Here is a 113,293-nt window from a genome sequence, read left to right as displayed (position 1 = left end):
GTGTGCGGCGTCGGGTACGACAAGATCGATCCGGAGAATCCGGCCTTCCGGTTCCACCACCTGCATCGGGTCGTGAGCAATCTGGGCGTCTTCGATTTCGGCGGGCCCGGGCACACGCTGCGTGCGCTGTCGCTGCATCCCGGGGTGAGCGCGGACGAGGTCGCGGAGAACACCTCCTTCGAGGTGGCCGGGCTGGAGTCGGCGGAGGTCACGCGGTGGCCCACCGAGGAGGAGCTGCGGATCATCCGTACCGTCCTGGACCCCAAGGGCGTTCGCGACAAGGAAGTGCGATGAGCCGCCTGTCCACCCCGCTCACCGAGCTGGTCGGCATCGAGCATCCGGTCGTGCAGACCGGCATGGGGTGGGTCGCCGGGCCGCGCCTGGTCGCCGCCACCGCCAATGCCGGGGGGCTGGGCATTCTCGCCTCGGCGACGATGACGTTCGAGGAGCTCGAGGCGGCGGTCGCGAAGACCAAGGAGCACACCGGCAAACCGTTCGGCGTGAACATCCGGGCCGACGCGACCGATGCGCCGGAGCGGATCGAACTGCTGATCCGGGAGGGTGTGCGGGTCGCCTCGTTCGCGCTGGCGCCCAAGAAGGAACTCATCGCGCGGCTGAAAGATGCCGGGGTCGTGGTGATTCCGTCGATCGGCGCGGCCAAGCACGCGGTGAAGGTCGCCTCCTGGGGCGCCGACGCCGTGATCGTGCAGGGCGGCGAGGGCGGCGGGCACACCGGGCCGGTCGCGACCACGCTGCTGCTGCCGTCGGTGCTGGATGCCGTCGACATTCCCGTGGTGGCGGCGGGTGGTTTCTTCGACGGTCGCGGTCTGGCGGCGGCCCTGTCCTACGGTGCGGCGGGTGTCGCGATGGGCACCCGGTTCCTGCTCACTCGCGAGAGCACCGTGCCGGACGCGGTGAAGCAGGAGTACCTGAACCGCGGCCTGCAGGACACGGTGGTGTCGCTGCGGGTCGACGGTATGCCGCACCGGGTGCTTAACACGGATCTGGTTGAGCGGCTGGAACATTCGGGCCGGTGGCGTGGCCTGGCGGCGGCGGTCTCCAACGCGCTGAAGTTCAAGGGCATGACGGGCATGAAGTGGTCGACCATCGTGCGCGACGGGCTGGCCATGCGAAAGACCAAGGACCTCACCTGGTCTCAGGTCATCATGGCCGCCAACACCCCGATGCTGCTGAAGGCCGGACTGGTCGAGGGCAATACGCACGCGGGTGTGCTCGCGGCCGGGCAGGTCACCGGCATCATCGAGGATCTGCCCACGGTCGAGGAACTCATCGATCGCATCGTCGACGACGCGGTCGCACGCATCGACGCGATCTCCGCCCTGCGCCGGGGAGCGGACGCCACCCCCTGAGCGTGGCCACACCCTCTCGGCCACACCGGAGGCCGCCCGCACACACCCCTCTCGTGCGGGCGGCCTTCGCTTCTCACCACCTGAATGCCTCACACGGAGAGGCCCACAATTTCCGGACGGGTCAAATACCGCCACGCGGCATCGGCCCGAAAGGCGGGCACCATACGCCCGGGTCGGGACTCTGCGAACCTGTCAGAACACATTCCTGAAAAAGCTTGATTGTCGGCCCCAACGGATCGTCGTCCTGCCGGAAGTGGGGACGCGGAGCCCCCGGCTCACAGAAGCCGTTGTCATCGCAACCGGGATGGGGCCCAACCATATCCGGCCCCGCCCAAGCGGACGAAGCCCCCATAGCAACGCCAGCCACAATGCCGAAACCGATAACTCCCAGACGAACAACCCTGCGCATACATACCTTTCACGAAATTTCGAAATAGCGAGCCAACGATACGATATCCCCACCCATGATGACCCGCTCATTTATCAGGCCGCGGGACAATATCGCCGGTGCCGTAGCCGCGCTCTACCACAACCGTCCGCATGGGACAGCGCCCGTCGACTATCGCCCAGGTTCCGATCGCGGGCGCGGCATCGACTACCTGACCTTTCGCCGAGTAGCCGAACTGGCACAGGCAGTTGATTTCACGACTGGATCGGCATTGCGCGGCTTGCTCGCGCGCCATCGATCCGATCGCTACAAACCGCCGCTGTACCGAACCATCTAGACGGTCGTAATTTCCCGTCCTTGCCCATCACTCAGACCGAGTTCTTCGCTCGTGGTGATCAACCTCCTTCGGCACTGGACCCCTTCAAGAGCTTCATGAAACGTGAGGGGCTCGCCTTCCTGCCACCCTCCATCCAGTTGCGTAAGGATGACGCCGCCCTGGACGATCAACTCGATCAGCTATCGGACGAGAAGGCCGTTCGGCACGAGATCGCCCAGTTCAACGAACGGGTGCTGCACGCTCGCCACCAACTGCCCTCAGGGCCCCCGCTGATCACCATGCCCCGTGACATTGAAGCCACCGTGGCAGCGTGGGCCGACCGCAAAGCGGCGCGATCCGCGGACGCACGCACTCAGGCGCGTGAAGAAGCCACGTCGCAGAAGCGTTCTCGGCGAGGCGTCTTCCGCAAGCTGGGTCGTCGACGACCGCGTCACCGCACCGAAAGGTGATCTGCCCGCGAGCGCGGCTAGAGGATCGACACTTGGTCTTCCGACGCGGCGGCGCTGTCAGGGGGCGGGTTCGGCTGGGGCGGTGCACAGGGCTGCGGCGAGGGCGGTGCGCATGTCCTTGGATTGGGCATCGGGTCCGCCGGGGGCGAGGGTGGTCATTATCGTGGCGGTGTGGCCGGCTGGGGTGGTGCCGCTGACGGTCGAGAATCCGGGGATGTCTCCGTCGTGGCCCCAGTAAAGGCCGCCGCAGGGCAATGGGGTGCTTATCAGGCCTAGGCCGTAGGCGTTTCCGGAGGGGTCGCCGGTTGGGCGGGTTGTCGTCATTGCCTGTAGTTCGGTGGGGTGGAGGAGTCGTCCGTTGAGGAGGGCAGCGAGGAACTGGTTCATATCCGTTGCGCTGGAGATTATTTCACCGGAGGCGTACGCGATGGACGGGTTGAAGTCGGTGAGGTCGACCAGGGAGTCGTCCGGCTTGCTGTAGCCCTGAGGGTGGGGGCCGGGGATAGTGGTCCGGTCGCCTGGGACGGAGGTGTCGCGTAGATCTAGCGGTTGGATGACGCGGCGGGTGATCTCGTCGCCGAACGGGTGGCCGGTGACCTTCTCGATGAGCAGCCCGGCCAGCACGTAGTTGGTGTTGGAATAATTCCAGCCGGTTCCGGGCGGGTACAGCCGCGGGTGGGCGAGGGCGAGTTGTACGAGTTGTGTCGGATCGTAGTGTGTGAGAGGGGTTTTCAGTACCTGTCGGAGGTCGAGGGAATCCAGGTAGTCGGGCAGGCCGCTGGTCTGCTGGAGCAGCTGACGCACCGTGATGTCGTGCCCGTCGTTGCCGTTTCCCCTGATCAGGCCGGGCAGGTAGGTCTCGATCGGCGCATCGAGGACGATCTTGTCCTCACCCACGAGTTGCAACACCACGGTGGCGACGAACGTCTTGGTCATACTGCCGATGCGGAACCGGCTGTCACCCGCCATCGGCGCGCGCGTCCGGATATCCGCGACGCCGCTGGTCAGCACCGTGCGACCGCGCCTCCCGTCGATTCCGAGCAACGCTCCCGGCGCTCCGTCGGCGGTGGTCAGCCGCCGCAGGATGTCGCGCGCATCGCTGTAGCCGGGTGGTGCGGCGGTATCGACCCGGGTTTCTGTCGCACACGCGCTCAGCGTCACCGCCGCCGCGCACAGAGCACCGAAAAGGCGGGCATATCCAGGCATTTCGTCCTCCAACAGCTTGGCGGACCTCATGCTAGGCAGCCCCGGCCCCCGCACGCCTCACCCCGGAGAGCCAACCGGCCCACCCGCTTCCGATACCTGAGAGCCAGAGCCCGCGAGCGGCTCGGGTTCGGAAGGCAGTCGACCACCCACCCGAACCCGAGTGACCCCGGATAGTCAGCCGAGGGCGACGTCGAGATAGGACTCGGCGCCCGCGGGCGAGCTGATGGTGGTGGTACTGAGACTGTCGGTCTGGACGAACGAGTAGAGGGCGTCACGGCTGTTGACGACCAGCGCGAGCCGGTGCCCGTCCGAGACGTCATAGCACGCGGCCTGGAGTGCCCATTCGATGGTGCGATCCTCACCGGGGGCGAGATCGGCGATGGTGTACGGCTCGTGGGTGATGATGCGCGCGCCGTTGTCCGGTCCCACGTCGAACAGGTAGGCCACCAGGGTGACCTCGTTCACGGTGCTGCGCACGGTCAGTCGCAGCCTGGATACGCCGCGCAGCCCGCGACCGTCGGCGAGCGGTTCGGTCAGCCAGATCAGCAGGCGGTCCCGCTCGAACTCGTCGAGGTGGTAGGCCTTGGGGTTGCCGTACCACTCCTGTTGCCCGGTCGACAGGAGCACAGGGTCCGCGGCCGTGGCCGCGGTGAGGCCGCCGGCCAGGAAGTCGCGCGTCCACCCGGCGCTGTGTGTCGAGCCGAGTTCCCCGTCCCCCGTTCCGCCGCCGAGATATCGGCGTTCGGTTCTGAGGGTCACATCAGCCCAGGACTTGCGGGGCTCCCGGCGAGCCGGCACCGTGATCCGGTCCTTGTCACCGGAAACGGGTTGGGTCCGATAGGTGAACATGATCTGATTGCTCACCTCGTCCGGATAGGCCGCCTGCCCGCCCCGCAGGTGGACCTTCAACCAGTCCCGCGCCTCCCGCATCGGCGTCAGCAGGCCGGGGAAGGCTGTACCGGTCGGCACGCCGACGAGGCCGGCGCCCTCGGGAGCGCCGTGGTCGCCGATCCACATGTTCAGGCGTTTCGGCACCGTCAGCCGGTTGAACGTCTCGAGCACTTCGTTGACCGGGAACAGGGTTTCGTGCCAGGTGTTCGACATGAATGTCGGGATACCGCGCGCATTGGTGATGTCGACGTACGTCTCCGGGGAGCGTTTCGTACCCCAGGCGACGACGTCGTCCATATTCCTGTTCTGCTCGAAATCGTCGAGGATCCGGCGCGTTTCGGCGTCGAACTTCTCCTCCCGGGTACCGCCGGTGAAGCCGACGAGCCCCCGCATGGCGGCCAGATGCCGGGTGCCGTTGGCGTACAGGCTGGTGGCCAGGTTTCCCCAGGTGCTCAGCGCCACGACCGCGGCCACCCGGTCCGCCGGATCGTGCGCGGCGACCAGCTGACCGATCCCGGACCCGTAGGACTCTCCGAGCAGGCCGATCGCGCTGGGCCCGAACTCCTCCGCGTAGTCCAGCACGGTCGAACCGTCGGCCCAGTCGTCCGGGCCGCCGACATCGATGTAGCCTCCCGACGTGGACGGCAGATCGGGATCGCCGAGACCGCGCGGCGTGTAGGCCACGACGTGGTAGCCGTCCGCGGCCAAGGTGAGATAGGTCCAGAGGAACGGCAACCAGCCGTAGGGGCTCCACCCGGCGGGCATCACGACCAGCGGACTCGGGGTCGGCGTGTTCAGCTCGATGGTGAATCCGGACAGGCTTACCCCGTCGTGCGCGGTGAAGCGTGGGAAATCGATTGTGGCGGTGGCTTTTACGCCGCTCACCACCTGTTGCAGCTCCGCGGGCAGCACTCCGTCCGCGGCGCCCTGAAGCGTGGCCAGCAGCGCCCGCGACACGCTGAGCACGGCCGGGCTGAAGGTCAGCCCGCCTGCCCAGATGCCGTTGACCTCGATATCGTGAAGAGTCTCGTCGGTGACAGTGACGACAGGATCGGTCATTGTTCGCGCACCCCATTCCATTCATGTGATCATGAATCAAACTCCGCGAAAACCAGTGTCGGAGAACAGGTCCGACACATATCCAGGGTAGATCCCCCAGCGCCCGTCCCGGCTCGTTACCCCTATACCGAACCGCGGGCCTGACATTCCGGGGGGCTGCGTCGTCGGGAGGTTGTGACACTTTCAGCGAGGCAGGAGAGTCGGAAATGAACAGGATCGGCATCATTCTGGGGAGCACCCGGCCCAACCGGAACGGCGAGCAGGTCGCTCGGTGGGTTCTGGAGGCGGCGGCGCGGCGAGGGGACGCCGAGTTCGAGCTGATCGATCTGCGGGATCATCCGCTTCCGCATCTGGATGAGCCGGTGGCGCCCATGTTCGGGCCGTCGGTGCATGCGCATACCCGGGCCTGGGCGGAGCGGATCGCGCCGTTCGACGGGTTCGTGATGGTGACTCCCGAATACAACGGCGGCATGCCCGGGGTGTTGAAGAACGCCATCGACCATCTGTTCGCGGAGTGGACCGACAAGGCGGTCGGATTCGTTTCCTACGGTGCGGGCGGCGGCGCCCGCGCGGTGGTGCAGCTGCGGACGGTGTGCGGCTCGCTGGGCATGGCCGATGTCGGGTATCAGGTCGCGATCTCGCTGCTCACCGATTTCGAGAACCACACCACTTTCACCCCGCGCGACCACCACGTCGTCGCACTGCACAAGACGCTGGACCAGGTCCTCGCCTGGACCACGGCGCTCGCGGGCCAGCGAGCCGACGCCACTCTCGTCAGGAGCCGATCATGACCATTTCCAACGACTTTCAGTCCCGCGTCGAGGCGGACGACGCCGAGATCCGCCGGCAGATCGACAAGGTCGTCGACGGACTGCGCGCCAAGGATCTCGACGCCCTGAAGCAGGTGTACACCCCCGACGTCATATCCTTCGACGTCGAATCGCCCCTCCAGCACGTCGGGATAGCGGCGAAGCTCGAGAACTGGGCGAAAGTGTTCCTGTTCTTCGAGAATGTGACCTACGAGGTCCGCGACCTGACGTTCACCATCGGTGACGAGGTGGCGTTCGGGCACGCCTTCGCTCGTCTCAGCGGCACGCTGAAGAACGGATCCGCGACGAACGGGATGTGGGTCCGAGTCACCTACGGCATGCGAAAGATCAACGGCGCCTGGCTGATCGCGCACGATCAGGTATCGGTGCCGCTCGATATCGCGACGGGCCGAGGAGCGGTCGACCTCGAACCCTGACGGGTGATCCGGACCCGATTGTCGTGGAACACCGCGCCACCGCCGAAGTCGGAGTCGCGTTCCTCGACGGTGGCGTTGGGAGTGGGGCCGCCGGTCAGTTTGCGCCAGCGGCCCTTCGAGGTGGCGGCCACGCCGGGACGGACCCGGTCGGAGACCTCGGCGACGGCCTCGAACGAGCCACGGTCGTTCGAGACGAGTACCGGTGTGCCGTCGGCGATGTCGCGGGCCGCGGCGTCGTCGGGATGCAGGGTGACGCGGGGTTCGCCTGCGCGGCGGCGCAATTCGGGGTTGTTGGCGAAGGTGGTGTTGAGGAAGTAGTGGGAGGCGGCGGAGATGAGGACCAGCCCGTCGCCCTGGTCGGCCGGCGGGATGTAGGACGGGAGGGGGTCGTGGCCCGCCATTTCGGCGCGGGCGGAGACGAACTGGAGCTTGTCGGCCGGGACGGGGCCGGGCTCGACCTTCAGGAAGCCGTCGGAGCGCAGCCGCTCGACGTCGAAGCCCTTCAGCAGCTGCCGGGCCAGATCCTCGTCGGAGTCGTAGAGCGAGGATTCGGTCAGGTTCATGCGGCGGGCCAGACGCCGGAACGTCTCCGTGGTGGACAGGCATTCGCCGGGCGGATCGACCGCCGGCTCGTTCCACACCAGATACATGTTCCCGTAGGCGGCGAGCACGTCCAGGTGTTCGGGCTGCATGGTGGCGGGTAGCACGATATCGGCGTAGTCCACGGTGTCGGTCGGAAAGTGTTCCAGCACAACGGTGAACAGATCCTCGCGCGAGAGCCCCTCGATCACCCGGTTCTGGTCCGGGTTGGAGCCGACCGGGTTGGCGGCGATCACGAACAGCGCCTTGACCGGCGGATCGGCGGTCTCCAGGAGACCCTCGCCGATGCGCGTCTGCGACAGCGTGCGCACCGGATTCGGCAGCAGATCGAACCGCACCAGCTCCGGCACGTTCAGCTTGAAATGCCCGGTGGTCGAATAGTGTAGTCCCCCACCGGGAATCGCCCAGTCGCCGGTGACGCCCGGCAGGCAGGCCAGGGCCCGCAGCGCCATCCCGCCTCCGGCATGCCGCTGAATCCCCTGCGAGGCACGGATGGCGGTCGGCCGGGTGCGGGCGATCCGCTCGCCGAGTTCCACGATCCGCTCCTGCGGCAGCCCGGTGATCTCCGCGACCCGATCGGGCGTGAATTCCGCTATACGACTCCGGAATTCGTCCCATCCGACGGTGTGCTCGGCGAGGAACTCGGTGTCCTCGGCCCCCATCGAGACGATCACGTGCATGAGCCCGAACGCCAGCGCCGCATCGGTCCCGGGCAGCGGCGCGAGATGTTCGTCGCAGCGTTCGGCGGTGCGGCTGCGCACGGGATCGATCGCCACGGTGTGTGCGCCGCTGTCCTGGATGAACTTCCACACGTGATGCCCGGAGGTGAGCGGGTTGGTCCCCCACAGCAGGATCAGCTCTGACTTCGCGAAATCCTCCGGATCCATACCGCCCGACGTGCCGAGCGTGTACTTCATCCCCAGCGTCCCCGAGATGGAGCAGATCGTCGGATCGTGCAGTGACGACCCCAGCACATTGAAGAACCGCCGCCCCGAGAACCCTTCCAGCCCTTGGATGTAGCCGAGGCTGCCGGTGCCGTGGAACGGCCAGATCGCCTCGCCGCCGTACTCGTCGACGATCCCGGTCAGCCGCGCGGCGATCTCGTCCAGCGCCTCGTCCCAGCCGATCCGCTCGAACCGCCCCTCCCCTTTACGGCCGACCCGCCGCATCGGATACGTGATCCGATCCGGCGAGTGCACCTGCTCGAGGTACCGGTTCACCTTCACGCACAGCGCGCCCCGGGTGACCGGATGCTCCTTGTTGCCCCGCAACCCGACCGCGACGCCGTCCTCCACCGTCACCACCCAGGAGCACGCGTCCGGGCAGTCGAGCGGGCACGCACCCAGAACCTTCATGCTGCCGATGGTAGGTGGTGGCCGTCAGTGCCCCACCCATTCCGATCCGGCAGCGCCGAAGACTCAGCTCAGGCGTTCGATGATGGTGGCGTTGGCGGTGCCGCCACCCTCGCAGATGGTGAGCAGGCCGTAGCGCCCATTGACGCGCTCGAGTTCGTTGAGCAGCGTGGCGAACAGCTTGGCGCCGGTCGCGCCGAGCGGATGGCCGAGGGCGATCGCGCCGCCATTGACGTTGACCTTGTCCGGATCGGCGCCGGTCTCCTTCAGCCAGGCCAGGACCACCGAGGCGAACGCCTCGTTGATCTCGATGACGTCCATATCCTCGATGGTGAGGCCGGTCTTCTCCAGCGCCCACTTGGTCGCCGGGATCGGCGCGGTCAGCATGTAGATCGGATCCGCGCCGCGCGCGCTCACGTGGTGAATGCGCGCCCGGGGCTTCAGCCCGTACTCGGCGACCGCCCAGTCCGAGGCCAGCAGGGTCGCGCTCGCGCCGTCGGAGATCTGGCTGGCCACCGCGGCCGTCAGCGGGCTGCCCTCGCTGAGCGGCTTGAGGCCCGCCATCTTCTCGAGGCTGGTCTCGCGCGGACCCTCGTCGATCCAGAAGTCGCCGACCGGCACGATCTCGCGGTCGAACCGGCCCTCGGCGATGGCCTTGCGGGCGCGGTCGTGGCTGCGCAGCGCCCAGCGCTCCATATCCTCGCGGCTGATGCCCCACTTCTCGGCGATCAGCTGCGCGCCGTTGAACTGCGACACCTCGCCGGTGCCGTAGCGATGGTCCCAGCCCTGCGAGCCGACGAACGGCGATTCGAAGCCGTACTCCTTACCCGCCAGCATGGCCGCCGAGATCGGGATGGCGCTCATGTTCTGCACGCCGCCCGCGACGATCACCTCGGCCGTACCGCTCATGATGGCCTGCGCGCCGAAATTGATTGCCTGCTGGGAGGATCCGCACTGCCGGTCGACGGTCACGCCCGGCACCGACTCCGGGTAGCCCGCCGCCAGCCAGGCCGTGCGGGCGATATTGCCGGCCTGCGGGCCGATCGCGTCGACACAGCCGAAGATCACGTCGTCGACCTTGATCGGATCGAGCGTGGTGCGTCCGAGCAGGCCCTGCAGCGCGGCCGCGCCCAGGTCCGCCGGATGCGTGCCGGCGAGCGACCCGCCGCGCTTGCCGATGGGCGTGCGCACGGCATCGACGACGTACGCCTCCCGCAGGGGCGCGTACTGGCGGCGATCAGACGGTGCAGACATTCTGGAAACTCCTACTTCCGGTGCGCGTCGGGATTGATGAGCCCGTCCAGCACGATGGTGAGGTACTGCTTGGCGAGGCTGTCGACGGTGATCCGGCCGCCGGGCTGGTACCACCGCACCGCCACCCACACGGTGTCGCGCAGGAAGCGGAAGGCGAGTTCGATATCGAGTTCGGGACGGAAGCTCCCGTCGGCGACGCCGCGGGTGAGCACGTTGTGCCAGAGTTCGCGGAACTCCTGATTGTACTTCTCGATATACGCGAAACGTGGTGTGTCGCTCAGTCTTTTGGCCTCGGCCTGGTAGATGGCCACCGCGGCGTGATGGCGGTCGAACGATTCGTAGGAGGCGATGACCAACGCCTCCAACGTATCCCGCGCCGCCAGACCGGAGGCGACGATCTCGCGGTAGCGGCCGAACAGGTCGTCCAGGAAGCCGCGCAGGATCTCGTCCACCATCGATTCCTTCGAGTCGAAATGGTGGTAAAGGCTGCCGGATAGAATTCCGGCCGCGTCGGCGATGTCCCGGACCGTGGTCGCACGCAGCCCGCGCTCGGCGAACAGACCGGCCGCGAGTGCGAGCAGTTCGTTGCGACGTGCGGATTTGGAGGCATCGGGTGCGGTCACCCGCCCATAGTACAACCAAGCATTTGCTTGGGTCCATGCCCCGCGCTCAGCGGAACGAGTACCGCAGCGGTGAGGACACCGACAGGTCCGCCAGGAGGCGATCGCAGATCACGACGGGTGAGACGCCCGCCCGCGCCATCCGCGCGACCAGGGCCAACCGGCGTTCGCAGCTGTCCCACTCGACGGTCAGCGGGCCGCGGCCAGGTCCGGCGTCGACGGTCGCCATCACCCGGGGCAGGCCGCCGGGATTGGGCTCCTCGCTGAGTTTCAGCACCATGCCGCGCTGCCAGGCGCGATAGGTCTCCATATCGGCGCCGACCACCAATTTGTCGGTGGCGGCGCACAATCCCTCGGCGATGCCGTCGGCGAAGGCGACATTGTCGAAGGTGAACTTGCGGCAGCGCCGCACCACCTCGAGCAGATCGGCCCGCACCTCACGCAGCAGGGCGTTCTGTTTGCGGCGGCGGAGCGCCGATTCGGAGTCGCCGGGCTCGGGCACCAGGCCGATGCGTTCGGCACGGACGCGGTCGCGGGCCATATCGGAGCGCAGCGCGCCGCGCGGGTCGCGCGCGACATCGTCCTCGTCGACCGCGTGGGCCTCGAGGATCTCCGCGGCGCGCGTGGCGGTCGCGTATTCGGAGGTGTGGTTCAGCAGTTCGGCGCCGAAGGTGAGGGCGGCCATGACGGCGCTGTCCAGCCGCCGACGAGCCAGCACCACTTCACGCACCAGCTCGAGTTCCAGCTCTTCGTTGTCTTCCTGACGGCGGTCCAGTCCCATGGATGGTGGTCCCTTCGAAAAAGAGGAACCGGCCTCCATCAGGATTGCACAGTTGGGGGTGGTCGGCGCCACCCAATTTCCGTCGTCAGGGAGGTGGGTTTACGCGCGCTGGCTGCTCACCGATACCACCTCGCCCGTGAGGTAGGAGGTGTAGTCGCTGGCGAGCATGGCGATGGTGGCGGCGACCTCCCAGGGTTCGGCGGCGCGGCCGAAGGCCTCGCCCTCGGCCAGGCGGTCCAGGAGGTCGGACGAGGTGACCTTGTCGAGGAAGGGGTGGCGGGCGATGCTCGGCGCGACCGCGTTGATGCGCACGCCGAGTTCGGCGGCCTCGACGGCGCTGCAGCGGGTCAGGGCCATGACGCCGGCCTTGGCGGCGGCGTAGTGGGCCTGGCCGTGCTGGGCGCGCCAGCCGAGCACGCTGGCGTTGTTGACGATGACGCCGCCGTGCCCCGCGGCGCGGAAGTAGTTCAGCGCCGCCCGGGTGCAGCGGAAGGTGCCGTTGAGGGTGATGTCGAGGACCTTGTCCCACTGCTCGTCGGTCATGTCGACGACCGGCGTCTCCCCGCCCAGCCCGGCGTTGTTCACCAGAATGTCGATGCGGCCCAGGCGGTCCGCGGCCGCGGCGATCAGGCCGTCGACCTGTTCGGTGCTGGTCACGTCGCAGACCGCCGAGGCCACCCGGCGGTCCGGGTAGGCGGCGGCCAGCTCCTCCTCGGTCTGCTTCAGCCGGCGCTCGTGCCAATCGGAGACGACGACGTCGGCGCCCTCGTCGAGCAGGCGGCGCGCGGTCGCCGAGCCGATGCCGGTGCCGGCGGCGGCAGTGACCACCGCGGTGCGGCCGGCGAGCAGGCCGTGGCCGGAAACCGGCTGTGGCGCAACGGAAAGGTCTGTCACGGGATGTCCTTTCTAGCGGGCTTCACGCGGCAGGCCGAGCACGCGTTCGGAGATGATGTTGCGCTGCACCTCGTTCGAGCCGCCGTAGATGGTGTCGGCCCGGCTGAACAGGAACAGGCGCTGCCATTCGTCGAGATCGTCGGGGAGGGCTTTCAGACCCGGGGCGCCCAGCACGTCCATGGCGAGTTCGCCCAGACCACGATGCCAGTTGGCCCACAACAGCTTCGACACTGACGCCTGGCCCGCGGCGGTACGGGCATCGACGGCGCCGTGCCCGGATTCCAGGGTGCGCAAGGCGTGCGCGCGCAGCACCCGCAGGCTCACCCACGCCTGGTCGATGCGGGCGGCGATCACCGGATCATCCAGCGCGCCATTGTCTTTCGCGACCACTTCCAAATCGGCGAGTTCGCGCGCGAAGCGGATCTGCTGGCCGACGGTGGAGATGCCGCGCTCGAAGGTCAGCGTGCCCATCGCGACGCGCCAGCCGTCGCCCGGTTCGCCGACGACCAGATCGGCCTCGGTGCGGGCGTTGTCGAAGAACACCTCGTTGAATTCGGCGGTGCCGGTGAGCTGGATGATGGGCCGCACCTCGATACCGGGCTGCTTCATCGGGACCAGCAGATAGGACAGCCCGTGGTGACGGGACGAGCCGGGCTCGGTGCGGCAGATGGCGAAGCACCAGTCGGCCACGTGCGCCAGGGACGTCCAGATCTTCTGGCCGTTGATCGCCCACTCGTCGCCGTCGCGACGCGCCGAGGTGGTGACGGCCGCGAGATCCGAACCGGCGCCGGGCTCCGAATAGCCCTGGCACCACAGCTCGGTGACGGTCTTGATGCCGGGCAGGAACCGCCGCTTCTGCTCCTCGGTGCCGAAGGCCAGCAGAGTCGGGCCCAGCAGTTCCTCGCCGAGGTGGGAGACCCGGCTCGGCGCGTCGGCCTTGGCGTACTCCTCGTGGAAGATCACCTGCTGCCGCAGTGTCGCGTCGCGGCCGCCGTGCTCTTCGGGCCAGCCGAGGCAGGTCCACCCCGCCGCGGCGAGGTGGCGGTCCCATTCCAGCCGCTCGTCGAACGCCTCGTGCTCGCGTCCGGGACCGCCCAGGCCGCGCAGTTCACGGAACTGCCCGTTCAGGTTCTCGGCAAGCCATTCGCGCACGTCGGCACGGAATTCGGCATCCTGGGGAGATTCCGCCGCGGCATCCGAATCGTGGGTCTGGATCACACTCACTCCGGTAGAGTAACCTACCAAGCACTTGCTTTGTAGACCGATCGAGGACGACCGTGACAACCCCTGCGCAGACCACCCCTCTCGCCCTGCACGAAACGGCGCGCCGGTATGGCGACGCGACCGCCGTGAGCGACGGCGATGTGCGCCTGAGCTGGGCGCGCCTACTCGACGAGGTCCGGCGGACGGCCGGGGCGCTGATCGCCCGCGGCGTCGAACCCGGCGATCGGATCGCCATCTGGGCGCCCAACACCTTCCACTGGGTGGTCGCCGCACTGGCCACGCATTACGCCGGCGCGGCACTGGTACCGCTGAACACCCGGTACGTCGCGGACGAGGCGGCGGACGTGCTGGAGCGGGTGGACGCCAAGGCCCTGTTCGTGGCAAGTCCCTTCCTCGGTCGTGACCGGCTGGGCGAATTGCGTTCGACGGCTCCGGAGTTGGGCATCGAGACGGTCATCGTCATCCCCGGCGACGAAGACTCCCCCGACTCCCCCGTTTTTCCGGCACGCTTTTGGCCGGAATCCAGCGAGGGATCCCGGCCAAAAGCACGCCGGGAAAACGAGGAAGACGGACGCCGGGAAAACGAGGAAGACGGACGCTGGGAAGACGAGGAAGACGGACGCCCGGAAGACAAGGAAGACGGACGCCCGGAAGGCAAGGGGGCAGTTGTCGCGTGGGCGGATCTGGACGACCTCTCCGCGCAGATTCCCGCGGAGCAGGTGATCGCCCGTGGGGAATCCGTAGGCCCGGAAGACATTTCGGATATCTTGTTCACCTCCGGGACCACCGGTCGTAGCAAGGGCACGCTGGTCGCGCACCGGCAGGCTCTGGATGTGGTGCGGGCCTGGTGCGAATGCTCCACTCTGAACAGCGACGACCGGTATCTGGTGATCCCGCCGTTCTTCCACAACTTCGGTTACAAGGCGGCCATGCTCGCCTGCCTGGTCACCGGCGCCACCATCGTGCCGCAGGCGACGTTCGACGTGCCGGAGACGATGCGCCTGGTGCACGAGCAGCGCATCACGGTACTGACCGGCCCGCCGACGATCTACCAGACCATTCTCGACCACCCCGCCCGCGCCGACTCCGATCTGAGCAGCCTGCGTGTCGCGGTCACCGGCGCGGCCACCGTGCCGGTGGTCCTGGTCGAGAGAATGCGCACCGACCTGAAATTCGATGTGGTCGTGACCGCGTACGGGCTGTCGGAGTCGGCCGGATTCGGCACGATGTGCCTGCCCGACGACGACGCCGAAACCGTCGCCAACACCTCCGGCGGCCCGATCGCCGGATTCGAGGTGCGCATCGACGACAACGGCGAGGTGCTGCTGCGCGGCCCGAACGTGATGCTCGGCTACCTCGACGATCCGGTGAACACCGCCAAGACGATCGACGCCGACGGCTGGCTGCACACCGGCGACGTCGGCGTACTCGACGAGCGCGGCTATCTGAAGATCACCGACCGCCTCAAGGACATGTACATCGCCGGCGGATTCAACGTCTATCCGGCCGAGATCGAGCAGGCGCTGGCCCGACTCGACGGCGTCGCCGAATCCGCGGTGATCGGCGTGCCGGACGAGCGCATGGGCGAGGTCGGCAAGGCGTACATCGTGCGCCGGGCGGGCGCCGCGCTCACCGAGGACGACGTGATCGCCTTCGCGAAGAAGACGCTGGCGAACTTCAAGGTGCCGCGCTACGTCGAATTCCGCGACCAGCTGCCCTACAGCGCCGCCGGAAAGGTGCTCAAGCGGCAATTACGTGAGGAGATCTCGTGACAGACATTCCCGACGAGGGCGAGGTCGTCACCTACGAGCGCCGCGGACCCGTCGCGATCGTCACGATGAACCGGCCGCAGTACCGCAACGCGCAGAACTCGGTGATGACCTACGCGCTCGACGACGCGTTCACCCGCGCGGTCGAGGATGCCGAGGTCAAGGCGATCCTGCTGGCGGGCAACGGAGAACACTTCTCGGCCGGGCACGACATCGGCACGCCGGGGCGCGACCACCACGTGCACTACGACAACAAGGCCGTGCTGTGGTGGGACCACGTCGACCGACCGGGCGGCGAACAGCGGTTCGCCCGCGAATCCGAGGTCTACCTGGGCATGTGCCGCCGCTGGCGGGAGATCCCCAAGCCCACCGTCGCGGTGGTGCAGGGCGCGTGTATCGCCGGGGCGATGATGCTCGCGTGGTCGTGTGATCTGATCGTCGCCTCCGACGACGCGTTCTTCTCGGATCCGGTGGTGCGCATGGGCATTCCGGGTGTGGAGTACTTCGCCCACCCGTGGATGCTGGGCCCGCGCCGCGCGAAGGAGATCCTGTTCACCGGCGATCGCTTCACGGCCGCACAGGCTTACGAATGGGGCATGGTCAACCGGGTCGTGCCCCGCGACGAACTGGAGACCCACGCGCTGGCCCTGGCCGAAAAGATCTCGGCCATGCCGCAATTCGGGCTCGCGCTGGCCAAGAAGGCCGTCAACCAGTGCGAGGACCTCATGGGCATGCGCGCGGGCATGGACGCCGTCTTCGGTCTGCACCATTTCGCACACGCCCACAATGCCGAGGTCGGCGCCGACTCGCTGGGTGGCATGAACATCGAATCCATGAAGGCCGGCGCGGACAGGAACGGAACGAAATAGATGGATCTCGAATACGACACCGCCATCGAGGAATTCCGGCTCGAGGTCCGGGAGTTCCTGCGCGCCAACGTGCCCGCCACACCCCTGCCGTCGATGGATACCAAGGCCGGGTTCGAGGCGCACCGGGCGTGGGAGCACACGCTCGCCGACGCGCGGCTGTCGGTCGTGTCCTGGCCGCGGGACTGCGGTGGGCGCGACGCGTCGCTGCTGGAGTGGGTGCTGTTCGAAGAGGAGTACTACGCCGCGAGCGCGCCCGGCCGGGTCAGCCAGAACGGCATCTTCCTGCTGGCCCCGACGCTGTTCGAACACGGCTCGCCGGAGCAGCTGGAGCGCATCCTGCCGCGGATGGCGCGCGGCGACGACATCTGGGCGCAGGCGTGGTCGGAGCCGGAGGCGGGCAGCGATCTCGCAGGCATCCGGTCGACGGCGCGGCGTGCCAACGGCGGCTGGGTCCTCGACGGCCAGAAGACCTGGAGTTCGCGTGCCTCGTACGCGGATTGGGCCTTCGGGCTGTTCCGCAGCGATCCGGAGGCCGAGCGGCACCGGGGCCTCACCTATGTGATGTTTCCGCTGTCGGCCGACGGCGTCACCGTCCGGCCGATCCCGCAGCTCGACGGGGAACCCGGCTTCGCGGAGATCTTCCTGGACAACGTGTTCGTCCCGGATCGCGACGTGATCGGCACGCCGAACGAGGGCTGGCGGGTGGCGATGAGCACCTCCAGCAACGAGCGCGGCCTGTCGCTGCGCAGCCCCGGCCGGTTCAGCGCGACCGCGCGTCGGCTGATCGACCTGTGGCGCACCACCTCCGACCCGTCCGATACCGCGGCGCGCGACCGCGTGGTGGACGCCTGGGTCGGCGCCGAGGCGTACCGGCTGAACACCCTGGCCACGGTCACCCGGCTGTCCGAGGGCGGCAAGCTCGGCGCGGAATCGTCGGTCAACAAGGTGTTCTGGTCCGATCTCGACATCGCCATGCACGAGACCGCCCTGGACCTGCTCGGCCCCGCCGCCGAACAGAGCGGCGCCTGGACCGACGGCTACCTGTTCTCCCTGGCCGGCCCGATCTACGCCGGTACCAACGAGATTCAGCGCAACATCATCGCCGAGCGCCTGCTCGGCCTGCCGCGGTAACGACGGGAGAGACGTATGCGCACACCGGCTCACACCTCCATCTCCGATTGGACCGCTCGATGAAGTTTGCCCTGTCCTCCGAACAACGGGATTTCGCCGGCAGCCTCCGCAAGATGTGCGATGCGGCCGGTACGCCCGGCATCATTCGCGCCTGGGCCGGCGGCGACCACCGCAGCGGCCGCGGCCTGATCCGGCAGCTCGCGGGCGCGGGCGCGCTGGGCCTGGCCGTCGACGAGGAGTACGGCGGCATGGGCGCCGAGGCGATCGACCTGGTCGTGGCGCTGCGGGAGATCGGCCGCGCCGCCGTCCCCGGTCCGCTGGTGGAGACCGCGGCGGCGATTCCCGCTCTGCTGCAGGCACTTCCGGACAAGGCGGCCGCGCGGCGCTGGCTGGCGGCCCTCGCCGACGGCCACGCGCTGGGCACGCTCGCGCTGACCCCGGACGCGCCCGCCGTCGATGCCGACACCGCCGAGGTCGTCCTGGTCGCCGACGGGGACCGGGTGTCGATCGGTCACCGGACCGACCTGATCCGGTCGGTGGATTCGGCCCGGCGGCTGTTCACGGTGGTGGCGGACGACGTCGTGGCCGAGGGTGACGGGGTGCGCGCCGCGATCGACGCCGCCTTCGACGCCGGGGCCCTGGCCGCCGCCGCACAGGCGCTCGGCGCGGGTCGGGCGCTGCTCGAGACCAGCGTCGACTACGTGAAGCAGCGCCATCAGTTCGGCAAGCCGATCGGGCAGTATCAGGCGATCAAACATCACCTGTCGAATGCCATGATCGGCCTGGAGATGGCCGAGCCGCTGCTGTATCGCGCGGCGCTGAGCGCTGATTCGGCCGATCGCGCCCGGGACGTGTCGGCGGCCAAGCTCGCCTGTTCCGAGGCCGCCTACCGCACGGCGCGCACCGCGCTCCAGGTGCACGGCGCGATCGGTTACACCGCGGAGTACGACCTCTCGCTGTGGCTGACCAAGGTCACCGCGCTCCGGTCCGCCTGGGGCACAGCGGATTTCCACCGGGCACGTATCGGAGATGCGCTGCGCGCGGACACAGACAGGAAAGGCCGGGCATGAGCAGCACCGCGGAACTTCAGGAACTCGCCGCGACGGTGCGGGCCGTCCTGGCCAAGCACGGCGACCGGGACGCGCTGCGGCGGGCGATCGACGGCGACCTCGGCTACGACGAGCGGCTGTGGACGCTGCTGTGCGAGCAGGTCGGCGTCGCGGCGCTGGCGATTCCGGAGGAGTACGGCGGCGTCGGGGCCGGTCTCGCGGCCGCGCTGGTCGTCGTCGAGGAACTCGGCCGCACCCTGCACGCCCCGCCGATGCTCGGTTCGGCGGTGCTGGGCGTGCAGGCGGTCCTCCTGTCGGGCAACACCGAGGCCTGCGCGCGCCTGCTACCCGAGGTGGCCGAGGGCGGGCGCACGCTGGCCCTGTGCTGGGCGACCGAGCGCGGCTGGGACGGCTACGGCATCCAGGTCGAGAGCGGAAATCTCACCGGCACAGCGCATTACGTCCTCGACGGCGCGATCGCCGATACGCTGATCGTGCCGACGTCCGACGGTCTGTACGAAATCGACGCCGCCGCACCGGAAGTCGCGCGCACGGTCGCGCCGACCATGGACCCCACCCGCCGGCTGGCCGAGATCACCTTCACCGCCGCCCCGGCGCGCGCCCTCGGCGGCGAACCGGCGGCGGCCACCGCCCGGCTGCGCGAGATCGCCTGGGCCGCACTGGCCGCCGAGCAGGTCGGCGCCGCGGACCAATGCCTCCAGGAGACGGTCGAATACACCAAGTCCCGGGTCCAATTCGGCCGCGCGATCGGCAGCTTCCAGGCGCTCAAGCACCGTATGGCCGATATGTACGTGCTGGTGGAGTCGGCCCGCTCGGCCGCCTACGCCGCGATCGCCGACCTCTCCGAGACGACCTCGGCGGGCCGGACCTCGGGCGCCGTCGTGGCGCCCCTCCCGCGCCCCGATTCGGCGCTGGACCTCGCCGCCGCCCGCATCCACTGCTCCGACGCCTACAGCAAGGTCGTCGGCGAGATGGTCCAGATGCACGGCGGCATAGCCATCACCTGGGAACACGAGGCCCACCTCTACTTCAAACGGGCCCACGCCGACACCCAACTCTTCGGCGCCCCCACCCACCCCCTAGCCCGCCCCGCCTGAACCCGGGGGGCGTGGGGAGGGTCACAGGTGGATACATAGTTAGCCTATGTACATAGATAGTTAGTAAATGTAAACTAAATTTTCGTGCGGTTCAGTCAGGTCACCCCGGTAGTCAGTCGCGAGGAGTCGCTGGTCGACATCGTGGTCGCCGCGAGCAGGCTCACGCGGCTGGCGGGGTCGTTCAGCGGGGATGTGCTGCCGCGGGCCATGGTGCGCGCGCTGTCCCTCCTCGACGAGCACGGACCGCTGCGGGTCAGCGAGTTCGCCCGTCTCGACGGGTGTTCCCAGCCATCGGCAACGGCGCTGATCGGCAGGCTGATCGCGGCGGGACTGGCCGACCGCACCACCGATCCCGGCGACTCCAGAGCCGTGGTCGTCGAGCCGACGCCGGCGGGACGCGCGCGTTTGGTCGCGTCCCGCCGTGCGATCGGCACCGCCTTGTCACAGCGATTGCCCGGCTTCGACACCGACCGGCTCGCCCCTCTGAGCGACGAGCTCGGCGAACTGCTCGAGGCCCTGAAATCGGCTGCGCATCGAGAAGATTCGATTCAGGAGCGTTGATGAGCACCACTCTCTCGCCGCGCGCCGCCACCGACGCGCCTGCCACCGGAATAGCCGCACAGCCCAAATCCGTCTGGGCCGTGGCCTTCGCGTCGGTGATCGCCTTCATGGGAATCGGCCTGGTCGATCCCATCCTCAAACCCATCGGCGAGCAACTGCACGCCTCGCCTTCGCAGGTGACGCTGCTGTTCACCAGCTACATGCTGGTCACGGGCGTCGCCATGCTGATCACCGGCGTGATCTCCAGCCGCTTCGGCGCCAAGAAGACACTGCTCGCCGGACTGGCGATCATCGTGGTGTTCGCGGCGCTCGCGGGCAGTTCCGGCACCGTCGGGCAGATCGTCGGATTCCGCGCCGGCTGGGGTCTGGGCAACGCGCTGTTCATCGCGACCGCCCTGGCCACCATCGTGGGCGCGGCCACCGGCGGCGTAGCCCGCGCGATCATTCTCTACGAGGCGGCGCTGGGCATCGGGATCGCGGCCGGGCCGCTGGTCGGCGGATTCCTCGGCGGATTCAGCTGGCGCGCACCGTTCTTCGGCGTCTCGGTGCTGATGGCCATCGCGTTCGTCGCGATCGTGGTGCTGCTGCCGCAGTCACCCAAGCCCACCCAGCGCACCTCGATCGTCGCGCCGTTCAAGGCGCTGCGCTTCCCCGGCCTGCTACTGGTGAGCATCACCGCGCTGCTGTACAACTACGGCTTCTTCACGCTGCTGGCGTACACCCCGTTCCCGCTGGATATGGGCACCTACGCGATCGGCTTCATCTTCTTCGGCTGGGGCCTGCTGCTGGCGCTGGCATCGGTGGTGTTCGCGCCGAAGTTGCAGCGCGCCTTCGGCACCGTGCCGATGATCGCGGTCTCGCTGGGCCTGTTCGCGGCCGATCTGGCGGCGATGGCGATCTGGACCGACCACAAGCCGGTGCTGATCGTCGGCACCATCCTGGCCGGCCTGTTCCTCGGCGTGAACAACACACTGATCACCGAGGCCGTGATGATCTCCGCGCCGGTGGAACGCTCGACCGCCTCCGCGGCCTACAGCTTCGTCCGCTTCGTCGGCGGCGCCGCCGCCCCCTTCCTGGCCGGCAAACTCGGCGAACACCAGATGGCCCTCCCGTTCTGGGTCGGCGCCGCCTGCACCGCCGTCGGCGTCATCGTCCTACTCTCCGGCCGCCGCGCCCTCTCCCACGTGGATGACCACGACCCCGCCGAACACAGCGAAACCGAGGCCGAGGCAATCACTGTCGGCGACGACTGATCTACGTTCCCCCTTTGCCCCGGCCAAAAGCACGCCGGGGCAAAGGGCATGTTTCCGGCACGCCACCACCCTTTTTCCTGCGCGTTTTTGGCAGGAAACGGGTCAAGCCGACGTAGTCGGCTCAGTGGGTGAGTACCTCTACCTCGCGCACCGGGGCCTTCTTGCCGAACTTGGCGCGCAGGGGGTAGAGCGCTGCGACTACCAGGACTGTGACGGTGGAGGAGAGGAGTTGGGTGCGCATCGAGGTCATGGCGGCGGCGGAGATCAGGACCGCGCCGAGGACGGCGATGACAGCCCAGCTGAGGTAGGGGTAGAGCCAGAGGCGGTAGGTGAGGGCGGAGGGGTCCTCGCGTTGCAGGCGGGCTCGGAGGCGGAGCTGGGAGAACATGACCGCCAGGTAGAGGAAGGCCAGCATGACGCCGATGGAGTTCACCAGGAAGGTGAAGACCCGGTCCGGAGAGACGTAGGAGGCGACTACCGCGCACCAGGCGGCGACCGTGCCCAGCAGCACCGCTCGGGCGGGGACGCCGCGGCGGTTCACCCGGACGAGACCGGCGGGCGCGTCGCCGTCGCGGGTGAGGACGTGCAGCATGCGCGAGGACACGTAGATCGCCGAATTCAGCACCGACAGCACCGCGGTCAGGATGACCACCTGCATCACGGTCCCCGCCGCGGGCACGTGCATGGTGTCGAGGGCGCTGACGAACGGGCTGGTCAGCACCTTGGCGTCGTCCCACGGCAGGATCGTCACCACCAGCAGGATCGAGGCCACGTAGAACAGCGCCACCCGCCACAGCACATTGCTGGTGGCCCGGGCCACGGCCTTACCGGGCTCGGCGCTCTCGGCGGCGGCCAGCGTCACGATCTCGGTGCCGCCGAAGGCGAAGATCACCACCACGATCGCCGACAGCACCCCGTCCCAGCCGTGCGGGACGAATCCGCCGTGCGCGGTCAGATTGTCCAGTCCCCCATGCCCGTTCGGCCACAGCCCGAGCACGTACAGCACGCCCAGGATCAGGAATACGACGATCGCGGCGACCTTGATCGAGGCGAACCAGAACTCGAACTCGCCGAACGAACGCACCGAGATCAGGTTGACCGCGGTCATCACCACCAGCAACGCGGCCGCCAGCACCCACTGCGGCAGGTCGATCCAGTCCGCGAGGATCGCCGCGCCCGCGGTCGCCTCGGCGCCGACCAGGATCACGTACATGTACCAGTAGAGCCAGCCCACGGTGAATCCGGCAAAGGGGCCCAACGCGATTCGCGCGTACTCGGCCAGCGATCCCGCCACCGGCCGGGCCACCACCATCTCGCCGAGCGCGCGCAGCACGCACAGCACCAGCACGCCCGCCACCGTGTAGGACAGCACCGCCGCCGGGCCGGCCGTCCTGATCACCGAACCGCTGCCCACGAACAGCCCGGCGCCCACCGCGCCGCCGATCGCGAGCATGGTCATGTGCCGGCGACGCAGACCGGTGCGCAGACCCGCGCGCCCGGCCCCGCTCGTCTCGTTCAATTGCTTTACCTTCTGTTCGCCCAGATGTTGCCGTGCCACCCTATCGAGCCGGGCAGGCACGCAGAACACGCAGGTAGCGCCGCTGGAGCCGGGAGTTGTCCCGCTCCCGCTCCACCACTCGCGTTCACCGTCCCGGAGTACCGTCGGCTGGTATGACCGAAACACCTCGGGGGCGGGTCCGGACGGAGCGCAGCCCCAAACGAGTCCGGGCCTACGCCGACGGACGGCTGGTGATCGATACGGTCACGCCGACGCTGGTCTGGGAGAGCCCCTACTACCCGACCTACTATCTACCGGTCACCGATCTGCGCGCGAAGCTGGAGCCGACCGGGTCGACCCGCCACTCCCCGAGCCGCGGCGAGGGCGTGGAGTACGACGTGGTACTCGACGATGTCACGAGATCCGCTGCGGCCCTGCGCTATCCGGATTCACCGATTCCCGAACTACAGGATCTGGTGCGGCTGGAGTGGGGCCTGATGGACGAGTGGTTCGAGGAGGACGAGCCCGTCTACGTCCATCCCCGCAATCCCTATACCCGCGTGGACATCCTGGTCAGCTCCCGGCACGTGCGGGTGGCCATCGGCGGGCAGACCGTCGCCGATTCGCACGCGCCGCACATCCTGTTCGAAACCGGTTTGCCGCCACGGTATTACGTGCCGTTGACCGACGTCCGGACCGAACTGCTGACGCCGTCGGCGACGCGGACCAGCTGCCCGTACAAGGGCACCGCCGAATATTTCAACGTCCGCATCGGCGATGCCGAGTATCCGGATCTGGTGTGGCTGTACCGGACGCCGCTGCCGGAGAGTCAGAAGGTCGCGGGCCTGGCCTGCTTCTACGACGAGAAGGTGGACGTCTTCCTCGACGGCGAACTGCAGGAGCGCCCGAAGACGCCGTTCGGCTGAGTGTCAGCCCGCCAGGATCTCCGCCACCAGCTTCGGTACGGCCTCACCGATCGGATCGCGGATCACCTCGGCCGCCCAGCGGTCGTACGGCGTGGGCTCGGCGTTGACGACGATCAGGTCGGCCCCGCTCTCGACGGCGACGGCGCACATCGAGGCGGCCGGCTCCACCTGCAACGAGCTGCCGACGGCCAGGAAGATATCGCTCGCCATCGCGATCTCCTGCGCCGCGTCGACGCTGACGGGATCCATCTGCTGGCCGAACATGATGGTCGCGGCCTTGAGAATGCCGCCGCAGGCCGGGCACGGCGGATCGGGTTCGCCGGCCGCGACGCGCTCGAGCGTCTCGGCCATCGAGGCGGTGTAATCGCAGCCGACGCACACGACCTCGAACATATTGCCGTGGATCTCCACCACCGATTCCGGCGGCGACCCGGCACGCTGGTGCAGCCGGTCGATGTTCTGGGTGATGATGCGGACGTCACGCTCATCCGCGAGCCGGGCCAGCGCCCGGTGCGCGTCGTTGGGCCGCGCCTGCCAGGCCGGATTGTCGCGGCGCGCGAGCCAGGCCCGCTGCCGCAGCCCGGGATCGGCCACGTAGTTCTGATAGGTCGACAGCAGTTCAGCGATCGGATCCTTCGTCCACACGCCGCGCGGCCCGCGGAAATCCGGGATACCGGAGTCGGTCGAGATACCCGCGCCGGTGAGCACGCCGATCGGGCCGGTCCGCTGTCGCCACCCTGTCATGCCCTCCAGGTTAGGGCCGGGCGAGCGCGGCGGCCCGGCCGGCGATTTTTGATACGCTCGTGTATTCGAGCACCGTGGGGAGGAGCTGGTCGTGTCGACGTCCACCGAGGCCGAGCCTTCGCCCGCCCCCGCACGGCGGCTGACCAAGCGCCGGGCCCGCACCCGGCAGCGATTACTCGACGCGGCGTTCGAAGCCTTCGCGGAGGAAGGTTTCGGGCGCTGCACCGTCGAGCAGATCTGCGAGCGGGCCGGGTTCACGCGCGGCGCGTTCTACTCCAATTTCACGTCCCTCGAGGAGCTGTTCCTCGCCATGTGGGAGCAGCGGTCGCAGCAGTTGCTGCACGAGGTGACCGCCGTGCTGCGCGAGGATCCGCCCGCCCCGGTGACCGATCTCCGGCAGGGCGTCGAGCGGGTGCTGCGCGCGGTTCCCCTGGACGAGAAGTGGATTCGCATCACCTTCGAATTCACCGCCCACGCGCTGCGCAATCCGTCCCTGCGCCGCATCATGGCCGCCCGCGAGGAGGCGATCATCGCGGCCCTCCTCCCGGTGGTCGCCGAACTCCTGAGCCGCGCGGGCCGCACCGTCCCCGACCCCGCGGCCCTGGGCCACGCCCTCGTCGCGGTACACGACGGCACCGCCACCCAATGCCTGATAGACCCCGGCAGCGACACCGCCCGCGCGCGACGGGTCGATTTGTTCACCCAGGTCGCGCTGGCCTACAGCGAAAAAGACGGAGACCGAATATGACCGAACGCCCCGCGCTGGCGGCAGCACTGGATCTGGAACCGCACCCCGAGGGTGGGTGGTTTCGTGAGACCTGGCGCAGCGGAGTGGAATTCGAGCCGAAGGGGTACGACGGGCCGCGGTCGGCGGCTACGGCGATCCACTTTCTGTTGCTGCCCGGGGAGAAGTCCGCGCCGCATACGGTGCGCTCGGACGAGGTCTGGCTGTGGCATCGCGGCGGGCCGCTGCTGCTGGATATCGGCGGCGAGGAGGTCGTGCTCGGGCCGGATGTGGAGCACGGCCAGTTGTTGCAGGCGGTGGTGCCCGGCGGCGTGAGCCAGTCGGCGCGGCCCGCGGAGAACGCCTACGTGCTGGTCAGCTGCTTCGTATCCCCGGGATTCGATTTCGCGGACTTCCGCCTCGACTGAGGGCCGGTCCGGCCCGGCGGCTCGCTCCAAGCGCCGGGCCGGCCCGTCTATTCGTCGACGCGCAGCACGCCCTCGTCGACGGCCCGATCGATCGCCTCCTCCAGGGCGGGGCAGGAATCCGGGCGCCCCGGCCCGCGGGCCAGCTCCTTGAAGACCGGGCAGTGGTCGGCCGGATTCACCGTCCACTGCACCGACTTCTGATGCGAGCTGGCCTTGCGGACCAGGACCTCCGTGCCGCAGCTGCGGCACCCGACCGGCGTCAGCCCGTCCTCGAGGTAGCGCTTCTTGTCGACGACCGTCTGGGCGCGCACCTGCTCCCGCCGCTCCGGACGATCCGCGAAATCCGGTGCCTTCGCCCAGCCGGCCATCAGGCGTTCGCCTCCTGGGCGGCCTGCTCCTGCGCGTCGTCGGCCTCGCGCTTGCGGCGCAGGTTCTCGGCGACCTCGGCCTCCCAGACCTCGTTCGCCTTGGTCGTGTCGACCTCGAACTCGAAGCGCTGCGTCATCTTCGGATCGATGTCGGCGACGTCCACGTAGAACTGGTCGTACCAGCGCCGCAGCTGGTAGACGGGGCCGTCCTCCTCGCAGAGCAGCGGATTGTCGATCTTGGACTTGTGCTTCCAGATCTCCACGTCCTGGAGGAAGCCGACGCTGATGCCCTCGGTCATCTTCTTCGCCAGCTTGTCGGCCATCTCGCCCTCGACGCCCTTGGGCTTCTCCAGGGTGATGCCCCACTGCAGCACGAACGCGTCCTGCGACACCGGGTAGTGGCAGTTGATCAGAACGCTGTTGACCTCGAACCCGCTGTAGATGTTGGTGAGCGGGTTGATCATGTACGACGGCCCGAAGTAGGACGCCTCCGACTTCAGCAGGGTGTCCCCGCCGTACTTGGAGGCCATGCCGATATCGGGACGGCCCTTGGTCTCCAGGTACTGCGTCGCGATATGCCCCTCGAAGACGTTCTTGAAGAACGTCGGGAACGCGTAGTGGATGTAGAAGAAGTGGGCCATGTCCACCACGTTGTCGATGATCTCGCGGCAGTTGGCGCCCTCGATCAGCATCGACTCCCAGGTCCAGTCGGTCCACCCGCTGTTGAGCTCGTCGGTCTCGTTGCCCTCGGCATCGGTGTACGGGCCCTTGATGCGGGGAATCGTGATGTCGTCCGGCGGCTTGTTGCCCTCGAAGTCGTGCCAGACGAACAGCTGCCCGTTGCGCTCCATGGTGATCCACGCCCGGGTGCGGGCCAGCGGCGGCACGCGCCGCGCGTACGGGATGGAGGTGCAGCGGCCGTTGCCGCCCCAGCGCCAGTCGTGGAACGGGCAGGCGATCGAATCGCCCTTGATCTCACCCATGCTGAGGTCGCCACCCAGGTGCCGGCAGTAGGAATCCAGCACCTTGATCTCGCCGTCGCTGTCGGCCCACACCACGAGCTTGGTGCCGAACGCCTGCACGGCGTGCGGCTTGCCGTCGCGGAACGGTGCGGCCAGGCCCAGGCAATGCCAGCCCCGCGCATAACGCGTGGGCGCGGCCCCGACATCGATCTCACGGACCTTGCCGCCGCGCGCTGGTGCGCTATCTGCCATCGTGATCCCTCCTCTGAGTACTAGAACACGTTACAAAATTGTCCGCTGCAGCGCTAGCTATTCACCTGACGACCAGGCAAAGGCCACCCTTATGATGGTGCGGACACCCGTTCTCGACAGGAATAAGAACGTGTTCTAGTCTCAAGACTAGTATCGGTCTCACCACACCACGCGGGTGGCCGATGAACCCGTTCCATTCGAGCAGGCAGGAGCAGCCCCCGAGATGACGCAAGAAGTGATAGAGCGGGTCGAAGCGCTGTTGCCGACGCTGCGCGAGCGCGCGCAGGAGGCAGAAGATCTACGCCGCATCCCCGACGAAACCATCAAGGCGCTGCAGGCGACCGGTTTCTTTCGGCTGGTGCAGCCCAAGCAGTGGGGCGGCTACGCCGCGGATCCGGTGATCTTCTACGACACCGTCCGCAAGATCGCCAGCGCGTGCGGCTCCACCGGCTGGGTGGCCGGCATCATCGGCATCCACAACTGGCATCTGGCGCTGTTCGACCAGCAGGCGCAGCAGGACGTGTGGGGTGAGGACACCGAGGTCCGGATCTCCTCCTCCTACGCACCCATGGGCGCCGGCACCGTCACCGAGGGCGGCTACACCGTCAACGGCTCGTGGGCCTGGTCGTCGGGCTGCGAGCACGCCGACTGGGTGTTCGTCGGCGGTCCGGTGATCAAGGACGGCAAGCCGGTCGACTTCGGCAGCTTCCTGATCCCGCGCAGCGACTACCGCATCGACGACGTGTGGAATGTGGTGGGGCTCAAGGGCACCGGCTCCAACACCGTCGTCGTGGACAACGTCTTCGTGCCGCGGCACCGCTTCCTGTCCTTCCGCGCCATGAGCGAGCTGAAAGCGCCGGGCCTGGAGCAGAATACGGATCCGGTGTACAAGATGCCTTGGGGCACCATCCATCCCACCACCATCTCCGCGCCTATCGTCGGCATGGCCTACGGCGCGCTCGACGCGCACGTCGAGCATCAGGGCAAGCGCATCCGCGCCGCCTACGCCGGCGAGAAGGCCAAGGACGACCCGTTCGCCAAGGTCCGCATCGCCGAGGCGGCCAGCGATATCGACGCCGCCTGGCGGCAGCTGTCGGGCAATGTCGCCGACGAGTACGCGCTGCTGGTGGCCGGCGAGGAGATCCCGTTCGACGTGCGCGCGCGGGCGCGCCGCGACCAGGTTCGCGCGACCGGCCGGGCCATCACCTCGATCGACAAGCTGTTCGAAAGTTCCGGCGCCACCGCGCTGGCGAACGGCACTCCGCTGCAACGGTTCTGGCGCGACGCCCACGCGGGCCGCGTGCACGCCGCCAACGATCCCGAGCGCGCCTACACCATGTACGGCACCCACGCGTTCGGCCTCCCCGTCACGGACGGGATGGTGTAGATGACCGCCACCGCAGAGCTGACATTCGAATCGACCTCCCGCTTCGCGCAGGTCCGGCCGGATCTGAAGCTGCACTACCACGAGGCGGGCGTGGGTAACGGCCCGACGGTCGTGCTGCTGCACGGCGGCGGTCCCGGCGCCTCGTCGTGGTCCAACTTCGCGCACAACATCGCCGTGCTGGCCGAGCACTTCCACGTGCTGGCGGTGGATCAGCCGGGATACGGGCTGTCGGACAAGCCGACCGAGCATCCGCAGTACTTCGTGCACAGCTCGTCGGCGCTGAAGGATCTGCTCGACACCCTGGAGATCACCGATCGGGTTGCCCTGCTGGGTAATTCGCTCGGCGGCGGGGCGGCGGTGCGGTTCGCGCTCGACTATCCCGACCGCGCGGGCAAGCTCGTGCTGATGGGTCCGGGCGGGCTGAGCACCAACCTGTTCGCGCCCGATCCGACCGAGGGCGTAAAGGCGCTGTCGCGGTTCACCTACGAGCCGACCCGCGAGAACATCGAAACCTTCCTGAAGATCATGGTTTTCGACCAGTCGATGGTGACGCCGGAGCTGGTCGACGAGCGCTTCGAGCTGGCGCGGACACCGGAATCGCTGGCCGCCATGCGGGCCATGGGCAAGTCGTTCGCCTCGGCCGACTTCGAGAAGGGCATGCTCTGGCGCGACGCCTACAAGCTGCGTCAGCCCGTCCTGCTGATCTGGGGCCGCGAGGATAGGGTGAACCCGCTCGACGGCGCCCTCGTGGCGCTGAAGTCGATCCCGCGCGCCCAGCTGCACGTGTTCGGCCAGTGCGGGCACTGGGCACAGCGGGAGAAGTTCGACGAATTCAACCGGCTGACAGTGGATTTCCTCAGTCCCAAGGAGAAGTGACCCATGGGTATTCGAGCGCTCGGATATATGCGCATCGAAGCTACCGACATGGCGGCGTGGCGCGAATACGGGCTCAAGGTGCTCGGCATGATGGAGGGCGAGGGTCCCGACAAGGACGCGCTCTACCTGCGCATGGACGAGTTCGCGGCGCGCCTGGTGATCGTGCCGGGCGAGCACGACCGGCTGCTGGTGTCGGGCTGGGAGGTCGCCAATGCTCCCGAGCTGCAAGAACTTCGGGAGCAGTTGTCGGCCTCGGGGGTGGCCTTCAAGGAGGCCACCAAGGAGGAGCTGGCCGATCGCCGCGTCGAGGGGTTGATCCGGTTCGAGGATCCGTCCGGCAATACGCTCGAGGCGTTCTACGGGATGCAGTACCTGGCCCGGCGCTTCGTCAGCCCGTACGGCCACAAGTTCGTCACCGCCGAGCAGGGTCTGGGCCACGTGGTGCTGACGTGTACCGACGATGCCGCGGCGCAGGCGTTCTACCAGGGCGTCCTCGGCTTCCGGCTGCGTGACTCCATGCGCCTGCCCCCGCAGATGGTCGGTCGTCCGGCCGACGGCGACCCGGCCTGGCTGCGGTTCTACGGCTGCAATCCGCGCCACCACGCGCTGGCGTTCCTGCCGCTGCCGAATCCGACCGGCATCGTGCATCTGATGGTCGAGGTGGAGAACTCCGACGATGTCGGGCTGTGCCTGGACCGCGCGCTGCGGCGCAAGGTGAAGATGTCGGCCACCCTCGGCCGGCACATCAACGACAAGATGCTGTCGTTCTACATGAAGACGCCCGGCGGCTTCGACGTCGAATTCGGCTGCGAGGGGCTGGAAGTCGAGGACGAGGACTGGATCGCCCGGGAATCGACGGCGGTCAGCCTGTGGGGCCACGACTTCAGCATCGGATTCAAGTAAGCGAGTCAGGAGTTCACATGACGGCGGACGGCGTGGCGGGCACCGATCTTCCCGAGATCGATGCGCGGCAGTTCCGGAATGTGCTGGGGCAGTTCTGCACTGGCATCACCGTGATCACGACGCTGGACGAGGAGGGCGGGCCCGTGGGCTTCGCCTGCCAGTCCTTCGCCGCGCTGTCGCTCGATCCGCCGATGGTGCTGTTCTGCCCCACCAAGGGCTCGCGCACCTGGGCGGCGATCGAGCGGGCCGGCCGCTTCTGCGTGAACGTCCTCGCCGAGGAACAACAGCCGGTCTGCGCCCGCTTCGGCTCCCGCGAACCCGACAAGTTCGCCGGAATCGACTGGCACCCTTCCGACCTGGAGCTCCCGCTCCTGGACGACGCCCTCGCCACGATCCAGTGCACGGTGGCGAGCGTCGTGGACGGCGGCGATCACCACATCGTGATCGGCCGGGTACAGGCCCTGTCGGAGTCCACGGACTCCGGCAGGCCGCTGCTGTTCTACCGAGGCCAATACACCGCCATAGAACCCGAGAAGACCGTCCCCGCCCCCTGGCGAGCCGACCTGGACCACTTCCTCACCACCACAACCCTCGACACCTGGTTGTGACGATCGAAGACGCGCCAGGTTCAGCGTCCCCAGCCGTCGATGGATTCAAAGTCGATTCATGCCACGGCTGGAACGCATCGCCGCCGACCCAACAGTCGGCCACAGTGAACCAGGGCGTCGCAAACGACCATTGACCGCGGAGCAACTGGTCGAACGGCACCGCAAGCTACCGCGCGTGGATGGAAAGACCCTCCGAGCCGAGGCTGAAGAGTTCTTCGGCGACCAGGATCGTGTCGGCTACGACGAACCGAACCATTGATGCGGTTGTCCGGTTATCGCTGCGATGCACTCGAAGTCGTGATCGCGATGCAGGAGCGTCAGCCCTCGAAGTTCGGCGGTGGCCGCGACGACGAGGTCTATCGGCCCGGCACTCCGATGTTGGCCTCGTTTCGTCAACTCTCCCTGGACTTCCCAGGCACGAGAGTATGCGCGATCATCGACGGGCTCCCATCCGAAGACTTCTCTCATGTCATCGATTGCCCGCGTACGGTCGGCGAACGAGCGGGCCGTGTAAAAGAACTCGAGTTCGATGATCGGGCAGACAGCGATAAGTCCAGCAGCTGCCGCAGCGTGCCACGCAGCGGCGCCAGGGTCCCGCCTCATGAGAGGCACCAATGCACTTGTGTCGATCAGGAACTCGGCCGCGCTCACCGGCGGTAGTTCTCCTTGTCATCGAGTTGGTCCAGATCGAAAGCACCATCCGCGACGGCATCCTGCAGCCGGGTCAGAGCCAGCGCTCGCCGACGGGTCTCCAAAACCTCACGAAGCGCCGCGTTGACAGTTTCCTTCTTGGTGCCGGTACCGAGCGCCTTGGACACGTCGGCTACCAGCTGATCATCCAGATCGATCACAGTCCGCGCCATCGCCACTCCTTGATATTCTGACTCGAATCAATGATATCACGTCAGATATACACCTGGCTGGGCTGCAGGATCATTCCGGTCCGATACTCGAAGGGCTGGGGCCAGACACGCCCCAGCCCCTGCAAGCCACGTCAGGCGGGGGTGGACTGCTCGCGCTGGAGTTCCAGGGCGATGTCGATCAGCTGGTCTTCCTGGCCGCCTACCAGGTTGCGTTTGCCTGCGCGGACGAGCATTTCGGCGGCGGAGACGTGGTAGCGCTCGGCCTGGCGTTCGGCGTGTTTGAGGAAGCTGGAGTAGACGCCCGCGTAGCCCATCATGAGGGACTGGCGGTCGAGGAGGCATTCCTGGGGCATGGCGGGGCGGACCACGTCCTCGGCGGCGTCGGCGATGGCGAAGAAGTCGATGCCGGTCTTGATCCCGATCTTGTCGCAGACGCCGACGAAGGCCTCGACGGGAGTGTTGCCCGCACCCGCACCGAAACGCCGTGCGCTGCCGTCGATCTGCTTGGCGCCCGCGCGGACCGCGTACACCGAATTCGCGACCGCGAGGTCGAGGTTCTCGTGGCCGTGGAAACCGACCTGAGCGTCGTCACCGAGTTCGGCGACCACCGCCGAGATGCGGTCGGAGACCTCGTCGAGCACCAGCGCGCCCGCGGAATCCACCACGTACACGCACTGACAACCCGCGTCGGCCATGATGCGCGCCTGCTGGGCCAGCACCTCCGGCGGCTGGGTGTGCGACATCATCAGGAAGCCGACGGTCTCCAGGCCGAGTTCGCGGGCCAGGCCGAAGTGCTGGATGGAGACGTCCGCCTCGGTGCAGTGGGTGGCGATGCGGACGATCGAGGCCCCGTTGTCTTGGGAGACCTTGATGTCCTCCTTGACACCGACGCCGGGCAGCATCAGTACCGCGATCTTGGCCTGCTTGGCCGTCTGCGCCGCGATCGTGACCAGTTCCTGCTCAGGCGTTTTCGAGAAGCCGTAGTTGAACGAGGAGCCGCCCAGGCCGTCGCCGTGGGTCACCTCGATCACCGGCACGCCCGCGCCGTCGAGGGCGGCGACGATATCGCGCACCTCGGTGGCGGTGAACTGATGCCGCTTGTGATGCGAGCCGTCGCGCAGCGAGGTATCGGTGACGCGAATGTCGAGTTCGTTGCTGAAAGGCATTGTGGTACTTCCCCTTTAGACGCGTGCCGAGACGATCTGGTCGGCGACGACCTCGCCCACCCGGGTGGCCGCGGCCGTCATGATGTCGAGATTGCCCGCGTAGGGCGGCAGGAAGTCGCCCGCGCCCTCGACCTCCACGAAGACCGAAACCTTCGCCATCCCACCGGAAACCACCGAGGGCTCGTCGAACTGCGGCTCGTTGAGCAGCCGGTAGCCGGGCACGTACTGCTGGATGTCGGCGACCATGCGATGGATCGACTCCGCGATGGCGGCGGTGTCGGCGTCCTCCGGGATCGCGCAGAAGATGGTGTCGCGCATGATCATCGGCGGTTCGGCCGGGTTGAGGATGATGATGGCCTTACCGCGCTGCGCGCCGCCGATCGTCTCCACGCCCTTGCTGGTGGTCTTGGTGAACTCGTCGATATTCGCGCGGGTGCCGGGCCCGGCGGAGACCGACGACACCGACGCCACGATCTCGGCGTAGGGCACCGGGACCACCCGCGAGACGGCCGCGACGATCGGAATCGTCGCCTGCCCGCCGCAGGTGATCATGTTGACGTTCGGCGTATCGAGGTTGTCGCCCAGGTTGACCGGCGGCACCACGGCCGGGCCGACCGCCGCGGGAGTCAGGTCGATCGCGCGGATCCCCGCCTCCTGGTACTTCGGGGCGTACTCGCGGTGCACGTAAGCGGAGGTGGCTTCGAACAGCAGCTCCGGCTTCTCCGGCAGCGCCAGCAGCCAGTCGGCGCCCTCGTGCGAGGTCTCCAGGCCCAGATCGCGGGCCCGCTTCAAACCCTCGCTGTCCGGGTCGATCCCGATCATCCAGCGCGGTTCGATCTTCTCCGAGCGCAGCAGCTTGTAGAGCAGATCGGTGCTGATGTTGCCGGAGCCCACGATCGCGGCAGCGATCTTCCTACCGCTGCTCGCTGCTCCGTTGCTTCCATTCGCGGCCATGCGGGGCCTCCTAGCTGAAATCCAGTCGGACGGAACCGAGTCCGGCGAACTCGGCGTGGAAGGTATCGCCCGGACGGGCATCGATGGCGCGGGTGCACGATCCGGGCAGCACGATGTCACCGGCCTTCAGCCGCACTCCGAAGGAGGCGACCTTGCGGGCCAGCCACGCCACGGCGATGGTCGGATCGCCGAGCACCGCATCGCTGCGCCCCTCGGCCACGACCTCACCGCTGCGGGTCAGCCGGGCATCGATGGTCTTGATGTCCAGCAGCTCCGGCGCGACGCGCTCCGGGCCGAGCACCCAGCCCGCCGACGAGGCGTTGTCGGCGATGGTGTCGCACAGGGCGATCTTCCATTCCTTGATGCGGGTGTCGATGAGTTCGATGGCGGGCGCGTAGGCGACGGTCGCGTCGAGGACGTCGGCCTCGGTGCACTCCGCGCCCGGCAGATCCTTGCCGAGGACGAAGCCGACCTCGACCTCCACCCGCGGATACAGGTACTTCGAGGTGTCGACCACGACATCCTCGAACACCTCCATCTCCGCCAGCAGGTGCCCGTAGTCCGGTTCGTCCACGCCCATCATCTGCTGCATCGCCTTCGACGACAGCCCGACCTTGTGACCGACGACACGCGCGCCGCCGGCCAGCCGCTGCCGGATGTTGATGAGCTGGACCTCGTAGGCATCGACCACATCGATGTCCGGATACCGCGCGACCAGCGGATCGACCGGCACCCGGTCGCGTTCGGCGGCCGCGAGCTCGGCGGCCAGTTCGCTCCGTACCGCGTCGGACAGCACGCTTATTTCCTTCCGTCGAGGGCCCGGCCGGTTACCGAGAGGGAAACTGAAACGAGTTTTCCTGCGAAAACCAGGGTCAGTAGCGCCGTCTGCCACATCAATATAGACCGAACCAGGACTGATTCTATAACGTGTTCTACATGACTGATCGGGAATACGACGTGGTGGTGGTCGGCAGCGGCGCCGCCGGCATGACCGCCGCGCTCACCGCCGCCCACCACGGGTTGCGTGCGGTGATCATCGAGAAGGCCGCGCACTACGGCGGAAATACGGCCCGCTCCGGCGGCGGCGTGTGGATCCCGGGAAACAAGGCGCTGCGAGCATCCGGACGGCCCGACGACCGCGAGGAGGCCCGTCGCTACCTGCACAGCATCATCGGCGACGTGGTGCCGGCCGAGCGGATCGACACCTACATCGACCGCGGCGCCGAGGCCTTCGACTTCGTCCTCGATCACAGCCCGCTGAAGATGAAGTGGGTGCCGGGCTACTCGGACTACTACCCCGAGGCCCCGGGCGGCCGGGGCGAGGGCCGCTCGTGCGAGCCCGCGCCGTTCAACGCCAAGGTCCTCGGCGAGGAGCGGTTCAACCTGGAGCCCCCGTACGCGAAGGCCCCGCTCAACGTGGTCGTCATGCAAGCCGATTTCGTCCGCCTCAACCTGATCAGGCGTCACCCGAAGGGCATCATGCGGGCCATGCGGGTCGGCGCGCGCACCTACCTGGCCAAGTGGACCGGCAAGCACATTCTCGGTATGGGTCAGGCCATTATCGCAGCCATGCGCAAGGGGCTCATGGACGCGAATGTTCCTGTCCTGCTGAATACCCCGATGACCAAGCTGATCGTGGAGAACGGGGTTGTCACCGGCGTCGAGGCGGAACAGGACGGCAAGCCGGTCACCTTCACCGCCCGCTACGGCGTCGTCCTGGGCAGCGGCGGTTTCGAGCACAACGCCGAGATGCGCACCAAGTACCAGCGCCAGCCCATCACCACCGAGTGGACCACGGGCGCGGCCGCCAACACCGGCGACGGGATCGTCGCGGGCATGGACGCCGGCGGCGCGGTCGGATTCATGGAGGACGCCTGGTGGGGTCCGACCATCTTCAAGGGCGGCAAGCCGTGGTTCGCGCTGGCCGAGCGGAATCTGCCGGGCGCGATCATGGTCAATTCCGAGGGGAAGCGCTTCGGGAACGAGTCCGCTCCTTACGTCGAGGCCGTGCACACCATGTACGGCGGCACCTACGGGCAGGGCGACGGTCCGGGCGCGAACATCCCGACCTGGCTGGTCTTCGACCAGCGCTACCGCAACCGGTACATCTTCGCCTCGCTACAGCCGGGCCAGCGCATTCCGTCCCGCTGGATGGAGAACGACAACATCGTCAAGGCCGACAGCCTGGAGGAGCTGGCGAAGAAGATCGGCATCCCCGCGGACAATCTCGCCGCCACCGTCACGCGGTTCAACTCCTTCGCCGAGAAGGGCAAGGACGAGGACTTCGGCCGCGGCAACAGCCACTACGACCGGTACTACGGCGATCCGACCGTGAAGCCCAACCCGTGCCTGGCGGCGCTGGTACAGGGCCCGTTCTACGCGGCCAAGATCGTGCCCGGCGACCTCGGCACCAAGGGCGGCCTGGTCGCCGACACCGCCGGCCGGGTGCTGCGCGAGGACGGCACGGTCATCGAGGGCCTGTACGCCTCGGGCAACTGCTCGACGCCGGTCATGGGCCACACCTACGCGGGTCCGGGCGCGACCATCGGCCCGGCGATCACCTACGGATATCTGGCGGTGCTGGATATCGTCGACCGTGCGAAGAAGCAACCCGCGGCCAGCGGCGCCACGGGCGGGCAGGGGTAGGAGTACAGATGCCGATCGATCCGAAAGTCGCACTGGGAGCGGCGCTTCCGGCGCAGGAGTTCGCCTGGACCGCGTCCGACGTGCAGCTCTACCACCTGGGCCTGGGCGCGGGCGCGCGCTGGACGGACCCGGGTGAGCTGCGCTATCTCGACGACCGCGCGCCACAGGTGCTGCCGACGTTCGCGACCGTCGCGGCCACGCTGCGGGAGACCGAACCGCCCAAGGTGAGTTTCCCGGGCGTGGAGATCGACCTGGCGAAGGTGGTGCACGGCAGCCAGGAGATCGTGGTGCACCGGCCGATCCCGGCCGCCGGCAAGGCCACCAGCACGGGCCGGATCAGCGAGATCTGGGACAAGGGCTCGGCCGCGGTGATCGTGCAGGAGACCACGGTCAGCGGCTCCGACGGCGATCCGCTGTGGACGGCGCGCTCATCGATCTTCGCCAAGGGCGAAGGCGGTTTCGGCGGCGAGCGCGGGCCCAGCAACAAATCCGAATTGCCGGACCGGGCACCGGATTTCGACGTCCTCACGCCCACACTGCCGCAGCAGGCGCTGCTCTACCGGCTGTGCGGCGACCGCAATCCGCTGCATTCCGATCCGGCGTTCGCCCGCGCCGCGGGTTTCCCCAACCCCATCCTGCACGGCCTGTGCACCTACGGACTGGTGTGCAAGACGGCCACCGACACCGTCCTGAATTCGGAGGCGGGCCGGGTCACCGGCTTCCGGGGACGATTCGCGGGCGTGCTCTATCCCGGCGAGACGATCCGCTCACGGATCTGGCTGGAAGGCAACGAGCTGACCATCGCCGCGACCGTGGTCGAGCGGGAGAACGCGCCGGTGCTGGGGGATGTGAAGCTGACGTTCAGCTCTTGAGGTTCCGTTGGCCCCGGCCAAAAGCGTGCCGGGGCAATGGGATACAGCAGCGCGGGCAGTGGATACGGCAGTGCCGGGCAATGAACGGCATTGCGGGGCAATGGAATACGGCGGTGCGCCGAAGTAGAGGACCACGTGACGCGCACAGTCGATGAGACTGGTGATGCGTACGGTCGATGGGACACGGTGGCGTGCCGGGCGAGGAAATCTCGGGCACGCCATCTCGCGTCATTTTTCCGGCATGCTCTTGGCCGGAAACCACCCCTCAGTCGTCGGCCGGGAAGCCCGTCGCGAAGAGGATGGCGATGGCGACGGAGCAGACGACGGCGATGATCGGAATAACCCACATGGCTTCGACACTACAAGCTGTAGTACTTAGCGTGGGTCACGGAGAGGCCCGCTGTGGCCAGTGACACAGCGGGCGGGGCGGTCAGGCGGGCGGGGATTGTTTCGGGTTACGGATGGTCAGGCCCTGGATGATCAGGGCGTAGAGGGCGATCACGAGGACCGGGGCGGCCAGGGGCACCCACTGGAGTTGACCGGGGACCAGGGCCGCGCCGACGGCGGCGGCCGCGAAGACGAGCGCACCGGTCACCGAGGGCAGGGTGGTGGGGACGACACCGCTGGGCGCGTGCACCGTCGCGGTGTTGAGCAGGTAGGTCGTCGCCACCAGTCCCGTCCCGGCCGCGGCCAGCGCGCCGGTGTCGTCCCAGGCGACGGCCCCCAGCGCGACCAAAACGGCGGCCACGGCAGCAACGCGCAGCCGCCAGCCGATCACCACCAGCACTCCCACCGGGATCGCCGCCCACGGCAGCACGATCGCCGCGGCCGCGGTCAGCAGCAGGCCGGACAGTACGGCGAGGAATCTCGTCATGGCCTACCTCTTCACCCGCACGAGCCGGCGTTGCTCGGGTGCCAGCCGCATGACCTGATCGAGGCGGGCGTCCTCGGGCCAGGCGACGATGTCGACGCCGACCGTGCTCATATCGCGATACATCGACGTCCGTTCCAGCTGCCACATCCGGGCCATCGTGCCGTCGAGCTCCTCGCGGAAGGGCGTCCCGCGCAGCACGTCCACCACCACGACCACGTGACCGCGCTTGCGCAGGTCGATCAGGGCCAGCGCGAACTGGGTGTCCAGCAGCGTGGAGAACGCCACCACGATCGCGCCGAGGGGCACCGCACTGTGCGGGGCCAGCGTGCCGGAGGTCGGGATGTGCTCGTCGCCGACGTCCAGCACGGTGTCGACGATGCGATAGAACTGCCGACGGCCGATATCGGGCCGCAGCCAGCGCGGGGCCTGCCCCAGGCACACCACCGCGGTCCGGTCGCCCGCCTGTAGCGCCGACTGCGCGACCTGCGCCGCACCGCGCACCGACAGCTCCAGCGAATCCGCCGCCGGGCCGGGCGCCTGCTGCGAGGTGTCCACCAGCACAACGACATCCGCGGCCCGGTTGGTGAGCCGCTCGGTCACGTAGAGGCGGCCGCGGCGCGCGCTCACCGGCCAGTTCACCGTGCGCAGCTGATCGCCCGGCGCGTAGGCGCGGATGTCGGCGTATTCGACGCCGGGCCCGTGCCGCCGGGTCAGGTGGGTGCCGATCCGCTCGGGATAGTCGGTGCGCGGCAACTTCATTCGCTGCGGATCGGCGATCGGGTACACGTACACATCGCCCGCCGGCAACGAGACCGACGCCATCGCCATACCGGCCGGGCTGAGCGCCGTGACGCGCACGGTGACCGGATAGCGGCCCCAGCGCGCGGTCGACAGCGCCAATCGCAGACCCGCAGGCGCGGGACCGGAATCGACGGCCTGCTCGACCCGCAGCTCTAGCCCGGCAGCCTGTTCGGGTTTGCAGCGCAGCAGCGCGTGCCCGTCCTCGACGAAGGCGGCGACACTCATCACCACCTCCTCGGATTCGAAGCAGCGCAACACGCCCGAGCCGTCGACCTGGATCTTGGTGCGCGCCACCTGCCACGGCGCGGTCGCGAGCACGCCGAGCATGGGCGCGGCGAAGACGACGAGCTGCCAGCGGCCGAGGACGACCGCCAGGACCAGCGCGGGGGCCGCGGCCCCCGCCAGCATGAACACCAGCGGCGCGGGCCGCCAGCGTAGTTCGGCGTCCGCGGTCGAGCTGGTATCTCGATGTCTCATGTGACCGTCGCGCGCGGGACCGGCAGGCGGCGCAGCAACTCCGAGATCACGTCCTCGCCACGGATGCGCCGCACCCACATCTCCGGACGCAGCGTGATGCGGTGCGCCATGGCCGGAACGGCCAGCGCCTTCACATCCTCGGGGACCACGTAGTCGCGGTTCATGAGCAGGGCGCGGGCGCGGGCCATCTGCACCAGGTCCAGTTCGGCGCGGGGGCTCGCGCCGACCTCCACCTGCGGGTGATTGCGGGTCGCGGCCGCCAGCGCCACCACGTAGGTGACGACATCCGGGTGCACGGTGACGAATTCGACCGCCTGCCGCATCTCCAGCAGCCCCTGCGTATCGACGACCTGGCCGACCTGCGGCGGCGCGGACCCGCGCTCGAGCCGGCGGCGGATCATCTGGGTCTCGTCCTGTTCGGACAGGTAGCCCAGGCGAAGCTGGATAGCGAAGCGGTCGAGCTGCGCCTCGGGCAGCGGGTAGGTGCCCTCGTACTCGATCGGATTGTCGGTGGCCAGCACGATGAAAGGCTGTGGCAGCGGGAATGTTTCGCCGTCGATGCTGACCTGGCCCTCGGCCATGGCCTCCAGCAGCGCCGCCTGGGTCTTGGGCGGTGTGCGGTTGATCTCGTCGGCCAGCAGCATATTCGTGAATACGGGACCGCGGCGGAAATTGAAACGCCCCGAATTCATATCGTAGATCGTGGAACCGATCAGGTCCGCGGGTAGTAGATCCGGCGTGAATTGCACCCGGGTGAATTGCAGACCCAAGGACGACGCGAAGGCTCTGGCGATCAATGTCTTCCCGAGACCGGGAAGGTCCTCGATCAGGATGTGGCCGCCGGACAGCACGGCGATCATGATCAGTTGCAGCTCTTCGCGTTTGCCGACGACGACGCGCGCGATCTCTCGCAGCACCGCCTCGGTGCGCTTGATGGTCACGTCCATCGGTGTCGTCATGTTCGCACTCGCACTCATCTCTACCTTTTTCACATGGACTGCAGGCGGCGCAGGATCTCGTCCAGCGCCGCGCGGCCGGGGGCGCGGGTGTTGGTGTCGCGCGTCGCCGAATTCGCCGGATCCACCCAGCGCCACAGTTCGGGTCCGAACAACAGTTGGCCGGCGGCCTCGGTGGCACGCCGGTTCTTGGCTATCCGATGCCCGCTGGACAGCTCGAACTCCTTGGCCAGCAAGGGTCTCAGGTACCGGTCCCAGTCGGCCCGGGAGCCGTCGGCACGGTCGGTGAGCATCTGGGCGCGGGCATGCCAGCGGTTCAGCATCTCGGCGGGACCGTTGCCGATCTCGTCGTCGGCCGGATCGTCGGGGGCCTGGGCCCGCGACCGCTCGACCAGCGACCAGATCAGCAGTCCGAGCGCGGCCAGCACCGGGACCCCGGCCAGCAGCGGCAGGGAGTCGCGCTCGTTGCCGAGACCGACCAGTTCGACCACCACGACCACCGCGATCCCGCCACCCGCGATCACCCATCGAGGCAATGTCACCGGTGCAGGTTCGTTCATAACCGTTCTCCCTGCAGGTCGTTCAGCACGATCCGCAGCAGCTGTTCGGCCCGCATGCGCTGCCACTCCAGCATCGCGTGCGGGCTGAAGCGGGCCTCCTCGAACAGCGCCACCAGTTCGCGGGCGGACGCGTCGTGCAGGGCGCCGCGCTCGAAGGCACGGGCCAGCACCTCCGACGGGGTATCGGAGATCAGGGGCGCCACCTCGCGGGCCTGGGCGAGGCCGCGTTCCATGGCGCTGTAGCAGGCGATGATCGCGGTGCGGGCGTCCTGGCCCGGGGCGACCATCGCGGCCAGGCCCATCTCCGCCACCTGGGCCAGCGACACCCCGGGTTCGGCGGGGGTGGCCTCGGACGGGACGGGCTGCGGCGCCGGCCTGCTGCGGGTGCCGACGGCGACCACCACCAGGCCGACGATCGCGGTGCCCACCAGGGCCGCCGCACCGACTCCGGCGAGGACGAGGGCGCGGCCGCTGAGTTCGGGAGTTCCGGAGAACGGCTGGGGCGTGGGCGGTGTCGTCTCGACGGGCGCGGTGGTGGACGGGCGGGCGGGCGGTTCTTCCCGCGTCTCGGTGCCGGGTCCGCCCGCGATCAGATAGATCGTCCAGGCCAGGGCCGCGAGGACGGCGAGCATGGCCAGGCCGGCCAGGATCAGCAGGCCCAGGCGACGCAGCTGCCACGGCTGCCGGTCGGTCTCGCGCTCGCCGTCGGGCATGGCCAGCGGCAGCCGATGCTGGCTGGTGATCACGCCGGCCAGCAGGATGACGATCGACACCAGCGACAGCACCGGCATCAGCGCGATGGTGACGGCCGACGGCGGCGAGACGGCATGCGGGCCACCGGTACCCGGGACGATTCCGCGCAGCGCGACGACCGCCAGCGCCACCAACGCGACCAGTCCGATCGCGCGCGGTATCGCCGTTCCTACCACGCCCACGGACATCTCCCAGAACCTCGGTACTGCACAAACAGGCACATCGTTACATGCCGAATGGTTCGTGAGGAGGGAAATCGAGACACCGGCTGAACGAGAATTCGTATCATCCCCGGTGCTGGGAGTGAAAAATCCCGGAAACTGTGAGAATCCACAATTCTGTTGCGCGGCAACTTCCTTGCGACACAAAGGAGTACGTCGGGCGAAAGTGAAAATGCGTTTCACGCGGCGGTGGGATCGCCCGCCGGAAGTTCGCTCAGCCGGCTTGCGGCGCGGGCGAGGTCCGGGACGTGCGGGACGCCGCGGGTGAGGTCGGGCAGCGCCGTCGAGGCGTGGACGGTGAGTGGGAGGTCGGCGTCGTAGAGGACGTCGACCAGGTTGACGAAACGGGTGGCCCAGTCCATGGGGACCGTGCGCAGTGCGGGGACACCGCAGATCGTCCAGTGGCGGTAGCGTCCGGCGAGTTCCAGAAAGTCGGCGGCCGACAGCGGAGCGCCGCACAGTTCCGCGAAATCGACTGCCATACCCCTGTTTTCGATTTCTTGTACCCGAAGGTTCGTGTGGGCTACGGGAATCCGTGCGTTCGGCTCGACCGCCAGGTCGCCGACGATGTAGCACCCCGACGCCAAGCCCGACCGGCGGTCGCCGCCGACGCGGTAGTCGCGCGGGCCGTCGACGGCCACCACGTCGAGGTGCTCGCGGAGGCGCTCGATGGCGGGCAGGAAACGGTCGTGGAACAGCGGATTCGGCAGCAGGTCCACCGGTGGGTAGTTCGAGGTCACCACCAGCACGACGCGCCGGGCGAAGATCGCGTCCAGCAGCCGGGCGATCAGCATGGCGTCGCCGATGTCGTGCACGTGGAATTCGTCGAAGCACACCAGCTCGGCGGTCCCGAGGACGGCGTCCACGGCCCGGTCGATCGATCCGGATTCGGCTACGGCGGCGTGTAATCGGGCGAAGAATTCGTGGAAGTGGTAGCGGCGCTTGCGATCCGAGCGCGCCTCCGCGAAGAACCGGTCCATCAGCATCGTCTTGCCGCGCCCCGGCCGACCGTGCAGGTAGATCCCGCGCGGGCGATGCCACCGCCGCCCCAGCCGACCGCCCAGCGCGGCCAGCCGTTCCGCCGCTTCGCGCTGTGCGTCATCCAGCACCGGATCCATCACACCCTCCGCCCCTCTACTTCTGTAGAGCCTCATCTACACTTGTAGAGGATCGCGGGAGCTACCGCGAGGGAAGGTGACGATGTCCACACCCGACCGCCGCGCGCGGATCGCCGACGCCGCCATCGATCTGATAGCCGACCAGGGCCTACGTGCTTTGACCCATCGCGCCCTGGACACCGCGCTGGAACTGCCGCCCGGTTCGGTGTCGTACTACTTCCGCACCAAGCGCGCGCTCATAGAAGCTGTCGTCGACCGCATCACCACTCGCTCACGGGACGACTTCGAGGCCGCCAAGCTCGCGGGAAGCACGTTTACGGAAACGGAGAAGGTCGCCCACGGCATCGCCGTGTGGCTGGATGAACTACTGGACCGCCGCCACAACCACCTCGTGGCCCGCCACACCCTCATCATGGATCTACGCGGCGACGCCGCACTCCACGACCGACTCGTGGCATGCCTGTTCTCCCACGACCACGCCACCGCTCTGTTCCTGAGCCTGGGTGCGGCCGATCCACCGGCTGCCGCCGCGGATTTCATCGCCCTGATCGAGGGCTTGGTCTTCGACCGATTCGCTGGTGCGCGAAGGGAGTTGGAGCCGGGCACGCCCGAAAGCGTGGCCCGGCTGGAGGTTCCGCTGCGAATACACCTGGCCGGGCTCCGGCCCAGGCCGCGGAGGCTCACACCAACGGCGAGTCGAGATTAGGTCGCTGGGGGCCGTCAGCGCCGAGTGAACTTACCGACCTTCGCATCTGCTACGAAGGCATCCCATTCACCTGGGGCGAAAATCAACGCCGGACCGCTGGGATTCTTCGAGTCGCGGACACCGACGCCGCTCCCCTCGAGCCACGCCACCTCGACACACTCGTTCTCGCCGCCGCTGTGACTGCTCTTGAACCAGGACACCCCGGATAGGTCGATCTTCACGTCTCAAACTCCCTTGCGACCCGCCTGAGCAGATCTCGCGACTTCACCTCATCGAGCGCTGCGCTCCGTATGGTCGAAGCGAGTTCATGGTAGCGCCGGACATCGTCGGCAGCCTCGAGATACAGGTCCGACTCCCGACACCTTTGAAGTAGACCTGCGGCGGCTCAACAGCCCGGCCCGTGGCATCCACTCCGAAGTCATCGGGGGCCTGGTGTTCGATCGGTTCGCCGGTGCGCGAAGGGAATTGCCGCTGGCCACGGGATAAGGCCATGGCGACGGGCGTCAGGGCCGAGCCAACTTACCGGCCTTCGCATCCGCCACGAAGGCGTCCCACTCGCCGGGTGCGAAGACCAAAGCCGGGCCGGTGGGATTCTTCGAATCCCGGACGCCGACACAACCGTCGGCGACCCAGCCCACCTCCACGCAATCGGTCTGACCGCTGCTGTGACTGCTCTTGAACCAAGACACCCCGGCTAGGTCGATCTTCACGCTTCATACTCCCTTGCAGCCCGCCTGAGCAGGTCTCGCGATTTCACTTCATCGAGCGCCGTACCCCGTACGACCGAAGCGAGTTCATGGTAGCGCTGGACATCTTCGGCAGCCTCCAGATATAGATCCGGCTTCCCGACGCCTTCGAAGTAGACCAGCGGCGGCTCCACGGTCCGTCCCTTGGCATCCATTCCGAAATCCAGGATCACGAACGGACCATGGAGGAGTCCCCGCGCGCAACCGGCGCTGAATGGGTGAATCCGAAGACTGACGTTCGGCCGCTTGCTGACCTCCGCAAGGTGCCGCAGTTGCTTCGCCATCACCCGGGGCCCGCCGACGACGCGATGCAGCGCCGACTCGTGGAGCAGCAACTCGAGTTTCACCGGATCGGCCTTGCGGGTCACAATCGTTTGCCGCCTCATACGCAGCGCCACCCGGCGTTCGATGTCCTCCGGGCTGTCGTCCCGGTAGAAATCACTGATCAGCGCCCGCGCATAGTCAGGTATCTGCAGCAGGCCGAGGACGATCTCCTGATACGAAACCAGTTGCCGCGCCTGCGCTACCAACTCGACGTAGATGTTGAACGTCGGGTCGCTGTAGAGACCGGAGAACGCGGTGTACCACGATGAGTCCTGCGCTTGCTTGGCCAATTCCACCGCGCGGGCGGTGTCCTCGGCCGAGACCTCGTACAGCTCACACAGCGCCTTCACGTCGACTATGCGAACCTTCTTCGTCTTCGCCGCCTCGATACGTTGCAAGGCAGCCTGACTCAACTCCACCAAGGCAGCAGCCCTGGCAATACTCAGGCCCGTCGCCTCTCGGCACTCGCGCAGGAACCGACCCAGCTGCCGCCGGGGAAGGGTAGTGGGTTCGAGTTCATCGTCGCTGGTCATAGCCGTGTTCATCCTTTGCGGAAGTGAGTGGATAGGCGTCGGAAATCGAATCAAGCCCTGAACCATCTGCGAACCGCATCCTGGGGATTCACATGACCTCGGATCGAATCACTCGATGCGGATGGCAACATCGTAGCTCTCGTGGTGAGCTGAGTCACAGAGTTCGAACGACAGCGCGGCTCCGAGTCCCGGGTTAACCCAAACTGCCGGAACTACAACAACTTCAGCTCCGAACATAGCGACGCAACACCCCGCTCTGGAGCCACCCCGACAGACCTTCTGATCACCGCAGGCGTTGACTCGCACGCCCAGCAAACCAACACATCGACGAACCAGGGGGAACCGTGACAGACCCGATCCTCGTACCACCGACCATTTACCTGCCCGCACCGGACACCGACCTGCCCACCGACGCACCACCGACACCGATGACCTTCCAACAGGTGCTCGATGGGCTCGACAGGCTCATTCCCCCATCGACCCACGCGGATGACGACTGCGGGGGGTGAGTGACGTTGGGCGCGTGGCACATTGCCCACTGCATCCTCTCCGTCGTCGGCGGCGGAGCCTTCGCGGTCACCGGCCTGGCGTGCATTTGGCCGACCAACCAGCCGCGACACCGAACGCCGGCCCGACGTCCCACCCGCGGCCACTGCGACTTACGCCCGATCCGATGGCCCGCAGCCTGGACATGCGAAACACCCACACAACCGTTGACGATCGCAGAAGCCCAGCGCGCCATGCAGTTACACCGAGAGCACGACTGCGCCCGCAAACACGCCGCGTTTCACCTGTTGGTCGAAACCGGCCGCATCCATCCCGATTCCACACGCCGACAACCATTTTGGAGAGAACCCATGGACCAGACAGAAGAACAACCACACGCGAATCCCGCAAACCCCGAAACCACAAGCGTCCGCGAACTCACCCAGCAAGCCACCCGCGCCGGATATCACCTGGTCCGCAACTCGACACCCCCATACAACTGGAAATTGCTCGACGCCGAAAACGGCGACCCCCTCTTCTCCGCCCTCCACCTCGACCAGATCCGCCACTGGCTCAACACATGACCTCTCGCGACTTCCGCCAGTTTGCGGCCGACCAGCCGGGCACGGCGAATCTTACGAGAGGCCTGCGATCACAGCTTTGATCAGTCCTGCAGATCGCCGCGCTGTATACGCTCGATGACAGCGCCGGAGGTCAGTTCGTACCGGGCTTGCGGTCGATCCCAATAGAATCTAACGAGGTGCAGCATCAATGCTGGATCGACACCCAGAACCCAGGAATGAATGTCCATGTTCTGCTCGTAGTATCCACGCTGCATTCGATCGAGCAGGTGTCTTCCGACCTCCACTTGGATACGCACGCCGGGTTTCGGGGCTATTCGGATCGCATGCGAATTGCTGATCACGCGCGGGAGAATGTTGCCGATGCCGTCCCACGGAATAAATCTGGTCGCAGTTCCCAATGACAGTGAAACACCCTCCACCGCCAGCACGACCACTCCTCGCCGGTTCTTACCGGACAAAACATATCGGAACATGAACGTGGCCATCGCGACCGACACGATCACGATAGCCACCCCTCCGGCACCGATGGCGATGCGTATCGAATCGCTGCGCCCAGACATATCCCGAAGAAAGAGAAGACCGTGTACCAAAAAGAATACTACTGAAGCACCGAGCCACGTCACGACGAGCGGCTTCCATGTGGACAGGAAATAGATACGAAGACCGCTACCGTCCAACACGACAGCTCTAGGAAGTTTTCTGCGTCGAACACGAAGATGAGGTGCAAAGCCAGCCACTAAACTCAATGCTGCCAGTCCACCGGCGATCCCGTATATACCTCCGAGTGTATTACCAGCCGAGGCCGATGCGATGGAGTACGGGATCACGACGGTCGCAGCGATGCCGAAAACTATCGCGCCGGAAACAAGCTTTACCGCAGGGCGTTCCGGACCCCACTCGCCAGGCCACGCAAGTAGTGGCGACTCGACTCGAGTATCGTTCCCCAGCACGGAATTCCCCCTACACCGGACTTCGCCCTATTCGAATGGCTGCTCAGCATTCAGAACGATGCCCGATCGTCCTACACATAACGCCTGTTCCGCAAGCTCGAGCAAGGTTTGCGGCTACCGAGCAAGCCAGAGGGCGAGCCGACCGTTACTCGTGCACCCCGTCCCGATTCCCGCACCCTCTGCAGGGGGTTGAAGAGGGTGCGGGAACACGCAAGGGGTGCGAGAAGGCTTGCCGTGTCAGGCGGCGGTGAGTACCAGGCCGGAGGTGGGGACGCCGGTGCCTGCGGTGACGGCGATGTTTTGGAGGCCCTCCACTTGGTTTACCGAGGTGCCTCGGATTTGGCGGACGCCCTCGGCTATGCCGTTCATGCCGTGGATGTAGGCCTCGCCGAGTTGGCCGCCGTGGGTGTTGAGGGGGAGGCGGCCGCCGAGTTCTATGGCGCCGTCGGCGATGAAGTCCTTGGCCTCGCCTCGGGCGCAGAAGCCCAGCTCTTCCAGTTGCATCAGGACGAAGGGGGTGAAGTGGTCGTAGAGGATGGCTGCCTGCATGTCCTGTGGGCGCAGGCCGCTCTGGGACCACAGCTGGTCGCCTACCAGGCCCATTTCGGGGAGGCCCGTCATGGCGTCGCGGTAGTAGCTGGTCATGACGTACTGGTCGGCGCCGGAACCCTGTGCGGCGGCGGCGATTACGGCCGAGGGCTGCGGCAGGTCGCGGGCCCGCTCGGCGCTGGTGACGACGATCGCGACGCCGCCGTCGGTCTCCTGGCAGCAGTCCAGCAGGTGCAGGGGTTCGGCGATCCAGCGCGAGTTCTGGTGCTCCTCCAGCGTGATCGGCTTGCCGTAGAAGTGCGCCGCCGGATTCACCGCCGCGTGCTTGCGGTCGGCGACCGCGATCCGGCCGAAATCGGCGCTGGTCGCGCCGTAGACGTGCATGTACCGGCGGGCGACCATGGCCACCTGCGCGGCCGGCGTGCCCAGGCCCTGCGGATACGCCCACGCCGCGTCGACGCCCGAAGACGTTGCCGCCGTGGCCAAGTGGGTCGCGAACTGCCCGAACCGGTGTCCCGAACGCTCGTTGAACGCGCGGTAGGCGACCACCACATCGGCGACGCCGGTCGCGACGGCCATCGCCGCCTGCTGCACGGTTGCGCAGGCCGCGCCGCCGCCGAACGGGATGTTGCTGAAGAACTTCAGGCTCGGGATACCCGCCGCCCGAGCCACCGCGGCCTGGGTGTTGGTATCCATCGTGAAGGTCGTCAGGCCGTCGACGTCCGCAGGCTTCAGCCCGGCGTCGTGCAGCGCCGCGGTGACGGCCTCGGCCGCCAGGCGCAGCTCGCTGCGGCCGGAGTCCTTGGAGAAGTCGGTGGCACCGATGCCGACGATCGCGGCCTTACCGCTCAGTTCCGAACTACTCACACAGACTCCTGAAGTGCGATAACGGCTTTCGCCGTGATGTGGTCGCCCAGGCTGTCCCGCCCGACCACGTCGATGTGGATCTCGTCGCCCTCGACCGCCGACACGGTCCCGGTCAGGGTGAGCGTGTCCCCGGCGTACAGCGGCACGCCCAGCCGCAGCGCCAGGGATTTCACGCGGGCGCGCGGTCCGGCCCAGTCGGTCACGAACCGCTGCACCAGACCGGTGTCGGTGAGGATGTTGACGAAGATGTCCTTGGAGCCGCGCTCCACGGCCTTGTCCCGGTCGTGGTGCACATCCTGGAAGTCCCGGGTGGCCAGCGCGGTGCTGACCACGAAGGTGGGATCGGCGTGGATGGTCAACTCGGGCAACGTCGTACCCACCTGCACGGCACCGGGTTCCAGAGTGGCGGTCATGCGCTCACCTTCCAATACGGCACGGTGTTGTCCTCGTCGAGCTGTTCGAAGGCCACCTCGACCGGCTGCCCGACCTCGACCGCGTCGGGCGCGACCCCGCGCAGCTCGCCGAGCATCCGCACGCCCTCCTCGAGTTCGACCAGCGCCACGACGTAGGGCAGCGCACGGCCGGGCACCTTCGGCGCGTGGTGCACGACGTAGCTGAACACCGTGCCCTTCCCGGCGGAGACGACGTAGTCGGCGGGCGCGTCCTTGTCCGCCCACAGCGCGGGCACCGGCGGGTGCTGCAACGTGCCGTCGGGCCGCCGCTGGATCCGAAGCTCGCCGAGTTTCGTGCCCTCCCAGAAGAATTCGGTATCGTTCGACACCGTCGGCCGCGCCCGCTTGCTCGGATCATCCTGCGGCTGAGCCGGTTTCGCGGTCCCGGGCGCGAATTTCAGCATCCGGAAGGCCATCTCGGTGACGGCCTCGTCGCCAACGTACCAGGTGAGGATGTAGGTCGCGAACCAGCCCTCCCCGAGCGCGGTCCGCTTGGGCCCCACCAGATCCCGCAGCCGCGTGCGGGCCTGCGGGCGCTCACCGACCTGAAGGTACCGGTGGTAGGTCTGCTCGCAGTTGGTCGCGACGACGGAGGTGTAGCCCGCGGCGTCGAGCAGATCGTTTACGGCGTTCATCGGATCGTCGGCCGGGCGCGACCCGCGCAGGCCGGGCATCGTCCACACCTGCGCCATGGCGGGCGGGGCCACGATGCCGGGGTGACCGGCGTCGCGGGCGGCCTGCTCGTCGACGTAGATCGGGTTGTCGTCGCCGATCGCCTCGATCCAGTTGTTGATCATGGGCTGGTTGACCGGGTCGCGGGCCACGCGGGGCGCGCACTCCCCCGCCTGCATGATCCGCTCCCCAGCGGCGGTGATCTGTTCCGCTGTCGTGGTTTCCGGCACTGGAAACTCCTATCTCGGTACGCGCGGCAGCTTCAGCCCGGCGGTGGCGACGAGTTCACGCATGATCTCGTTGACGCCGCCGCCGAAGGTCACCACCAAGTTCTGCTTGGTGCGACGGTCCAGCCAGGTCAGCAGGTCGGCGGTCGCGGGATCACCCGGATCGCCGAAGCGTCCGACGATCTCCTCGGCCAGCCGGCCGGCCTCCTGCAACGCCTCGGTCGAGAAGATCTTGGTCGCAGAGGCGTCGGCGATCACTCCGGCCGGATCGTCCGCGGCATGATCGGCATTCGCGGCCACCTGCCAGTTCAACAACTCGTTGAGCCGGACCATGGCGTGCATGCGGCCGAGCGACCGCCGCACATCCGGTTCCCCGAGCACGCCCTGGCGCTGCGACCAGTCCCGCGCCCGGTCGTAGAGCTGCTCGATCTTGCCGGACGGGCCCAGGCTGATCCGCTCGTGGTTGAGCTGGGTGGTGATCAGCTTCCAGCCGCGGTCCACCTCGCCGACGAGCATCTCCGCCGGCACCCGCACGTTGTCGAAGTACGTGGCGTTGGTGTGGTGCGCGCCGTCGCAGGTGATGATGGGCGTCCAGGAGTAGCCCGGATCCTTGGTGTCCACGATGAGGATCGTGATCCCCCGGTGGCGCGATTCGACCGAGCCGGTGCGGCAGGCCAGCCACACGTAGTCGGCCTCGTGCGCGCCGGTGGTGAAGATCTTCTGGCCGTTGACGATCCAATCGCCGTTCTCGTCGCGCACCGCGCTGGTCCGCAGGGCGGCCAGGTCCGTGCCGGCCTCCGGTTCGGAGTAGCCGATGGAGAAGTGCACGTCACCGGCGAGGATGGCGGGCAGGAACTTCTTCTTCTGTTCCTCGGTGCCGAACTGCTGCAGGGTCGGGCCGACGGTCATCAGCGTGACCAGCGGCAGCGGGACGTCGGCACGCGCCGCCTCGTTGTAGAAGATCTGCTGTTCCACCGGGCCGAAGCCCTGGCCGCCGTACTCCTTCGGCCAGCCCACCCCGAGGCGGCCGTCGCGGCCCATGCGCCGCACCACCGCGCGGTAGGCGTCGCCGTGCCGGTTCGCCAGCATCTCGGCCTCCTCTTCGGGAGTCACGAGATCGGCGAAGTACGAACGCAATTCGTCGCGCAGCCGGCGCTGCTCGGCCGTTAGGTCGATGAACATCTGGCTCCCAAACGATCCAGCCGGAACGACGCGCCGCCGAGCCAGCGGGCGATGTCCTTGGCCTGTGAGTAGTAGCGATGCAGCGGATGGGTCATATCCACCCCGATGCCGCCGTGCAGGTGATGGCACTTCTGCATGGCCGCGGGCAGATCCGAGGCGACGCAGTAGGCCAAGACATCGAGGTCGTCGTCTGTCCGTTCGCGGTGCTCGGGGCTCGAATCCTCTTGTGCCAGCGCCCAGTTCGCCGACGCCGCAGCTGCGTGCAGGGTGCGCGACACCACGTAGACGTCGCCGATCTGCTGGGCGACCGCCTGGAATTCGGCCAGCGGGCGCCCGAACTGGTGCCGGGTCCGCACGTGTTCGGCGGTCAGCGTCAGCACGCCTTTCAGCAGTCCGTCCGCGACCGCGCCGATGGTGGCCAGCGCCAGCCGGTGCAGGTCGCCGAGGTCGCCGGGCAGGAGCTGCTCGGCGGGGATCTCGGCCTCGTCGAACTGCACCGAGAATTCCGGTGCGCCGGTGGACGCCGGGCTCTCCCGGAACGTGACACCGGCGGTACCGGATTCGACCACGGCGATACCTGAGTCGGTCGGCACCAGCATCCACCGGGCCGTATCGGCGTACGGCACCGCCGCCTTGGTCCCGCTGATCCGCACCACGCCGCCGTCGGTCACGGCGACCGTGTGCGGCTTGGTCACGAACGGCGCGCCCGGCTCGTGCAGGGCCGCGGTCAGCACCGCGCCCTCGGCGACGGCCGGAAAGATCTTCTCCGCCAGCGCCTCCGGGGCCCGGTCGATCAGCGGCAGCACCCCGAGCCCGAGCGTGGCCAGGGCCGGCACCTGGACGGCGTCGGTGGCCAGTTCGGTCAGCATGGCCGAGACCTCCAGCAGTCCCATGCCGTCCCCGCCGTAGCGCTCGGGCAGCGCGACCAGTAGCAGGCCACTGTCGACGAGCCTCGGCCACAATGCGATATCGCGTGCGCTGTCGCGTTCCAGCAAACTTACGACAACCTCGGCGACAGCGTCCTGGCTCTCGTCCCTGTTGAAGTCCAATTCAATGCTCCCGTATCAGGTGTGGAGTCAGCCGTGCGATTCGCGCGGGAGCCCGAGAATCCGTTCGCCGGCCACGGTCAACAGAATCTGCTCGGTGCCCCCCGCGATCGATAAACAGCGCGTCAACAGGAATTGTTTCACCACTTCCGATTCCTGAGCGCCCGCGACACCGGAAAGTTCGACGGCGAATTCGGCGACCGCCTGACGATGCCGGACACCGACCAGTTTGCGGACGCTGCTCTGCGGTCCGGGATCGACGCCCGCGAGTATTCGCTGCGCCGCCCGGGTTTCCAGCAATAGACCAGCGACCGATTGGGAAACGAGATCGCCGAGGCGATCGGCGATCAATTCGGCGCCCGGTCCGGTGCGCGGAGCCGTCTCGATGAGCGCCTCCAATTCCTTGCCGATTCCGCTGCCGCCCATGGCGACCCGCTCCGAGGAGAGTGTGGAACGGGCGATCTTCCAGCCCGCGCCCAACTCACCGACCAGGCAGTCGTCGGGGACGAAAACCTCGTCGAGGAATACCTCGGAGAATTCGGCTTCCCCGGTGATCTGGACCAGCGGCCGGATATCGATACCGGGGCTGCTCATATCGACCAGGAAGTAACTGATCCCGCGATGCTTCGACACGCTCCCGTCGGTGCGGGCCAGGCAGATCGCCCAGTTCGCGTCGTTCGCCTTGGACGTCCAGACCTTCTGCCCGTTCAGGGTCCAGCCGCCCTCGGCCCGGGTCGCGGTGGTGCGCAGCGCCGCCAGATCCGAGCCGGCCTCCGGCTCGCTGAACAGCTGGCACCAGATGACGTCGCCGCGCAGCGTGGGGTGCACGAAACGCTCGATCTGCTCGGGTGTGCCGTGCTGCAGCAGCGTCGGGACGGCCCAGTTGCCGATCTGGATGTCCGGCACCGTGATTCCCGCGGCCCGCACCTGCTCGTCGATCAGCGAGCGCAGGATCGGGCCCGCGCCGCGCCCGTACGGCCGGGGCCAGTGCGGCGCGAACAGGCCGGTGTCCACCAGGGCCCCGCGCTGCTCCTCGACCGGGAGCGCGCCGATGCGGGCCAGCTCCGCGCCGAGTTCGGCGGCCTCCGCCGCGTCCAGTCCCAGTGCGTCCCAGGCCTCGCTGTCGGTCGCGGCGTCGTCGCCGAAGCCGAGATCCAGGCCCACGGTGCGCCGGGCGCCCGCCCGGACCAGCTCGGTCACGCGGGATCGCCACGCCGCGCCGCCGCCCAGCAGCTGGCGCAGCGCCACCGCCCGGCGCAGGTACAGGTGGGCGTCGTGCTCCCAGGTGAAGCCGATCCCGCCGAGCACCTGGATGCAGTCCTTGGCGGTCTCCACCGCCGCGTCCAGGGCGATCGACATGGCGATGGCTGCCGCCAGCGGTAATTCGTCACTGCGGTTGTCGACGGCCGTCGCGGCGTCGGCGGCGACCGCGCGGATCAGCTCCGTGCGGCACAGCATCCACGCGCACAGGTGCTTGACCGCCTGGAATTCGCCGATCCGGCGGCCGAACTGCTCACGCACCTTGGCGTAGTCGGTGGCCGTCTCCAGGCACCAGCCGGCGATTCCGGCCAGCTCCGCGGCCACCAGGGCGGCGGTCAGATCCCCTACCGCGTACGGGGATTCGAAGATGTGGTCGGCAGGGACGCGGACGCCTTCGCAGACGACGCGGGCCAGGGGGGTGCTGGCGTCGAGGGGAGGTAGTTCCTCGATTCGCAGGCCCTGGGTGTTCGGGTCTACGAGGGCCCACTTGTGTTCCCGGCCAAAAGCGTGCCGGGAAAACGAGGGGGCGGTCGCCGAGGCTTCGGTAGGCGACGTGGAGGTTGCCGAAGTTTCGGCCGACGAGGGGTCGCCGTCCTTGGTTCCGGCGTGCTTTTGGCCGGAACCCACCGGCACCAGCACGGCAGTTCCCTCCGCGGCACCCAGAACGGTTTCCCAGACACCCGTCAGTTCGATCTCGCCGGAGCCGTTGTCCGGCACCGCAAGCGCGTCGCCCAGTGCGACGCCGCACGGCGTATCCTCGTCCAGAGCCCCGCCGGTAACGAGGCCGGCGAGCACGGTCGTCAGGACCGGGCCGCCCACCAGGTCGTGCGCCGCCTGTTCGATCAGTACGGCCAGGTCGCCGACGGACCCACCGGCACCCCCGGCGGCCTCGTCGACCGCGACGCGGAAGATGCCCAGACCCACCAGGCTCGGCCAGAAATCGCGCCAATAACCAGGTGCCCCGCTGCGCATTGTTGCAATCGGACGGACCGTCGAAGCCCATCCGCGCATCGACTCCTGAACGGCTTTATGCTCGTCAGTGGTGGCGATGGTCACACTCCATACCGCCTTTCCGGCGTGACTCCCACACCTAGAACATGTTCTAATATCCACGTCGGGCGGAAGTCAAGGCACCGTCCGTCACCGCAGCCCACGGCACAGGCGCAGCACAACGACGTTCGCAGGAAAGGACATTCACCAATGGCCAGTCCCTCCCGAGAGGAGTCGACCGACTCGGGGGCGCGCAACGGAAGTCGCCCGCGTGCCACCCCGGTGAGCACGCTCAGCGAGGACGAGCTCAGCTCGGCCGCCCAGCGCGAACGCCGCAAACGGATCCTCGACGCCACCCTCGCGCTGGCCTCCAAGGGCGGCTACGACGCGGTGCAGATGCGTGCGGTCGCCGAACGGGCCGATGTCGCGGTGGGCACGCTGTACCGGTACTTCCCGTCCAAGGTCCACCTGCTGGTCTCGGCCCTGGCGCGGGAATTCGAGCAGTTCGACAGCAAGCGCAAACCGCTGGCCGGGCAGAGCCCTCGCGAGCGCATGCATCTGCTGCTCACCCAGGTCACCCGGGCCATGCAGCGCGATCCGCTGCTCACCGAGGCCATGACGCGCGCGTTCATGTTCGCCGACGCCTCCGCGGCCGCCGAGGTCGATCGGGTCGGTCGCGTGATGGACAAGTTCTTCGCCCGGGCCATGAACGACGGCGAGGCGACGGATCGCGATCTGGCCATCGCGCGGGTGATAAGCGATGTCTGGCTGTCGAACCTCGTCGCCTGGCTCACCCGCCGTGCCTCCGCGACGGACGTCACAGAACGCCTCGAACTGACCGTCGACCTGCTGTTGGGCGCCGAGTCGGCGTAGGTTTGCCGGGTGTTCCGCGTGGCAAACCAGCAAACCTAAGACAGGAGAACGCACAATCAGGGATGCGCGCGGCGAGGTGAACGTAAACGTCCTGTATCACTGCGCGAACCGGCGGGCAAACCCTACCCAGTAGAGTTTCCCGCGCCCTGAAATTTCTCCTCCGATCTATAGGTTGGATGCGTGAGCGCACAGGATCTGCCACAGGAACTTCGCCGTGCGTTGTCGGCAGTAGCCCGCATGCCGCGGCTGCTCGTCGCTTCGGACTACGACGGGACCATCGCACCCATCGTCTCCGACCCGACGAAGGCGTATCCCCATCGGGAGTCGGTGAGCGCGCTGCGCGCCCTCGCCGGCTTGACGGCCACCACGGCGGCCGTCATCTCCGGGCGGGCGCTGCGAGATCTCGCGGCGCTGTCCCGGCTCCCGGTCGAGGTACAGCTGATCGGAAGCCATGGCTCGGAATTCGACGTCGGCTTCGTCCATGCCATCGACAACGACGCCAAGCAATTACTGACCGAGGTCCAGCACGCGCTGGAGCGCATCGCCACCGACCATCCGGGCGCGGCCGTGGAGATCAAACCGGCCAGCGTGGCCCTGCACGTCCGCAACGCCGCCCCCGAGGTAGGCCGCCGCGCGTTGCAGCAGGCCCGGCAGGGCCCGGCGAGCTGGGTCGGCGTGCAGGTGACCGAGGGCAAGGCCGTCGTCGAGCTGGCCGTCATCCAGACCGACAAGGGCAAGGCCCTCGACATCATCCGCCATCAGGAGGGCGCCTCGGCGGCGGTCTTCTTCGGTGACGACGTCACCGACGAGAAGGCGTTCGCGCGGCTGTCCGGCCCGGACGTCGGCATCAAGGTCGGCGAGGGCACCAGCCTCGCCGGATATCGCGTGGCCAGCACCGAGGAGGTGGCCAAGGCCCTGGCGTTCCTGCTCGAAGAGCGGCGCACCTGGCTGGCCGGTGCCTCGGCCCCCCGAATCGAGCGGCTGACCATGCTGGCCGGCCCCCGCTCCAAGGCACTCGTCACCCCGGACGGCACCGTCACCTGGCTCTGCCATCCGGAACCGGATTCGGCGGCCGTCTTCGCCCACCTGCTCGGCGGGCCGCAGGCCGGGCACTTCACCATCACACCGGAACGCCCCGGGCTGCCGCTGTCGCAGCGCTACGTCGACGGCACCATGACCGTCGAAACCCGCTGGGCCAGTTTGCAGGTCGTCGACTACCTGCCGCACGACGTCCCGCCGGAGCGCACCGATCTGACCCGGGTCATCACCGGTGACGCGCGCGCGGTGGTCACCTTCGCGCCGCGGCCGGAATTCGGCCAGGTGCCGGTCAACCTCGAACGCGATACCGCCGGACTGCGGGTGCACGGCACCAACGATCCGATCGTGCTGCGCTCGCCGGGCGTGGAGTGGGAGATCGTCGAGGAGGGCATTCACCAGACCGCTCGCGCGGTCGTCGATCCCTCGAACGGGCCGGTGATCCTCGAGATGCGCTGCGGCACATCCGATCTCGCCCCCGCCATGGTCAGCGAGCCGGAGCGCCGCCGCGAGGCCGAGCACTACTGGCGGGACTGGGCGTCGGAGCTGGCGCTGCCGCCGCTGAAGCCCGACCTGATGAAGCGGTCGGCGCTCACGCTGCGCGGGCTGGTGCACGCGCCGTCGGGGTCCATCATGGCCGCCGCCACCACCTCGCTGCCCGAGGACATCGGCGGCGTCCGCAACTGGGATTACCGCTACTGCTGGCTGCGCGATGCCTCGATGACCGCGCACGCGCTGGTCACGCTGGGCTCGGTCACCGAGGCCGAGGACTTCCTCGAATGGGTGCACCGGGTGCTGGGGACCCTGGCCGGACCGGAGCGCCTGCATCCGCTGTACACCCTGTACGGGGAGACCCTGCCGCCGGAGGCCGTCCTCGACGCGCTTCCCGGCTACGCGGGGTCGCGGCCCGTGCGCGTCGGCAACGCCGCCAATATGCAGGTTCAGCTGGACGTCTTCGGGCCGATCGTGGATCTCATCGCGGGGCTCGCCGAGGCCCGCGAGCTCAAGGGCATCACCGATCCCAGCAAGGCGCTGCCGGATCGCGACTGGGATCTGGTGACGGCCATGGTGTCCGCGGTGCAGCGGCGCTGGCGCGAGCCCGACCACGGCATCTGGGAGATCCGCGGCAATCCGCGTCATCACGTGTACTCGAAGGTGATGGGCTGGCTGACCGTCGACCGCGCGCTGCGGCTGGCGGAGAGGTTCCACCGCGGCGTCGATCCGGCCTGGCTGGAGTTGCGCGAGACCATCGCCGACGAGGTCAAAACCAAGGGCTGGAACGACGAGGTGCAGTCCTACACCGCGGCCTACGACGGCACCGACCTGGACGCGGCGACGCTGTACATCGGCCTGAGCGGGCTGATCGAGCCGTCGGATCCGCGGTTCGCCGCGACCGTCGTGGCCACGGAGGCCGAGCTGCGCAGCGGGTCCACGGTGTACCGCTACCACCACGACGACGGGCTGCCCGGCGGCGAGGGCGGCTTCCACCTCTGCGCCGCCTGGCTGGTGGAGGCGTACCTGCTGATCGGCAAGCGCGCCGACGCCGAGGCGCTGTTCGCGCAGCTGGTGGACGTGGCCGGGCCGACCGGGCTGCTGAGCGAGGAGTACGACCCCGTCGCGGAGCGGTCGCTGGGCAACCATCCCCAGGCCTACAGCCACCTCGGTTTGCTGCGCTGCGCGCAGTTGCTGAGCCAGCCGGTGGCCGCGCTGGCGCAGTGAGGCAGCGGTAGTTCATCAATCGAGCAGCGGAACGGCCCATCCCGTGTGGGGTGGGCCGTTCTCGCACTTCCGACGCCATTCCCCACCCCTCCCTCGTTTTCCGGCACGCTTTTGGCCGGAATCTCACCTACGGATTCCGGCCAAAAGCGTGCCGGAAAACGAGGGGGTGGGCTGCCAGGGCCGTCCGTGTCGGGTCTCACAGCGGGAATCGGACAGATCGATGGCGGCGGTCCTGGACACGTGCGCTACATTTAATGGAAATCGTTTCCGTTAAGTGCGTTGTGTAGGAGTACCCCCGCGTGACCAGAAGTTTCGCCGTCCGGATAGCCGCCGTCGCGATGGGGGTCGCGGCCGCGGCGGCGCTCACCGCCTGTTCCGGCAACGATTCGGGCAAGCCGAAGATCGTGGCCTCCACCGACGTCTGGGGCAGCATCGCGGCCGCGATCGCCGGACCGGACATCGAGGTGACATCCATCATCACCGGCACGACCGATCCGCACGAGTACCAGACCAGTCCGACGGATGCCGCCGAGATCCGCGATGCCGCGCTGGTCGTCGTCAACGGCGGGCACTACGACGAATTCGCCGAGAAGGCCGCCGAGGGCCGCAGCAAACCCACGATCGACGCCTTCGACCTGAAGTCCGACAAGGACGACGAGAACGAGCACGTCTGGTACGACGTGAACACCGTCGACGCGGTCGCCGGACGGATCGCCGCCGAGCTGGGCCGGATCGACGGCGAGCACGCGCAGGCCTACACCGAGCGAGCAGCCGCCTTCCAGGGCAAGTTGAAGGAGATCAGCGCGGTCACCGCGAAGATCGCCGCCGACCATCCGAAATCGCCGGTGCTGCAGACCGAGCCGATCGCGCACTACCTGCTGCTGGCCGCCGGCGCGGACGACCGCACGCCGCACGCCTTCGAGGAGGCGGTGGAGCAGGGCACCGATCCCGCGCCCGCCGATGTGGCCGCCGTCCGTGATCTGCTGACCGCCAAGCAGGTTCGCGCGCTGGTCTACAACGTGCAGACCGAGGACAAGACCACCCAGGACATCGCCGCCACGGCGAAGTCCGCCGGTGTCCCGGTCGTCCAGGTGACCGAGACCCTGCCCGAGGGCACCGATTACGTGCAGTGGCAGACGGGCAACGCCCAGGCGCTGGCCAAGGCGCTGGGCTGACGACGGGAGTACCGATGCCGGGGAAGGTCCGCACGAGCGACGAGGTTGCACCCAGCGAATCGGCGGGGGCGCGGGATTCGTCCGCGCCCGAAACGCCCGATCAGGAAAGGCCCTCCGCCCCCGTGCTACTCGACGACCGCGATGCCTCCGACGGCCTGGCCACCGACCCGGTCCCCGGCTGCCCGGCCTGCGACACCCCCTCCGACGACGGCGGCGACCCGGAACCGGCCGCTGGCAGCACCGGCTCGGCTCCGACAGTCGGCACCGGTTCCGGGCCGACCGTCGACGGTAGTACGAATTCGACGCCTGGTGTCGACGGCGACACAAGCTCGAAGCCCGGAGTCGGCGAGAGCACGAACTCCGAACCGGGCGTTGCCGGCGCGGACTCCCAGCCGGCGGTAAGCGGCAGCACTCGGGTGATTCCTGCGGCCGTGCGGCTGCGGGGTGCTCGACTGTCGTTCGGGGAGCGGACGCTGTGGCAAGGGCTGGACTTGGATGTGGCCCCCGGCGAGTTCATCGCGGTACTGGGGCCGAACGGGTCGGGGAAGACCTCGCTGCTGCGGATGCTGCTCGGGCAGGTGACGCCCAGCGCGGGGACCGCCGAGGTGGCGGGTTCGCCCGCGCGCGTGGGCAATCCGCACATCGGGTACGTGCCGCAGCAGAAGACGATCGATGCCGGGGTGCAACTGCGGGGAACCGATCTGGTCGGGCTCGGAGTCGACGGCCATCGCTGGGGGCTGGGCCTGCGCGGGCGTAAGGAACGGCGACGCAGGGTGGCCGAGGCCGTGGCGCAGGTGGGGGCCGAGCACTACGCGCACGGCCCGCTGGAGTCGATGTCGGGCGGCGAGCAGCAGCGGCTGCGGGTGGCGCAGGCGCTGGTCGGCGACCCGCGCGTGCTGCTGTGCGACGAACCGCTGCTGAGCCTCGACCTGGCCAATCAGCGCCTGGTGTCCGAGCTGATCGATAAGCGCCGCCGCGACCACGACACCGCGGTGCTGTTCGTGACCCACGAGATCAATCCGATTCTGCCGCTGGTGGATCGGGTGCTGTACCTGGTCGACGGGAAGTTCCGGATCGGCACGCCGGACGAGGTGATGACCTCCGAGGTGCTGTCGGAGCTGTACCGCACCGAGGTGGACGTGCTGCGGGTGCGCGGCCGCCTGGTGGTCGTCGGCACGGGCGACACCATGGACGCGCTGGGCGTCTCGGGCGGCCACTGCCACGCCGAGACCGACGCGGCGCGGAAGGTGCGCGCGTGATCGACAAACTCTCCGACGTCTTCGCCAAGATGTTCGACTTCCAGACCACCGCGAATCTACTGTCCTACGACTTCGTTGTGCAGGCGGTGCTGGCGGCGGCGCTGCTGGGCCTGCTCGCCGGAGCCATCGGCCCGCTGATCGTCAGCCGCCAGATGTCGTTCGCCGTGCACGGCACCAGCGAACTGTCGCTGACCGGCGCGGCGGCGGCGCTGCTGGCCGGAATCGGCGTGGGCGCGGGCGCGATCGCCGGTTCGGTGGTGGCGGCGGTCATGTTCGGACTGCTGGGATCGCGTGCGCGAGAACGTGATTCGGTGATCGCCGTGGTGCTGTCGTTCGGCCTCGGACTGTCGGTGCTGTTCCTGTGGCTGGGTCCCAGCCGCGCCGGATCGAAGTTCTCGCTGCTGACGGGCCAGGTGGTCAGCGTGGGGAACGGCGGGCTGACCATGCTCGCCGTGTGCTCGGTGGCGGTCCTCGCGGTGCTGGCCTTCGTCTACCGCCCGCTGCTGTTCGCCAGCACCGATCCCGAAGTGGCCGTGGCGCGCGGCGTCCCCGTCCGGGCCCTGTCCGTGGTCTTCGCGGTGCTGCTCGGCATCACCGCGGCCTTCGGCGTTCAGATCGTCGGCGCCCTGCTGGTGCTGTCGCTCCTGATCACCCCCGCCGCGGCGGCCGCCCGCCTCACCGCCAGCCCCGCCCGAGCCACCCTCCTCGCCATTCTGTTCGCCGAGATCTCGGCCGTCGGCGGCATTCTTCTCTCCCTGGCTCCCGGCGTCCCCGTCTCCACCTTCGTCACCGCGATCTCCTTCGCGATCTACCTCGTCTGCCGCGTCGTGGGCATGCGTACCCGCCGCCCCACCCCCGCACCCGAGCCCGCGTCAGCCCTCGCCGGCTAGGGCGAAGAGGCCGTCGGAGGTTTGTTCGATGAGGCCGTCGACGAGGAGGGAGTCGAGGGCGCGGTCGCGCTGGCCGGGGTCGCGGGTCCAGGCGAGGTCGAGGGCTACGCGTTCGACGGGACCGGTGGCGCCGCGGAGGACGTCGAGGAGGCGGCCGCGGGCCTGGCGGTCGGTGCCGTCGTACTTCTGGGTGCGGCGGACGACGTCGGAGGCGGGTCGGCCGGCGGTCACCCAGGCACAGGTGGGGAGGGGGCAGCGGGCGCAGTCGGGATTGCGGGCGGTGCAGACCGTCGCGCCGAGTTCCATCAGGGCCGCGGAGAATCGTGCGGCCCGATCGATCGGCCCCGGCAGCAGGGCCTCGGTCTCGGCGAGGTCGCGGGCGGCCGGATTGCCCGCCTCGGCCCGGCCGTGCACGGCGCGGGCGACGACCCGGCGAACATTGGTGTCCACCACCGGAACTCGCTGCCCGTAGGCGAAACAGGCCACCGCCCGCGCGGTGTAGGCCCCGATGCCGGGCAGGCCGAGCAGCACCTCGACGTCGTCGGGCACCTCGTCCCCGTAGTCGGCGGCCAGCACCTGCGCGCATTCGTGCAGGCGCAGCGCGCGCCGCGGATAGCCGAGCTTGCCCCACGCGCGCAACACCTCGCCCTGCGGCGCGGCGGCCATCGCCGACGGCACGGGCCAGCGCGCCACCCACTCCCGCCAGATCGGCTCCACCCGTACGACCGGCGTCTGCTGGAGCATGATCTCGCTCATCAGGATCTGCCAGGCGGTCACCCCCGGCCGCCGCCAGGGCAGATCCCGGGCGGTCTCGCCGTACCAGTCGATCAGGGTGTCCGAATCAATGCTCACGCGCGCCCGTTCCTTCCGATCCCGCTGCCCGCCGCACCCGGCGGGCCGATCCACATCCGCTCCCATACCACCCGGCCGCCCCCGGCGGCACTGTCGTCGACTTCACACCCCGTATCGGCGACGGTGGGATCATGAGGCTCACCACGAGATCTCGTGGCACGTCAGCGCACATTTGCCGGACCGTAACCGCACGGACTCGCGGGTAGCGAGCCGACTGTGGAAAATGGGACACATGCCTCATACCAACCCGATCAGCGCCTGGAAGGCTCTCCGCGAGGGCAACGACAGGTTCGTCAACGGCACGCTGCAGCATCCTAGTCAGGGCGCGGCCGACCGGACCAAGCTCGTCGGCGGGCAGCAGCCCGCGGCGATCCTGTTCGGGTGCGGGGATTCCCGAGTGGCCGCGGAAATCATCTTCGACCAGGGCCTCGGCGATATGTTCGTGGTGCGCACCGCCGGTCACGTGATCGACTCCTCGGTGCTCGGCTCGATCGAGTACGGCGTCGAGGTGCTCAACGTCCCGCTGATCGTGGTGCTCGGCCACGACAGCTGCGGCGCGGTGCGGGCGACCATCGACGCCCTCGACGGCGGCGACGTCCCCGGCGGATTCATCCGCAGCGTCGTGGAGAAGGTCACGCCGTCCATTCTGATCGGCCGGCGCGAGGGCCTGGCCGGGGTGGACGAACTCGAGGCCCGCCACGTCGAGGAAACCAGCCGTTTGCTGATGCAGCGCTCGCAGATCATCGCGCAGCGGGTGGCCGCCGGCGAGTGCGCGATCGCCTGCGTCACCTACAAGCTCGAGGACGGTAAGGCCGTCCTGCGCCGCACCGTGGGCAACATCGGGGAAACAGCCTGACGAAGCGCCGGGAAATGTACCCGGCGCCACCCCCCTTTCCACACCGACACGCCGCGCCGCTGAGGCCGGCGTGCCCGGCCGTGCGCTTACCGTTGTGGCGTGCTGGAACCGAATGGACCGCTGCCGCCGGAGATCTACTGGCGCCGTCGCCTGCTCGCCATCGGGGCGCTGATCGTCGCCCTCGTCCTGGTGATCTGGCTGGCCGTCATGCTGCTGCGTGGCGGCGACGACAAGCAGGACACCCCCGCCGCCGCGGCCGCCACCTCGGCCACGAGCACGACGGCGGCGAACTCCTCCAGCGCGCCCGAGTCCAGCCCGTCGTCGGCTCCGGCATCCGCCAACGCGACCGCCAGCGGTTCCCCGGTCGCCTGTCCGGATCAGTCGCTGGCGGTGAAGGTGACCGTCGGGCAGCCCGCCTACAAGCCCGGTGAGCAGCCGGTCTTCGGGATCGTCGTCACCAATATCTCCACCGCGGCCTGCCAGCGCGATATGGGCTCGGGGCTGCAGCAGGTCACGGTGCAGTCGCTGGACGGGCAGCGGCGGATGTGGTCGAGCACCGACTGCGATCAGGGCGGACCCGGCGACGTGCGCGCGCTCAAGGGCGGCGAGCAGGCGGCGTTCACGCTCACCTGGTCCGGGACGAGTTCGCAGCCGGGCTGCGCGGGCGAGCGGGTCCAGGTGCCCGCGGGCGCCTACGCCGTTGTCGCGCAGCTGGGTTCGGTCCGCAGCACCCCGGAGACCTTCAACATCTCCTAGCAGGATGCGGAGTCACACGCTGCCCCCGGCCGACCGGGAAAGGCCCGCGCGGATCACACGCTGCCCGTCTCCGCCAACCGGGACAAGCCTTCCCGGATCTGGCGGGCCAGGGCGGCGTCGACGCCCTCGACGGCGGCCAGGTCGTCGGTGGTCGCGGCGAGCAGCTTCGGCAGCGACGCGAACGCCGACACCAGTGGTTCCACCGAGCGCGGCGACACCCGCGGGATCTCGGCGAGCAGCCGGTAGCCGCGCGGGCTGACGCCCATGTCGAGGGTGTCGCCGGCGGCCGGGAAACCCAGCGGCGAGGCCAGATTCGGCAGGTCCAGCAGTTCCACCTCGAGCAGCCCCGCCAATCGCGTCAGCGCGCGGTCCAGCGCCTCGTCGCCGGGGTCCGCCCGCAGGTAGTCACGCACCACCAGCCGCCGCACGGTCTCGGTATTGCCCACCACCTCGGCCAGCTGCAGCGCCAGCTGGCGACCGTCGACGCCGAGTTCGCCCACGTCGGAATCGATCTCGCGGGCCACGCGGCGGATGAGTTCCAGGCAGTGCACGACGGTGAGCACATCGCGCAGGGTGGCGTAGTCCTCCAGCTCCACCAGCGACAGCTGGCGGGTCAGCTCGTCCAGCCGGGACCGGTAGCGCTCCAGCGTCGCCATCGCCTGGTTGGCGCGCGACAGGATGGTCTCCGACGGCTGGATCAGATGGCGGCCGTCGTGGCCGTACACCGTCACGAGCCCGGTCGACCGGCTCACCGACACCACCGGGTGACCGGTCTGCGCGGCGGTGCGCTCGGCGGCCTTGTGCCGGGTGCCCGACTCGCCGGTCGGCAGCGTGGGATCGGGAACCAGGTGCACATTGGCCCGCCGGATGCGGGCGCCGTCGGTCGAGAGCACCACGGCGCCATCCATTTTCGACAGCTCGCGCAGGCGCGTCGGGGAGAATTCGACGTCCAGCTCGAAGCCGCCGTCGCAGAGCCGCTCCACCGACTCGTCGTAGCCGAGCACCACCAGCGCGCCGGTGCGGGCCAGCAGGATGCGGTCGATACCGTCCCGCAGGCGGGTACCGGGAACCAGTCGCGTGACTGCGCCGGGCCGCAGGACGGGTGGGAGCGGGTCCTCCGCATCACCCTGCGGCACAACGGTTTCCGGCGCTCCGACACCCGGAGAAGTCCTGCCGAGCAGGTTGGTGACCCAGTGACCCGCGTTCATCCGGCAGCCTCCGCACGCTTGCGACTTCGATTCGACAATCCACCCCGGGCGACCGCCTCGCGGACGTTCGCCACCTCGTGCACCTTCATGGTGATACCGGAGCTGTCAACCCCTGGCGGCACCAGCGCCTCTGTGAAACCTAGCCGTTCCGCCTCGGCGAGTCGACGGTCCAGTCCCGTGACACGCCGCACCTCACCGGCCAGCCCCACCTCGCCGAGGATCACCATCCCCGGCGGCAGCGACTGGTCGCGGGCGGCGCTGGTGAGCGCCAGCGCGATGGCCAGATCGGCGGCCGGTTCGGTCAGCCGCATGCCGCCGACCGTCGCCGCGTACACGTCGGCCTTGCCGAGCGAGATTCCGCACCGGCTCTGCAGGACGGCCAGGACCATCGAGACGCGGTTGTAGTCCAGGCCGCTCACCGCCCGCCGGGGCTGCGGGATCTGGGTCTCCACGGTCAGGCCCTGCACCTCGCCGAGCAGCGGGCGCTTACCGTCCATCGCGACCGTGATCGCCGTGCCGGGCACCGTATCCTCGCGATGGTGCAGGAACAGGCCGGAAGGGTCGGTGACACAGGCGATTCCGTCGTCGTGCAGTTCGAAGCAGCCGACCTCGTCGGCGCTGCCGAAGCGGTTCTTGATCCCGCGCACCATGCGCAGCGTCGAATGCCGGTCGCCCTCGAATTGCAGCACCACGTCCACCAGGTGTTCCAGCGTGCGCGGCCCCGCCACGTTGCCGTCCTTGGTGACATGGCCGACCAGCAGCACCGCGATCCCGCTCACCTTGGCCAGCGAGGTGAGCGCCGAGGTCACCGCCCGCACCTGGGTGACGCCGCCGATCACCCCGTCGACGTCGGCGGCCAGCATGGTCTGCACCGAGTCGACCACCAGCAGGGTCGGGCGCACCTGCTCGACGTGGCCGAGGATGGTCGACAGATCGGACTCGGCCGCCAGGTACACCCGTTCGTGCACCGCGTCGGTCCGGTCGGCCCGCAGTTTCACCTGACCGGCCGACTCCTCGGCCGTCACGTACAGCGACCGCTCGTCGCGCTGGCGCGCCCACCGGTGCGCGACCTCGAGCAACAGGGTGGACTTGCCCACACCCGGCTCGCCCGACAGCAACACCACCGACCCCGGGACCACGCCGCCGCCGAGTACCCGGTCCAGCTCGCTGACGCCGGTGGATCTGGCCCGGGTGACCTGCGAATCGATGGTGGAGATCGGCGCGGCCGCGGTAGACGGCAGCAGCGCCTTACGAGCGGCCGGAGCGGACGGGGACGCGGCCGCCACCTCGTCGACCGAACCCCATTCGCTGCAGCCGGGGCAGCGACCCACCCACTTGGCAACCTCGTACCCGCACGCGGAGCAGCGATACTGCGACTTCACCTTGGCCACGTGCGCAGCCTAGGGATGCGGTACGACAGGGAGGCTCAGTGCCCGCCCTTGTGTTCGGCCGCGCCCTCGGCGGCGGCAGGAGCGCCTTCCTTGCGCGCGGTGTCCGGACCGGCGTCGACCGGGACGTGGACCTGGACGGTGCCGTTCTCCTTGAAGTTGAACGTCACCTGGTAGGTCAGACCGGGGGTGATATCCCTGGTCAGGTTGGTGATCTCGACCAGGATCGGCTGGGCGGGCTCGGCCGGGTGCTCCGCGGCGCCGAGGCCCTCGGGCTGATGCGCGCCCGCGGCGCCGGTGGTGGTGCTCGACGCCGAGGTGGTCGGCGCGGCCGAACCGGACGGCGTGGCGGACGCGGACGGCGTGGCGTGCTGCTCGCCGTGCTCGGCGGCCTGGGCGGACTTACCGGCCGCGACCAGGGTCTGCTGGAACTTCAGCTCCGGATTCGACGGTGTGATCTTCACCGTGCCCAGATCGGTGGTGATGCTGGTGAGTTCGTCGATCTTGGTCTCGCCGTCGTTGACCGCGCTGAACGCGAGGAGGGCCTTACCGCCCTTGGCGTTGGTGTACTCCTCCGACTGCGGGAGCAGGATGCGCACGTCGCGCAGCGCCACCTTGCCGACATTGGCGCTGTTGCCGTTCACGGCCGCGACCTGGGAGGCGGTCTGCGAGATCTGGCCCGCGCCGCAGCCCGACAGCGCCAGGGCCGCACCCGCGGCGACGGCGGCGATGATCAGGGCACGCCGAGGCGCCTTCGACGCTGTGGTGGCATTCAGGGCAGTCACGGGTTGTCCTCCATGTCGACCGGCTCACTCCACGATGGAGAGTAGTAGTAGGGAGCGTAGTAGTCGCGTGCAGGTGGTCTGTGTCTCGCCTCTATCATTCGACACTCGATGCTCGCGACGAGAAGCCGACGGCGGGCGCGAGCCGGCCGCCACACGGAAACTGTTCTGGCACAAGGGGATGCACACGGACTTGGATCTGTCAACCCCCACCGCTCGCCTGTTGTGGCCCTGACCTGCGTCGTTGATCGCGCCGTTATCGAGTCGCATGTTAAACTGTGAACATCGAAAGGGGCACGGGACACATGATTTTTAAGGTCGGAGACACCGTCGTTTACCCCCACCACGGAGCGGCGCTGATCGAAGCTATCGAGACCCGCACCATCAAGGGTGTGCAGAAAGAGTATCTGGTCCTGAAGGTCGCACAGGGCGACCTGACCGTTCGGGTTCCCGCGGAGAACGCGGAGTACGTCGGTGTACGCGACGTCGTCGGCCAGGAGGGTCTCGATCGAGTCTTCCAGGTGCTGCGCGCGCCGCACACCGAGGAGCCGACGAACTGGTCCCGCCGCTACAAGGCCAACCTCGAGAAGCTCGCCTCGGGCGATGTGAACAAGGTGGCCGAGGTCGTCCGTGACCTGTGGCGCCGGGAGCAGGACCGCGGCCTGTCCGCCGGCGAGAAGCGGATGCTGGCCAAGGCCCGTCAGATCCTGGTCGGTGAACTCGCGCTTGCCGAGGGCACCGATGATGTCAAGGCCGAGACCCTGCTCGACGAGGTTCTCGCCGCGGCTTCCTGACCGTGAGAAGTCCGCACGACGCCACTCGTGTCGTGGCGTTGGTGCCTGCCGCCGGTTTGGGCGTGCGCCTGGGTGAGTCGATGCCCAAGGCTTTCGTCCCGATCGGCGGCAGTCCCATGCTCGCGCACGCTGTCGACGGCCTGATCGCGTCCGGGGTCGTCGACCGCATCGTGATCATGGTGCCCGCCGAACTCGTCGGCGAGGCGCAGACCCTGCTCGCCGCTCGTGCCCGGGCAGCAGGCCCGGGCAGCCCCGCCCTCAGGTCCTCCACGGTGCCGGTGAGCGTCGTGACCGGCGGCATCGAGCGCACCGATTCCGTGCGCGCCGGTCTCGCGGCCGCGCCGGAGGCCACCCACTACCTGGTGCACGACGCCGCCCGCGCCCTGACACCCCCGCCCATGATCGCGCGGGTGGTAGACGAGTTACGCGCGGGTCAGCGGGCCGTCGTCCCCGGCGTCCCGGTGACCGACACGATCAAATCGATCGACGAGCACGGCGACGTGACCGGCACCCCCGACCGCGCGCGCCTGCGGGCCATCCAGACCCCGCAGGGCTTCGACGCCGAACTGCTGCACGCGGCCTACGCCCACGACGTACCCGTCACCGACGATGCCGGGCTGGTCGAACTGCTCGGCGCGAGCGTGCGCGTCATCCCGGGCGACCCCCTCGCCTTCAAGATCACCACTCCCCTCGACCTGCGCCTGGCCCGAACCCTGCTGGCCGGCAGCGAGACTCGCGAGGCGGTGGTGTCATGACGGACCTCTCCGCTGTCCGCGTCGGCATCGGCTCCGACGTGCACCCGATCGAACCGGGCCGGCCCTGCTGGATGGCGGGGCTGCTGTTCGAGGGCGACAGCGGCTGCTCCGGCCACTCCGACGGCGATGTGGCCGCCCACGCGCTCTGCGACGCGCTGCTGTCGGCGGCCGGTCTCGGCGATGTCGGCGCGGTCTTCGGCACCGGACGTCCCGAATGGGAGGGCGTCTCCGGTGCGGCCATGCTGAAGGAAGTGCGCCGGCTGCTCGACGCGTCCGGCTACACGATCGTCAATGCCGCTGTACAGGTCATCGGGAACCGGCCCAAGATAGGGCCACGCCGGGCCGAGGCGCAGCAGGTGCTCGGCGAACTACTCGACGCCCCGATCTCGGTATCGGGCACCACCACCGACGGCCTGGGACTCACGGGCCGCGGCGAGGGCGTGGCGGCGGTGGCGACCGCCCTGCTGCAGCGCCGCACCGAGGACTGTCCGGGCTCACACTGAGCCCGGGGTCACCCCGCGCGTGCGCGGCCGATCCGTGCGCCCGTACCCTGCAATAAACCGCCCGTACTCTCGCTCTTTGCCCATAGCTAGGATGGCTGGCCGTGACTCTGCGCCTGTTCGACACCGAGACGCGGACCCTGCGGGACTTCACGTCCCTGGTCCCCGGTCGAGTTTCGGTGTACCTGTGTGGCGCCACCGTTCAGGGCGAACCCCACATCGGACACGTGCGCAGCGGCGTCGCCTTCGACGTCCTGCGGCGCTGGCTCACCGCCGGCGGGTACGACGTGGCATTCGTCCGCAACGTCACCGATATCGACGACAAGATCCTGAACAAGGCCGCCGCGGCGGGCCGTCCCTGGTGGGAATGGGCCGCGACGCACGAGCGGGCCTTCGACCGCGCCTACGAATCGCTGGGCGTGCTGCCGCCGTCGGCGGAACCGCGCGCCACCGGCCACATCACCCAGATGGTCGACCTGATGCAGCGGCTGATCGACCGCGGCCACGCCTACTCCTCCGAGGGCAACGTCTACTTCGACGTCCGCAGTTATCCCGAGTACGGCAGGCTCTCCGGGCACCGGCTCGACGACGTGCACCAGGGCGAGAGCGCGGGTGAGGGTAAGCGCGACCCGCGCGACTTCACGCTGTGGAAGGCCGCCAAGCCCGGCGAGCCGGTCTGGCCGTCGCCGTGGGGCCCGGGCCGGCCCGGCTGGCACCTGGAATGCTCGGCGATGGCCGAGTTCTACCTCGGCGCCGAATTCGACATCCACTGCGGCGGTATGGATCTGGTGTTCCCGCACCACGAGAACGAGATCGCCCAGTCGCGCGCCGCCGGGGACGGGTTCGCGCGGTACTGGCTGCACAACGGCTGGGTCACCCTCGGCGGCGAGAAGATGTCGAAGTCGCTGGGCAATACGCTGTCGGTGCCGAATGTGCTCAAAAGCGTTCGGGCCGTGGAACTCCGGTTCTATCTGGGCAGCGCACACTACAGCTCGATGCTGGAGTATTCCGATCAGGCGCTGCGCGACGCCGCCCAGACCTATCAGCGGCTCGAGGCCTTCGTGCAGCGCACGGTGGAGCGGGCCGGTGAGGTGCCGGTCGGCAAGTGGACCGACGCCTTCGCGGAGGCGCTGGACGACAATCTCGGAATTCCCAAGGCGCTGGCCGAGATTCATCGCGTCGTGCACGAGGGCAACAAGGCCCTGGAGTCCGGCGCGCTCGACACCGCACGGGAGCGGGCCGGTGAGGCCCGGGCCATGCTCGGCATTCTCGGGGTGGATCCGCTGGATGCGCAGTGGGCCACCGCGGCCGATTCCTCGGCCGCGCTCGACGCCCTCGACGTGCTGGTGCGCGCGGAACTCGAGCGGCGCCAGCAGGCCCGCGGCGACAAGGACTGGGCGACCGCCGACGCGGTGCGCGACCGGCTCAAGGAGGCCGGGGTCGAGGTCACCGACACCCCCGAGGGCCCGGAGTGGTCGCTGACCGGCGGGACGCGCTCATGACACGGAAGGCGAACTGATGGCAGGCAATTCGCAGCGGAAGGGCGCGATCCGCAAGGGCGGCACCAAGAAGGGCCAGACCGTCGGCTCCGGCGGCCAGCGGCGGCGCGGGCTGGAGGGCCGGGGTGCGACGCCGCCCGCCCATGCGCGCAAGTACCACCCCGCGGCCAAGCGCGCGGCGGCCGCGGCCAAGGCCGCCCCGGCGAAGGGCCGGACCGCCGGGCGGCCGAGCCCCCGCAAGGGCGACGACGGGCCCGAGCTGGTCCTCGGCCGTAATCCGGTGGTGGAGTGCCTGCGCGCGGGCGTCCCCGCGACCGCGCTGTACGTGGCGGCCGGGACCGAGAACGACGAGCGGCTGACCGAAGCGGTCAAGAACGCCGCCGACGCCGGGATCTCGATCCTGGAGGTGCCGCGCACCGATCTGGACCGGATGAGCAGCAACGGCCTGCATCAGGGGCTGGCGCTGCAGGTGCCGCCGTACCGCTACGCCCACCCCGGCGACCTGCTCGACTCCGCGCTCGCGTCCGCGACGCCCGCGCTGCTGGTGGCGCTGGACAACATCTCCGACCCGCGCAACCTGGGCGCCGTGATCCGCTCGGTGGCGGCGTTCGGCGGGCACGGCGTGGTGATCCCGCAGCGGCGCAGCGCCAGCGTCACCGCGGTGGCGTGGCGCACCAGCGCCGGCGCGGCTGCCCGGCTGCCCGTCGCGCGGGCCACCAATCTGACTCGCACGCTGAAGGATTACGCCAACGCCGGACTGCAGGTGGTCGGCCTCGACGCGGGCGGCGATACCGCCCTCGACGAATTCGACGGCACCACACCGACGGTCGTGGTCGTCGGCTCCGAGGGCAAGGGCCTGTCCCGCCTGGTCCGCGAGACCTGCGACAGCATCCTGAGCATTCCCATGGCGGGCCCGGTGGAATCGTTGAATGCCTCGGTCGCCGCGGGTGTGGTGCTGGCGGATATCGCTCGGCAACGCCGAGCCTGAGTTCGTTGGTCGTCCCTACCTACCGACGCCCCTCGCTCCTTTTTCCGGCGTGCTTTTGGCCGGAATCCACAGGTGAGATTCCGGCCAAAAGCGTGCCGGAAAAAGAAATTCGTGCGCGGCGAGGGAAATTCGTGCGCGGCGAGAGGTCTTCGTACGCGGCGAGGGAAATTCGTGTGTGGCGGGAGGTCTTCGTGCGCGATCAGAGGGGCGAAGCGCTGCCGGAACGCTGCCACCCAGCGCGTCAGGAGGGCAGAGACGCCCTTGTCCACCTAGACTTGTCCGGTGGCCATGAACGACCCGTATTACTGGCACGAGCAGCAGGTGCCGAGCCAGGCGGTGGAACATCCGCAGGCGACGACCGTGCTGCTGCTCGGGGCGTTGAGCGTATTCTGCTGCGGCGCACTGGGTCCCGTGGCGTGGGTGCTGGGCAGGCGGGCGCTGGAACAGATCGATCAGTCGGGCGGCGCGTTCGGTGGTCGCACGCAGGTGCTGGTCGGCTACATCCTCGGGATCGTCGGCACCGTGTTCATGGTCCTGATCGGGATTTTGTTCTTCCTGATGCTTATCGGCGGCAACGCCTGACCACTACCGCCGCAAGCGAATCCGCGCTCAGCTCAGACCGGCGCGACCCGGTTCGATCGGTACGCCCCAGGCGGGCCACTCGGCGCTGACGCTGCCGGACCACTTCGGCTGACGCCGGTCGTGCAGGGCCGCGAGACCCTCGCCGCCGTCGACGCTGCGGGCCACGTAGCCGTTGAGTTCGCCCTCGAGTTTGCCGACCGCCTCGGCGCTCATGTTCAGCCCCTCCCACAGCAGCCGTTTGGACAGCGCCACGGGCAGGGGGGCCGATCCGCTGGCGATATCGTGCGCGACGGCCAGCGCGGTCGGCAGCACCTCGCCCGCCGGCAGGCAGGTGTTGGCCAGGCCCATCGCCTTCGCCTCGTCGCCGTCGAAGGTGCGTCCGGTCAGCATGAGGTCGGCGGCGTTGGCCATGCCGATCAGCCGCGGCAGCGTCCAATGCACGTACCCGTCGGCGAGGACGGCGCGGCGCACCTGATTGAGGCCGTAGACCGCGTCCCGGGCCATGTACCGCAGATCACATTGCAGCGCGAGCGCCAGCCCCATGCCGACCGCGTGCCCGTTCACCGCCGCGATCACGGGCTTGCGGACCTTCCAGGGTGCGGGGTCGATGGTGGCGGTGACGTCGCCGATCCGGCTGGACAGATCCGCGCCCGCGCAGAAGGCGGGCGGCGTACCCGTGATGATCACCGCGCGGATCGCGTCCTCGCTGTCGCACCGGCGTAGTGCCGTACCGAGTTCGGCCGCCATCGTCGGGGTGAAGGCGTTCTGCTGGGCGGGACGATTGAGCGTGAGCACGGCGACTCCGGCTGAAACATCGACGTGCAGTTCCGAACTCATGCGAGAAGATCCTAGCTGTGTAGCGCGTCGCCACGCCCGGCTTCGACCAGCACAACACTGGCACGCCGGCAACGGGCCGATACCGCAATAAACCAGATCACAGAGGCCCCGTAAGACGCAACCGGGGTATACGCAACACCCCTACCGCAATACCTTGCGGCCGATGGCCCACTTGTGGACTTCGGTGGGGCCGTCGTAGAGGCGGAAGGCGCGCATGTCGCGGAAGATCATCTCGACGACGGTCTCGTCGCTGATGCCGATGCCGCCGAGGACCTGGACGCAGCGGTCGGCGACCTTGAACAGTTCCTCGGAGACGTAGGACTTGGCCATCGAGCTCTCGTGGCGGGCCTTGTGGCCCTGGTCCATCAGCCAGCAGGCGTGCCAGATGGTCAGCCGGCACTGGTGCAGCGCGATCTCGTTGTCGGCGAGCATGAAGGACACGCCCTCGTGCTCGCCGATCGGCTTGCCGAAAGCGGTGCGGGACTTGGCGTGCTCGACCGCGATGCTCTGCGCGCGTTCGGCCGCGCCGAGCCAGCGCATGCAGTGCGTGAGCCGGGCCGGGGCCAGCCGCAGCTGGGCGTAGCGCAACGCCTGGCCGGTCTCGCCGAGGAGGGACTCCTTCGGCAGCACCAGGTTCTCGAACCGCACCACGCCGTGCCCGCCGACGTAGTTGCGGTCCATGGTGTTCATGGTGCGTTCGATGACGATGCCGGGGTTATCGCCCTCGGTGAGGAACAGGGTGGGGCCCTCGGGGAGGTGGGGGTTGGCCTCCAGCCGGGCCATGATGATCCACGTCTTGGCGCCGTCGGCCCCGGTGATCAGCCATTTGCGGCCGTTGACGGTGAAGTTCTCGCCGTCGAAGGTGGCGGTCGTGGCCAGCTGGCCGGGATCGGATCCGGCGCCGCCCGGTTCGGTCATGGCGAAGACCGAACGCTGATGGCCCGTGATCACCGGCATCAGGTAGCGGTCGGTCTGTTCGGCGTTCGCGACCTTCGACAGCAGGAACATATTGCCCTCGTCGGGTGCGGCGCAGTTCATCGCGACCGGGCCGAGCGTGGACCAGCCGGAAGCCTCGTAGAGCACGGCCTGCTCGATATGCGACAGCCCGCGCCCGCCCAGTTCGAGCGGGGCCTGGATGGTCAGCAGCTTCTCGGCCCGCGCCAGCTCGACCAGTTCCTGGCGCAGCTCGTCGTTCGGGCCGTGTGCGGTCAGTCGGGGGTCGCGCTCGTAGGGAACGATCTTGTCGATGACGAACTGGCGAATCCGGTCGCGTTCGGCGGCGAGGTCGGCGGGAATCGAGAAGTCGATCATCGTGAATCACCTTCGTTCGGGGGCGCTGCGACGAGCATACGACGGCACCCGCGCGGGACTGACGGCGACTGCCCTCAAAACGATCGGCAACTTACTTCTCAATCCATCTACGCACGTAAATAAGGCCCTTAGCGCTGAACATTTCAGAATGTCTGTTCACCCGAGGACGTCGCGCAGAAAGCGCTCGACCGCCGCGCGGTACTCCTCGGGACGATCGTCGTGGACCAGGTGACCGGCACCCCGGATCAGCACGTACCGGGCGTCCGGATGCGTCCGGGCCATCTCGCGCATCTGCCCGGGCGGGGTGATCGTGTACTCGCCCTCGAGCAGCAGGACGGGCGCCCGCACCGCGCGCCACTGGTCCCAGAAGTGCCGGGTGCCCCACTCCTGGGAGATGTCGCGGAACGTGGTCACCGCGCCGTGCAGGCGGTATCCGTCCGGGCCGTGCTCGAAGGACTCGAGGAAGTAGCGACCGGCGACGGGGCCGAAATAGTCCAGCACCGCGGCGGCGTCCGGGAACGGCTGGGGCCACGACTCGATCATGGCCGCCCAGCCGTCCGCGGTCCGGCCGCGGAAGTCCGGTGCGATGTCCTCGACCACGAGCCCCCGCACCCGGTCGGGATGCGCCGCGGCGAACACCCACCCGTGCAGCCCGCCCATCGAATGTCCGATCACGATCATCGGCTCGGCGATGGCCGCCGTCGCCTCCGCGAGGTCGGACACGAACGCCTCGGTGGTCAGTTCCGGTGGTGCGGGGCGGCCGTGCCCCGCCGCGTCGAATGTGTAGACGTGGCCGAACCCGCGCAGCCAGTCCAGGTGTCCGCGCCAGGTGCGGGCACTGCCCATCAGGCCGTGCAGCAGCAGAATCGGCACGCCGGTGCCACCCTCGTCGTACAACATCGCCCCGACCATACGGCCCCGGCGCCAGCTAGCCTGTGGCCATGGCTGTTGTGAAGATCAATGCGATCGAGGTCCCCGAGGGTTCGGGACCCGAGTTGGAGAAGCGCTTCGCCCACCGCGCGCACGCGGTGGAGGGTTCCGCCGGTTTCCTGGGCTTCCAGTTGCTGCGCCCGGTCGCCGGGGACAACCGGTACTTCGTTGTCACGCAGTGGGATTCGGAGGAATCCTTCGCCGCGTGGCGCGACGGCCCCGCCCGTGAGGCCCACGCCGGCGACCCCTCCCGCAAGCCGGTGTCGACGGGAGCTTCGCTGCTGGAGTTCGAGGTCGTACTGGACGTCCCGGCCAAGCAATAGGCTCAGCCCTGCTGGGTGGAAATGCCCAGCTCCCTGATACACGATTCGGCGGCGGTGTCCGCGCCTGTGATCCACACTCGCACGTAGCGGGCGTCGGCCGGGGTCAGGAGGGTGCCGTCGGCGGCACGGGGGGCCGGGACCCAGGTGCGGTCGTCTCGGGAGATCGCGATGTCGGTCGTGGCCGGGGGTGGGCCGCTCCACTGCGGTGCCACCTTGGTCACGGCGCTCACCGCGCCCAGGTCGACGGTCAGCTCCGCGCGGTCGGTGGCGGGGAGCCAGCTGGTGGCGGGGTCGCCGTCGACCGCGGCCGCGGCGTAGTCGCCCGGCTGTTCGCTCGATGCCGAGGCGAACTTGCAGCGCGCCGCGTCGGCGGTCGGCGTCAGGTCGGGGCGGCGGGTCGGCAGCTCCAGCGAGTGGCCCGGATCCACCTGGCGCACAACGCCTCCGGTCTCCACCGGCAACCGGTCGCCCGATTTCAGCGTGACTGTGGTGCGCTCCGGTCCCATGGAGACATCGAAAACCCTTCCCCGCCACTGCATTCCCCGCACAGCCACGCCCTCGGCGAGCTGCGGCGGCAGCATCGGGTCCAGGTGCACCCGATCGTCGCGCAGTCGCAGCCCGGCCAGCCCGCTGGTGAACTCCTGCACGAAACCGCCTGAGAGCGTGGTGAAGTCGTAGGCCGGGGAGCCCGCCAGCGGATCGGTGGCGCCGGCCTTCTCCCCGCGCGCCTCGGCGAACTGCCCGAACGGCTCGCGGGCGAACGGGCGGGCCGACCGGTCGAGGTACGTGCCGACCGCGCAGCCCGGCTCGCCGTTGGCGGCGGCGTCGATCTGATGGACCGAATCGGTCATCGCGGGCCCGTCCGGATCGGTCCGTTCGGCGTAGTAGTCGAGGGTTTTCGCGGCCGCTCCGGGCGGCATGGGCCACTCCAGCGGATACTGCAGCAGGACCGTATCGGCCTGTTTGATCCGCGATCCGCGATAGCCGTCGTACTGGACGAAGATGTTCTCGCGGGAATCGAACGGCATGCGCAGGCGATCGGCGACGGCCGCCCACTCGGGTGGCGCGGGGGCACCGACGATGCCCGCGGCCGTGACCGCGTTCCGCAGTGCCACGGCGGCAACGCCATTGGTGTACACGCCGTCGTCGACGCCGTTGCTGTACTCGTCGGGCCCGGCCACATTCCGGATCGAGAAGCTGCCGTCGGGATTGGGCGTCGCGCGGGCCGCCCAGAACTCCGCCAGGTTCCGCATGATCGGCCAGCTGCGTTCGCGCAGGTAGGCGGTGTCCCCGGTGGCCAGGTAGTACTGCCAGGCGGCGAGCGAGACGTCGCCCTGCAGGTGGATCTGGGTCACGCAGTGCGGCGGCGACCAGCTGTGGCATTCGTTCCACAGGTCCCCGGTACTTCCGCTGGTCCACGGATAGAAGGCGCCCGGATAGCCGAGCCTGCGGGCGTTCTCGCGGGCCGCCGGCAGGGTCTTGTAGCGGTACTCGATCACCGAGCGGGCCAGACTCGGCTGGAGTTGCAGCAGGCCCGGGTACATCCAGATGTCGGCGTCCCAGAAGACGAGCCCGCCGTAGTTGTCGCTGCTCAGACCCGTGGGCGAGAGACTGTTGTCCTGCTGCGAATTCGTGGCCGAGTACAGCGAATACAGCGCGCCCCGCGCCCACCGCTGCACCTCCGGGCGGCCGGGCACCTCGATATCGGAGGCCCACAGCGACCGCCACGCCTCGGCTTGGGCCGCAAGCAGATTCGGCCAGCCGCGACCGGCGGCCCGGCGTGCGGTATCGACGGCGGACCGCGCCGGATCGGCCGAGGTGAGCGACGTATCGACGCCGACGAACTTGGTGGCCTCGTACGACCGCCCGGACACCACCGCCAGCCGCGCCCGCTGTCCGGTGTTCTGCGGTTCCAGCGGTGTGTCCCCGGCCGCGAGGACCGAGGCGACATCGCCGGTCACATTCGTTGTCCGCGTGTGGAATTCCGCGTCGACCAGCGACGGCTGCGCGGATACCGCGGTCGGGTCGATGCGGCGCGCGCCCGCGAAATCGAGCAGATCGGTGACCGTCAACTCCCCGTCCCAGTGCGGGGTGAGGGCGAGGTGGACCGCGGCGGCGTGCTGATCGGTGCGATCGGTGACCACGTCGTACACCAGATCGGTGGCCCGGCCGTCGCGGGTGGTCCAGGTCAGCGCGGTGCGCACCATGCCGCAGCGCAGGTATTGGGTCTGCCGGAAGTTCGACACCTGCGCGGGCGGCGTCGCGGGCGAGAAGGTCTCGTCGCCGGCCCCGACCGTCAGCGTCGACCAGTTCGGCAGGGCGGCAGCCACTTCGAGCCCGTCGGCGACCGCGGGATCGCGCGCGTACAGCCCCGCCACGAAGGCCCCGTCGTAGCGCGGCGTGTACAGCGGCCAGCCGGTGCGTTCGCCGGTCTCCGCGTAACCCGTTCCGGCGGGCGGGATCCGGAGGCCGAGGTACCCGTTGCCGACGAAGGGATGCGCCTCGTAGCCGGCGGTGAATGATGTCGACGACGGCGCCCATTCCGGCCGGGCCGATTCGCTGTCGCCGGGACACGGAGACGCCTCGGACGAGGCTCCCGGATGGCGGACCACCACGACCACGACGACGATCAGCAGCACGATGACGACCGCGACGACGGTACCGACGAGCAGGCGACGGCGATCTGTCACAGGTCGCGCCGTTGTCGCCACATCTCCCAGGGTGTCACAGATCCACCCGCGGGAAGGGCGATGACGCGACGGAGGGGCGGTGCGGCACGCACCACCCCTCCGTCGTACCGGGTCCTCAGGACTCCAGCGCCGCGTCCAGCTCGATCGTGCCGACGCCGGCAAGGGCCTTGCTGATCGGGCAGCCGACCTTGGCGCCCTCGGCCGCGGTCTGGAAGCCGGCGGCGTCCAGGCCGTCGACGCGACCGCGAACGGTCAGCTTGATGCTGCTGATGTGGAACCCGCCCGCCGGGTCCGGGCCCAGCGTCACATCGGCGTTGACGTCCAGGCTCCGCACGGTTCCGCCGGCGTTGCCGATCTGCCCCGACAGCGCCATCGCGTAGCACGACGAATGCGCGGCGGCGATCAGTTCCTCCGGGCTGGTGGTGCCCTCGGCGGTGTCGGCCGTCCGCTTCGGGAACGACACGTCGAACTTGCCGACGCCGGAACTCGCCAGCTCGACCTGGCCCGAGCCGTCCTGCAGCCCTCCGGACCAGGCGGTACGCGCGGTACGTGTTGGCATCACTGTCCTTTCGATTCGGGATATGGCTTGCCGTCCCGACCGAACCTACCGGCTCACCACCCTCCCCCGTACCCCTTCACGGGTCGGCGGCTACTCCGGATTGGTGATCCTGGCCAGCACGATGCCGCCGATGATCATCGCCAGGGCGAGGGCCCGGCCCGCGCTCAGCGGATCCTTCTGCACAACGATCCCCAGGCCGATGGCGCCGACGGCCCCGATACCCGTGAACACGGCATAGGCCGTCCCGACCGGCAAGGTTTGCATGGCCCGCGAGAGCAGGTACACGGCCGCCACGCCCAGCGCGAAACACACCAGCGTCGGCAGCGGCCGGGTGAAGCCCTGCGTCGGCTTGATGCTCTGCGACCACGCGATCTCGATCAGGCCCGCGAAGGCCAAGAGCAGCCAGTTCATGTCGACACTCCCTCTAAGTGGACACGATGCCCACTTCATTCGACGGTCAACTGGACGCGTTGTCCGCTTATTCCTCCGGTCGCCTACAGTGGCCGCATGGCAGCGCGACCCGCCGGGCTCGGCCCGGATCCCGAGCCCGGCGAGCGAGCCGATGCCGCGCGCAACCGGGCCAAGGTCCTCGACGCGGCGGCCGGGCTTTTCACGGCCCGCGACCCGCGCACGGTCACCATGGACGACATCGCGAGGGCCGCGGGTGTCGGGCGGGGCACGCTGTACCGCCGTTATCCGAGCGTCCGCGCGGTAGCGCTGGCGCTGCTGGACGAACACGAGCGCGCACTTCAGGAGCAATTACTCAGCGGCGCACCGCCTTTGGGCCCGGGCGCGCGGCCCGTCGCCCGCCTGGCCGCCTTCTACGCCGCGATGGTGGACCTGCTGGAAACCCATTCGGCGCTGGTCCTCGGCGCCGAGACCGGCGGGGCCCGCTTCGCGACCGGCGCCTACGAATTCTGGTACGCCCACGTCCGGTTCCTCGCCACCGAATCCGGTGCGCCGGAACCGGACGCCCTCACCGACATCCTGCTGTCCCCGCTGGCCGCGGAGGTCTACCGGCAGCAACGCTCCCGAGGGTTGACGCCGGAACAGATCACCGCCGCCCTCGAGCGCCTGGCATCCGGAGTGCTCGACTAACCCCACCCGCACCTCTCCCCACCCGCACCTCTCCCTTCCCGCACCTCTCCCTCACGCGACTCTCCCTCACGCGCCTCCCTCGCTCGCACCTCCCCTCTCGCACCTCTCCCCCTTTTTCCGGCATGCTTTTGGCCGGAATCCACCTTGGTACAGTGGATTCCGGCCAAAAGCGTGCCGGAAAAAGGGCGGCTGGTGTGAGTACGCGGCGGGTAGGGCCGCTGGTGGGAGTAGAGCGGCGAGCGTGAGTAGGGCGGCGGGTGGGTTCAGGCCATGTCGCGGCGGCGGATCAGGGCTATCGTGCCTGCGGCGAAGAGGGCGATGTAGATGCCGAGGACCAGGGCGGATGCCGGGCGGGAGAGGATGTCGAGGACTCCGGGGGTCGCCGAGCCGCCGGCGGTGCGCATCGCGCCCGCCAGGGAACCGGCGGCGGTGCCGGGCAGGTGGTCGGTGATCACGCCGATGGGGGTGAAAATCGACGCCACGCCGCGGAGCAGGTTCTCCACCACCAGCACCCACACCAGCCCGAGGCCGACCGCGAGCGCCGGACCCCGGGCGATCGCGCCGATCAGCGCGCCCGCCAGCGTCCACATGCCGAGTATGGCTGTGCCCGTGAGGATTCCGGCCAGAGAGCGACCGGCAGAGGGCAACGCCAGAGCCTGATGCTGCAGGGTCCCGATCAGTGCGGCCACGCCGAGGTCGATCACGAAAGCCGCGCACACGAGCCCGACCACCACCACGGCCAGCGCCGCCACCGACCCGCCGACCACGGCGATCCGCGAGGGCCCCTGGGTCAGGACGGTCTTCCAGCTGCCCCAGCCGTAACCGCTGCCGATGACCAGCGCACCGAGCACCAGCATCAGCGCCCCGCCGAACATCGCCATGCCCTGGGTGAACACCTCGGGCACGGCCGCCGGGAGCATCAGCTGCATCAGCACGTCGCGGGGCTGGCCGTTGGACATCCGGGTGCTGTCGCCGGAGGTGTAGGCCAGATAGTTGAACAGGTAGGCGAAGGTCAGGTTCAACAGAATCCACGTGCCGAGCAGGATCCAGAACGCGGGCCACCGACGCAGCCGTGCGAATTCCGCTCTGGTGCACGCATACAGGTCGCTGATCATGCCGTGGTCTCCACTTTCGTCATCTCGAAAAACACTTCTTCCAAGGACTTCTCGTCGGTGCGCAGCTCCAGCAGATCCGCACCCGACTCGATCACCGCGCGCGCCACCACCGGCGCCGTTGCCGTACCGGCATCCACTCTGATGCCGGCGGCGGTCAGCAGCGCGGATCGATCGCCCACCACCCGCCGGACGGCCGGATAGGCCAGCTCCACCGGTTCGGCCCGCAGGAAAAGCGTTGCCGCGCCGCGCAATTCGCTCACCGTGGCCTCGGTGAGCAGGCGGCCCCGCGAGATGACGCCGACGCGGTCGCAGATCTCCTGCACCTCGCTGAGCAGGTGAGACGACAGCACGACGGTGTGCCCGTCGGCGGCTAATCCGGTGATGAGCTCGCGCATCTCGGCCATACCGGCCGGGTCGAGCCCGTTGGTGGGTTCGTCGAGGATGAGCAGGTCCGGGTGGCCCAGCAGCGCCGCGGCGACGCCCAGCCGCTGCTTCATCCCCAGGGAGTAGGCGCGAAACTTGTCGCCCGCGCGGTCGGTGAGACCGACCCGGTGCAGCACGTGCTCCACATCCTCGTGCAACGCGCGGGCGCTTCGGGTACGCCTGCCCCCGTCCGGAGGCACACGGCCGTCGGATGTTCCGCGGTAACGGGCGAGTACGCGCAGGTTGTCCCGGGCCGAGAGGTACGGGAAGAAGCCTGGCCCCTCGATGAGAACGCCGATGCGCCGCAGTGCCTTCGGGTCGCCGGGCGCGCTACCGAGCACCGCGGCGGTGCCGGAGCTGGGGCGGATCAGGCCGACCAGCATGCGCAGCGTGGTCGTCTTCCCCGCACCGTTGGGGCCGAGGAATCCGTAGATCTCGCCCCGGCGCACGGTCATGTCCACGGCGTCGACCGCGGTGTGCGCGCCGTAGCTCTTGGTGAGGGCCTCAGTAGTCACCACGGCATCCGCCGGGGTGGAGTCGCTGTGCCGTACCGAATCGTTCATGTCATCGAGAATCCGCCCGCGACCAGGGTCGACACATCCGCCGCGCAGCGCGACCCGGCATACGTATCCGGACGTAATTCGCCGCGCGTAGCTCCCGTTCGCCCCAGTGCGGCGCTACCGTGCGAGTGTGGAGTCGAGGGTGCGGCCGCGCGGCCGGGATGTGCTGGTGGCGGTGATCGTCGCCGCGGTGCAGCTCGTCTTCGGCAGGCTGGCCAACCTGCATCAGGACACGGCCCGCGACATGGATGTCCTCGGCCTGGTCCTGCTGGCGGCCGGGCCGGTGCTGCTGGTGCTGCGGCGCGCCTATCCGCTGCGGGTGTTCGTCGGCGTGCTGGCGGTGACGGCGGCGTATCTGCTCGCCGGATACGGCTACGGGCCGATCTTCCTGTCGCTGGTGATCGCCTTCCTCACCGCCGCGAGCCGGGGCTCGCGCTGGTACACCTACCCGTTCCTGCCGCTGGGCTATCTGCTGATGGTGTGGCCGGTGCCCGCGCTGCGCGGATTCTCGACCAACGGGTGGCAGGTGGTCGGCCTGCTGGCGTGGCTGGCCGTCCTGGCCGGGGTGGCCGAGGGCATCCGGCAGCGGCGCGCCGTAGCGGTGGCGCGCCGGCAGCGCGCCGAGGCCGCCCGCGCCAACGAGGAGGCCGAACGCGCCCGCGAGCTGGCCCGGCGCGAGCAGCGCGCCACCGAGGAGCGCCTGGCCATCGCCCGCGAACTCCACGACGTGCTCGCGCACAGTTTGTCGCTGATCAACGTGCAGTCGTCGGTGGCGCTGGAGCTGCTGGACCGGAAGCCGGAGCAGGCGGCGACGGCGCTGGCCGCGATCAAACAGGCCAGCCGCGACGCCCTCGGCGAGGTGCATACGCTGCTGCGGTCCATCCGCGCGGGCGCGCAGACACCGGCCGCGCCGATGAGCCCGGCCGTCGGCATCTCGGACCTCGACGCGCTGCTCGATCCCGCCCGCTCGGCCGGGCTGACGGTGCGCAGCGAGATCCGCGGGGACCCGCAGCGGCTGCCCGCGGTGCTCGACAGCGCGGCCGCGCGCATCGTCCAGGAGTCGCTGACCAATGTGCTGCGGCACGCGCCGTCCGCGGAAGCTGTTGTCACCGTGGACTTCTCGCCCGGAACCCTATCGCTCACCGTCGACAACACGCCTCCGCCGGATTGTCCACACGTATCCACAGGCGCCGAGACAACCGAAAGTATCGGCGGCAACGGCATTCCCGGCATGATCGAACGCGCGCACGTGCTGGGCGGCGAACTCACCGCCGCCCCGCGCTCCGACGGGGGCTTCCGGGTCCGCGCCGACCTCCCCATCCCTCACCTCGAAACCCGGGACGGCTCATGACATCTCCTATTCGCGTTGTGGTGGCCGACGATCAGGCGCTGGTGCGCGGGGGCTTCGTGGCGCTGCTGGACGCGCAGGACGGCATCGAGGTGGTCGGGGAGGCCGACAACGGCGAGCAGGCCGTGCGGATGACCAGGGAACTGCGTCCGGACGTTGTGCTCATGGACATCCGGATGCCCGTGCTGGACGGCCTCGCCGCCACCCGCGAGATCGCCGGGGACGCTGGGCTTTCCGCGGTGAGGGTGGTAGTGCTGACCACCTTCGAACTCGACGAGTACGTCTTCGAGGCCATGCGTTCGGGTGCGACGGGATTTCTCGTCAAGCACACCGAACCCGCCGACCTGGTCAAGGCGGTGCGAGTGGTGGCCGCGGGCGATGCGCTGCTGTCCCCCAGCGTGACCCGGCGGCTGGTCTCCGAATTCGCCACGCGGGCCAAACCCGCACCTGCTGCCGAGCTGACCGAACTCACCGACCGCGAGCGCGAGGTGATGACGCTGGTCGCCGAGGGTCTCACCAATGCCGAGATCGCCGGGCGGCTGTTCCTGAGCCCCGCCACGGCCCGCACGCACGTGAGCCGGATCCTGTTGAAGCTCAACGCCCGCGACCGCACCCAGCTGGTCGTGATGGCCTACGAATCCGGCCTGGTACGCCCGGGATGGCAGTAGGCGCCCGACGAATCTGTCGGTGCCCGGGGCTACCGTCGTGAGCGATACACCGTCCGCTGGAGCGATTGGGGGATCTGCGATGGGCATGGTGATGGAATTTCACCGGGTGACACAGGCCGAGCTGGACCGTATCGGCGCGAATCCGGAGAATGTGCACGAATTCCTGTGGGGGCTCGACCGGGAGGGGGAACCGGACGGCGACCTCGACAAGGCGTGGGACGGGCTGCGCTACCTGTTCGAATCCGCGAAGCTGGATGTCGACCTATTCCTGGACGGCCGCTCCGTACCCTCCGACAGCACCCTGAGCGCGTGGGACGCCGACCTGGTCCGCCGCACCGCGGAGCTGTTGCGCGGCACGCCGTTCGACCAGCTCGCCCACCATTTCGACCCCGAGGTGATGGCGGCGGAGAACGTCTACCCCACCATCTGGCACGAGGGCGACGACGCGCTGGACTACCTGCGCCAGAACTACGACCAGCTGGTGCGGTTCTTCGACTTCGCGGCGGCCGGCGGTTCCGGGGCGATCATGTCGTTCGGCTGAGCGGCCGGGCCCCGGGACTACGCGCGCAGACGTACGCCGGGAGTCGCCCGTGCGCCGATGTCAGGGCCGGTCGATCGGAACAGGCTGGAGGACATGAACATCTACGCACATCCCGAGGCCCTGACCTTTCTGGCCGACCACTACGACGGCGACTGGCACCCCTGGCCGTTCTTCTGGATCTTCCCGGTCGTGTTCTGGCTGGCCGTGATCGGCGTCATCGTCGTCTCCCGGCGGGCGCGGTGGCGCGACCGCGGCATCGGAACGCTGCGCACGGCCTTCGCGCGCGGCGAGATCGACGAGGACCAGTACCTGACCCGGCTGGAGGTGCTGCGGCGCACGCGACGCCCGCGCCGGGCCGACAACCACTGATACGACACCCTTTTCGCCCGCGGAGGACGATATGACGACCATCCGATTCGCCACCATGCAGGTGCCCCGGTCCGGAGCCGATTGGGTCCGGGCCGCCCGCGCCGCCGAGGAGCAGGGCTACCACACCCTGCTCCTCCCCGACACCCTGAACACGGCCTCGCCCTTCCCCGCCCTGGCGGCGGCCGCCGCGGTGACCGGTGAGCTTCGGCTGCGGCCCAACGTGCTCGCCGCGCCGCTGCGCCCGGTGGCCGGGACCGTGCGGGAAACCGCCGCGCTGCAACAGCTGTCGGACGGCCGCTTCGAACTGGGGATCGGCATCGGTCGCCCGGACGCGGCCGCCGAGGCCGAGCGGCTGGGCCTGCCGTGGGGTTCGGCTACCGAGCGCCGCGCCCACCTCGCCGCCACGGTGGCGGCGGTACGTGCCGAGGTGGATCCGGCGCCGCCCGTGGTGATCGCCGCCTCGGGCCCGCGCGGGCTGGCCGCCGCGGCCGAGATCGCCGACCGGATCCTGGTGGCCCTACTCCCGCATGCCACGGAGGAGGATCTCGCGGCGGTCGTCGCCCGCGTGCGCGACCACACCAACCGGCCCGTGGCCTTCAGCAGCCAGCTGGTGGGCATCGGCGACCGGATGCCGCGCTGGCCCGGTTCCTGGCAGGTCCCGTCCCCCGCGGAACTACGCGCCGCGGGCGCGGTCGGCCTCCTCCCCGAAAACCCGGCCGAGGCCGCCGACCTCTTGCTGCACCGCCGCGAGAAGTACGGCATCGACGAGCTGATAGTCCCGGGCGACCTGTCCGAGGCCTTCGCGCCGATGCTGGAAAGGCTGCGCTGAACCGAGTGGGGAATCAGGGTGCGGTTCCGGGTGATTCCCGATGCCGCGGCGGGCGTTGTTCCGGAAGGCTGGTTGCCGTAGCCGGATATCGCGGAACAGGAGATCGAGATGCTCGTGCCGATCGTGTCGGTGACGTTCATCGGACTGCTCGTCGGAGTGTTCGCCGGTGCGGTCGTGCAGCACGCGCGGCCCGCCCGTGCGGCGCTGACCGGGCTGTTCGGCGCCTTCGCCGGTGCGCTGGCGGGCGCCGGGATCGGAACTCTCCTGGGGCCGGCACTGCCCGCCGGCCACTACGCGGCCCTGCTCGGCTACACAGGTGCGGTGCTCGGCGCCTTGGCCTTCGTCACCACACCGGAGCACCGCACCGCCCCTCGCCGCTGAACCGCCGGACACCGAGCCCGGCGGTTCAGCGCAGGCCGCAAACCCAGCACTTCACCACAGGCCGCAAACCCAACGGCTCAGCACAAGCCGCAACCCAGCAGTTCAGCGCACGCCGCAAACCCAACGGTTCAGCGCAGGCCACAAGCCCAGCACTTCACCACAGGCCGCAAACCCAACGGTTCAGCACAGGCCGCAAACCCAACGGACCACCACAGGCCACAAGGCCCAACGGTTCAGTGCAGGCCGCACGCCGGGCGGTTCAGCACTGAACCCGAGCCCAGCGGATCAGCGCAGGACGCCTGGGCCACGGAACGCACCGGGCCGGGAAGTTCAGCGGAGGCCGCGCAGGATTGCCTGCTCCACAGGGGAATACGCGTTGTCGGGTCGGTTGAGTACGTAGGGTTCGCGGGAGAGTAGTGGTGGCTGGGCCATGAATTTGGGGCGGCCATTGCGGTTGGGCTGGGCGGCGTGCACCAGGAACGGGTGGCACAGGTAGACGTCGCCGGCTCGGCCGGTGGCCGCCACCTGCGGCAGGTCCTCGGTCGCGGCGAAGACGTCGACGAGTTCGATCACCTCGGCTCCCGCTTCGCCCAGCGGTTCCAGCGCCCGCGGCAGCCGCAGGTGGGATCCCGCCCGGATCCGGGTCGGCGCGTCCTGCGGGCCGACATCGGAGAACAGGAACAGCATGAGCAGCGCGCGGCCCTTCGACCACAGATTGACGCGCCACCGCAGCGGATTGTCCGGGACATCCCCCATGAAGCTCGCGTCCACGTGCCAGCCGTCGTCGGCGGGCGGGTCCGCGCTGGGGAACCGAATGGGAAAGGTGCCCAGGCCCGCTCGCGGCAGCCACCGCCCCTTCCCGACCAGCTGATCGAAGGCCTCGTGCAGCGCGGGTGCGTTCACCGCCCGCCGGAACGGCTCCTCGGCATGTTCGCCCAGCCGGATCACCGGCTGCGTCCACGTCGCCGGATCCTCCGGATCGCACCCGGTCGCGCGCCAGAGGACAGCGCGCCCGGCCTCGGCGACCTCCCGGGGAAATGCCTGCTCGACCCGAACGACGCCGTCCGCGACGAAAGTCTCGATCTGGGTCTCGGTAAGCACGGGGTCCTTTCGACGGCAGCCGGGCTCGACGATGCCTCGAGCGCCCTACCGTCCGCCACCGATTTTCGGCCCACACCGGCCCACCGACTCCGTACCTACAACTACCCACCGGCGCATTTCGGGTGGGTAAGACACGCGAAAGCCCCGCTCCTGCAAATGACCTGCAAGAGCGGGGCTTTCGGTTGCTACGCCTTCCGGGAGCGGACTCCCGGTGGATGATTACTCGCCCGAGGCCTTGGCTTCGCCGGCGAGCACCTCGACCGGCTGTTCCTCCTCCTCGGCGGGCTTGGCCGGCTTGGCGCGGCCCGCGAAGGTGAACTTGGCATCCTCGCCGGCGCCTTCGCCGTCCCAGTTCTCGACGTCGACCTCGACGATCTGACCCGCGCCCAGCTCGCCGAAGAGGATCTTCTCCGACAGCTGGTCCTCGATCTCGCGCTGGATGGTGCGACGCAGCGGGCGCGCACCGAGCACCGGATCGAAGCCACGCTTGGCGAGCAGGCTCTTGGCCTGGTCGGTCAGCTCGATCTCCATGTCCTTGTTCCGCAGCTGCGTGGCGACGCGGCCGATCATCAGGTCCACCATCTCCACGATCTGCTCCGTGGTGAGCTGGTGGAAGACGATCACGTCGTCGATGCGGTTGAGGAACTCGGGGCGGAAGTGCTTCTTCAGCTCGTCGTTGACCTTGAGCTTCATCCGCTCGTAGTTCGAGCCCTCGCTGTTGGACTGGGTGAAGCCCAGACCCACGGCCTTGGAGATATCCGAGGTACCGAGGTTGGAGGTGAAGATCAGCACGGTGTTCTTGAAGTCGACCGTGCGGCCCTGACCGTCGGTGAGGCGGCCGTCCTCCAGGACCTGCAACAGGGTGTTGTAGATCTCCTGGTGTGCCTTCTCGATCTCGTCGAACAGCACGACCGAGAACGGCTTGCGGCGCACCTTCTCGGTGAGCTGGCCGCCCTCCTCGTAGCCGACGTAGCCCGGAGGGGCGCCGAACAGCCGCGAGGCGGTGAAGCGGTCGTGGAACTCGCCCATGTCGATCTGGATGAGCGCGTCGTCGTCGCCGAACAGGAAGTTCGCCAGCGCCTTGGACAGCTCGGTCTTACCGACACCGGACGGACCGGCGAAGATGAACGAGCCCGAGGGACGCTTCGGATCCTTCAGACCGGCGCGCGTACGGCGGATGGCCTTCGACACGGCCTTGACCGCGTCCTCCTGGCCGATGATCCGCTTGTGCAGCTCGTCCTCCATGCGGAGCAGACGGGTGGTCTCCTCCTCGGTGAGCTTGAACACCGGAATACCGGTCCAGTTGGCCAGCACCTCCGCGATCTGCTCGTCGTCGACCTCGGCCACGACGTCCAGATCACCGGAGCGCCACTGCTTCTCGCGCTCGGCCCGCTTGGCGACGAGCTGCTTCTCCTTGTCGCGCAGCCGCGCGGCCTTCTCGAAGTCCTGCGCGTCGATCGCGCTTTCCTTCTCCCGGCGCGCCTCGGCGATCTTGTCGTCGAATTCGCGCAGGTCCGGCGGTGCGGTCATCCGGCGGATGCGCATCCGGGCGCCCGCCTCGTCGATGAGGTCGATCGCCTTGTCCGGCAGGAACCGGTCGTTGATGTAGCGGTCCGCCAGGGTGGCGGCAGCGACGAGAGCGCCGTCGGTGATCGACACCCGGTGGTGCGCCTCGTAGCGGTCGCGCAGGCCCTTGAGGATGTTGATGGTGTGCTCGACCGTCGGCTCGCCCACCTGGACCGGCTGGAACCGGCGCTCCAGAGCGGCGTCCTTCTCGATGTACTTGCGGTACTCGTCGAGGGTGGTGGCGCCGATGGTCTGCAGCTCGCCGCGGGCCAGCTTCGGCTTCAGGATCGAGGCCGCGTCGATCGCGCCCTCGGCCGCGCCCGCACCGACCAGCGTGTGCAGCTCGTCGATGAACAGGATGATGTCGCCGCGGGTGTTGATCTCCTTGAGCACCTTCTTCAGGCGCTCCTCGAAATCACCGCGGTAGCGGCTGCCCGCGACCAGGGATCCCAGGTCGAGGGTGTAGAGCTGCTTGTCCTTCAGCGTCTCGGGGACCTCGCCGTTGACGATGGCCTGCGCCAGGCCCTCGACCACGGCGGTCTTACCGACACCGGGCTCGCCGATCAGCACCGGGTTGTTCTTGGTGCGGCGCGACAGCACCTGCATGACGCGCTCGATCTCCTTCGAGCGGCCGATGACCGGGTCCAGCTTGCCCTCGAGCGCGGCCTGCGTCAGGTTGCGGCCGAACTGGTCGAGCACCAGCGAGGTGGACGGGGTGCCCGTCTCGCCGCGGGCGCCGGATTCCACCGGCTCCTTGCCCTGGTACCCGGACAGCAGCTGGATGACCTGCTGACGCACCCGGTTGAGATCGGCACCCAGCTTGACCAGGACCTGCGCGGCGACGCCCTCGCCCTCGCGGATCAGGCCGAGCAGGATGTGCTCGGTGCCGATGTAGTTGTGGCCGAGCTGCAGCGCCTCGCGCAGGCTCAGCTCCAGCACCTTCTTGGCACGCGGGGTGAAGGGGATGTGACCGGACGGCGCCTGCTGGCCCTGCCCGATGATCTCCTCGACCTGGCTGCGCACACCCTCCAGCGAAATGCCCAGGGACTCCAGGGACTTCGCCGCGACACCCTCACCCTCGTGGATCAGGCCCAGCAGGATGTGCTCGGTGCCGATGTAGTTGTGGTTGAGCATCCTGGCTTCTTCCTGGGCCAGGACAACGACCCGCCGCGCGCGGTCGGTGAACCTCTCGAACATCGCTCCCTCACTTCCTGCTCCGCTTTCCACGGCTGTCCGGCGCCTCGGTCGACCGATTGCCAGCCTGCCATGAAGCCCTGGGGTTGCATCCCCCGACTCCACTCTAGTGGCCGGGGATCACGCCCGTCGTCCGTCCACCCTATTGCGAACCGGCGACAGTGCGACTCATTCAGTCATAACGCGACCGTTGCCGAGAACGTTTCGGCAGGACGTACGCCCACAGCGAACAGGCGGATCGCCCGTCCCCAGGGGGTTACAGGTCACGTTCGGAGATGATCCCGCTCTGCATGGCCAGCATGGCCAGCCGCACGCGCTTCTGGTTCTGGGGCAGATCCTCCACTCCGAACTTGGAGAACAGCGTGCGCATGTGGGTCTTGATGGCGTCCACGCTCAGGAACAGCTCGTCGGCGATGCGCTGGTTGGGGGCGGGCGTCGCGAACCCGGCGTTGTTCTTGTAAGGACGGCACAGCGCGATCAGCACGGACCGCTGGGTATCGGTCAGCGAACGCAGCGTCGGCAGCGAGCCGGTGGAGGTCCGGGTGGCGTCGTCGGCGACGCCGGTGAAGTCGTGGAACGACAGCAGCGAGGTGCCCACCCGGATGCGGTCGCCGGGGGCCAGCCGCCGCCGGCCGACCAGTCGTTCCCCGTTGACGAAGGTGCCGTTGCGCGAGAGTCCGTCGTCCACGATCGTCCAGTGCGCGCCCAGGTACTCCACCGAGGCGTGCAGCCGGGACACCTCGGCATCCCAGGACAGGGTCAGGTCGGCCTGCTGCGAGCGTCCGATCGTGACGCGCTGGTCGTCGGGAGAAAGCGCCAACTCCTGCTGGCGGCCGGTCTCATCGATGAACCGCAGGAACGATCCGTGAAATGCGGTCACTGCGCCGATCCCTCAACTCTCCACTCAGCCAGCGACGTCGTTCGCACGATTCCATGGTGCCGCGCCACCCGCAGCCGAGCAAGATCACAACACTCGCCTCGGAAGACAAACTCCGTCCATCGGTTATGCGGATTCGATATGAAAATACCGCTGCCGTCCGGACGGCGCACGATTCCTCCGGACGGCAGCGGCGAATGCGACTAGTTCGCCCGGCCGACTTCCTTGTTGTAAGCCTCGGTAATGTCCGCGGAGATACGACCGCGCGCGGAGACCTTGTGTCCCTTGCGGCGCGCCCATTCCCGAATTGCCGCGCTCTGCTCGCGATCCATCGATACCCGGCTCTTCGGCGCGCCCGCACCCGCACCGGCGGGCTTGCTCCGCCGCCGACCGCTCACCCGGCGCGCGTTGGTGACCCACTGCTCCAGCCCGTCCCGCAGCTTTGCCGCATTTGCCGCGGACAAGTCGATCTCGTACGACACACCGTCGATCGCGAACTCGATGGTCTCGTCCGCGATGGACTCACCGTCGACATCGTCGATCAGGCTAACGGTGACCTTCTTTGCCATGAGATGAACGTCCTCTCGAAATCGTGCGACCCGCATAGTAGGCCGATGCCCGAGTTGAGAATACCTCGAATTCCGAGATTTCCAAGACGAGACTTCGGCATTCGATTCCGACGGCTCAGCGAGCGGCCGGACGCACAATTGGGAACAGTATCGTTTCCCGGATTCCCAGACCCGTCAAGGCCATCAGCAACCGATCGATTCCCATACCGGTGCCAGTTGTCGGCGGCATACCATGTTCCATCGCGGCAAGGAAGTCCTCGTCGAGCCGCATGGCCTCGTCGTCACCCTCGGCCGCCAATCTGGCCTGATCGATGAACCGCTCACGCTGAATCACGGGATCCACCAGTTCCGAATACCCCGTGGCCAACTCGAAGCCGCGGACATACAGATCCCACTTCTCGGTCACTCCCGGCTTGCTGCGATGCTGCCGGGTCAGCGGGGACGTCTCGACCGGGAAGTCACGCACGAAAGTCGGTGCGTACAGCTTGTCGCCGTTGGTATGCTCCCACAGTTCCTCGACGAGTTTGCCGTGGCCGTAGCCCTTACCCTGGGGAATTTCCAGCCCCACTCGATCGGCCAGCGCCAGCAATTCCGGGACGGTCGTTTCGGGCGTGACCTCGACGCCCAGCGCATCCGACAGCGACGGGTACATCTCGACGGTGTTCCACTCGCCGCTCAGGTCGTATTCGGTGCCGTCGGCCAGCGTCACGACCTGGGTACCGAAGACCTCCTGGGCCACCTCCTGTACCAATTCCCGCACCATCCGCGCGGAATCGTCGTAGGTGCCGTAAGCCTCATACGTTTCCAGCATCGCGAACTCCGGCGAATGCGTGGAGTCGGCGCCCTCGTTACGGAAGTTGCGGTTGACCTCGAAGACCTTCTCGATACCGCCGACCACGCAGCGCTTGAGGAACAACTCCGGCGCAATACGCAGGTAGAGGTCCATATCGAGGGCATTGGAGTGGGTGACGAACGGGCGCGCGGCGGCGCCGCCGTGCAGCGTTTGCAGCATCGGGGTCTCGACCTCGAGGAAACCCCTGCGCTCCAATGCATTTCGCACCGCGCGCACGACCCGCACCCGGGTCCGGGCCATTTCCCGGGCCTCCGGGCGCACGATCAGGTCGACATACCGCTGCCGGACCCGGGACTCCTCGTTCATCTCCTTGTGCGCCACCGGCAGCGGGCGCAACGACTTGGCCGTCATCGACCAGGAATCGGCCATGACGCTCAATTCACCGGTGCGTGAGGAGATCACCTCGCCGTGCACGAATACGAAGTCGCCGAGGTCGACATCGGACTTCCAGGCCGCCAGTGCGTCGGCGCCGACACCGTTCAGGCTGATCATCGCCTGCAGCTTGGTGCCGTCGCCCTCCTGCAGCGTCGCAAAACAGAGCTTGCCGGTATTTCGCATGAATATGACGCGTCCCGCGACGCCGGCCCGCAGCCCGGTGGCGGTATCGGGCGCCAGGTCGGGATACGCGGCGCGAATTTCCGCCAGGGTGTGTGTGCGCGGCACCACAACGGGATAGACCTCGCCGCCCTCGGCCAGCAGCCGATCGCGCTTCTCCCGGCGAATCCGCATCTGCTCGGGAACGTCGACTTCCGCTGCGGCAGGACGGGTTTGCCCCGCAGGAACCGGGCCCGCGGTGCTACCGGTCGAAGTGTTCGGGGTGCTCACAGCGAACTACCCTATCGTGCTCCGGAAATCCTTTTACGCGCCGCCCGAGCAGTACCCCGCAGTAACGAAACAGCATCGATTCGAGGTCCGCCGCGATCGGCCGCCTCCGGGCACGACCGGACCCGGCCAATTACGGCGAAACGGTCATTCGATCGAAATCTCCTGTGCCGCGCCGCAATTCGCCGAAATTCGACCGTGATCAGAGCGAGGCCAGGGCGACCGCCTCCCGGGCGATGTGCGGCGCCCCCGCGGCGACGGACAGCAGTCCGGCCGCCTTCACGGCCTGATATCCGCCCACCAGATCGGTCGCCCGGCGCAATCCCAGCTGCTGTAGCGAGGCCGCGGCGAGGCTGGAGGTATAGCCCTCCGAGCACAGCACGATCCATTCCACGTCGTGATCGACGGCCAGGGCCAGGCGGGCCGAACTGGTCGGATCGAGACGCCATTCCAGGACGTTCCGCTCGATCACCAGCGCCCCGGGCAGCGTGCCCTCCTTCACCCGCTGCGCCTGCGGCCGGATATCGACCAGCATCGCACCGCGGGCGACGGCCTCCGGCAATTCGAACGCGTAGATCCGCCGCAGCTGCGACCGCGCGTTCTCCAACATGGCATCGATTCCGAGAGGGGTGGTCATTTCACATCGCCTTCGGGCTGGTCGGTGAGGACGGTCCGGGAGCGGCGCAACGTGCCGTGGCCGGTGACCTCGTAATAGGACATGGCGGTGAGCGGTGGGGAATAGGCGTGGACCGACAGCGTCGGATTCGACGGGTCGGCGGCGCCGGCGAACTGATCGGGTGCGCGGACGACGTCGTGGACCCAGCCCAGCGGGAACGAGGCCTGGTCTCCGGCCGACAGCGTCCGCTGCCGTAATTCTTTTCCGTTCCAACGGAATTCCGAGAGAGCGCCGCTGAGAACGGTGAGCGCGCCGAGCGATCCGGCGTGGTCGTGCAGTTCGGTGGAGCGGTCGGGCACCCAGCTGATCAGCCAGACGTCGACCTCCTCGTCGGCGAGCAACCGCACGGCCCAGCGGTTGTCGGCGGGCCAGGCGCCGCCGTCCGGGAGCAGGTGGTCGTAGCGGCCGGCGAGCACGTCCTCGGCGCCCTCGTCGGTCAGGCGCAGCAGGTCGGCCGGGCGCAGCCGGGTGGGCAGCGCCGAGGCGACGGGGCGCTCGGTGATCTCGGCGGGCAGCCGGGCGGCATGGGTACGTGCGGGTGACGACACTGCGATGGCAGAAGACCGCATGAGCGAGACTCCAGGAGAAGTGTGGATGGCCGGGGGACGTAGAGCCCCGACATCAGCCGAGGCGAATCAGCCTCGACAACACTCCTGGGTGGTCACGCGGTAGGACACGGGCAGAAGTCTAGCAGCGGTCGATCGATGCGCAATATCGCTGTGGTCCATCCGACACTTTCAGGACCGGCGGCGTTGCAGGTTGCGCTCGAACACCACACGCAGCCCGTCCAGGGTCAGATGCGGTTCGTGCCGCTCGATCGTCTCGGATTCGGGCACGATCAGCGGCGCGGTCCGCCCGGTCGCCACCACCACGACATCGTCGCCGGAGAAGGTGTCGAATTCGTCGCGGATGCGGTCGATCAGCCCGTCGACCAGGCCCGCGAAGCCGAAGACCGCGCCGGCCTGGATGCACTCCATGCTGTTCTTGCCCACCACCGAGCGCGGCCGGGCGAGTTCGGCCCGGCGCAGCGCGGTGCGTTCCACGATCGCCTCGGTGGCGATCTCGACGCCCGGCGCGATGACGCCGCCGAGGAACTCGCCCTTGGCCGACACCACGTCCACGCAGATGGCGGTGCCGAAATCGACCACGATGGCCGGTGCGGCGAAGCGGTGGTAGGCCGCCAGGCAGTTCACGATGCGGTCGGCGCCCACCTCCTTCGGGTTGTCCACCAGCAGCGGAATGCCCGTGCGCACACCGGGTTCCACCAGCACGTGCGGGACGTGGCTCCAGTACTGGCCGAGCATGTCGCGCAGTTCGCGCAGCACCGGCGGCACCGTCGACAGCGCCGAGACCCCGACCACCTGCTCGGCGTGGTCCCCGATCAGACCGCGCACCTGCATGGCGAACTCGTCGGCGGTGAGCAGTGGATTGGTGTGGATGCGCCAGGTCTGGACGAGGCTCGCGTGCTCCCCACTGCCGGAGAACAGGCCGATCTCGATACTGGTGTTGCGGACGTCGATAGTCAGCAGCATCCGCCGACCTCCCTTTACGCCGGGGTGAGCGAACGAGGCGAGGTCAGGCCCGACCCCGCGGGCGCGTGGGCCGGATCCGAGCCGAGGTCGACCTGCCGGTTGTGCTCGTCGACGAACACCACCCGCGGCGCGTACTCGCGCAGTTCCGCCTCGTCCATCATGCCGTAGGCGATCAGGATCACCAGATCGCCCGGATTGACGAGATGCGCTGCGGCGCCGTTGATTCCGATGACGCCCGAGCCGCGCTGACCCGCGATCACGTAGGTCTCGAGGCGGGCGCCGTTGTCGATGTCGACGATGCAGACCTGTTCGCCCTCGAGCAGATCGGCGGCGTCCATCAGGTCGGGGTCGACGGTCACGGAGCCGACGTAGTGCAGGTCGGCGTGGGTCACCGTGGCGCGGTGGATCTTGGATTTCATCATGGTGCGCAACATCGTCGTCGGCCTTTCCTACGAGTTCGCCTGTGCGGGTTGGTCGTTCGAGATCGTGGCGGGGCCGGGCGCCCCCGGGGCGCCGAGGGTGACGGCCATGTTGTCGATGAGCCGCGTGCTGCCGAGCCGGGCGGCGATCAGCAGACGAGCATTGCCGCTCCAGTCGGCGTCGGGCTCTGTGACGGGCCCGAGGTCGGCGCGGCGCAGCTCGAGGTAGTCGAGGTCGAGGCCGGGCACGCCGTCCAGGACGGACCGCGCCGCCGCCAGCACCGCGTCGGGGCCCAGGCCACCGGCGTGCCGGCCCGCGACCAGCGCCGCGGACAGGGTGGTGGCGAGGTCGCGCTGATCCGGATCCAGGTATCGGTTGCGGGAGGACAGGGCCAGGCCGTCGGTCTCGCGGACGGTCGCCACCGGGACGATCCGCACGTCGAAGTTGAGGTCCCGGACCATCTGCCGGATCAAGGTCAGCTGCTGATAATCCTTTTCGCCGAAGAACGCCTCGTGCGGGTGTGCGATCTGGAGCAGCTTCGCGACCACGGTCAGCACGCCCGCGAAATGGGTCGGGCGGGACGCGCCCTCGAGTTCCGCGCCCAGCGGGCCGGGGTGCACCGAGGTGCGGGGGCCGTCCGGGTACATCTCCGCGGGGCTGGGCGCGAAGACCAGTTCGACGCCCTCGCCGCGGAGCAGTTCCACGTCGGCGTCGAGGGTGCGCGGATACCGGTCCAGATCCTCGCCCGCGCCGAACTGCAGCGGGTTCACGAAGATCGAGACGATCACGATCTGATTGGTCCGCTTGGCCTGCCGCACGAGCCGGAGGTGCCCCTCGTGCAGCGCGCCCATGGTGGGTACCAGCGCGACGGTGCGGCCCACCGAGCGCAGCGCGGTCGAGACGGAGGTGAGCGTCGCCGGGTCGTGGACGACGGTCAGTTCGCCGGGTTTGTAGGCGGTACGCAGGGCCTGCTGCCGCGCTCTCTGATCGGTCATCGGGGTCCTCTTTCCGTCTGGTCGGGGCCCTCGGAACGCCCCTCCAGCAGATCCGTCAGGCCGGAATCGGCACCGGCGAGTTCGGCCGTGCGCAGGGACAGGGCTCGGTAGCCGGCGGCCAGGCGCGGGTCGAGCTTGCCGAGCGCGTCGAGATGGGCGGCCACCGCCGCGGTGTCGCCGCGAGCCACCGGGCCGGTCAGCGCGGACTGCCCGCGCCGCAGGGCGTTGTCGAGGGCGGCCGAGGCCAGGGGCGCGAGGATGCGTTCGGCCAGTCCGTTCGGCTGGTCGTCGACGGGTTGCTGGCCGAGCAGGCCGGGTCCGTTCAGGGCGTCCCGCAGCGCCGCTACGGCGTCGACGATCACCGTGACCAGGTGATTGCTGCCGTGCGCGAGGGCCGCGTGATACAGCGTGCGGTTCTCCTCGGGCACCCGTACCGGTTCCCCGCCCATCTCGATCACCAGCGACTGCGCGATGGCGTAGCCGACCTCGTCGCCGGCCGTGATGCCGAAACAGGCATTGCCCAGGCGGGCGATGTCTTCGTCGTGGCCGGTGAACGTCATGGCCGGATGGATCGCCAGGGGCAGGGCGCCGAGTTCGGTCAGCGGCGCGAGCACCGCGATGCCGTTGGCGCCGGAGGTGTGCGCGACGATCGTGCCGGGCCGCACCACGCCCGCCGCCGCGAGACCGGCCACCAGGCCGGCCAGTTCGCTGTCGGGGACAGCCAGGACGAGCAGTTCGCTGCTCGCGGCGAGCCGCTCGGGCGGCAGGATCCGGGAATCCGGCAGCCGGGTGCGGGCCCGCCGCAGGGACGCGTCGGAAATCGCGGACACGCCGAAGACGACGTGGCCGGCACGTTCCAAGGCCGCGCCGACGGCCGAGCCCACGCGTCCCGCCGAGACGATTCCCACCGTCAGCCGTGCGGGCGCCGGATCACTCCCTGAGACACCGCGACCCTCATCGGGCCGCGCAGATTCAGAGGTCACCATTGTCCTCTCGAAGTCGTTCCAGTCCCGCCGAGCGGGTACCGGACGTTATCGATCCGAGGATATGCCCAGCCCGCGGCCGCCGACAGAGCCAAGCCCGGTGATGTTGCCCACGAGGGGGCAATCCCCTGTCCCCGGCACAGCCACTCCCATATTTCCCGGCACGTATTTCCCGGCACGCTTGTGGCCGGGATCTCTTCGCCGGTTGGTGGTTCCGGCCGCAAGCGTGCCGGAAATCGGCGGACGAATGGGCGGTGTCGGCGGGTCAGTTGGAGCGGTTCTGTTCCGAGGCGAGGTTGGCGAGGATTTCGGCGACCGAGAGTTGGCCCGTGCAGGTGCCGTCGCCCGGGTCGGCGCGGCGGCGACGGCGGGTGCCGGCGGTGCCTACGACGATGGGGGTGGGGGTCGGCGGGGCCCACGGCGGGCGGACGTCGGGGCCGTCGTATTCGGGGGTGATCGTTTTTCCGGCATGCTCTCGGCCGGAATCCACCTCCGCCGATCGGGCCGGGGCGGGAGCCGGTTCGGATTCGCGGGCGGGCGGGCCGAACCACGAATCCGGGCGAGAGGCGTCGAATTCCTGTGCGCGCGTGGTCGATCGGCCGGACTCGGACAGCGTGGGCGCCTCCGGTTCCGGTTCGGGCTCGTCCGGATCGTCCAGGGTGACCACCGAGGTCTCGGCCGTGACCGGATCGTCGTCGGGGCCGGCGAAGACCGGCGGTTCGGGATGGTCGAGTTCGAAGACGGGGGTCACCGATCCGCGCGGGACGGCGGGCACGCTCCACGCGTCCCAGGTGTCGGCTTCCGCCGAGTTACCGTTCGCCGAGGCGCCGGGCAATTCGTGAAGACGCACCGCATCGGCCCGCAACGCGGGCCGATCCACCGGCAGGTCGCCGTCGAACAGCCTCTGCAAACTCTCGCGCAACACCGCCAGCTCGGCCCGCAACGCCGCCATCTCCGATGCCTCGGCGCCGACCTCCGCGCGGACCCGGGACTCGACCTCGAGTTCGTACTCGCGCCGGGCGGAGACCTCCCGCTCCAGCTGCAGTTCGTAGACCGTCCGCAGACCACGGACCTTGGCCTGGCCGAGCTCGGATTCGCGCCGGTAGCGGGTGGCGGTGAAGCCGCCGATCACGGCCGCCCAGAGGGCCACCACCAGACCGACGCGAGTCAGCTGCAAGCTGTTGCTGAAGATCAGGAAAACGCTGGCAACCAGACCGAGAAGAATCAATACACCGACGACCAATTTTCCCGCACCTGCCCGCCACCGACGGGAAGTACTGCTACGGGAGGGTGAAACCATGCCCGCAAGGGTAGCTCGAATGCTCGGCTCAGGCTGCCAGGTCGGCCGGAGATTCCGGCCGCGATGATTGCTAAGAGGTTGCCGGTTCGTCGGGCGGGTCGCTGGGGGCGCGGCAGCAATACTCCAGCCACAGGGCCGCCGCCACCAGCAGCAGACCCGCCACCAATCCGACGATCGCGCCCGGCGTATCCGACGCCGCCGCCCGCAACGTCGACCGCTGCGGGAACACCCAGATGAGAAAGCCCAGCCAGACCCCGGCGGCGAGCGAACCCACCTGCGCCGACGCCTTGGCCAGCGCCACGGCCCGCGCGGCGGTGATCGGATGCAGCTGCCGCGGCCCGTCCCCGATCCGCTCGTCGTTGACGCGCGTCCGAATCACGAAGGCCAGCACGGCCTCCAGTGCCGCCACCGGATACAGCGACGCACCGGCAATCACGGTGATCGGCGGGAAACTGGAATACGCCCACCGCGTGGCCACCCACGCAACCAGCGCCGCGACCAGCACATTCGCGGTCAGATCGAGCAGTTTCGTCGGTTTCATGACATTCATGAGGCGGCCTGCCGCAGCGGGAGATCGGTGCGATGAACGCCGTCGCGCTCGGCGGGCGCCAGCGCGGCCAGCAGATCCCGCACGGGTTCCGGGACGCCGTCCACCTCCAGCACGGCGCCGGGATCCGCGGCGAGCCAGGGCGCCAGCACGAAGGCGCGATTCCGGGCCTGCGGATGCGGCAGAATCAGCTCGGGGTCGGCGCTGCGCACGGCGCCGGTCCCGTCCTCGCACCGGATCACGTCGACGTCGAGTGTGCGTGCGCCCCAACGGACCTCGCGCACCCGATCGGCGGCCCGTTCCAGTTCCCGGCCGCGCCGCAGCCAGTCCCACGGCCCCGCCTCCGGATCGTCGACCAGCAGAACGGCGTTCAAATAGTCCTCCTGCGGCACCGGCCCCCAGGGCGCGGTCGAGTACACGGGCGAGACCGCGACCAGGTGCGGCGCGAACGCGTCGACCACCTCGCGCAGGTGAGCGAGCCGATCGCCCATATTCGAGCCGATCGACAGCACGGCACGACTCATGTGTCCGCCTTCGTGGCCGCCGCGACCCCGCCGCGCTGCCGGGTGGCGACCACCCGCACATCCGCGAAGGTGTGCGGGATGGGGGCGGACGGCTTGTGCACGACCACCTCGGCGGCGGCGACGCGCGGATCGGTCATCACGTCGTCGGCGATCTCCGAGACCACCGTCTCGATGAGGTTGCGCGGCTCCCCCTGCACGATCTCCACCGCGCGCCCGGCCAGCGCGCCGTAGTCGACCGTGGCGGCGAGGTCGTCGGAGGCCGCGGCGGTCGCGAAATCCAGCCAGAGGGTGATATCCACGACGAATTCCTGGCCATCGCGGCGTTCGAAGTCGAAGCAGCCGTGGTGACCGTAGGCGCGGAGGCCGCGCAGTTCGATGCGGTCGGTACTCACTCGGGTTTACTCCTCGGACCCATCCGTCGTTCCGGGGTGTTTCCGCGCGTCGGCGGCGCGGCGCCAGGCGTCGGTGACGGCGATGGCGTCCAGGGACGATCGCACGTCGTGTACGCGCACGCCCCAGGCGCCGTGCAGCGCCGCCAGCGCCGACACCGTGGCCGTCGCGACCTCGCGGCCGTCGGGCGGGCGCGGCGTCTCGTCCTCGGCGAGCAGCGCGCCGAGGAAGCGCTTGCGGGAGGCGCCGACGAGGACCGGCAGGCCCTGCGCGGTCAGTTCCGGCAGGGCGCCGAGCAATTCCCAGTCGTGCCCGGCGTTCTTGGCGAAGCCCAGGCCGGGGTCCAGGACCAGACGGCTGGGGTGCACGCCCGCGGCCATCGCGAGGTCGACCTGGATCGACAGCTCGGCCAGCACCTCGGTGACCACGTCGTCGTAGTGCTCGGCCGGGCCGGTGTGGCGGTAGTCCGCCGTCGCGCGCCAGTGCATGAGGATCCATGGAATCTCGGCCGCCGCAACGACTTTCACCATATCGGGATCGGCGCGACCACCGGAGACGTCGTTCACGACGCCGACGCCAGCCGCAATCGCCGCCTCGGCCACGCTCGCGCGCATGGTGTCGACGCTGGTCGGTACCCCGGCCTCGACCAGGCCGCGGATCACGGGCGCCACCCGGTCGGCCTCGATGCGCGGATCGATGCGGACCGCGCCCGGGCGGGTCGATTCGCCGCCTACGTCGATGATGTCGGCGCCCGCCTCGAACAGCCGGATGCCGTGCTCGATCGCGCGGCCCGGGTCCAGGTAGCGGCCGCCGTCGGAGAACGAGTCGCTGGTGACGTTGACGACACCCATCACCACACAGGAGCGTCCCCCGCGCGGAGCGACGAGCTGCGTCAGTTCGGCCACCGCACGCCCGCTCACTTTCGCAGGATCAGATCGAGGGCCTCCGCGCGCGAGGAGGCGCTGGTCTGCAGCAGACCGCGGACCGCGGAGGTGGTGGTGCTGGCGCCGGGCTTGCGGATGCCGCGCATCGCCATGCACAGGTGCTCGGCCTCGACCACCACGATCGCGCCGCGCGGGTCCAGCTTCCGCATCACCGCGTCGGCGATCTGGCTGGTGAGCCGCTCCTGGACCTGCGGCCGCTTGGCGTACAGGTCCACCAGCCGCGCCAGCTTGGACAGCCCGGTGACCCGGCCGTGCGGGCCCGGGATGTACCCGACGTGGGCGACCCCGTGGAACGACACCAGGTGATGTTCGCAGGTGGAGTAGAGCGGGATGTCGCGCACCAGCACCAGTTCCTGATGGCCCTCGTCGAAGGTCGTGTTCAGGACCGAATCGGGTTCGGTGTACAGGCCCGCGAACATCTCCCGGTAGGCCCGCGCCACGCGGGCGGGGGTCTCGGCGAGGCCCGGACGGTCGGGGTCCTCGCCGACCGCGAGCAGCAGTTCCCGGACCGCCGCCTCGGCGCGGTCCTGGTCGAACGGGCGGCCCGTCTCCAGGGCGACCTCGGAATCCGAGGACGGCGCGTCGGACTCCGTTACGACACGGCTGTTGACCGACACTCGCGGACACCTCCACAACTCATGAACTCGTCGCGCCCGGCTGTGCGGATCGCGGCCCTGCAGCCTCGAACGCGACCGGGATACCGGCAATTCCCCGGCACCCGGATATCGAGCCTAATCATCGAAGATCAGTGCCGGCCGTTCGGTCCGTCCCATTCGCTGCCGTCGCCCTCGCCGTTCGGCCTCGGGTACCCCGGACCGTCCTGATCGCCCGGCTGGTTGCGGCCCGGACGCCCGTAGCGCTGGCCGCCCGCCGGCGCCCAGCCCGTCGGTCCCTGCTGCCCGCCGTAACCCGGCGCGCCGGGACCCTGCGGCCTGCCGGACTGGGTGTCCTCCTGCGGCGGCCAGCCCGGCGCGGACCATCCGGCCGGTGCGCCGTAATCGGGCCGCGAACCGTGCGTGCCGCCACCCTGACGCGGGTAGGACGGCCCGCCGGGACCGGGCTGCGCGTAGCCGCCCGGCTGCGGCGCGGGACGGCCGTAGCCGGGTTGCTGCGCCGGGTAGGCGCCCTCCGGCGGATAACCGTTGGCCGGAACCGGCTGGGCGGCGGCGGCCCGCACGGCCTCCTCCTGCTCGTCCGGCCACGGCTCGCCGCGCTCGGCGGCCAGCTCGCGCGGGGTCTTGACCGGCGGCCGATCCGACGGGACGCGCTCGCCGAAGTCGTTGAACGCGGTGATCCGCGGCCGCTTGTCGACGGTGCTCAGCACCTGCTCGAGATCCTTGCGGTGCAGGGTCTCCTGTTCCAGCAGGGCGGTGGCCAGCGAGTCCAGCTCGTCGCGGTAGTCGTTGAGGATGGCCCAGGCCTCGGTGTGCGCGGCCTCGATGAGGTTGCGCACCTCCTCGTCGATCTCGCGGGCGACCTCGTGTGAGTAGTCCGAGGCGGTGCCCATGGTCCGGCCCAGGAACGGGTCGCCCTGCTCCTGGCCGTAGCGCACCGCGCCCAGCCGCGCGCTCATGCCGTATTCGGTCACCATCGCGCGGGCGATCTTGGTGGCCTGGTCGATATCGGAGGAGGCGCCGGTGGTCGGCTCGTGGAACACCAGTTCCTCGGCCGCGCGGCCGCCCATCGCCATCACCAGCCGGGCGATCATCTCCGAGCGGGTCATCAGGCCCTTGTCGTCCTCGGGGACGGTCATGGCGTGGCCGCCGGTGCGGCCGCGGGCCAGGATCGTCACCTTGTAGACGGGCTCGATATCGGGCATGGCCCAGGCCGCCAGGGCGTGGCCGCCCTCGTGGTACGCGGTGATCTTCTTCTCGTGCTCGCTGATGATGCGGCTCTTGCGCCGCGGGCCGCCGATCACGCGGTCGACCGACTCCTCGAGCGCGGGCCCGGTGATGACGTTGCCGTGCTCGCGCGCGGTGAGCAGGGCGGCCTCGTTGATGACGTTGGCCAGATCGGCGCCGGACATGCCGACCGTGCGCTTGGCCAGCCCGTCCAGATCGGCGTCGGGCGCGATCGGCTTGCCCTGCGAGTGCACCCGCAGGATCGCGCGGCGACCGGCGAGATCGGGATTCGAGACCGGGATCTGACGGTCGAAGCGGCCCGGACGCAGCAGCGCCGGATCCAGGATGTCGGGACGGTTGGTGGCCGCGATGATGATCACACCGGTGCGGTCGCCGAAGCCGTCCATCTCGACCAGCAGCTGGTTCAGCGTCTGCTCGCGCTCGTCGTGACCGCCGCCGAGGCCCGCGCCGCGCTGGCGGCCGACCGCGTCGATCTCGTCGACGAAGATGATGCAGGGGCTGTTCTGCTTGGCCTGGTCGAACAGGTCGCGCACGCGCGACGCGCCGACACCCACGAACATCTCGACGAAGTCCGAACCGGAGATGGTGAAGAACGGAACGCCGGCCTCACCGGCCACGGCCCGCGCCAGCAGCGTCTTACCGGTACCCGGCGGGCCGTACAGCAGTACGCCCTTGGGGATCTTCGCGCCCAGCGCCTGGTAGCGGGCCGGGTTCTGGAGGAAGTCCTTGATCTCGTAGAGCTCTTCGACAGCCTCGTCCGCGCCGGCCACGTCCGCGAACGTGGTCTTGGGCATGTCCTTGGACAGCTGTTTGGCCTTCGATTTGCCGAAGCCCATCATGCCGCCGCGGCCACCGCCCTGCATACGGGCCATGACGAAGACGAACAAGCCCAGCAGGATCACCATCGGCAACACGAACAGCAGGATCTGGGTGAACCAGCTGTCCTGTTTGACGCTCGTGTTGTAGGGCGCGCCCGAGGCCTGCACATCCTTGAGGACCTGCGCGGACACCTCGCTGCCGCCGGGGTATTTGGCGATGATCTGGGTCTGGCCGCTGGTCGCGTCGTTGCCCTTGTTCAGGGTGATGCGCAGCTGCTGTTCCTTGTCATCTATCTGGACCTGCTTGACGTTGGACTTGTCCTGCAGTTGGGTGAGCGCCACCGAGGTATCGACGTTCTTCCAGCCGCGCGTGTCGTTGCTGAAGTAGCTGACCAGATAGATCACGAGCAGGATGCCCGCGACTATGGCCAGGTTGCGAAACACTGTCTTGCGGTTCATAGAGCGTCGGCCGGCTGGCCAGTCCTTTCCGGTGTATCCGGTGCGTGCCTACGATGCTTCGAGCGGTGCCGTAACCGTTCCGGAAACCCGGCCGGGTCCGGCGGAACGGATGCGGACAAGCCACGTTACCGCGTACGGTCTACTCGATACATCGCGCAGTTCGGCAGCTGATGCAGTTCAACTGGTAAACGGTCGGAGAACGCAGGTGGTTCCCGGCCTATCGGATGGACACCTGTGGGTGTCGGTCCAAGTGGCAACAATCATGGCATGCACGTCCTATTGTGAGGCACGACACAACAAGAGCGCAGGGGGTATGGACATAGTCGAGCTACGGACACCCACAGCGATTCTGCGTCATGGCGGCGGGCGCCTGCAGGTGCTTCGCCCCGGCGGGACCGACGGCGAGCGCGTGCTCGACGTGCCTGTCTCCGACCTGCTCAAGGTCCGGCTGAACCGGCGCACCGACGACGCCGTCGTCATCGAGATCTACCTGCGGTACCCCACCTCACTGCTCACCGGCATCCCGGCCGACCGCACGCCGCTGCCGGTCCTGATCGCCGAGCACGACGTGCCGGCCGCCACCGTGATCGTGGAGCGGATCAACTCCCAGATCGTGGCGACCCAGCGCATCGATATGTCCGTCCCCGACCTCACTCCCCCCGCCCCCGCCTGGGGCAAGACCGGCCCCACCCGGGCCGACGTGGACCGCGCCGTCCGGCGGATGGCGCCGCGGCGCGACGCGCGGGCGGCCATAGCCGACTTACATCGGCTGGTCGCGCCGGAGGAGTTCGCGCTCGAGGTCGCGATGGTCACCGCCGAGCCGCCGACCCCGCGCGGCCGCGGGCTGCTGGCGGTCACCACGGGCCGGTTGATGTTCCTGTCCGCCGGGCCCGGCGCCCGGCACACCTACGAGATGCCGGTGGCGGCGCTGCTGTCGGCGCGCCTCACCGACGATTCGGGCAGCACCGGCGAATACGGCGTCGACGTGACCGACGGCAATATGACCCTGCACTTCACCGGGGTCGACCGCGCCGATACCGACCGGGTGGTCGGGGCGCTCACCTTCGCGATCCAGCGCGAGTCCGCCGACGGGGCCGTCTCCCCGCCCGACCCCGGTGTGTCGCAACTGTATTCGGAATGGGAACTGCTGGTCGAGCGCCATTCGCTCGGCATGGTCGACGACGCCCAGTTCCAGCGGTACGGGCGCGGGATTTTACGGTCGCTTCCTGATTGATCCCGGCCAAAAGCACGCCGGGAAATAGGTGGGCCGCGGGAAATAGGTGGGCCCGCGGGACTCCTACTCCTCCGGGGACTGGAGGGACATTCGCCGCCAGGGGCTGGTGGGGCGCATCCACAGGCGCACCAGTTCCAGGCGGCGGTCCACGCCGCCGGATTTGAGTTCGGCCAGGTCCTCGCAAGCCTGCCAGTAGGTCCAGCCGGTGATGAAGGCGTCGCCGAACTGGCGCCAGTTGCGGTAGCGGCGCTGGGCCGCGGGCAGGGCGCGCATCACGTAGTCCCAGGCCACGTCGGCGTCGAGGTAGCCGGCCGTGAACGCCATTCGCGCCACCGCGACCACCCGGGCCAGGTCCCACGCCTCGATATCGGACGGCAACGGCTGCACCAGGTGGTCGATGAGGCCGAGTTTGATCGCCTGCGACCAGATGTCGTAGTCGCGGACCAGCGCCTCGGGATTGTCCATGCCGCGGAACGACCCGACCTGGCGCAGGAAGGCCCGGTGCCGGTCGGCGCGCTCACCGAAGCGGTCGCGCTCGGGCGAGTTGATGCCGGCCGTCACCAGCGGGTGCACCAGCGCGTAAAGCGGCGAATGCATGCCCTCGAGCAACTGTTCCATCGACGCCATCGCCTCGGTGGCGTCGGTGATGCCCCAGGCGCCGGTCAGGGTGTCGATGGCCAGCTCGCGGCGGTCGCCCATCGGATGCTCGCGCTCGGGACCGAGGAGCAGCGCGTCGTGGAAGGCGTCCCAGCGCGCCGAGTAGAACGCGCCCAGCGACAGCGCGCGCAGCTCGTCGTCCGAGACCTGTGCGCCGGACCAGTGGTCTTCCTCGCGCCGGTCCAGCTCCTCGTACGGGAAGGTGGTCAGCGTGGGCACGTCGCGGGCAGCCATGCCTCCGATTGTGTCGCACGCCGCAAGATTGCGCTGCCTCCGGTGTCGCGTGTTCGCCACGACGCGCCTGCGAAATAGCCAGAGAACGCAACACACAATTTTCACATCGGGCCATTCCGGCCCTGTCACGCCCGCTGGACGAGCGATAATCTCTGGCCATGAGTGGAAACATCACCGTCCTGCGTGGGCTCGAGCCCCCTGCGACCGAGCAGGAAATATACGCGGCCGCACAGGAATACGTGCGGAAGATCGGTGGGCTGTCCGGCCTGTCGTCCACCACCAAACCCGCGTTCGACAAGGCGGTCGCCGCCGTGGCCGAGGCGACCAGCGCATTGCTGGCGGAGTTGCCGGAGCGCGGCCTGCCGCCGGTAACCAACTCGCCGCTGCGGTAGGGCCGCTCGGGCTCAGACCCCGTAGATCGCCACGCAGTCCAGGGCGATCTCGAGCCGCAGGCTGCGCTGCTCGACCGGGTGACCGAGCGCCTCCTCGACGCGCTGGATTCGGTAGCGCACCGTATTCTTGTGCACCCCAAGCTTTTTCGCGGCCGCGTCCGGACTGCGGTGGCACCGCAGGTAGGCGTGCAGGGTCTCCCGCAGGCGGGCGGCATTGGCGTCCCGGCGCGCCAGCGCGCCGAGTTCGCGCTCGATCAGCGCCCGCATGGCCGCCTCGTCCGCACCGGCCAGATAGGCCACCTCCACCTCCGGATAGCTCAGCAGCCGCGGGACGGCGCGGGTCGCGCGCTCGGCGACATGCCGGGCCGCGACGGCCTCCCGGTGGCTCCGGCGGAAACCGGCGATGCGGTCGGCGGGCGCGCCGACCGCGATCCGCACCGGCGCCTCGACGCTCGCGGGCAGCCGGTCCAGGCTCGCGTCACCGTCGACGCCGATCCAGGCCCACAGAGCGGCCGCACCGGACGGCACGGTCAGCACGCCGCCGTTCCCGACCGCGCCCGCCAGCCGGGCGGCCACCCGCTCCAGCAGGCCCAGCGCCTCGCTCTCGCCGGGCGCGTACGGGACCGGATCGCCCTCCGGCACCGCGAGCACCCCGGCGGGGTTCTCGTCGGTCCACAGCACACAGGCGACGTGCCGCTGCGACAGGCGATATCCGAGCCTGGTGGTGGCCTGGTCGGCGTCGAGGTCCTCGCCCGCGAGCAGGGCGCGCACGATCTCGGTGCGCTGGTTGAGCGCCGCGCGCAGCCCGCGCTCGCGCTCCTCCATATAGGTCCCGGTGAGCGCCTCCACCGAGGTGCTGATCCAGCGCGTGGAGCGATCGAACAGGCGCAGCAGGGTCGCGCGCTCGGTATCCGGCGGGAACTGCCGGTCCTGGAGCACTTCGGTCATGTACTCGAGCACCGCCTCCTGGCCCACGTGGTAGACCCGCAGCAGCAGGCGCAGGTCGTGGCCGCGCCGCGCGATGGTGCGGGCGAAGGCATGCGCCTCGGGCGGCACGGGATAGTCCAGCGTGTCCTGGGTGAGGCTGCTCAGCACCGCCAGGGCGTGTGCCCGCGTGCTGGCCTCCAGATCGCGGCGCATATCGCGATCGGCCAGTTCCGGAACGCGCCGCACGATCGCCAGATCGAGCCGGTCGACGATCTGTTCCAGGGTCTCGGTGCGCAACGTCTCGGCGACGAAGTCGGCGATCCACTGCCGCACGGTCACATCGGCCGGGACAGCGGTCACGACGAACCTCCGAACTTGTACTCCGGATACAAAGTTACCCCCGGCAATTGACCATGTAAGCCAAGAACCCGTACCACCGATTGTGTCACGATCATAGTTCAGTGAGTTGATTCACAAGTCGCAACGAAGCGCGCTGGGAGAGCAAGATCGTGACAGATACCGACCCGGTCCCCGAAGCGGAGAGATCCGGCGAGACCGGCTCCGCCGCCGCGAACGGCAAGCCCGCCGAAACCGGCGCGGCGAAGAAGGCGGTCGCGAAGAAGACGGCGGCGAAGAAGACCCCCGCCAGGAAGGCAGCGGCCAAGAAGACCCCTGCCGCCAAGACGCCCGCCAAGAAAGCTCCCGCCAAGACACCGGCCAAGAAAGCTCCCGCCAAGACACCGGCCAAGAAGGCTCCCGCCAAAGCGACGGCCGAGAAGGCTCCCGCGAAAACGACAGCCCGGAAACCCACCGCCGACGCCACAGCCGAAAAGGCCGCGGCGGAAAAGGCACCCGCGCCCACGACCGAGCAGGCTCCGGCGAATCCCCCCGCCACCGAACTCGAGGTCCGCAATCCCGCCACCGGCGAGGTGGTCGGGCGCGTCCCGGTGGATTCGGCCGAGACGGTCGCCTCGAAGGTCGCCGAATTGCGGCTCTACCAGACCGAATGGGAGGCCGTCGGCGCGGAGGGCCGCAAGCGCTGGCTGCTGAAGTTGCAGGACTGGCTGATCGACAACACCGATCACCTCGCCGACGTCCTCCAGTCGGAAACCGGTAAGCCGCGGGTGGATTCGCTCATCGACCCCAGCTTCGCGGTGGATCTGATCGGCTACTACGCGCGCCGGGCCGGGAAATTCCTCGCCGACGAGCATCCGTCGCCGCACAGCCCGCTGGCCCGGGTCAAGCGGCTGACCACGACCTACCGGCCCTATCCGGTCGTCGGGGTGATCACGCCGTGGAACTTCCCGCTGGCCATGCCGGCCCTGGACGTGATCCCCGCGCTGGCCGCGGGCGCCGCGGTCCTGCTCAAACCGTCCGAGGTGACGCCGCTCTCGGCGCTGGAACTGGCCCGCGGCTGGGCGGAGATCGGCGCGCCGCCGGTGCTCGCGGTGGCCACCGGGGCCGGGGAAACCGGTGCGGCCGTGGTCGATTCGGTCGACTACGTGCAGTTCACGGGCTCGACCCGGACCGGCCGGGCGATCGCGCGGGCGTGCGTGGAGCGGCTCATCCCCTACAGCCTGGAACTCGGCGGCAAGGATCCGGCCATCGTGCTGGCCGACGCCGATATCGACCGCGCCGCCTACGGCATCGCCTTCGGCGGGCTGTTCAATTCCGGCCAGGTCTGCATCTCGGTGGAGCGGGTCTATGTCGAGGAGCCGGTCTACGACGAATTCGTCGCCAAACTCACCGCGCACGTCCGCGATCTCCGCCAGGGCGCCGACGGCCGCGAATCCCGATACGACATCGGCGCGCTGGCCAACGAGGCCCAGCGCGATATCGTCGCTCGCCACGTGGACGAGGCCCTCGCCGCCGGCGCCAAGGCCCTGACCGGCGGCAAGCCCACCGGCACCGGCACCTTCTACGAGCCGACGGTGCTGGTCGACGTCGACCACAGCATGGCGTGCATGACCGAGGAGACCTTCGGCCCGACGCTGCCGGTGATGAAGGTGGCCGACGAGGTCGAGGCGATCGCGCTGGCCAACGATTCGATCTACGGCCTGTCGGCGTCGGTGTGGACCGGCGACAAGGCACGCGGCGAACGCATCGCGCGCGAATTGAACGCGGGCGCGGTGAATATCAACGACGTCTTCTCCAATCTGTTCAATTTCGCCCTGCCGATGGGCGGCTGGCGGCAGTCCGGCATCGGATACCGCTGGGGCGGCGCGGACGGGGTGCGCAAGTACTGCCGCGCCCAGGCGGTCACCACGCCGATTCTGCCGACCCAGCAGAAGGAACTGTTCTGGTTCCCGTACAGCACGACGAAACTCGGATTCGCGTTGAGCGCCATGCGCGCGGCCGGCGCCCGCGGTATGCGGCGCCTGGGAATCATGGACGTGATCAACACCGTGGGAGGTAAAGGCCAGTGACGGAATTCGGAAATATCCGCGGCAAGGTGGTCGTCATCACCGGCGGCGCCCGCGGCATCGGCCTCGCCACGGCGACCGCGCTCCAGACGCTCGGCGCGAAGATCGCGATCGGCGATATCGACGAGACGGCGGTGAAAGAGTCCGGCACCACACAGGATTTCGACCACTACGGCCCCCTCGACGTCACCGACAAACAGTCGTTCTCCGATTTCCTGGACGAGGTGGAACGCCAGCTGGGCCCGATCGATGTGCTGATCAACAATGCCGGGATCATGCCGACCGGCAAGCTGGTCGACGAGCCGGACGCGCTCACCCGGCGCATTCTCGACATCAATGTGTACGGCGTGGTCCTGGGCTCGAAACTGGCGCTGGCCCGCATGCTGCCCCGGCGCAGCGGACACGTCGTCAATATCGCCTCGCTCGCGGGTGAATCCCACATCCCCGGCCTGGCCACCTACAACGCCAGTAAGCACGCGGTGCTGGGCTTCACCGACACGCTGCGCGAGGAGTACCGCGGCAGCGGAGTGTCGATCTCCTCGGTGCTGCCGACCCTGACGAAGACCGAACTCGGGTCGGGCGTGACGACGCCGAAACTGCTGCGCCCCGCCGAGCCGGAGGAGATCGCCGACGCCATCGTGAAACTGGTGGCGCAGCCGCGGTCGAAGGTGCGGGTCACCGCGGTGGCGGGCGTGATCGCCCAGATCGTCGGCCTGCTGCCGCAGTCGGTGGGCGATGCCATCGGCCGCGCGCTGGGCTCGCAGCACGCCTTCCTCGACGAGGTGGACGAGGGCGCGCGCAAGGCCTACGAGAAGCGCGTGCGCACCGGCACCGAGTAACGCGCGCGGCAGCCCGCGCACCAGCACCCGACAGCCCGCACACCAACACCCGGCAACCCGTGCACCAACACCCGGCAACCCGTGCACCAACACCCGACAGCCCGCGCACACCAGGACCCGGCAGCCCGAGCACACCAGCACCCGGCAGCTCTTCGCTAGGGTCGCCCGCATGGCAACTGCGGTATTCGTCGGGCTCGCCACGCTCGATATCGCGTACGCGGTGCGGCGGTATCCGGCCGAGGACAGCAAGACCCAGGCCGACGACCAGTTCCTCGGTGCGGGCGGCCCGGCGGCGAACGCGGCGGTGACCTACGCGCACCTGTCGGGCCGCACCCCGGCGCTGATCACCGCGCTCGGCGATCATCAACTGGCCCAGGTGATCCGGCGCGACCTCGACGAGTACGGGGTCGCGCCGCTGGATGTGACGCCCGGCGGCACGCACCGGCCGCCGGTGTCCTCCATCGTGGTGGCGACCGAGGCGGGGAGCCGCACCATCGTGTCGCTGGACGGGTCGGAGATCTCGGCGCCGTTCGACCGGGAGCACACCGGGCCGCTCAACGACGCCACCGTCGTCCTGCTCGACGGCCACTATCCCGAACTCGCGCTCGGATTCGCCTCGGCCGCTCGGAAATCCGGCGTCACCGTGGTCCTCGACGCCGGACGCTGGCGGCCGGTCCACGCCGAACTCCTGCCGATGGTCGATATCGCGATCTGCTCGTCGGCCTTCGCCCCGCCGCATACCGGCGGCACGCCCGGCGAGGTAGTCGACGACCTGCGGGCACGCGGCGTGCCGCGGGTGGCGATCACCGAGGGCGGCGGTCCCGTGCGCTACGCGGACCCGGACGGTCGCGGCGAGATCGCGGTCCGGGACGCGACGATCGTGGACACCCTCGGCGCGGGCGATATCCTGCACGGCGCCTTCTGCCACTACTACTGTGCCGGACACTCGTTCTCGTCGGCGCTGCGCGACGCGGCCGCGGTGGCCACGGCCTCGTGCGGCTACCTCGGCACCCGGGAATGGATGCGGCGCACGCCCTTCGGACCGGCCGGTCGCTGATCAGAGCACGAGGTAGCGGCTGCCGCTCGCCCGCAGCGTCAGATCCGCGTGTCTGCGGGTCGCGGACACCAGTTCCGCGTTCAGCAGATCGCTGCGGGCCACCTTGGCGCGCGCGAACTCCTCGCTCTTCCCACCGCGAACATGCCTGTGCACCAAACGCTTTCGCAACAGTTCGGCCGGGGCGTCGAGATACCAGCCCTCATCGAGATACTCGCGCACCGCCGACCACCCGGCCGTCCCGCCGTCGTCGAGCAGCAGGTAGTTCCCCTCGGT

The 113,293-nt window shown here is 68.8% G+C and carries 118 protein-coding genes (1 of these 118 cut by a window edge); 51 read left to right on the top strand and 67 right to left on the bottom strand.

Features of this window, described 5'->3' with window-relative positions; translation table 11 throughout:
* The 4 genes from ON41_RS03940 to ON41_RS39985 all read left to right on the top strand — a co-directional run.
* A protein-coding gene (locus ON41_RS03940; protein ID WP_040745165.1) for a CoA-transferase subunit beta crosses the window boundary here: on the top strand, nt 1-294 show its 3' portion. The gene continues 462 nt to the left of window position 1, outside the view; only the last 294 of its 756 coding nucleotides appear in the window; its start codon lies off the left edge, out of view; the stop codon is at nt 292-294.
* Nucleotides 291-1,370 carry an NAD(P)H-dependent flavin oxidoreductase gene (locus ON41_RS03935; protein ID WP_040745164.1) on the top strand — a complete coding sequence of 360 codons (1,080 nt, stop codon included), beginning with the start codon at nt 291-293 and terminating at the stop codon, nt 1,368-1,370. Before ON41_RS03940 ends, ON41_RS03935 begins: the two co-directional genes overlap by 4 nt.
* Nucleotides 1,371-1,834: 464 nt before the next feature.
* A complete protein-coding gene (locus ON41_RS41325; RefSeq protein ID WP_157185343.1) occupies nt 1,835-2,095 on the top strand; it encodes a hypothetical protein in 261 nt (86 codons plus the stop codon).
* Nucleotides 2,096-2,115: 20 nt separating this feature from the next.
* Nucleotides 2,116-2,544 carry a hypothetical protein gene (locus ON41_RS39985; protein WP_246460930.1) on the top strand — a complete coding sequence of 143 codons (429 nt, stop codon included), beginning with the start codon at nt 2,116-2,118 and terminating at the stop codon, nt 2,542-2,544.
* Between the two features lie 57 nt (nt 2,545-2,601).
* Here the strand turns inward: ON41_RS39985 and ON41_RS03930 are convergent, their stop codons facing one another.
* Together ON41_RS03930 and ON41_RS03925 are read right to left on the bottom strand one after the other, a co-directional pair.
* Nucleotides 2,602-3,750, bottom strand: coding sequence for a serine hydrolase domain-containing protein (locus tag ON41_RS03930; RefSeq protein WP_040745214.1), 1,149 nt, complete (start codon nt 3,748-3,750; stop codon nt 2,602-2,604).
* Between the two features lie 174 nt (nt 3,751-3,924).
* The gene (locus tag ON41_RS03925; protein WP_040745163.1) at nt 3,925-5,700 is read right to left on the bottom strand and encodes a CocE/NonD family hydrolase; all 1,776 of its coding nucleotides are present in this window, start codon (nt 5,698-5,700) and stop codon (nt 3,925-3,927) included.
* A 206-nt stretch (nt 5,701-5,906) separates the two neighbouring features.
* On the opposite strand from ON41_RS03925, the gene ON41_RS03920 reads away from it, so the two are divergent.
* Both ON41_RS03920 and ON41_RS03915 read left to right on the top strand, forming a co-directional pair.
* Nucleotides 5,907-6,491 carry an NADPH-dependent FMN reductase gene (locus ON41_RS03920; RefSeq protein WP_040745162.1) on the top strand — a complete coding sequence of 195 codons (585 nt, stop codon included), beginning with the start codon at nt 5,907-5,909 and terminating at the stop codon, nt 6,489-6,491.
* A complete protein-coding gene (locus tag ON41_RS03915; protein WP_040745161.1) occupies nt 6,488-6,946 on the top strand; it encodes a YybH family protein in 459 nt (152 codons plus the stop codon). The genes ON41_RS03920 and ON41_RS03915 overlap by 4 nt, the downstream gene beginning before the upstream one ends.
* On the opposite strand, the gene ON41_RS03910 is transcribed toward ON41_RS03915, so the two are convergent.
* The 6 genes from ON41_RS03910 to ON41_RS03885 form a co-directional block, all read right to left on the bottom strand.
* Nucleotides 6,886-8,901 carry a molybdopterin-containing oxidoreductase family protein gene (locus ON41_RS03910; protein WP_051160938.1) on the bottom strand — a complete coding sequence of 672 codons (2,016 nt, stop codon included), beginning with the start codon at nt 8,899-8,901 and terminating at the stop codon, nt 6,886-6,888. The two genes, ON41_RS03915 and ON41_RS03910, sit on opposite strands and share 61 nt — an antisense overlap.
* Before the next feature lie 63 nt (nt 8,902-8,964).
* The gene (locus tag ON41_RS03905) at nt 8,965-10,116 is read right to left on the bottom strand and encodes an acetyl-CoA C-acetyltransferase (RefSeq protein ID WP_040745210.1); all 1,152 of its coding nucleotides are present in this window, start codon (nt 10,114-10,116) and stop codon (nt 8,965-8,967) included.
* A 47-nt stretch (nt 10,117-10,163) separates the two neighbouring features.
* Nucleotides 10,164-10,775 carry a TetR/AcrR family transcriptional regulator gene (locus ON41_RS03900; protein ID WP_040745159.1) on the bottom strand — a complete coding sequence of 204 codons (612 nt, stop codon included), beginning with the start codon at nt 10,773-10,775 and terminating at the stop codon, nt 10,164-10,166.
* A 46-nt stretch (nt 10,776-10,821) separates the two neighbouring features.
* Nucleotides 10,822-11,553, bottom strand: a complete 732-nt coding sequence (locus ON41_RS03895) for a hypothetical protein (protein WP_040745158.1) — start codon at nt 11,551-11,553, stop codon at nt 10,822-10,824.
* Between the two features lie 99 nt (nt 11,554-11,652).
* The gene (locus ON41_RS03890) at nt 11,653-12,447 is read right to left on the bottom strand and encodes an SDR family oxidoreductase (protein WP_040745157.1); all 795 of its coding nucleotides are present in this window, start codon (nt 12,445-12,447) and stop codon (nt 11,653-11,655) included.
* A 12-nt stretch (nt 12,448-12,459) separates the two neighbouring features.
* Nucleotides 12,460-13,665, bottom strand: coding sequence for an acyl-CoA dehydrogenase family protein (locus ON41_RS03885; RefSeq protein ID WP_169336466.1), 1,206 nt, complete (start codon nt 13,663-13,665; stop codon nt 12,460-12,462).
* Between the two features lie 59 nt (nt 13,666-13,724).
* On the opposite strand from ON41_RS03885, the gene ON41_RS39980 reads away from it, so the two are divergent.
* The 7 genes from ON41_RS39980 (at nt 13,725) to ON41_RS03850 (ending at nt 21,421) form a co-directional block, all read left to right on the top strand.
* Entirely contained in the window at nt 13,725-15,443 is a 1,719-nt protein-coding gene (locus tag ON41_RS39980) for an AMP-binding protein (RefSeq protein WP_040745156.1), read from the top strand.
* A gap of 5 nt (nt 15,444-15,448) precedes the next feature.
* Nucleotides 15,449-16,309: an enoyl-CoA hydratase gene (locus ON41_RS03875; protein WP_373281315.1), complete on the top strand. Its 861-nt coding sequence runs from the start codon at nt 15,449-15,451 to the stop codon at nt 16,307-16,309.
* A complete protein-coding gene (locus tag ON41_RS03870) occupies nt 16,310-17,440 on the top strand; it encodes an acyl-CoA dehydrogenase family protein (protein ID WP_040745154.1) in 1,131 nt (376 codons plus the stop codon).
* A gap of 59 nt (nt 17,441-17,499) precedes the next feature.
* On the top strand, nt 17,500-18,510 hold the full coding sequence (locus ON41_RS03865) for an acyl-CoA dehydrogenase family protein (RefSeq protein ID WP_040745152.1): 1,011 nt from the start codon (nt 17,500-17,502) through the stop codon (nt 18,508-18,510).
* Nucleotides 18,507-19,607, top strand: a complete 1,101-nt coding sequence (locus ON41_RS03860) for an acyl-CoA dehydrogenase family protein (protein WP_040745151.1) — start codon at nt 18,507-18,509, stop codon at nt 19,605-19,607. Before ON41_RS03865 ends, ON41_RS03860 begins: the two co-directional genes overlap by 4 nt.
* A gap of 84 nt (nt 19,608-19,691) precedes the next feature.
* Entirely contained in the window at nt 19,692-20,168 is a 477-nt protein-coding gene (locus tag ON41_RS03855; RefSeq protein ID WP_051160936.1) for a MarR family winged helix-turn-helix transcriptional regulator, read from the top strand.
* The gene (locus ON41_RS03850; RefSeq protein WP_040745148.1) at nt 20,168-21,421 is read left to right on the top strand and encodes an MFS transporter; all 1,254 of its coding nucleotides are present in this window, start codon (nt 20,168-20,170) and stop codon (nt 21,419-21,421) included. The genes ON41_RS03855 and ON41_RS03850 overlap by 1 nt, the downstream gene beginning before the upstream one ends.
* 121 nt (nt 21,422-21,542) lie before the next feature.
* On the opposite strand, the gene ON41_RS03845 is transcribed toward ON41_RS03850, so the two are convergent.
* Entirely contained in the window at nt 21,543-22,940 is a 1,398-nt protein-coding gene (locus tag ON41_RS03845) for an amino acid permease (RefSeq protein WP_246460932.1), read from the bottom strand.
* A gap of 152 nt (nt 22,941-23,092) precedes the next feature.
* On the opposite strand from ON41_RS03845, the gene ON41_RS03840 reads away from it, so the two are divergent.
* Complete coding sequence (locus tag ON41_RS03840; RefSeq protein ID WP_040745147.1) at nt 23,093-23,845, top strand: DUF427 domain-containing protein; 753 nt, start codon at nt 23,093-23,095, stop codon at nt 23,843-23,845.
* Nucleotides 23,846-23,848: 3 nt separating this feature from the next.
* Here ON41_RS03840 and ON41_RS03835 read toward each other — a convergent pair whose 3' ends face one another.
* Nucleotides 23,849-24,589 carry an SIR2 family NAD-dependent protein deacylase gene (locus ON41_RS03835; RefSeq protein ID WP_040745144.1) on the bottom strand — a complete coding sequence of 247 codons (741 nt, stop codon included), beginning with the start codon at nt 24,587-24,589 and terminating at the stop codon, nt 23,849-23,851.
* Nucleotides 24,590-24,674: 85 nt separating this feature from the next.
* Here ON41_RS03835 and ON41_RS03830 point away from each other — a divergent pair, with 85 nt between their 5' ends.
* Nucleotides 24,675-25,337 (top strand): TetR/AcrR family transcriptional regulator, encoded by a 663-nt coding sequence (locus ON41_RS03830; protein WP_373281314.1) that lies wholly within the window; start codon nt 24,675-24,677, stop codon nt 25,335-25,337.
* Nucleotides 25,334-25,741 carry a cupin domain-containing protein gene (locus ON41_RS03825; RefSeq protein ID WP_040745139.1) on the top strand — a complete coding sequence of 136 codons (408 nt, stop codon included), beginning with the start codon at nt 25,334-25,336 and terminating at the stop codon, nt 25,739-25,741. The genes ON41_RS03830 and ON41_RS03825 overlap by 4 nt, the downstream gene beginning before the upstream one ends.
* A 47-nt stretch (nt 25,742-25,788) precedes the next feature.
* Here ON41_RS03825 and ON41_RS03820 read toward each other — a convergent pair whose 3' ends face one another.
* Nucleotides 25,789-26,109 carry a hypothetical protein gene (locus ON41_RS03820; protein WP_040745137.1) on the bottom strand — a complete coding sequence of 107 codons (321 nt, stop codon included), beginning with the start codon at nt 26,107-26,109 and terminating at the stop codon, nt 25,789-25,791.
* Nucleotides 26,109-27,323, bottom strand: coding sequence for a 3-ketosteroid-9-alpha-monooxygenase, oxygenase component (locus ON41_RS03815; protein ID WP_040745136.1), 1,215 nt, complete (start codon nt 27,321-27,323; stop codon nt 26,109-26,111). The genes ON41_RS03820 and ON41_RS03815 overlap by 1 nt, the downstream gene beginning before the upstream one ends.
* A gap of 223 nt (nt 27,324-27,546) precedes the next feature.
* On the opposite strand from ON41_RS03815, the gene hsaA reads away from it, so the two are divergent.
* From hsaA to ON41_RS41320, 5 genes are read left to right on the top strand one after another with little or no spacing between them, the layout of a single operon-like run.
* Nucleotides 27,547-28,710 (top strand): 3-hydroxy-9,10-secoandrosta-1,3,5(10)-triene-9,17-dione monooxygenase oxygenase subunit, encoded by a 1,164-nt coding sequence (gene hsaA / locus ON41_RS03810; protein ID WP_040745134.1) that lies wholly within the window; start codon nt 27,547-27,549, stop codon nt 28,708-28,710.
* Complete coding sequence (gene hsaD, locus ON41_RS03805) at nt 28,711-29,586, top strand: 4,5:9,10-diseco-3-hydroxy-5,9,17-trioxoandrosta-1(10),2-diene-4-oate hydrolase (protein WP_040745132.1); 876 nt, start codon at nt 28,711-28,713, stop codon at nt 29,584-29,586. It begins immediately after the preceding gene.
* A gap of 3 nt (nt 29,587-29,589) precedes the next feature.
* Nucleotides 29,590-30,489 carry an iron-dependent extradiol dioxygenase HsaC gene (gene hsaC / locus ON41_RS03800; RefSeq protein ID WP_040745130.1) on the top strand — a complete coding sequence of 300 codons (900 nt, stop codon included), beginning with the start codon at nt 29,590-29,592 and terminating at the stop codon, nt 30,487-30,489.
* A 17-nt stretch (nt 30,490-30,506) separates the two neighbouring features.
* Entirely contained in the window at nt 30,507-31,097 is a 591-nt protein-coding gene (hsaB, locus tag ON41_RS03795; protein ID WP_040745128.1) for a 3-hydroxy-9,10-secoandrosta-1,3,5(10)-triene-9,17-dione monooxygenase reductase subunit, read from the top strand.
* 58 nt (nt 31,098-31,155) lie between these two features.
* Nucleotides 31,156-31,356, top strand: coding sequence for a hypothetical protein (locus tag ON41_RS41320; protein ID WP_157185342.1), 201 nt, complete (start codon nt 31,156-31,158; stop codon nt 31,354-31,356).
* On the opposite strand, the gene ON41_RS03790 is transcribed toward ON41_RS41320, so the two are convergent.
* The 5 genes from ON41_RS03790 to ON41_RS03770 form a co-directional block, all read right to left on the bottom strand.
* Nucleotides 31,335-31,748, bottom strand: a complete 414-nt coding sequence (locus ON41_RS03790) for a PIN domain nuclease (RefSeq protein WP_040745125.1) — start codon at nt 31,746-31,748, stop codon at nt 31,335-31,337. The two genes, ON41_RS41320 and ON41_RS03790, sit on opposite strands and share 22 nt — an antisense overlap.
* A complete protein-coding gene (locus ON41_RS03785; protein WP_040745123.1) occupies nt 31,745-31,960 on the bottom strand; it encodes a type II toxin-antitoxin system VapB family antitoxin in 216 nt (71 codons plus the stop codon). The genes ON41_RS03790 and ON41_RS03785 overlap by 4 nt, the downstream gene beginning before the upstream one ends.
* 131 nt (nt 31,961-32,091) lie before the next feature.
* Nucleotides 32,092-33,126, bottom strand: a complete 1,035-nt coding sequence (gene dmpG, locus ON41_RS03780; RefSeq protein ID WP_040745121.1) for a 4-hydroxy-2-oxovalerate aldolase — start codon at nt 33,124-33,126, stop codon at nt 32,092-32,094.
* Between the two features lie 15 nt (nt 33,127-33,141).
* Entirely contained in the window at nt 33,142-34,080 is a 939-nt protein-coding gene (locus ON41_RS03775) for an acetaldehyde dehydrogenase (acetylating) (protein ID WP_051160935.1), read from the bottom strand.
* A 10-nt stretch (nt 34,081-34,090) separates the two neighbouring features.
* Nucleotides 34,091-34,876 (bottom strand): 2-keto-4-pentenoate hydratase, encoded by a 786-nt coding sequence (locus tag ON41_RS03770; RefSeq protein WP_040745119.1) that lies wholly within the window; start codon nt 34,874-34,876, stop codon nt 34,091-34,093.
* 140 nt (nt 34,877-35,016) lie between these two features.
* Here ON41_RS03770 and kstD point away from each other — a divergent pair, with 140 nt between their 5' ends.
* Nucleotides 35,017-36,726 (top strand): 3-oxosteroid 1-dehydrogenase, encoded by a 1,710-nt coding sequence (gene kstD, locus ON41_RS03765; protein WP_083905111.1) that lies wholly within the window; start codon nt 35,017-35,019, stop codon nt 36,724-36,726.
* A gap of 8 nt (nt 36,727-36,734) precedes the next feature.
* Nucleotides 36,735-37,598, top strand: a complete 864-nt coding sequence (gene chsH3 / locus ON41_RS03760) for an enoyl-CoA hydratase ChsH3 (protein ID WP_040745115.1) — start codon at nt 36,735-36,737, stop codon at nt 37,596-37,598.
* 430 nt (nt 37,599-38,028) lie between these two features.
* Here chsH3 and ON41_RS03755 read toward each other — a convergent pair whose 3' ends face one another.
* The 6 genes from ON41_RS03755 to zapE all read right to left on the bottom strand — a co-directional run bounded on the left by ON41_RS03755 (nt 38,029) and on the right by zapE (nt 43,358).
* Nucleotides 38,029-38,472: a hypothetical protein gene (locus ON41_RS03755; RefSeq protein WP_040745113.1), complete on the bottom strand. Its 444-nt coding sequence runs from the start codon at nt 38,470-38,472 to the stop codon at nt 38,029-38,031.
* A 3-nt stretch (nt 38,473-38,475) separates the two neighbouring features.
* Complete coding sequence (locus tag ON41_RS03750; RefSeq protein WP_040745111.1) at nt 38,476-39,750, bottom strand: DUF58 domain-containing protein; 1,275 nt, start codon at nt 39,748-39,750, stop codon at nt 38,476-38,478.
* The gene (locus tag ON41_RS03745) at nt 39,747-40,709 is read right to left on the bottom strand and encodes an AAA family ATPase (protein ID WP_040745109.1); all 963 of its coding nucleotides are present in this window, start codon (nt 40,707-40,709) and stop codon (nt 39,747-39,749) included. Before ON41_RS03745 ends, ON41_RS03750 begins: the two co-directional genes overlap by 4 nt.
* A gap of 29 nt (nt 40,710-40,738) precedes the next feature.
* A complete protein-coding gene (locus ON41_RS03740; protein ID WP_051160934.1) occupies nt 40,739-41,266 on the bottom strand; it encodes a hypothetical protein in 528 nt (175 codons plus the stop codon).
* Nucleotides 41,263-42,207, bottom strand: a complete 945-nt coding sequence (locus ON41_RS03735; RefSeq protein WP_040745107.1) for a DUF4129 domain-containing protein — start codon at nt 42,205-42,207, stop codon at nt 41,263-41,265. Before ON41_RS03735 ends, ON41_RS03740 begins: the two co-directional genes overlap by 4 nt.
* A gap of 212 nt (nt 42,208-42,419) precedes the next feature.
* Nucleotides 42,420-43,358, bottom strand: a complete 939-nt coding sequence (gene zapE / locus ON41_RS03730) for a cell division protein ZapE (RefSeq protein WP_051160933.1) — start codon at nt 43,356-43,358, stop codon at nt 42,420-42,422.
* Between the two features lie 82 nt (nt 43,359-43,440).
* Here zapE and ON41_RS03725 point away from each other — a divergent pair, with 82 nt between their 5' ends.
* Nucleotides 43,441-44,064: a TetR/AcrR family transcriptional regulator gene (locus ON41_RS03725; RefSeq protein WP_051160932.1), complete on the top strand. Its 624-nt coding sequence runs from the start codon at nt 43,441-43,443 to the stop codon at nt 44,062-44,064.
* A gap of 14 nt (nt 44,065-44,078) precedes the next feature.
* On the opposite strand, the gene ON41_RS03720 is transcribed toward ON41_RS03725, so the two are convergent.
* From ON41_RS03720 to ON41_RS03710, 4 genes are all read right to left on the bottom strand, one after another.
* Complete coding sequence (locus tag ON41_RS03720) at nt 44,079-44,285, bottom strand: DUF397 domain-containing protein (protein ID WP_040745105.1); 207 nt, start codon at nt 44,283-44,285, stop codon at nt 44,079-44,081.
* Nucleotides 44,282-44,410: a hypothetical protein gene (locus ON41_RS43715; protein WP_221333121.1), complete on the bottom strand. Its 129-nt coding sequence runs from the start codon at nt 44,408-44,410 to the stop codon at nt 44,282-44,284. Before ON41_RS43715 ends, ON41_RS03720 begins: the two co-directional genes overlap by 4 nt.
* Before the next feature lie 157 nt (nt 44,411-44,567).
* Nucleotides 44,568-44,774, bottom strand: coding sequence for a DUF397 domain-containing protein (locus ON41_RS03715; RefSeq protein WP_040745103.1), 207 nt, complete (start codon nt 44,772-44,774; stop codon nt 44,568-44,570).
* Complete coding sequence (locus ON41_RS03710; RefSeq protein WP_040745196.1) at nt 44,771-45,667, bottom strand: helix-turn-helix domain-containing protein; 897 nt, start codon at nt 45,665-45,667, stop codon at nt 44,771-44,773. Before ON41_RS03710 ends, ON41_RS03715 begins: the two co-directional genes overlap by 4 nt.
* 857 nt (nt 45,668-46,524) lie before the next feature.
* On the opposite strand from ON41_RS03710, the gene ON41_RS03705 reads away from it, so the two are divergent.
* On the top strand, nt 46,525-46,737 hold the full coding sequence (locus ON41_RS03705; RefSeq protein ID WP_040745101.1) for a hypothetical protein: 213 nt from the start codon (nt 46,525-46,527) through the stop codon (nt 46,735-46,737).
* An 80-nt stretch (nt 46,738-46,817) separates the two neighbouring features.
* On the opposite strand, the gene ON41_RS41315 is transcribed toward ON41_RS03705, so the two are convergent.
* From ON41_RS41315 to ON41_RS03670, 7 genes are all read right to left on the bottom strand, one after another.
* Nucleotides 46,818-47,687, bottom strand: coding sequence for a hypothetical protein (locus tag ON41_RS41315; RefSeq protein ID WP_157185341.1), 870 nt, complete (start codon nt 47,685-47,687; stop codon nt 46,818-46,820).
* Between the two features lie 237 nt (nt 47,688-47,924).
* On the bottom strand, nt 47,925-49,103 hold the full coding sequence (locus ON41_RS03695; RefSeq protein ID WP_040745096.1) for a lipid-transfer protein: 1,179 nt from the start codon (nt 49,101-49,103) through the stop codon (nt 47,925-47,927).
* On the bottom strand, nt 49,100-49,516 hold the full coding sequence (locus tag ON41_RS03690) for a MaoC family dehydratase (RefSeq protein ID WP_040745095.1): 417 nt from the start codon (nt 49,514-49,516) through the stop codon (nt 49,100-49,102). Before ON41_RS03690 ends, ON41_RS03695 begins: the two co-directional genes overlap by 4 nt.
* The gene (locus tag ON41_RS03685) at nt 49,513-50,457 is read right to left on the bottom strand and encodes a bifunctional MaoC family dehydratase N-terminal/OB-fold nucleic acid binding domain-containing protein (protein WP_051160930.1); all 945 of its coding nucleotides are present in this window, start codon (nt 50,455-50,457) and stop codon (nt 49,513-49,515) included. Before ON41_RS03685 ends, ON41_RS03690 begins: the two co-directional genes overlap by 4 nt.
* Before the next feature lie 9 nt (nt 50,458-50,466).
* Nucleotides 50,467-51,636 (bottom strand): acyl-CoA dehydrogenase family protein, encoded by a 1,170-nt coding sequence (locus ON41_RS03680; RefSeq protein ID WP_040745093.1) that lies wholly within the window; start codon nt 51,634-51,636, stop codon nt 50,467-50,469.
* Entirely contained in the window at nt 51,621-52,685 is a 1,065-nt protein-coding gene (locus ON41_RS03675) for an acyl-CoA dehydrogenase family protein (RefSeq protein ID WP_040745091.1), read from the bottom strand. The genes ON41_RS03680 and ON41_RS03675 overlap by 16 nt, the downstream gene beginning before the upstream one ends.
* A gap of 27 nt (nt 52,686-52,712) precedes the next feature.
* A complete protein-coding gene (locus ON41_RS03670) occupies nt 52,713-54,998 on the bottom strand; it encodes an acyl-CoA dehydrogenase family protein (RefSeq protein ID WP_040745088.1) in 2,286 nt (761 codons plus the stop codon).
* A gap of 144 nt (nt 54,999-55,142) precedes the next feature.
* Here ON41_RS03670 and kstR point away from each other — a divergent pair, with 144 nt between their 5' ends.
* The 5 genes from kstR (at nt 55,143) to ON41_RS03645 (ending at nt 61,883) form a co-directional block, all read left to right on the top strand.
* Entirely contained in the window at nt 55,143-55,805 is a 663-nt protein-coding gene (gene kstR, locus ON41_RS03665; RefSeq protein WP_051160929.1) for a cholesterol catabolism transcriptional regulator KstR, read from the top strand.
* Between the two features lie 180 nt (nt 55,806-55,985).
* The gene (otsB, locus tag ON41_RS03660) at nt 55,986-58,559 is read left to right on the top strand and encodes a trehalose-phosphatase (protein WP_040745085.1); all 2,574 of its coding nucleotides are present in this window, start codon (nt 55,986-55,988) and stop codon (nt 58,557-58,559) included.
* Between the two features lie 338 nt (nt 58,560-58,897).
* Nucleotides 58,898-59,734: a metal ABC transporter solute-binding protein, Zn/Mn family gene (locus tag ON41_RS03655; RefSeq protein WP_051160943.1), complete on the top strand. Its 837-nt coding sequence runs from the start codon at nt 58,898-58,900 to the stop codon at nt 59,732-59,734.
* Nucleotides 59,735-60,150: 416 nt separating this feature from the next.
* On the top strand, nt 60,151-60,993 hold the full coding sequence (locus ON41_RS03650; RefSeq protein ID WP_040745193.1) for a metal ABC transporter ATP-binding protein: 843 nt from the start codon (nt 60,151-60,153) through the stop codon (nt 60,991-60,993).
* A 29-nt stretch (nt 60,994-61,022) separates the two neighbouring features.
* Complete coding sequence (locus ON41_RS03645) at nt 61,023-61,883, top strand: metal ABC transporter permease (protein WP_221333125.1); 861 nt, start codon at nt 61,023-61,025, stop codon at nt 61,881-61,883.
* Here ON41_RS03645 and ON41_RS03640 read toward each other — a convergent pair.
* Nucleotides 61,866-62,735 carry an iron-sulfur binding domain-containing protein gene (locus tag ON41_RS03640; protein WP_040745190.1) on the bottom strand — a complete coding sequence of 290 codons (870 nt, stop codon included), beginning with the start codon at nt 62,733-62,735 and terminating at the stop codon, nt 61,866-61,868. The genes ON41_RS03645 and ON41_RS03640 overlap by 18 nt on opposite strands.
* A gap of 232 nt (nt 62,736-62,967) precedes the next feature.
* Here ON41_RS03640 and ON41_RS03635 point away from each other — a divergent pair, with 232 nt between their 5' ends.
* A complete protein-coding gene (locus tag ON41_RS03635) occupies nt 62,968-63,591 on the top strand; it encodes a carbonic anhydrase (protein WP_040745083.1) in 624 nt (207 codons plus the stop codon).
* A 99-nt stretch (nt 63,592-63,690) separates the two neighbouring features.
* Nucleotides 63,691-64,347 (top strand): DUF4232 domain-containing protein, encoded by a 657-nt coding sequence (locus ON41_RS03630; RefSeq protein ID WP_040745082.1) that lies wholly within the window; start codon nt 63,691-63,693, stop codon nt 64,345-64,347.
* Between the two features lie 53 nt (nt 64,348-64,400).
* Here the strand turns inward: ON41_RS03630 and disA are convergent, their stop codons facing one another.
* From disA to ON41_RS03615, 3 genes are read right to left on the bottom strand one after another with little or no spacing between them, the layout of a single operon-like run.
* On the bottom strand, nt 64,401-65,555 hold the full coding sequence (disA, locus tag ON41_RS03625) for a DNA integrity scanning diadenylate cyclase DisA (protein WP_083905108.1): 1,155 nt from the start codon (nt 65,553-65,555) through the stop codon (nt 64,401-64,403).
* Nucleotides 65,552-66,946: a DNA repair protein RadA gene (radA, locus tag ON41_RS03620; protein WP_040745081.1), complete on the bottom strand. Its 1,395-nt coding sequence runs from the start codon at nt 66,944-66,946 to the stop codon at nt 65,552-65,554. Before radA ends, disA begins: the two co-directional genes overlap by 4 nt.
* A gap of 35 nt (nt 66,947-66,981) precedes the next feature.
* A complete protein-coding gene (locus tag ON41_RS03615) occupies nt 66,982-67,728 on the bottom strand; it encodes a copper chaperone PCu(A)C domain-containing protein (RefSeq protein WP_051160927.1) in 747 nt (248 codons plus the stop codon).
* 302 nt (nt 67,729-68,030) lie between these two features.
* Between ON41_RS03615 and carD the strand changes: the two genes are divergently transcribed.
* The 6 genes from carD to ON41_RS03585 all read left to right on the top strand — a co-directional run bounded on the left by carD (nt 68,031) and on the right by ON41_RS03585 (nt 72,843).
* Nucleotides 68,031-68,519, top strand: a complete 489-nt coding sequence (gene carD, locus ON41_RS03610; protein WP_019931623.1) for an RNA polymerase-binding transcription factor CarD — start codon at nt 68,031-68,033, stop codon at nt 68,517-68,519.
* 2 nt (nt 68,520-68,521) lie between these two features.
* Nucleotides 68,522-69,274, top strand: a complete 753-nt coding sequence (ispD, locus tag ON41_RS03605) for a 2-C-methyl-D-erythritol 4-phosphate cytidylyltransferase (protein ID WP_083905107.1) — start codon at nt 68,522-68,524, stop codon at nt 69,272-69,274.
* A complete protein-coding gene (gene ispF, locus ON41_RS03600) occupies nt 69,271-69,777 on the top strand; it encodes a 2-C-methyl-D-erythritol 2,4-cyclodiphosphate synthase (RefSeq protein ID WP_040745079.1) in 507 nt (168 codons plus the stop codon). Before ispD ends, ispF begins: the two co-directional genes overlap by 4 nt.
* 101 nt (nt 69,778-69,878) lie before the next feature.
* The gene (cysS, locus tag ON41_RS03595) at nt 69,879-71,276 is read left to right on the top strand and encodes a cysteine--tRNA ligase (RefSeq protein WP_040745078.1); all 1,398 of its coding nucleotides are present in this window, start codon (nt 69,879-69,881) and stop codon (nt 71,274-71,276) included.
* 16 nt (nt 71,277-71,292) lie between these two features.
* Nucleotides 71,293-72,261, top strand: a complete 969-nt coding sequence (gene rlmB / locus ON41_RS03590; protein ID WP_040745077.1) for a 23S rRNA (guanosine(2251)-2'-O)-methyltransferase RlmB — start codon at nt 71,293-71,295, stop codon at nt 72,259-72,261.
* A gap of 288 nt (nt 72,262-72,549) precedes the next feature.
* Complete coding sequence (locus ON41_RS03585; protein WP_040745075.1) at nt 72,550-72,843, top strand: DUF4190 domain-containing protein; 294 nt, start codon at nt 72,550-72,552, stop codon at nt 72,841-72,843.
* A 27-nt stretch (nt 72,844-72,870) separates the two neighbouring features.
* Here the strand turns inward: ON41_RS03585 and ON41_RS03580 are convergent, their stop codons facing one another.
* From ON41_RS03580 to ON41_RS03570, 3 genes are all read right to left on the bottom strand, one after another.
* Entirely contained in the window at nt 72,871-73,680 is an 810-nt protein-coding gene (locus ON41_RS03580) for an enoyl-CoA hydratase/isomerase family protein (protein WP_040745074.1), read from the bottom strand.
* Between the two features lie 141 nt (nt 73,681-73,821).
* The gene (locus ON41_RS03575) at nt 73,822-74,991 is read right to left on the bottom strand and encodes an acyl-CoA dehydrogenase family protein (RefSeq protein WP_040745073.1); all 1,170 of its coding nucleotides are present in this window, start codon (nt 74,989-74,991) and stop codon (nt 73,822-73,824) included.
* A 156-nt stretch (nt 74,992-75,147) separates the two neighbouring features.
* Nucleotides 75,148-75,891: an alpha/beta fold hydrolase gene (locus tag ON41_RS03570; RefSeq protein WP_040745071.1), complete on the bottom strand. Its 744-nt coding sequence runs from the start codon at nt 75,889-75,891 to the stop codon at nt 75,148-75,150.
* A gap of 41 nt (nt 75,892-75,932) precedes the next feature.
* Between ON41_RS03570 and ON41_RS03565 the strand changes: the two genes are divergently transcribed.
* Nucleotides 75,933-76,244, top strand: a complete 312-nt coding sequence (locus tag ON41_RS03565) for an antibiotic biosynthesis monooxygenase family protein (protein WP_040745070.1) — start codon at nt 75,933-75,935, stop codon at nt 76,242-76,244.
* 2 nt (nt 76,245-76,246) lie between these two features.
* Here the strand turns inward: ON41_RS03565 and ON41_RS03560 are convergent, their stop codons facing one another.
* From ON41_RS03560 to ON41_RS03550, 3 genes are all read right to left on the bottom strand, one after another.
* Nucleotides 76,247-78,934, bottom strand: coding sequence for a discoidin domain-containing protein (locus ON41_RS03560; protein ID WP_051160926.1), 2,688 nt, complete (start codon nt 78,932-78,934; stop codon nt 76,247-76,249).
* A gap of 115 nt (nt 78,935-79,049) precedes the next feature.
* Nucleotides 79,050-79,493, bottom strand: a complete 444-nt coding sequence (locus ON41_RS03555) for an OsmC family peroxiredoxin (RefSeq protein ID WP_040745069.1) — start codon at nt 79,491-79,493, stop codon at nt 79,050-79,052.
* A 90-nt stretch (nt 79,494-79,583) separates the two neighbouring features.
* Nucleotides 79,584-79,904 (bottom strand): DMT family transporter, encoded by a 321-nt coding sequence (locus ON41_RS03550; RefSeq protein ID WP_040745067.1) that lies wholly within the window; start codon nt 79,902-79,904, stop codon nt 79,584-79,586.
* 96 nt (nt 79,905-80,000) lie between these two features.
* Here ON41_RS03550 and ON41_RS03545 point away from each other — a divergent pair, with 96 nt between their 5' ends.
* The gene (locus ON41_RS03545; RefSeq protein WP_040745066.1) at nt 80,001-80,591 is read left to right on the top strand and encodes a TetR/AcrR family transcriptional regulator; all 591 of its coding nucleotides are present in this window, start codon (nt 80,001-80,003) and stop codon (nt 80,589-80,591) included.
* Nucleotides 80,592-80,854: 263 nt separating this feature from the next.
* Here ON41_RS03545 and ON41_RS03540 read toward each other — a convergent pair whose 3' ends face one another.
* Entirely contained in the window at nt 80,855-81,706 is an 852-nt protein-coding gene (locus ON41_RS03540) for an ABC-2 transporter permease (protein WP_174411288.1), read from the bottom strand.
* On the bottom strand, nt 81,703-82,692 hold the full coding sequence (locus tag ON41_RS03535) for an ABC transporter ATP-binding protein (RefSeq protein ID WP_051160925.1): 990 nt from the start codon (nt 82,690-82,692) through the stop codon (nt 81,703-81,705). The genes ON41_RS03540 and ON41_RS03535 overlap by 4 nt, the downstream gene beginning before the upstream one ends.
* A 127-nt stretch (nt 82,693-82,819) precedes the next feature.
* Here ON41_RS03535 and ON41_RS03530 point away from each other — a divergent pair, with 127 nt between their 5' ends.
* From ON41_RS03530 to ON41_RS03505, 6 genes are all read left to right on the top strand, one after another.
* Complete coding sequence (locus ON41_RS03530; RefSeq protein ID WP_040745063.1) at nt 82,820-84,040, top strand: sensor histidine kinase; 1,221 nt, start codon at nt 82,820-82,822, stop codon at nt 84,038-84,040.
* On the top strand, nt 84,037-84,705 hold the full coding sequence (locus ON41_RS03525) for a response regulator (RefSeq protein ID WP_040745062.1): 669 nt from the start codon (nt 84,037-84,039) through the stop codon (nt 84,703-84,705). The genes ON41_RS03530 and ON41_RS03525 overlap by 4 nt, the downstream gene beginning before the upstream one ends.
* A gap of 85 nt (nt 84,706-84,790) precedes the next feature.
* Nucleotides 84,791-85,246 carry a YfbM family protein gene (locus ON41_RS03520; RefSeq protein WP_157185340.1) on the top strand — a complete coding sequence of 152 codons (456 nt, stop codon included), beginning with the start codon at nt 84,791-84,793 and terminating at the stop codon, nt 85,244-85,246.
* 93 nt (nt 85,247-85,339) lie between these two features.
* Entirely contained in the window at nt 85,340-85,615 is a 276-nt protein-coding gene (locus tag ON41_RS03515) for an SHOCT domain-containing protein (RefSeq protein ID WP_040745061.1), read from the top strand.
* 31 nt (nt 85,616-85,646) lie between these two features.
* Nucleotides 85,647-86,444: an LLM class flavin-dependent oxidoreductase gene (locus tag ON41_RS03510; RefSeq protein WP_040745060.1), complete on the top strand. Its 798-nt coding sequence runs from the start codon at nt 85,647-85,649 to the stop codon at nt 86,442-86,444.
* Nucleotides 86,445-86,552: 108 nt separating this feature from the next.
* The gene (locus ON41_RS03505; protein ID WP_040745059.1) at nt 86,553-86,825 is read left to right on the top strand and encodes a hypothetical protein; all 273 of its coding nucleotides are present in this window, start codon (nt 86,553-86,555) and stop codon (nt 86,823-86,825) included.
* Nucleotides 86,826-87,155: 330 nt separating this feature from the next.
* Here the strand turns inward: ON41_RS03505 and ON41_RS03500 are convergent, their stop codons facing one another.
* The 18 genes from ON41_RS03500 to ftsH all read right to left on the bottom strand — a co-directional run bounded on the left by ON41_RS03500 (nt 87,156) and on the right by ftsH (nt 105,257).
* Nucleotides 87,156-87,926 (bottom strand): phytanoyl-CoA dioxygenase family protein, encoded by a 771-nt coding sequence (locus ON41_RS03500; RefSeq protein WP_040745058.1) that lies wholly within the window; start codon nt 87,924-87,926, stop codon nt 87,156-87,158.
* A gap of 219 nt (nt 87,927-88,145) precedes the next feature.
* Complete coding sequence (locus tag ON41_RS03495; RefSeq protein ID WP_040745057.1) at nt 88,146-90,689, bottom strand: ATP-dependent Clp protease ATP-binding subunit; 2,544 nt, start codon at nt 90,687-90,689, stop codon at nt 88,146-88,148.
* A 253-nt stretch (nt 90,690-90,942) separates the two neighbouring features.
* The gene (locus ON41_RS03490; RefSeq protein ID WP_040745056.1) at nt 90,943-91,566 is read right to left on the bottom strand and encodes an FHA domain-containing protein; all 624 of its coding nucleotides are present in this window, start codon (nt 91,564-91,566) and stop codon (nt 90,943-90,945) included.
* 200 nt (nt 91,567-91,766) lie between these two features.
* The gene (locus ON41_RS03485) at nt 91,767-92,132 is read right to left on the bottom strand and encodes a histone-like nucleoid-structuring protein Lsr2 (protein WP_040745055.1); all 366 of its coding nucleotides are present in this window, start codon (nt 92,130-92,132) and stop codon (nt 91,767-91,769) included.
* A 115-nt stretch (nt 92,133-92,247) separates the two neighbouring features.
* Complete coding sequence (lysS, locus tag ON41_RS03480; RefSeq protein ID WP_040745054.1) at nt 92,248-93,714, bottom strand: lysine--tRNA ligase; 1,467 nt, start codon at nt 93,712-93,714, stop codon at nt 92,248-92,250.
* A gap of 295 nt (nt 93,715-94,009) precedes the next feature.
* Nucleotides 94,010-94,444, bottom strand: a complete 435-nt coding sequence (locus ON41_RS03475; RefSeq protein ID WP_040745053.1) for a rhodanese-like domain-containing protein — start codon at nt 94,442-94,444, stop codon at nt 94,010-94,012.
* Nucleotides 94,441-95,052, bottom strand: coding sequence for a cysteine dioxygenase (locus tag ON41_RS03470; protein WP_051160923.1), 612 nt, complete (start codon nt 95,050-95,052; stop codon nt 94,441-94,443). The genes ON41_RS03475 and ON41_RS03470 overlap by 4 nt, the downstream gene beginning before the upstream one ends.
* A gap of 168 nt (nt 95,053-95,220) precedes the next feature.
* Complete coding sequence (locus tag ON41_RS03465) at nt 95,221-96,015, bottom strand: type III pantothenate kinase (RefSeq protein WP_040745051.1); 795 nt, start codon at nt 96,013-96,015, stop codon at nt 95,221-95,223.
* A 14-nt stretch (nt 96,016-96,029) separates the two neighbouring features.
* Complete coding sequence (gene panD / locus ON41_RS03460) at nt 96,030-96,449, bottom strand: aspartate 1-decarboxylase (protein WP_040745050.1); 420 nt, start codon at nt 96,447-96,449, stop codon at nt 96,030-96,032.
* 15 nt (nt 96,450-96,464) lie between these two features.
* Complete coding sequence (panC, locus tag ON41_RS03455; protein WP_051160922.1) at nt 96,465-97,430, bottom strand: pantoate--beta-alanine ligase; 966 nt, start codon at nt 97,428-97,430, stop codon at nt 96,465-96,467.
* Nucleotides 97,427-98,413, bottom strand: coding sequence for a Rossmann-like and DUF2520 domain-containing protein (locus ON41_RS03450; RefSeq protein ID WP_246829443.1), 987 nt, complete (start codon nt 98,411-98,413; stop codon nt 97,427-97,429). Before ON41_RS03450 ends, panC begins: the two co-directional genes overlap by 4 nt.
* 265 nt (nt 98,414-98,678) lie before the next feature.
* On the bottom strand, nt 98,679-99,656 hold the full coding sequence (locus ON41_RS41015) for a DUF6779 domain-containing protein (protein ID WP_040745049.1): 978 nt from the start codon (nt 99,654-99,656) through the stop codon (nt 98,679-98,681).
* A 127-nt stretch (nt 99,657-99,783) separates the two neighbouring features.
* Nucleotides 99,784-100,254, bottom strand: a complete 471-nt coding sequence (locus ON41_RS03440) for a DUF3180 domain-containing protein (RefSeq protein ID WP_040745173.1) — start codon at nt 100,252-100,254, stop codon at nt 99,784-99,786.
* 5 nt (nt 100,255-100,259) lie between these two features.
* Complete coding sequence (folK, locus tag ON41_RS03435) at nt 100,260-100,784, bottom strand: 2-amino-4-hydroxy-6-hydroxymethyldihydropteridine diphosphokinase (RefSeq protein ID WP_040745048.1); 525 nt, start codon at nt 100,782-100,784, stop codon at nt 100,260-100,262.
* Entirely contained in the window at nt 100,781-101,176 is a 396-nt protein-coding gene (gene folB, locus ON41_RS03430; protein WP_040745047.1) for a dihydroneopterin aldolase, read from the bottom strand. The genes folK and folB overlap by 4 nt, the downstream gene beginning before the upstream one ends.
* 6 nt (nt 101,177-101,182) lie before the next feature.
* Nucleotides 101,183-102,025: a dihydropteroate synthase gene (gene folP / locus ON41_RS03425; protein WP_051160941.1), complete on the bottom strand. Its 843-nt coding sequence runs from the start codon at nt 102,023-102,025 to the stop codon at nt 101,183-101,185.
* 65 nt (nt 102,026-102,090) lie between these two features.
* Nucleotides 102,091-102,735 carry a GTP cyclohydrolase I FolE gene (folE, locus tag ON41_RS03420; protein WP_051160920.1) on the bottom strand — a complete coding sequence of 215 codons (645 nt, stop codon included), beginning with the start codon at nt 102,733-102,735 and terminating at the stop codon, nt 102,091-102,093.
* A 128-nt stretch (nt 102,736-102,863) separates the two neighbouring features.
* Nucleotides 102,864-105,257, bottom strand: coding sequence for an ATP-dependent zinc metalloprotease FtsH (ftsH, locus tag ON41_RS03415; RefSeq protein WP_040745045.1), 2,394 nt, complete (start codon nt 105,255-105,257; stop codon nt 102,864-102,866).
* Between the two features lie 409 nt (nt 105,258-105,666).
* On the opposite strand from ftsH, the gene ON41_RS03410 reads away from it, so the two are divergent.
* Nucleotides 105,667-106,491, top strand: coding sequence for a hypothetical protein (locus ON41_RS03410; RefSeq protein WP_246829442.1), 825 nt, complete (start codon nt 105,667-105,669; stop codon nt 106,489-106,491).
* 63 nt (nt 106,492-106,554) lie between these two features.
* Here the strand turns inward: ON41_RS03410 and ON41_RS03405 are convergent, their stop codons facing one another.
* Nucleotides 106,555-107,382: a DUF1266 domain-containing protein gene (locus ON41_RS03405; RefSeq protein ID WP_040745043.1), complete on the bottom strand. Its 828-nt coding sequence runs from the start codon at nt 107,380-107,382 to the stop codon at nt 106,555-106,557.
* Between the two features lie 158 nt (nt 107,383-107,540).
* Here ON41_RS03405 and ON41_RS03400 point away from each other — a divergent pair, with 158 nt between their 5' ends.
* Nucleotides 107,541-107,774, top strand: a complete 234-nt coding sequence (locus tag ON41_RS03400; protein ID WP_040745042.1) for a DUF2277 domain-containing protein — start codon at nt 107,541-107,543, stop codon at nt 107,772-107,774.
* Between the two features lie 12 nt (nt 107,775-107,786).
* Here ON41_RS03400 and ON41_RS03395 read toward each other — a convergent pair whose 3' ends face one another.
* Nucleotides 107,787-109,061: a PucR family transcriptional regulator gene (locus tag ON41_RS03395; protein WP_040745041.1), complete on the bottom strand. Its 1,275-nt coding sequence runs from the start codon at nt 109,059-109,061 to the stop codon at nt 107,787-107,789.
* A gap of 149 nt (nt 109,062-109,210) precedes the next feature.
* Here ON41_RS03395 and ON41_RS03390 point away from each other — a divergent pair, with 149 nt between their 5' ends.
* The 3 genes from ON41_RS03390 (at nt 109,211) to ON41_RS03380 (ending at nt 113,020) form a co-directional block, all read left to right on the top strand.
* Nucleotides 109,211-111,127, top strand: coding sequence for an aldehyde dehydrogenase family protein (locus ON41_RS03390; RefSeq protein ID WP_246829441.1), 1,917 nt, complete (start codon nt 109,211-109,213; stop codon nt 111,125-111,127).
* Nucleotides 111,124-111,963, top strand: coding sequence for an SDR family oxidoreductase (locus tag ON41_RS03385; RefSeq protein WP_040745040.1), 840 nt, complete (start codon nt 111,124-111,126; stop codon nt 111,961-111,963). The genes ON41_RS03390 and ON41_RS03385 overlap by 4 nt, the downstream gene beginning before the upstream one ends.
* A gap of 169 nt (nt 111,964-112,132) precedes the next feature.
* Nucleotides 112,133-113,020, top strand: a complete 888-nt coding sequence (locus ON41_RS03380) for a PfkB family carbohydrate kinase (RefSeq protein WP_040745039.1) — start codon at nt 112,133-112,135, stop codon at nt 113,018-113,020.
* On the opposite strand, the gene ON41_RS03375 is transcribed toward ON41_RS03380, so the two are convergent.
* Nucleotides 113,021-113,293: hypothetical protein (locus ON41_RS03375; protein ID WP_040745038.1), on the bottom strand; the 273-nt coding region annotated here is incomplete at its 5' end. It abuts the gene before it with no gap.

The sequence above is a fragment of the Nocardia transvalensis NBRC 15921 genome, assembly GCF_000308875.1.
GTDB classification, from domain to species: domain Bacteria; phylum Actinomycetota; class Actinomycetes; order Mycobacteriales; family Mycobacteriaceae; genus Nocardia; species Nocardia transvalensis.
Note: the sequence above shows the minus strand (reverse complement) of the source record. Positions and strands in the feature narration are given on the sequence as shown.

Coding starts and splice junctions, on each gene's coding strand:
- ON41_RS03935 (WP_040745164.1), top strand. CDS start 291: ATGAGCCGCCTGTCCACCCCGCTCACCGAGCTGGTCGGCATCGAGCAT.
- hsaA (WP_040745134.1), top strand. CDS start 27,547: ATGACGCAAGAAGTGATAGAGCGGGTCGAAGCGCTGTTGCCGACGCTG.
- ON41_RS03925 (WP_040745163.1), bottom strand. CDS start 5,700: ATGACCGATCCTGTCGTCACTGTCACCGACGAGACTCTTCACGATATC.
- ON41_RS03655 (WP_051160943.1), top strand. CDS start 58,898: ATGGGGGTCGCGGCCGCGGCGGCGCTCACCGCCTGTTCCGGCAACGAT.
- hsaB (WP_040745128.1), top strand. CDS start 30,507: ATGACGGCGGACGGCGTGGCGGGCACCGATCTTCCCGAGATCGATGCG.
- ON41_RS03710 (WP_040745196.1), bottom strand. CDS start 45,667: ATGACCAGCGACGATGAACTCGAACCCACTACCCTTCCCCGGCGGCAG.
- ON41_RS03570 (WP_040745071.1), bottom strand. CDS start 75,891: ATGTTGTACGACGAGGGTGGCACCGGCGTGCCGATTCTGCTGCTGCAC.
- ON41_RS03505 (WP_040745059.1), top strand. CDS start 86,553: ATGCTCGTGCCGATCGTGTCGGTGACGTTCATCGGACTGCTCGTCGGA.
- ON41_RS03440 (WP_040745173.1), bottom strand. CDS start 100,254: ATGAAACCGACGAAACTGCTCGATCTGACCGCGAATGTGCTGGTCGCG.
- hsaC (WP_040745130.1), top strand. CDS start 29,590: ATGGGTATTCGAGCGCTCGGATATATGCGCATCGAAGCTACCGACATG.
- ON41_RS03475 (WP_040745053.1), bottom strand. CDS start 94,444: ATGACCACCCCTCTCGGAATCGATGCCATGTTGGAGAACGCGCGGTCG.
- disA (WP_083905108.1), bottom strand. CDS start 65,555: ATGAACGCGGGTCACTGGGTCACCAACCTGCTCGGCAGGACTTCTCCG.
- ON41_RS03540 (WP_174411288.1), bottom strand. CDS start 81,706: ATGATCAGCGACCTGTATGCGTGCACCAGAGCGGAATTCGCACGGCTG.
- ON41_RS03785 (WP_040745123.1), bottom strand. CDS start 31,960: ATGGCGCGGACTGTGATCGATCTGGATGATCAGCTGGTAGCCGACGTG.
- ON41_RS03915 (WP_040745161.1), top strand. CDS start 6,488: ATGACCATTTCCAACGACTTTCAGTCCCGCGTCGAGGCGGACGACGCC.
- ON41_RS03645 (WP_221333125.1), top strand. CDS start 61,023: ATGTTCGACTTCCAGACCACCGCGAATCTACTGTCCTACGACTTCGTT.
- kstR (WP_051160929.1), top strand. CDS start 55,143: ATGGCCAGTCCCTCCCGAGAGGAGTCGACCGACTCGGGGGCGCGCAAC.
- ON41_RS03865 (WP_040745152.1), top strand. CDS start 17,500: ATGAAGTTTGCCCTGTCCTCCGAACAACGGGATTTCGCCGGCAGCCTC.
- ON41_RS03510 (WP_040745060.1), top strand. CDS start 85,647: ATGACGACCATCCGATTCGCCACCATGCAGGTGCCCCGGTCCGGAGCC.
- ON41_RS03850 (WP_040745148.1), top strand. CDS start 20,168: ATGAGCACCACTCTCTCGCCGCGCGCCGCCACCGACGCGCCTGCCACC.
- ON41_RS03740 (WP_051160934.1), bottom strand. CDS start 41,266: ATGAACGAACCTGCACCGGTGACATTGCCTCGATGGGTGATCGCGGGT.
- lysS (WP_040745054.1), bottom strand. CDS start 93,714: ATGCGGATTCGCCGGGAGAAGCGCGATCGGCTGCTGGCCGAGGGCGGC.
- ON41_RS03575 (WP_040745073.1), bottom strand. CDS start 74,991: ATGATCGACTTCTCGATTCCCGCCGACCTCGCCGCCGAACGCGACCGG.
- ON41_RS03725 (WP_051160932.1), top strand. CDS start 43,441: ATGTCCACACCCGACCGCCGCGCGCGGATCGCCGACGCCGCCATCGAT.
- ON41_RS03580 (WP_040745074.1), bottom strand. CDS start 73,680: ATGAGTTCGGAACTGCACGTCGATGTTTCAGCCGGAGTCGCCGTGCTC.
- ON41_RS03825 (WP_040745139.1), top strand. CDS start 25,334: ATGACCGAACGCCCCGCGCTGGCGGCAGCACTGGATCTGGAACCGCAC.
- hsaD (WP_040745132.1), top strand. CDS start 28,711: ATGACCGCCACCGCAGAGCTGACATTCGAATCGACCTCCCGCTTCGCG.
- ON41_RS41325 (WP_157185343.1), top strand. CDS start 1,835: ATGATGACCCGCTCATTTATCAGGCCGCGGGACAATATCGCCGGTGCC.
- ON41_RS03920 (WP_040745162.1), top strand. CDS start 5,907: ATGAACAGGATCGGCATCATTCTGGGGAGCACCCGGCCCAACCGGAAC.
- ON41_RS03555 (WP_040745069.1), bottom strand. CDS start 79,493: ATGCCAACACGTACCGCGCGTACCGCCTGGTCCGGAGGGCTGCAGGAC.
- ON41_RS03515 (WP_040745061.1), top strand. CDS start 85,340: ATGAACATCTACGCACATCCCGAGGCCCTGACCTTTCTGGCCGACCAC.
- ON41_RS03535 (WP_051160925.1), bottom strand. CDS start 82,692: ATGAACGATTCGGTACGGCACAGCGACTCCACCCCGGCGGATGCCGTG.
- ON41_RS03930 (WP_040745214.1), bottom strand. CDS start 3,750: ATGCCTGGATATGCCCGCCTTTTCGGTGCTCTGTGCGCGGCGGCGGTG.
- ON41_RS03495 (WP_040745057.1), bottom strand. CDS start 90,689: ATGTTCGAGAGGTTCACCGACCGCGCGCGGCGGGTCGTTGTCCTGGCC.
- kstD (WP_083905111.1), top strand. CDS start 35,017: ATGACTGATCGGGAATACGACGTGGTGGTGGTCGGCAGCGGCGCCGCC.
- ON41_RS03525 (WP_040745062.1), top strand. CDS start 84,037: ATGACATCTCCTATTCGCGTTGTGGTGGCCGACGATCAGGCGCTGGTG.
- ON41_RS03860 (WP_040745151.1), top strand. CDS start 18,507: ATGAGCAGCACCGCGGAACTTCAGGAACTCGCCGCGACGGTGCGGGCC.
- ispF (WP_040745079.1), top strand. CDS start 69,271: ATGACGGACCTCTCCGCTGTCCGCGTCGGCATCGGCTCCGACGTGCAC.
- ftsH (WP_040745045.1), bottom strand. CDS start 105,257: ATGAACCGCAAGACAGTGTTTCGCAACCTGGCCATAGTCGCGGGCATC.
- ON41_RS03895 (WP_040745158.1), bottom strand. CDS start 11,553: ATGGGACTGGACCGCCGTCAGGAAGACAACGAAGAGCTGGAACTCGAG.
- folP (WP_051160941.1), bottom strand. CDS start 102,025: ATGGGTGTCGTCAACGTCACCAGCGACTCGTTCTCCGACGGCGGCCGC.
- ON41_RS41320 (WP_157185342.1), top strand. CDS start 31,156: ATGCCACGGCTGGAACGCATCGCCGCCGACCCAACAGTCGGCCACAGT.
- ON41_RS03835 (WP_040745144.1), bottom strand. CDS start 24,589: ATGACAGGGTGGCGACAGCGGACCGGCCCGATCGGCGTGCTCACCGGC.
- ON41_RS03775 (WP_051160935.1), bottom strand. CDS start 34,080: ATGGCCGCGAATGGAAGCAACGGAGCAGCGAGCAGCGGTAGGAAGATC.
- ON41_RS03635 (WP_040745083.1), top strand. CDS start 62,968: ATGCCTCATACCAACCCGATCAGCGCCTGGAAGGCTCTCCGCGAGGGC.
- ON41_RS03840 (WP_040745147.1), top strand. CDS start 23,093: ATGACCGAAACACCTCGGGGGCGGGTCCGGACGGAGCGCAGCCCCAAA.
- panC (WP_051160922.1), bottom strand. CDS start 97,430: ATGACCGATCAGAGAGCGCGGCAGCAGGCCCTGCGTACCGCCTACAAA.
- ON41_RS03485 (WP_040745055.1), bottom strand. CDS start 92,132: ATGGCAAAGAAGGTCACCGTTAGCCTGATCGACGATGTCGACGGTGAG.
- ON41_RS03550 (WP_040745067.1), bottom strand. CDS start 79,904: ATGAACTGGCTGCTCTTGGCCTTCGCGGGCCTGATCGAGATCGCGTGG.
- ON41_RS03870 (WP_040745154.1), top strand. CDS start 16,310: ATGGATCTCGAATACGACACCGCCATCGAGGAATTCCGGCTCGAGGTC.
- ON41_RS03750 (WP_040745111.1), bottom strand. CDS start 39,750: ATGAGACATCGAGATACCAGCTCGACCGCGGACGCCGAACTACGCTGG.
- carD (WP_019931623.1), top strand. CDS start 68,031: ATGATTTTTAAGGTCGGAGACACCGTCGTTTACCCCCACCACGGAGCG.
- dmpG (WP_040745121.1), bottom strand. CDS start 33,126: ATGCCTTTCAGCAACGAACTCGACATTCGCGTCACCGATACCTCGCTG.
- ON41_RS03755 (WP_040745113.1), bottom strand. CDS start 38,472: ATGACGAGATTCCTCGCCGTACTGTCCGGCCTGCTGCTGACCGCGGCC.
- chsH3 (WP_040745115.1), top strand. CDS start 36,735: ATGCCGATCGATCCGAAAGTCGCACTGGGAGCGGCGCTTCCGGCGCAG.
- ON41_RS03815 (WP_040745136.1), bottom strand. CDS start 27,323: ATGGCAGATAGCGCACCAGCGCGCGGCGGCAAGGTCCGTGAGATCGAT.
- ON41_RS03735 (WP_040745107.1), bottom strand. CDS start 42,207: ATGTCCGTGGGCGTGGTAGGAACGGCGATACCGCGCGCGATCGGACTG.
- ON41_RS03820 (WP_040745137.1), bottom strand. CDS start 26,109: ATGGCCGGCTGGGCGAAGGCACCGGATTTCGCGGATCGTCCGGAGCGG.
- folK (WP_040745048.1), bottom strand. CDS start 100,784: ATGAGTCGTGCCGTGCTGTCGATCGGCTCGAATATGGGCGATCGGCTC.
- ON41_RS03910 (WP_051160938.1), bottom strand. CDS start 8,901: ATGAAGGTTCTGGGTGCGTGCCCGCTCGACTGCCCGGACGCGTGCTCC.
- ON41_RS03405 (WP_040745043.1), bottom strand. CDS start 107,382: ATGGCTGCCCGCGACGTGCCCACGCTGACCACCTTCCCGTACGAGGAG.
- ON41_RS03470 (WP_051160923.1), bottom strand. CDS start 95,052: ATGCGGTCTTCTGCCATCGCAGTGTCGTCACCCGCACGTACCCATGCC.
- ON41_RS03380 (WP_040745039.1), top strand. CDS start 112,133: ATGGCAACTGCGGTATTCGTCGGGCTCGCCACGCTCGATATCGCGTAC.
- ON41_RS03520 (WP_157185340.1), top strand. CDS start 84,791: ATGGTGATGGAATTTCACCGGGTGACACAGGCCGAGCTGGACCGTATC.
- zapE (WP_051160933.1), bottom strand. CDS start 43,358: ATGGATCCGGTGCTGGATGACGCACAGCGCGAAGCGGCGGAACGGCTG.
- ON41_RS03545 (WP_040745066.1), top strand. CDS start 80,001: ATGGCAGCGCGACCCGCCGGGCTCGGCCCGGATCCCGAGCCCGGCGAG.
- ON41_RS03585 (WP_040745075.1), top strand. CDS start 72,550: ATGAACGACCCGTATTACTGGCACGAGCAGCAGGTGCCGAGCCAGGCG.
- ON41_RS03400 (WP_040745042.1), top strand. CDS start 107,541: ATGAGTGGAAACATCACCGTCCTGCGTGGGCTCGAGCCCCCTGCGACC.
- ON41_RS03690 (WP_040745095.1), bottom strand. CDS start 49,516: ATGACCGCCACTCTGGAACCCGGTGCCGTGCAGGTGGGTACGACGTTG.
- ON41_RS03465 (WP_040745051.1), bottom strand. CDS start 96,015: ATGCTGCTGACTATCGACGTCCGCAACACCAGTATCGAGATCGGCCTG.
- ON41_RS03680 (WP_040745093.1), bottom strand. CDS start 51,636: ATGTTCATCGACCTAACGGCCGAGCAGCGCCGGCTGCGCGACGAATTG.
- ON41_RS03565 (WP_040745070.1), top strand. CDS start 75,933: ATGGCTGTTGTGAAGATCAATGCGATCGAGGTCCCCGAGGGTTCGGGA.
- ON41_RS03705 (WP_040745101.1), top strand. CDS start 46,525: ATGGACCAGACAGAAGAACAACCACACGCGAATCCCGCAAACCCCGAA.
- rlmB (WP_040745077.1), top strand. CDS start 71,293: ATGGCAGGCAATTCGCAGCGGAAGGGCGCGATCCGCAAGGGCGGCACC.
- ON41_RS03745 (WP_040745109.1), bottom strand. CDS start 40,709: ATGACGACACCGATGGACGTGACCATCAAGCGCACCGAGGCGGTGCTG.
- panD (WP_040745050.1), bottom strand. CDS start 96,449: ATGTTGCGCACCATGATGAAATCCAAGATCCACCGCGCCACGGTGACC.